Source organism: Candidatus Laterigemmans baculatus, from assembly GCF_010367455.1.
In the GTDB taxonomy this organism is placed as follows: Bacteria; Planctomycetota; Planctomycetia; order Pirellulales; family Pirellulaceae; genus Laterigemmans; species Laterigemmans baculatus.
In genome coordinates this window covers 1-84,295 of sequence record NZ_WRPR01000005.1, presented here as the reverse complement: position 1 = coordinate 84,295, position 84,295 = coordinate 1, and the positions used below count along the sequence as shown (strand labels likewise).

Sequence of the window (84,295 nt, the reverse complement as noted above, 5' to 3'; positions counted from 1 at the left end):
TTTAAAAAGCAGTCGCCTTCGGCTTGCCGTTAAACGATTTTTCCGCGAGCCGTCCTGCTCCGAACCAATCCAAAGTGGCGCTGTCCAGCTAGCGATCCGGCGTCGCACGTGGCGGCTGATACAATCCAGGCATGAATCGAGAGAGACACTTCGAAGCGGGGGAGCGGATCGGTCGCTACCGGATCGTCAAAACGCTCGGCAGTGGAGCCACCGGAACGGTCTACGAGGCGGTCGATGAGCGGCTCGACCGGCCAGTGGCGCTGAAGTTCGCTACGGTTCCCGAGCCATTGGCGGACGATGACGAGCTGACGGCCCGGTTCACTCGCGAAGCCCGCTTTGCCGCTTCGCTCTCCCACCCGAATCTCTGTCCGGTCTACGATTTCGGCAGGCATCAGGGGCGGCCCTACCTGGTGATGGCTCTGCTGCCCGGAGCGACGCTCGCCGATCTGATCGCGCGCCATGCGCCGCTGCCGGCTGACCGGATCCTCGTCCTGGTGCGGCCGATCGCCGAAGCGCTGGCCGAAATGCACCGCGTGGGGCTCGTGCACGGCGACCTGAAGCCGCAAAACATCCTGCTCGACGCTCGCCTCGAACCGATGCTGACCGATTACGGGTTGGCTCGCCCCGAACTGTTCGTGCGGCCGAAGGGCTCCACGCCACGGCAGCCCCCCCGGGCGGATGCGACGCCGGGCGAAGCAATTGGAGTTAGCTCGATCGGGAGCGGCTCGACACCAGCCTACCAGGCACCCGAACAGATCCAGGCAAACACCGCTGGCGGCGGGTCTGTTGGAGCTGGGCCTTTTGGGATTGGGCCGCGGCTCGGGCCGGCGGTCGACATGCATGCCCTGGGAGTGATCCTGTATCTCCTGCTCAGCGGCCGGTTGCCGTTCGCGGGCTCGGCCGAAGAGACGGTGCAGAAGATTCTCGAGAGCGAGCCCGAGCCACCGTCGCGGATCGCCACGGGCGTTTCCCGAGACCTCGAGCAAGTTTGTCTGCGGCTGCTCCGCAAGAATCCGGCCGAGCGGCCTTCGGCGGTCGAGGTTGCCCGCCGCTTGCGGCTCATCGCCGACCGCGGAGGCGCTCCCGTCGGTCGCTGGAGCGACAGCGGTGAGAGTGCCGAGGGGGAGTCGCCACCGGAAAGCCCCGAAGCGTCGGCTGCCGAGAGGCGTCGGGATCAGGAGCGGGGGCCAGCTGCGATCCTGCTCGCCCTTGGTGGATTGCTGGCCGTGGCGATCGTCGGCTATGCCCTCTATGCCTATCTCCCTTGGCAGCGGATTGTGAGCGAATTGCCAAAGACTCTTGCTCCCGCGACTCCGGCGGACTCCGAGCCTGGCGGCGACGCGCCCCGCGGGGGTGTCACCGGGGCTGGGAGGGGCGCCGGGGCGGGCGGCGAGCCCGGAGCAGCTTCGGTGGGAGGAGGTCCTGAGGCAGATCGCGCTCCCGCTTCCCGCGGCGCGGGGACGGCGGACCGGCGAGAGTCGGCAGGCTCTCGCTCCGGCTCGCCTGAGCGTTCGCCGGTGGCGGTCGAAGAGATCGATCCTCAGCTGGCGGCACCACCGGCTCGCATGTTTGTCGCGGAGGATCGCGTCGTAGTGGCCGCCGCCACGCTGCCGCCCGCCGCCGAGCTAAATGATGCCGCCGAGCGAAACGCTGTCGCCGAGCGAAACGCCGTCGCCGAGGGGAACGCCGCCGCCGAGGGGAACGCCGCCGCGTGGTGGAAGGCCGCCAGCGGGGACAGTGCCCGGGGGGACGCTCATGGGACCGATGGCGAACCGTTCAGCGAGGGAAGTCTCGCCGCCGACGCGCTGGTGGCGGTTCGCCACGGGGGGAGCATCGCGGGGGTGTTGCTGAGCGACTCGGGAGAGACGGTGGGGATTCTTGCCGAGTCCTGGTATGGGCGCGTCGCGATCGACGATGGCTCGCTCGCAACCAATCCGGTCCGTGGCTGGGTGACGGTCGAGCAAGCCGCCGTGTCGCCTGCCGGTCGCTTTGCGCTGCTTCAGAAAACGGGGCTCCAGAACCGCAAGCGGATCAGTGTGTGGGAAATCGTCGATGGGGCGAATCCCGAGGAGTTGCTCGCGACGTATGTCGAACCTTCCACGACTGCCGTCGCTCTCTCGCCGAGCGGCCGCGGGTTGGCCGTGGGGGATGCGGAGGGACGAGTCACGCTGCGACCGGTCAGCGAAGAAGGGCAAGTGTTGGCGGAGTTGGAGGTCGCGGGCCCGGTCACCGCGATCGCCTTCACTCGGGACAACCGGAAGCTGGCTATCGCTCATCGCCGAGCGACAAGTGAGACTGGGGCGAGTGAGACTGGGGCGAGTGAGACTGAGGCGAGTGAGAGTGAGGGTGGCGAGCAGGCCGGGTCCGCAGCGGTCGTGATGTTTGCCTACCGCGAGGGCCAGTGGCACGAGCAGCAGCGACTCCCGCTCGCCGGCGCCACTTGCGGGTATCTGACCTGGTCGGCCGACGGGGCTTGGCTCGCTGGCGTCCTACAGCCAAACGGCTCTGAACCGAATTTGACAAGCGCCGCTGGGCCCCTGCCCTTTGCACAGCTGTGGCCGGTCGAGCGTCCGGCGGCGGCGGTTCGGATTCCCGACGTGGCCGGGACTGCGATTGGGTTTCTCGAGTCGGGCGAGTGGCTCGTCGGGCACGGCGACGGGCTGGTGCGGCGGTGGCGGCTCCAACAGTAGCGACTTGCCCAGTAGCGGGCAGCGAGCGGTCAAAAACCTTGCCCGTAGTGTTTGGCGACGATGCTTTGGATGGGCTCGTGGAGGTGGCCGTTGCTTGCCAGGAGGCTGGTTTTTTGCATCGGCAGCGGCTCGCCGGTCGCGGTGGTCACTCGCCCTCCGGCTTCCTCGACGAACAGTCGCCCGGCGGCGAAGTCCCACGGGGAGAGGAGGTATTCGAAGTAGCCGCCAAAGTGACCGCAACCGACTTGGCAGAGATCGAGGGCGGCGGTGCCGAAGCGGCGGATCCCGTGGATCTGGTGGGTGAACAGCTCTTCGATCGAGGCCAGGGTGGCTCGCATCATCGCGCCGCGATCGTAGTAGAAGCCGCAGCCGACGAGCACTTCGTCGAGCTTCGTCGCGGGGGTGACCTGCACCGAGCGGCCGTTGTGGGTGGCTCCGGAGCCGCGGAGGGCGACGAACCAATCCTCGCGAGCCGGGTTGTAGATCACACCCAGCTGGGGCTCGCCGCGGTGGTAGTAGGCGATCGAGACGGCGAAGTGCGGGAGGCCGTGGGCGTAATTCGTGGTCCCGTCGAGCGGATCGATGATCCACAAATGTTCGGCATCGGGGGCTCCGGCGAGCGTCTCTTCGCCGAGCAGTTCATGGTCGGGAAAGGCGTTGCCGAGGAGCTCGCCGATCCGCCGCTCCGACTCGAGATCGGCGTCCGAGACCAGATCGTGAGCGACACCTCCGCTGGCCGTTTTGTTCCGCATCTCGACTCCTTCGCGGAGGTAACGCATCAGAATTTCGCCAGCTTCGGAGGCAGCCTGGCGGGCGACGGCGAGCGGATGATCGAGAGACATGGGAGCGAGATTCGGGGAGCGAGTGAAGGGAGAGTACTGAGTACTGAGTGCTTCTTACTTGCCGGCGTACCAGACTCCGCGGAGCCAGTTGTGGCGTGCGAGCAAGGCGAGCATTTCGGGGGTCAAGTTCGGCAGTTCGGAGGCGGCCGCGTTCTGCTGGGCTTGGGCAGCGGTTCGCATGCCGACGACGACGGTGCTGACCGGCGGAGGCGCGAGCGCGAATTTGAGGGCCAAGTCGACCAGACTCAGCGGTTCGCCCAGCCCCAGCCGCTGGAGATCCTCTTCGATTGCGGCGACGCGGTGGACAGCCCGCCGGAGGCGATCGCCCGCGAAATAACGGTGGCGAAAGTCGTCTTCGGGAAAGCGGTGGTCGGCGGCGTATTTTCCGCTCAGCACCCCTTCGTCGAGCGGCACGCGGATGATCACGCCGGTCCCGGTTTCGGCTGCCACCGGGAGGAGCTGGGCGAGCGGCTCTTGGTGAAAGAGGTTGAAGATGACTTGCACGACGTCGACCAGCCCGTCCCGCATCAGCTGGACGACGCAGTTCTGGTCCTGCTCCGGGGTGCTGACCCCGATCAGCCCGAGCTTGCCTTCCTCCCGCAACCGCCGCAGCACCAGCAGAGGCTGGGGGTCGTCGTTCCAGGCTCGCGTCCAGGTATGCAGCTGGAGCAGATCGAGACGCTCGACGCCCAGGTTTCTCAGCCGTTGCTCGACGTTGTCGCGGAGGTAGGCCGCTCCGTAGCGGTCCTCCCAGCGGCAGTGGGGGCTGGGCGGCCAGGGGCCAGCCGAGGGGGGTGTTTTGGTGGCCACCAGCGGCCGCTCCGAGGGAGGCAGGCTGGCGAGCAGCTGGGCGATCAGTCGCTCGCTACGACCGTCGCCGTAGCCCGCGGCGGTGTCGATGAAGTTGACCCCACAGTCGACCGCGGTGCGGAGCGCCCGGATCGATTCGGCATCGTCCTGCGCCCCCCACTCTCCGCCGAGCGCCCAGCCGCCGAAGCCGATTTCGGAGACCGACGGGCCGTGGCTGCCGAGGGTTCGGTACCGCATGGAAGGAGGTGCTCGTGGGAGTGGAGTGTAGGGATCAATCAGCCGCCAGCGAGGCTAACGCTCTGTCGGTACACCCTGAGCCGACGGCGCTAGCCGCGGGTGCCGCAGCGGGAACCCCGGGGCTGCGAGGCCCGAGGCTAGCGCCTACGGCTCAGGAAGAGAGACCGTGAGTGGCAAGTTTTGCCGATTTGGCAAAGGGTTCGTAGGGGTTTGCCCATTTATCCGCCCTTTCCGGCGTCGGGACCAGCTTGGTCTCAACTCTCCGGGGCGATGCGTCCGAATTTCACTGCGTGCAACGGAGTTGGCGGCCGGTAACGGATGCGGTCGCCCGTTTAACAGAGCCGTAGGACACCCCCGCGGTCCACCGCTGGTAGTGCGGTGGCCGAGCAAGGGGCATTGCCTTGCGGTTGGCGACACACCCTGGAGGTTCGAACCGTGTGTCGGCTCTCAATCATTGTGCCTTACAACCGTGACGAAGCCGCGTTCGAGACAACGTTGGTCTCCGTATTGGAAAATCGGCCGGAACACAGTGAAGTGGTCGTCGCTCACGACGGCAGCTACAGCGATCCGTTCGATCTCGGCGACGAGGTGCGTTTCGTCGTCGCGGATTCCGGAGAGCTCGTGGCGCTGGTCCAAGCCGCGGTGCGAGCGGCGTTCGGGCGGGTGGTCCACATCCTCCATGGCGGAGCGCGGGCCACGGCCGGCTGGGCGGACGAGGCGGTCGAACTGTTCGAGCAAGCCGATTTGGGTGCCGTGGCACCGGTGATCCAGGACCTCTGCTCCGGCGGCCGGATCGTCGCGGCCGGATGGCGCGACGACTCGCGGGGGCTGCGGCGAGCGATCGCGGCGGGGGCGGCCGAGCCGTCGCGGCGCGACGTGGCTGGGATCGAAGGAGTTTATTTGGCGGCTTCGTTCTGGCGCCGTTCGGCGCTGGAGAGCCTCGCCGAGTTGCCCAGCGGATCCGCCCCAAGCGTCGTCGATTACCTCTGGGCCAGTGCCCTGCGGACCGCCGGGTGGCGGTGCCGCGTCGCCACCGAAAGCCGCGTGCTGGCCTCGCCGACCCTGCTCGCGCCGGCCGAAGGGGCCCGCCGCGCCGGAGCTGCCATGCAGGCGGTGCGGAGCGGGCTGAAGCGGGAAGGAGCGGCCACGGTCGCAACGGCCGCCGCCGTGGCGATCCTCTGCCGGCCGCTGAGCCTGAGCGCCTGGAGCGAAGCCCTCGGACGACTCAGCGGAGCCTCGGGGGGAGCGTCGTTGGCTCGCTCGATCCGCCGCTACGCCGAGGACGCCAGCCCCGATGCCTCGCAGCCGATGGTCCTCAGCCTGCCCGAGCGGCAGACGACCTACCGCCGCGCCGCCTAAGGGGCGGCGATGGCCGCGGAACACGTTTCCGTGACATCAGCCGCCGGGCGCCTAGCCCGGATTATTCATCAGCCGCCGGGCGCTAGCCCCCGGTTCTGAAAAACGCCGTGATAACCGGACGCTAGCGCGTGGCGGCTGATCGTGTTGAACAATCGGGAACGCAACTTTCGCGGAGCGAAAGGCGACTAACAGCGACTCAGAGCCCTGCCAACTGGTTCCAGGCCCAGAGCAGAAAGCCGCCGAAGAGTGAGAACACGATCGCCGTGTAGATGATGATCATCACGGTCCAAAAGCCTTTTTCCGGTTTGGAAAAGGCGGGGCTGAGCAGCAACAGCGGCAGGCCGACGATTCCGGAGACCAAGAACAGCGTCGCCAGGATCCCGACTTTGTTGTGGCCAAACCGCCCGAGCGGCTCGTTCGAGGTCGCCGGGGGCGAGACCAGCCGAGCCACCACGGGTGGCTCGCCGGTCGCGTGCGGGCGATGCGGCGATTCGGGTTGGCGGTTACTCATGGGGATTAGGGCTGGAGGTCATCGCGGGAAGCCGGCGGGGCGCTGATCCGGGCCAGGCGGTCTTGGGCGGCGGCCACCATCGGGGCCATCTCGCGGTTGTCTTCATAGAGTTCGATGATGCTGTACCAGATTTTGCGAGCCTCGATCGTCTCGCCCTCGCGGGCCAGCGCGTCGGCTTCGGCGAGCCGCTCGCTGACGATCCGTTGCCCTTCGTCGATCCGCCCGCCGCGGGTCTTGATGGCGGCGATTTGGCGGCGAGCGAGGTTGACGAACGGCCGCTGCTTTTCCCGCTCGCCGAGCAACGTGATCAGGCTGTCGTACTTGTCGAGCGCTGTGGCCGTGTCGCCAAATTGTTCGTACTGGCGAGCCGCCGCGTAGAGCCGTTCGCCTTCGCTGCTGAGCTTCGCACCGCGGCTGAGCTTCAAGTCGAGCAGGCGTTCGGCTTCGACCATCTCGATCTGCTCGATCTGGTCCTGGGCCCAGGCGGCATGTTCGCCGTCGGGGTACTGGCGGAGCATCGGTTCGAGGTACTGGACCTTGGCCTGATTGAGCGCCCCGCGGTGACCCTGGGCGATCAAGACTTCGGCTTCCTCGCGAAGCTGCGATTCGTTCAGCGGCCAGAGGACCCAGGCGATCACTCCGAGCAGCGCGAGCAACGAGGCGAAGAGGAACCAGGCGCGTTCGTAGAAGGCGGTCCCGTCGTGCGGCGGCTTTTCCTCTTCTTCGGGCAGATGGCCGAGCAGAGCCCGCGCTTCCGCTTTGTCCACGCCCAGCTGCAGCGGACTGAAGCCGGCCGAAGTGTGTTCGGCCACGCCGGTTCCCTCGGCGGCGCGCCGCCGCACTTCGCGGAGCGCCAGCGAGACGGCCGCCGCCCCGTGGGGACGGGCCGCGGGATTTTTTTCCAACAGCTGGGCGACCAGCGAGCTGAGCCAGATCGGACAGTCCAAGACCAGCGAAGCGACCTTGGGAGGGATTTCCGAAGCGGCTGCGGCAGTCACCTCGGCCGCGGTTTCTCCTTGGACCGGCGGACGCCCCGAAAGCGCGTAAAAAAGGAGCGCGCCGAGCGAATACAGATCGCTCTTGGCGGAGATGTTCCGCGGATTCTCCAGCACTTCCGGAGCTCGGAAGGCCAGCTCAAACGGGCTCGGCGGCCGCTGGGAGCGATAGGCCGAACCGTAGCGGTCGACGCGGAAATCGACGATCGCCGGGGCCAGGCCGGCGAGCCGAATTTTGTCCGGCGCCAAGCCACCGTGGATGACTTGGCGGTCATGGGCGTGGGCCAGCGCCTCGGCCAGCGGTTCGGCCTCGTCGAGCACCACTTCCCAGGGCAGCCGTTGGCGGCGGATGACCCGATCGGCGAGCGATTCGCCTTCGATGATCTCGTAGGCCAAGTAGGCGTCGTTCTCCTCGAACCCGCCCCCGTAGCAGCGGGCGATCGAGCCGTGTCGCAGACGCTTGAGCGTTTCCCATTCGCGGGCGAATTCACGCCGCGCTTCGGGGGTTCCTCCGAACGGGACGGTGAAGATTTTGACCGCCAACGCCTTCCGCTGCTCGACGTGGATCGCCCGCCAAACGCTGCTGTGCGGCGGGTCGCTGCCGAGTCTGGATTCGAGCGCCAGCGGTCCGAGTCGAGAGCGTGCCATGGAGAGGAGCCAGAGGAGCCGAGTCGCGGGGGGGAAAGCGGGGAGAGGCGGCGGAGTGAATGCGCGATCGCACTCCTTCATCCTAGGTTGCCGGTACCATTGTGTTCCTCGAAAGATACAGATGCGAGGTCAGAAACCCTTCGCCGATTCGCCGCTCGTCCCGATGCGACCGATTTTGGGGCTGGCTTCGAAAACCGTTTGGAACGTCCGTCTTCACTCCCGCTGGAAAGTTTTTCAATCATGCGCGCCCTGCTCGTCGGCCTCGCCCTGATCGTCCTGCTGTTCGTCGCCGGCTGGCTGACGTTCTCCAGCGGCGACGGCGACGCGTCGCTCAACGTCGAAACCGAAACGATCCGCCAAGATACCACCGAGCTGACCGAAGGGGCCGAGCAGCTCGTCGACGGAGTCCGCGACAAGGTGGATGTGGACATCGAGGAGTGAGCTTTTCCCGAGCCCTCCCCCCAATTGCCCTCCCGGGGAGGTCGTGCAGTTTTTAGCCAGAGCCTGAGCGGCGGCTTATAGCGGCATACGCTTTGCGTTTGCTGGGAGTTCGCGCGGTCGCCACTGGAGCGGTGGTCGCTCGAACCCCCTCTTATTTTCGGGGGGTTCTCTCGTCTTTTGCTGAACCCTTTTCGACTGTCGAGAGTTCTCTCATGCGTTCGCTCAGCCGCTATTTCGTCATCGTTGCGCTCGCCGCTTCCGCGACCGTCGCCCTCAGTCTCCACTCGGTCGCCAACAAACCGCTGGCACCCGAAGAACCGGGGGCGCCCGCGACCGATCCCCAATTGGCCGGCATCTGGCTGATGGAAAGCGGTGTCAATCAGGGCCAGCCGATTCCGAAGGAGCAGATCCGCGGATCGCGGATGATCGTCCGCGCCGACTCGATCAGCGTGGTCGACAAAGACGAAGCGGAGCTGTACCGCTGTACCTATGACTATAATCCCTCGGCCAAGCCGACCGCGATCACAATGACCTCGACGATGCCCGATCGCGAGGAATCGAAGGTCCTGGGGATCTACAAAGTCAGTGAAAAGGAGCTCACGCTCTGCTATGCCCTCCCCGGCGGCGAGCGGCCCACCGCGTTCAAATCGACCAAGGAAGGGAAGACGATGCTGTTCAAGTTCAAGCGTCCCCCCGAGGTGGACTGATCGGTCCCCTTCTTTGGAGAGGTAAAGTGGGCGAGCGGTGCGGATTGGGAGAGCGGTCGTGCAGGCGGCGAGCGGATCGGGTCGATAGTCTTTGGGTTCCTCAAGGCCTCCAGCTCCTCTAGCCCCCGCGTGAACCGTGCGAATCGACCGTCGAGAGTGGCTCCGATGTTCCGCGGCCGCGGTGGCCAGCCTGCCGGCGATGCTCCGCGCCCAATCGCCTCCAGCAGTCACGGGGGGCGTCGAGCACGTCGCCAGTGGATCGCGAGGCGCGATCGCGACGGTCAGCGAGATCGCGACCCGCGCCGGACTGCGAGTGATGGAAGAAGGGGGCAACGCGGTCGACGCGGCCGTTGCCGCGGCGCTGATGTTGGCGGTTGTCGACGGCGGCAATTCCGGTCTCGGCGGTGGCTGTTTTATTTTGGCCCGCGGGGTCCATGGGGAGGTCGTGGCGATCGATGGCCGCGAAACCGCGCCGGCAGCGGCCCATGGGCGGATGTTCTTTCGCGATGGTCGCCCCGATCCATCGCTGAGCCAAACCGGCGCGCTCGCTTCGGGAGTTCCCGGAGCCGTCGCCGCCTACCACCGGCTGAGTGAAGAGCTGGGGACCGGGCGGTGGAGATCCGCCGCCCTGGCTGCGGCCGAACAAGCGGCGGAAGGTTTTCCGATCGATGCTCGCTATGCAGCTCGGATCGCTTCGAGCGCCGAGCGGCTGGGGCGGTTCGAGGGCTCGCGGAAGGTGTTTTTTGACGCCGACGGGGAGCCGCGGAAAGCGGGAGAGCGGCTGGTCCAGCCCGATCTGGCGGTGACGCTCCAGGAGTTGGCGAGCGACGGGCCGGACGCTTTCTATCGCGGCCGGATGGCGGAACTGACCGCGCGGTGGATGCAAGAAAATGGCGGGATGATCACCGAGGAAGATTTCCGGCACTACCGCATCCGGCACCGTGAGCCGGTGGAGAGTGCCTTCGCCGATCACCGCATCCTCGGCTTTCCGCCGCCGAGCAGCGGGGGAATCCACGTCGCTCAGATTCTGGGAATGCTCAAGCGTTTCGACTTGGCGTCGATGTACGACGAGGATCCGATCGCCTACTACCACGTGGTCGCCGAAGCGATGCGGTTGGCATTCGCCGATCGAGCGGTGTGGCTCGGCGATCCCGCCTTTGCTGATGTCCCGCGAGGCTTGCTCGACGAGGAGTATCTCGACAAGCGTTCGGCGATGATCGATCCGGAGGGGCGAATTCCGGTCGTCACCGCCGGTGGGCCACCGGGCGTGGGGGTCGACCTGTTCGGCCGCTTGCCGCGGCACACGACCCATTTGACGGCCGCTGACGAGGCGGGGAATTGGGTGGCGATCACGGCGACCGTCAACACGACGTTCGGCTCCAAAGTCGTGATCCCCGGCACCGGGGTCGTGATGAACAATGAGATGGATGACTTTGCGATTGCCCCAGGAGTCCCAAACGCGTTTGGGTTGATCGGCACCGAAGCCAACGCGCCCGCTCCAGGCAAACGCCCGCTCTCGAGCATGAGTCCCACGATGGTCCTGCGGGGCGACCAGCCGGTTCTCTCCTGTGGTGCCGCGGGCGGACCGCGCATCATCACTGCCACTGCCCAGATCGTGCTTCGCGCGTTAGCCCTCGACGAACCGCTCGCCACCGCGGTGGCTGCCCCGCGAATCCACCAACAGTGGCGACCGAACGAGCTGTGGGTCGAGCAGCGGCTCGATCAGCGGATCGTCGATGGCCTCGCCCAACTCGGCCATTCGATCCGCCGCAGCAGCGGCTTGGCCACCGCTCAAGCGATCGCCATCACGGAATTCTCAGGGGCCGAGGCGGGGCAGATCACTGCCGTCGCCGAACCGAGAGCCGATGGCCACGCCGCGGCCTACTGACCGAGTACTGAGTACTGAGTCGGCACCGAGCGGCACTAGCTTTGCTAACGGCTCGGGGATAGGTTTAGAGCGTCCAAAAATCTGTGGGGACGAGGCGTCCTCCGCGCTGTGCATCCGACGATTCGATTGCGTTTCCCGTGACCGCTCCCGCCGATCCGAATCCGTCCCCCGCCGAGATGGAAGGGCCTCGACTCCCCTGCTGCCACGAGGATCCTGCCGAGAGCATGGCGGGGATGACTTCCGGAGGCGACGATCAGGAGCGGAAACTCGAGCTGTGTCAGACGCTGGTCGGGTATCGGTTCCAAAATCTTCAGCTACTGCTGGAAGCGTTGACGCACGCTTCGGGTGCCTCGCATCGCTTGGCGAGCAACGAGCGTCTGGAGTTCCTCGGCGATGCGATCCTGGGAATGCTCGTCTGCGATTGGCTCTATCGCGAGTACCCCGATTATTCCGAAGGGGATCTGACGAAGATCAAATCGGCCGTCGTCAGCCGGCGGACCTGTGCGGGAATCGCCAAGGATTTGCAGCTCGACCGGTGCCTGATCGTCGGCAAAGGGGTCACGCGGAATCGCAGCTACCCGAAGTCGCTCATCAGCGACGTGTTCGAAGCGGTCGTCGCGGCGATCTACCTCGACGGCGGGCTTGAAGCCGTCCGCCCGCTGCTGCACCGGTGGATGGCCGAGGAAGTGCGGATGGCCGTGAGCGGCCAGAGTGGGGGCAACTACAAGTCGGCCCTCCAGCAGCATGCCCAGCGGGTAATGGGAAGCACGCCGATCTACCGCCTGCTGAGCGAAGCCGGTCCGGATCACAGCAAGTCGTTCCAGGTGGTGGCGGTGATCGGCGAGCGGACGTTCGCGCCGGCGTGGGGCCGCAACAAAAAGGACGCCGAGCAGCACGCCGCCGGCAACGCGATGGCGGAGCTGAACGACCTGCCGATTCCCTACGCCAGCGATTGAGCGCGCGGCTCCACCGGGTGGCTGCCAATGCCGTTTTGATTTGAGCCGACGGCGCTAGCCGCGGGTTCCGTCGCGCTGTCCAGCGGATCGAACTCATGTTTGAACCCCGCTGCAACGCGAAATTTTCCCACGGCGCGGACCGGATTGGGCCCGAGGCTAGCGCCTACGGCTCACCGGATGCGACGCGTGGCGACTAACCTGGCGCTACTGAATCTGGCCTTTGATCGTCCGCTCGGCGACTTTCCATGCCGACTCGAGATGCTCAAGATAGGCTTGGGGCGAGAGAAGTCCGGCCGCTTCGGATTCGATCTCGATCAACCACCCTTCTCCATAGGGATCGACGTTGATCGCGCTCGGATCGTCGAGCGACTCGGCGTTGATCGCCACCAAACGACCGGCGAGCGGCGCGTAGAGATCCGACTCAGCTTTCTTGCTTTCGATCGAACCGATCTGCTGGCGGTGGCCCAGCAGCGTGGGAGGTTCGACCGTCCAGTCCAAAAAGTACACGTCCTGCAGCAACCGGACGGCATAGCGGGTTAGCCCAAAGCGGTACCGCTGTGGGCCGGTGGAAAGGGCCCACATGTGGTTCGTCGCGTAATGGCGATCGGTGGGGAATTCCGCTCGGTATTCGCCCATCAGGAAGACCAGCGTGTCGGAGCGCGGCATACGGCGGCTTAGGTGTAGCGAACGTTTTGGTGTTCGGGTTCAAAGAACGCGGGCAGCAGCGAATCGACTCGCAGCAAGCCCTCCCGGGTCAGCGTGACGCGGTCACCCTCGATCGTGGCGAGACCGTCTTCGACGTACTCGTTCCAGACCCCTTTCCACTCCACGAGCGGATCGACGCCGAATTTACCGCGGAAGTAGTTCAAGTCCAGATAGCCGCGTTTGAGCAACAGGATCGTTTCGCGAATCAGCGCCTGATGCGGCGTCGGCCGATAGGCGCGACCGAGCGGCAGCTCGCCTCGTTCCAAGGTGGTGAGATAATCTTCCATCCCTGCGACGTTCTGGTAATGCACGCCCGAGGCGTGTCCAAAACTGGCAATCCCCGTGGCCAGCAGATCTGCTCCCTTCCAAAGATTATCTCGATACGAGAAATTCACCTTCGACGGATCTTTCACGACCGTGTAGGCGCTCGAGACGGAGTAACCCGCCGCCTGCAGTTCGTTGAATGCAAAGTCGACCCAGTCGCGTTTGGTCTGCCAATCGGCAACCGGGCTTTCGACCTTATTGCCGAGGATGTCTTTGGAGTAGACGGTGTTGAACGGCAACTCCATCTGGTAAATCGTCACGCTCTCCGGGGCCAGCTCGATCGTCTTGGTGATGTTGTCTCGCCAGTTCTCCCACGTCTCGCCCACCATCCCGCTGATCAAGTCGATATTTACATTGGGAAAATCCGCCGCGGCGATCCATTCCCAAGCGTTATAGACTTGTTTGGAAAGGTGCGCTCGGCCGTTCTCCTCGAGCAGCGTATCGGAAAAATTCTCGACTCCCAGGCTCAGCCGCGTCACACCCAATTCATTGCGAAGCGTCTTGACCTTGGTCTCGCTGAGCGTTCCGGGCTCGCATTCGAAAGTGACTTCTTCCGCCCCGTCCCAGGTGATATGCCCGCGGAGCCGCTCGGCGAGCGACGCGAGCTGCTTCGGGCTCAGGAAGGAAGGCGTGCCGCCGCCGAAGTAGACGAAGCGGAAGGGGCGATCTCCCATCACCGCCAAGCGGCTAACCAATTCGATTTCCCGGTCCAGGGCATCGACATAGCGTTGAATTTCTTTGGCATTCACATCGGTGAAAACCTTGAAATAGCAAAACTTGCAACGCTTGCGGCAAAACGGAATATGCAAATACAGCCCGAGGGGCGTGTCGACGTTCGGGGGTGCATGCAGGGCCGCTTCGATCTCCGGCAATGCTTCGCGGTTCCACTGCGAAAACGGAGGGTAGTTGGAGATGAAGTAAGAGCCGACTTCCGTCTTCTTTGCGTCGGTAGCCATAGGAGGGGCGTTCCCGTTGTCAGTGGATTCGTGTTCGATCGGTCCGCGTGGGGGCTTGGGCTCTGTCAGAAAATCACCCTTCCCCCGGGAGGGTCGGGCGCTTAGCTCCGGGGAGGTCCAAAACAGATCACCACTCCGTCGTCGTTGGCGACGATCAGCCGATCTCCGGCGATTGCGGGGGGAGCGACAAACGCGCCGCGAACCTCAAACTGCCATTTTTCTTCGCCGTCGGCCAGAGCGAAGCGGTACAAGCGGCCGTCGGATGCGGCAACCCAAACATCTTCCCCGGCGATCACCGGTGAGCCATCGGCGCGCCGCCGCAGGCTGCGTTTCCAGAGGACGTTCCCCGAGCTGGGGTCGAAGGCGATGACTTGGCGATTTTGGCTGGCGACGACCACTCGATCGGCGGTGGCGGCGGCCGAGTTGCGGAACTCCTGCGGACGCTCCGGGTCGCTGTACGACCACAGCGTCTTTCCGGCTCGCCAATCGAAAGCCATCACCGACCCGGTTTGGGTGGGCAAGAAGGCGCGGTCGCCGACGACGGCCGGAGTGCTGCCGGTCGGCCCGTCGAGCGGGAGCGGTTCGGCCGCTTGCTTGCCGCTCGAGAGCGTCACGCTGTGCAGCCTTCCGTCGCAGCCGCCCAGGAACACGCGGTCGCCAGCGATCGTCGGCCGGCAACGAATCTGGTCGCCCGTCTCGTAGACCCACCGCAGCTGGCCGTCCTTGCGGCCGAGCGCGTACAGGTTGCCATCCTGCGAAGTCACCAAGACCGCCTCGTCGGTGATCGCCGCGCCGGCATCGATCTGCCCCTCGGTCGCATACTTCCACCGCTGCTTGCCGCTGGCCGGATCGATCGCATGCACCACCCCGTCGAGGTCGCCAATCACCAGCAGATCGCCAGCGACGGCCGGGGAAGCGAGAAAGCCCGCTTCGGTTTTCAGCTTCCACAGCTCCGCTCCATCGGCCAGCGCGATCGCGTGCAGCACCCCGTCGACGTCGCCGAAAAATACCCGCCCCTCGGCGACCACGGCAGTCGTCTCCACCGGCTCGCCCGCTTCATACCGCCACAGCTCGACCAGGTTCGGCGGCAGCGTCTGAGGTACGGCCCCGGTCGCTCCGAATGTTCCCCGGTCGACCGGCCACTCGGCGCCTTCAGCGGCGGGCGATGGGGCGGCCTGCTGGGCGGCGGCCTGCTGGGCGGGGGCATCGGGCGGCGGAGCGATCGCAAGGGCGAGGGTGACGAGCAGGAGGCTGCCGAGGCGGATGCAGCGCGGCACCGAGGTCTGCGGAGTCGAATCAGGCATCTCTTCGTGCTTTGAGGGGGGAGAGGGCTTTGCGGGAGAGAGGGCTTTGCGGGAGGGGGAAGTGGGGGCCTCCATTATAGAAGACGTCCCGCGGAGGGGGCGGGGTTCAATCGGAACGGCCCATCGCCACGGGAGCCCTAGACCTCGTCCTCCTGCGCGGCACGCATTTTTGAACCCGCCCTTCCCACGAGAGGGGGCTAAAAACTGCACGACCTCCGGGGGGAGGTGTGGTGTTGGGCTTTCGGTCGAGCTGCATTTTGCGGACAATCGGTCCTACATGTTACCGCAATGCAGGGAGGCATCGGGTGATCGTGGTTGGGTTCGAGCGGCGACGGATCGTCGGATTTCTGTTTTTCTTCAGCATTCTGCTGCACGGCGGACTGTCCCGCCCGGCCGGCGGCGAGCCAGTCGAGGCACCGGGAGCGGCTGCGGCCCCGGGTAACGCGAGTGGGGGCAGCGCGAGTGGGGGCAACTCGGGCGCCGCCCCGGCAATCGCGCTGCCGACGATCGAGGAGAGTCAGCAGCGGCTGGCCGACGTCGCCGCATCGACCGAGCTCTCCGCCGAGCTCAAGGCGCAGCTGACCGAGGAGCTCGAGAAGCTGATCGAGACCCTCAAGCTGCTCGACGACGCGCGGGCCCGCCGCACCGGCTACGAGGAGCAAGCTGCGTCGGCTCCGGATGAGATCAAGAAGTTCAAAGCCGAGCTGGACCGCACTCCGCCGCCGGCCCCGCAGGTGTCGATCGGCACGCCGCTGGAGACGGTTCGGGAGCTGAAGGCCGAGCAGGAGGCGCTGCTCGCAGCGGTCAAAAAGAGCCGTTCCGAGACGCAGATCGAGATCACCGATCGCAAGACTCGGCGGGCCCAGTCGCCGCAGATGGTCGCCGACCTCCGCACGGAACTGCAGGGACTGGAGAGCCAGGCCTCGACCGAGAGCGACGACAAGACCGATCCGCGGTTGATCATCGCGCGGCGGATCAAGCGAACGGCGCGGGTCGAATTGATCCGCGAATGGCTGGCATTGCACCAACAGGATCAACGCACCGCCGAGGCGGTCGAGGAGCTGTTGCCGCTGCGGTTGCAAGTCTACGACCGCGAGATCGCTCGGCTCGAGAAGATCATTGCGACGCTGACGCAAGCGGTCAGCAGTCGGCGCGAGAGCAAAGTCGAGGAGGCGCTCCAGGCGCACCGGAAGCTGCTGCTCGACAACGGCGTCGATCCCGATTCCTCGACCGTGCTGAAGCTCGGCCCCAAGTGGACCGAGCTGGTGAAGAACCACGGCGAGGTGCAGCGGGAGAAAATCGCCGCCGAAGCTCAGGCGGAGAAACTCGCGACGGATCTCAAGGCCACCCGCGACGAGATCCTACGCGATCTGGCTCGCAATGGCAGCTTGCGGAGTGGATTGGGGCTCAAGCTGCAGCGGCAGCGAACGCAGTTGCCCATCCGCGGCCAACTGCAGGCGGAGATCGCCGAAATCGACGTGCAGATTGAAGAGATGGGATCGCTGAAGGCCCAGCTCGAAATGATGATCGAGGAGATGGAGGGACGCGACGCTGGGATGCGGTCGCTCCGTCCGGCCGTCGCCAACGCGGTCGCCTCCCGCGAGCTGGCACAGCTGCAGGAGATCCATCGCGACGTGGACAAGTACACGATGGATTTGATCGATCTGGAAACGCATCTGGAGACGGTCCTCACCACCACCGCCGAGTTCCGCAACGAGATCGACAGCAACGTGCTGTGGATTCGCAACGCCCAGCCGTACGCGCTCTCGGACCCCGCCCTCGCCTGGACGTCGTTTCAGGAGCTGATGCATCCGGCCAATCTCCGCTCGCTGTGGGACACGGCGGTCTATGAAGCGCTGCGGCGACCCGACATCGTCCTGCTGTGGCTGATCTTGAGCGGGTTGTTGATCGGCTTTGGGTCCCGGCTTCGCCGGCAGGTTGCGGCGATCGGAGAGGTCGCCGCCAAACGCAATCAGACTTCGATGCGGCCGACGATGGCGGTGATCTGGCGGTGCGGGCTGTTGTCGCTGCCGCTGGTCGTGCTGCTGGGGATCCCCGGTTGGCGGCTGACGACCGACTCCAATACCCCGGGCTATGCGCAGGCGGTCGGCAACGCGTTGATGCTGATCGCAGCGGCCGTGCTGCCGCTGGAGCTCGCCCGTCAGCTGGTCCGGCGGAACGGTTTGGCGGTGTTGCATTTTGGGCTGAGCGAAGAGCACGCCCACGTCGTCCGCCGCTCGCTGCGGTTCGCGATCGATATCGGATTGCCGCTGATGCTGCTCTGGGGGATCGCCTTCAATTACGGCAAGACGAGCATCAGTTCTTCGCTGGCGCGGCCGCTGTTTTTCAGCGGGATGGGGCTGATGGCCTTTGCCGTATGGCGGATCATGCATCCTCGCACCGGGTTGATGGCCGGGGTGATCGAGAAGCGGTATGGAGGCTGGCTCGACCGCTTGCGGTACGTCTGGCATCCGGCGCTCACGGCGATCCCGCTGGTCCTCGGTGGGCTCAGCCTGGCCGGCTACAGCTACTCAGCGCGGCAATTGGCCGAACAACTCTACTGGACGCTCTGGCTGGTCCTCGGGCTGGTCGTGATCGGGGGATTGATGCGCCGCTGGGTGACGATCAGCCGCCGGCGGTTGATCCTGGCCCAGGCGCGGCAGCGAGCCAGCGAGGCGGAGCGCCGCGACGGAGCTCCGATCGAAGTCGCTCCGGAGAACACGCAGTTGGACATCACCGAGATCAACGCTCAGACGTTGCGGTTGATCCACGCGGTGTTGACGGTGATGACCGTCGTCGGGCTGTGGTACATGTGGGCCGACGTGCTGCCGGCGGTGAAATTTCTCGACGGAACGGTGCTCTGGGACAGCGGGGCGCTGGACGACGATGGCAAGCCGATTCCGGTGACGCTGGCCAACGTGCTGATGACGCTGCCGGTCCTGCTGCTGACGTTCGTCTCGGTGCGGAACCTGCCCGGTTTGATGGAGACGGTGCTGCTGCAACGGTTGCCGCTCGAGAGCGGAGCGCGGTACGCGATCGCGACCCTCAGCAGCTACGTGATGCTGATGGTCGGAACGATCATCAGCGCCAACACGCTCGGCTTGCGGTGGGAGAGCATCCAGTGGCTGGTCGCCGCCCTCGGCGTCGGTCTCGGCTTCGGTTTGCAGGAGATTTTCGCGAACTTCGTCAGCGGCGTGATTCTGCTGTTCGAACAACCGATCCGCGTTGGCGATGTGGTCACGATCGACGGCACAACCGGAGCGGTGCAGCGGATTCGGATGCGGGCGACGACGGTGATCAACTGGGATCGCCAGGAGCTGATCATCCCCAACAAGGACCTGATCACCGGTCGGCTGATCAACTGGACGCTGACCGACTCGACCAACCGCGTGGTGATCAACGTCGGCGTGGCCTTTGGCAGCGATACGCGGATGGCCTGCACGCTGCTCGAGCAGATCTGCCGCGACCACCCCAACGTCTCGGACGATCCGGAGCCGGTGGTTGCCTTCGACCAATTTGGAGAGTCGTCGCTGAAGCTCGTGGCCCGCTGTTACCTGAAGACGATCGACGTGCGGGTGCGGACGATCCATGAGCTGAATACCGAGATCCACGAGCGGTTCAAGGAAGTCGGGCTGGAAATTCCCTTCCCGCAGCGCGATTTGAATATTCGCATGGTTCCGGCGGCCATGGAGTCGCTGCTCCACGAGTCGAAGGCCGCCTGAGCGGTCCCATTCCACTTAGGAGGGCGGAAGCAGAAGCGCCGGTCGTGATGGATGCATCGCGGCCGGCCAGAAGAGTGGTCGCCGCGCGGCGGAGCGGTCGATGCAGTGCCAGGACGCTGGTCTCGGAGTCGAGGCCAGTCCGCTGGCCACGCAAGGAAGCGTCAGCCAGTATTCCTTGCAGGGAAGCACCGGCATGCAATCTCCGAAGTACACGGTTCGCCAGCGGTCGATCAGGAATCTGTGGTTGGGGAAGGGACTCCAGCCGTGGAGAACTCAGCTGTTCCTCCTGCCGCTGCTCTGCGGAGTGGCGCTTTCGGGAGGCTGTTGGGCTCCGCTTCATTCACCGGGGATTCCCGCCAGCACACTGCCCGACTCGTTCCGGGTGCCCGTGCGAACGGCCGGGATGCCGCTGAACTTTGCCAACCTGACGGCCCAGCCCCCGGCGGACTATCTGCTCGGACCGGGAGACGTGCTCCGCGTGACCATCCCGGATCTGTTTCCGCAGAGCGAGACCCAACCGCTCGAGGTCCAGGTGATGGCCAGCGGCGAAGTGCATCTCCCGTTGGTCGGAGCGGTCAGGGTCGGTAACGGGAACCTGATGCAAGCCCAGCGGGTGATCACCGAGGCCTACGCCGATGGCTACTTGAAGGAGCCGCGGATCAACGTCGCCCTCGCTCAGAAGACGACCATCGACGTGCTGGTGCTCGGCGAGGTCGCTTCGCCCGGCGTGCATCCGCTGCCCAAATATCAAAACGATGTCGGCCATGCGCTGGCCGCCGCCGGCGGGTTGGGCGAAGATGCGGACGCGGTGATCGAAATCCATCGCCGCACCCCCGATTCCGAATTCGCCCCACCGCTCGAACGCGAGGGGCTCGATATCTATGAATGCAATCCCAAAGATCCCAAAAAGATCTTGCGGATTCCGCTTCGCGGCCTGATGCCCGGGGCGATCGACCAGTCGGATGTGGTGCTCAACCCCGGAGACGTGGTCCTCGTGCCGAGCCGCAAGCACGAAGTCTTTTTCGTGGTGGGGCGACTGAGCACGACGAATCTCGTCCGCTTCACCCTCGGCGATCGCGAGCGGGAACTCGGAGCCGGATTGATTCTGCCCCGCGACCGGGACATCGACGTGGTCACGGCCGTCACCATGGCCGGCTACATCGATCCGATCGAGTCGCCGACGACCGTCACCGTCCACCGGACCATGCCCGATGGACGACCGATGCTGATCCTCGTCGACCTGATCGCTGCCCGCTACGATCCGCGCGAGACGGTGCTGGTCGAACCCGGCGACATCATCTACCTCAATCCCGACTCAGCCTGGTATTTCCGCAGACTCTTCGATCGCTTGGTCGACGATCTGCTGATCATCCCCTACGCCCGCTGGGCAGGCCCGCGGAATTAGCCCCGCGGTGAAACCCTTAGCCGACGGCGCTAGCCGCGGGTTCCGCAACCCTGAGCCGACGGCGCTAGCCGCGGGTTCCGTGACGCCGCCCGACGGCCCGAGGCTAGCGCCTACGGCTCAGGAAGGGGCCCGAGCGGGGACTGGTACTCTCCGGAGGCGAGCCACTCCGGAGTGAAGATGGTCCAGAAGTCCATCGCCAGCTTCTCTTGCAGGTAGCTGTACGGCAGCCATCCATACCCTTCCTCGCCCCACTCGCGTCCCCAGCTTCCCCGCACGAGCAGACAGCCGCGATCGGAGCGGAGGCGGCGGTGGTCGTCGTAGCCGACCGCCAGCAAGGCTTGCCCGCCCTGCAGGTCGTCGAACACGGTCGGAAACGCAATCTCCCCTTCCTCCCCCGCGGAGCGGCTGAGCGGAATCCCGAAGACGCATAGGAAACCGGCCGCCAAGCAGGAGCGGAGGGAGGCGAGGGTCTCGCTGCCCGGCTGCCCGCAGCGGTCGAGCCGGACGTAGTGGAGCTGGGGAAAGCGGCAGGCCGCGGAGTACGAAAAAGCATCCGGGGCGGAGCGGCTGTGGCGGAGCGACGGCGGCTCTTGCACCTCCGCGCGGCAGAACGCATCGACGACGACCCCGATCCGCCGAATCGATTTCCAGACCGTGCGGATCGCGAGCGGTGGCCCGCCTTCGGCGCGGGCCGTTCGCCACGCGTTGTAATGCACGAACCGCCGCGAGAAAACGGGCCGCTTCCCCTGCAACCGATAGAGCGTTTGCTCGAGCAGTTCCAAGCAGCAGTGGATGCTTCCGCGGTCTCCCCCCCTGCGGGCCCCCTTCCCGCGGTCTCCTGCCCCGCGGTCATCGCGCTCGCCCTGCTCCCCGTCGGCCTGCTCCCCGTCGCCCTGCTGCGGGCAGGATGAACAGAAGCTTCTCCAGTCGACGCGGGAAGGGTTCAGGGCCAGCGGCGGGAGGATGCGCAGCTGCGCCGCGACCCGCTCGTGGGCCCAGGTGTAGTCCCGCCGATCCGGGAGATCGGGATGCCAGCCGGACGCGCGGATCGTGAGCATCGGACAATCTCCGGAGAAAAGCAGGCCGGGCGCTGCCGCTGGGCGCTAGCCCGGATCTTTCCTCAGCCGCCGGGCGCTAGCCCCCGGTTCCCGAAAACACAGTCGGAACCGGACGCTCGCAGCGTGGCGGCTGATGGAACCCACCTGCGGCCGAGCGCCGTCGGCTCAGGGTTTTCCATCTTTTGAGCCGTAGGTGCTAGCCTCGGGCCTCGCAGCTCCGGGATTTTCGCTACAGCACCCGCGGCTAGCGCCGTCGGCTCAGGATTTTTTGATAGCCCCAGTCCTACCAAGCGGCGGTGCTCCGCCCTAGCGGCAGCCTGGTGGCAGGTTGGCGGCAGCTTGGTGAGTGGGGCTGCGGCTTCACCAATCCTTCACTCGGCCTTCACCTGATCTTCACTAAAGCGTTGGTTGTGAATCGAGCGGCCGGTGCAAAGATGCTCGGAGTGGACTTCCTCCGCGTCTTCCTGCGAGCGATGCCATGCTTCCCGATCCGCCCCCCGCCGCGGTCCCCGAGGCTCCGAACGCAGCCTCCCCGAAGGAACTGGAGCCCCGGGAGTCGGGGCTCAGCGAGGTTGGGCTCAGCGAGTCTGGGCTGGGGATTCGCGAGCTGGCGACCATCGCTTGGCGGCGGAAAGGATGGATCGCAGCCAGCCTAGCGGTCTCGCTGTCGCTCGGGGCCGCCTACTTTGTTCGCGCCGAACGGCTCTATCAGGTCAGCGCCCGGTTGCTCGTGGAGACGCAAGGGTTGCCGATGGCCGCGGCTCCCGAGCAGCGGGAGAAGGAGTTTCTGGCGACGCAAGCCGAGATCATCGGAAGCTCGGCGGTCGTCGCTCCGGCAGCCGAAGCGGTTCGGTGGCCGACGCCGCTCGCCCCGGACGCCTCGCCCACCCGCGCCCTGCTGGCCGCCCTCGACGTCCATCCGGTGATGGGCACCCATGTGATCAGCGTCGCGTACCGCAGCCACGACATCCCGCATGCCTTGGCAGCGGTCGAGGGAGTGATCGGCAGCTATCGGCGATACCTGCAGCAGTCCGAGCAGGACAGCTCGCTCGAGACGCTCCGGTTGCTCGCCGCGAGCGAGAAGGAGTTGCGGGGCGAGCTCCAAAATCTCGAGTCCAGCTACCGCGAGCTCCGCAAGGCGAGTCCGGTGACGGGCAACGGCAAAAACGGTGCAGACGTCCAACTGATGCTGGTCCAGCAGCTCGGCCAGAAACTCACCGACATGCGAAACCACCGCGTCGAGCTCGAAAACCAGCTCGAGGCGACGCAGAGCTGGGAGCTCGCCCGCCGCGAGTCGCTCGCCCGCCGCGAGACGCCGGCGGAACTGGCCCCCCACGCGCTGGCGCCCGACGCGCTGGCCCCCCACGCACTGGCCCCCCACGCGCTGGCCAGCTACGCGCTGCCGGTCCCGCCGCCGCGGAGCACGGCGAGCGAACGGTTGATCACGGCCACGATGCTCACGCAGATGACTCAGATCGACAGCACCGAGCTGCACGCCCTGCAAGCGCAGCTCTCGGAGGCCGAGCTGCGGGAACAGGAGCTCGCCGAGCGGTTCGGTCACAAGCACGCCGAGCTGCGGGCGGTTCGCGAACAGGTCCGCGCGCTCAACGCGGCCTTGCACGATTCGCTCGAGGCGGCACCAGAAATTCTCCAGCGGCAGCTGACCGCGGTCCAAGCCAGCGAACAACGGCTCTCGGAGCTGTACGCCGTCGAGCAGTCCAAGGCCAAGGAGATCGACGCCTACTTGCTGCAAGAGCAACAGGCTCGCGACCAAATCGCCCGGGTCCATCTGCTCCACGACTCGCTGCTGACCCAGCTGCGGCAAACCGAGTTGGCGAGCCAAGCGGTCTCCGAAGGTCGTTCGGGAGTCAAAGTCACGGTCCTCGAAGCTCCCACGGCTCCCTCCTCTCCGCTCTGGCCCTCCCCCTTGATCCTCGGTCTCGTCTGCACGGCCGTCGGGCTGGCTCTCGCCGGCGGGCTGATCCTGTTTGCCGAATACCGCCGGCCGACCTTCCCCGGAGCCCTGGCACCGGCACACCCGACCCACCCCTGAACCGCCATGCAATTGACTCTCAATCCCGTCCAGGTCCGCCCGGTCCGCACCGGCTATTTGCTCACCAAGCGAGCCTTGGATCTCGGCATCTGTTTGCTGATTCTCCCGTTGGCCTTACCGCTGATGGCGGTGTGCGCGGCGCTGGTCTGGCTGGACGATCCCGGACGAGTGATTTTTCCCCAGTGGCGGACCGGCCAAGGGGGAAGGCGATTCCGGATGTATAAGTTCCGGACGATGTTAACCAACGCGGAAGAATTGAAGAGCCAGTACATCCATCTGAATGAATTGACTTGGCCGGATTTCAAGATCGGCGACGACCCACGTGTCACGCGGGTCGGAAGAGTTCTGCGGAAAACGAGTTTGGATGAGCTGCCGCAGTTATTCAATGTGCTCAAAGGAGACATGTCACTGGTGGGGCCCCGTCCCACGTCCTTCGATGCCAGTACCTACCAGTTATGGCACACCGAACGGTTGGAGGTGACGCCGGGAATCACCGGCCTGTGGCAGGTCAGTGGCCGCAGCGACATCGACTTTGATGAGCGGCTGAAGCTGGACATTCAGTACATCGAACAACAAAGCATCGCGATGGATCTGTGGATCCTCGTACAGACCTTGGTGGTCGTGTTCAAATGCCGAGGGGCATGCTGACGATGATGAGAAAACTGCGAATGTGGTTCGCGCTGTTTTTCTGCTGGTTGTTCGTGTTGTATAACATCGAACGCTTGCACGCGCCGATCAATATCGCTTCCTTCGTGTATGTGTTGGCGGCACTGCTGGCGGCTGCCGTGGTAGTGTTTCCGCCGCTGCAGAGGCTGCCGGCAGTCGGGGTGGTCGCCGCGGTCACGCCCCTGGTCGTGGGCCTGAAGTTTCAGCTCGGCTACCCGATCACCGGCGTCGCCCTCCCGATCACGGTGACCGAACTCGCCGCCACGGCGCTGACCGTCGTATTGGCTCAGCAGTTTGGCCGAAGCCTCGATGAGCTTCGCTTGGCGGCGATCGCCACCCTCCTGACGCATCTGCATGACAACACGCGTCCTTTCGAACAGGGCCAGGCAGAGATCTATCGCGAGATCCGCCGCGCCCGCGTGCATGGGCGTCCGCTGGCGCTGCTGGCGATTTCGGCCGATGCCGATTCGCTCGACAGGAGTCTCGATCAGCTCACCGCATCGATGCAGCGCGATTGTATTCGCAATTACGCCCACGCGAAGATCGCCGAGCTGCTCACGAGGGAACTGAACAGTTGTGAGATCATCACCCATCAGGGCAAGCATTTTCTCACCGTTGTTCCCGAGGCGGGACGCGAATCGGCTCGTGCGCTCGCCGATCGCCTCAAGGCGGCAGCCCGCGAGCGATTGGGGCTGGATCTCGCGATCGGCACCTCGCTGTTTCCGGAAGAGGAGATCACGTTCGTCAAGCTGATGGAACGCGCCGAGTCGCAAATGCGGGCGAGTTCGGGAGACAGCGAGCTCTCGTCGCCGAACCAGGACGCGCTCCAAGATTGGCAGGACAGCGAAACGGTCCGGCGGCCTTATAAAGATCCTTGCCAGGTCGCCTCCGATGTCTGATGCGAGCTCTGCCCTTTCTCATTCGCCAGCGAATCGGGTCCGCTCTCAGGAGAGCCGCGATCGGCAGAGGCCTCGTCCGCGGGACCTGCGGATCGCCTATCTGACTTCGAGGTTTCCCAAGCTGACGGAAACATTCGTGCTCTTCGAGATGCAGGCTGTGGAGTCCCTTGGGGTACAGTTGGAGCTGTATCCACTCCGCCGCGAGCGGACTCGGGTGATGCATGAGGAGGCGCGACGGTATCTCGAGCGGGCGCATTTTGCAAATTTGCTTCATCCCCGCGTTGCGGCGACGAATCTCACGACCTTGCTGCGACGGCCGAGGGCTTATCTCCAAGCGCTCGGGGAGGGGCTTCGCGCGAACTGGGGGAGTCGTCGGTATCTTCTGGGTTTTCTGGCATCGTTTCCCAAAGCGGTCGCCTTCGCCCGGGATCTCGAGCGGCGAGGAGTCCAGCACGTCCACTCCCACTTCGCAAGCCATCCCGCTGCCGCCGCTTGGGTGATCCATCGCTTGACGGGCATCCCCTATAGCTTTACCGCTCACGGATCGGATCTGCACCGCGACCAACACATGTTGCGGGAAAAAGTCGCCGAGGCGGCCTTGGTCGTGGCCATTTCGGAATACAACCGCTGCCTGATCTTGGAGCGGTGTGGTGCCGAATCTGAAAGTAAGGTGCGGGTGATCCACTGCGGTACCGACACCCAAATCTTTCATCCCCATTCGTCGCCCGCTTCCGAGGGCCAGGAGCCTGCAGGCGAGCGGCAGGCGAAATCTGCCGCCCCACCGCCGACGTTGCAGCTCGCCTGCATCGGGACGTTGCACGAAGTCAAAGGACAGGTGCATCTGATCCGCGCGTGCGGCATCCTGCGGGCACAGGGGCTTCGGTTTCGACTGCATCTGATCGGAGACGGTCCGGATGAAGCGATGCTCCGCGCCGAGGCGCTCGAGTGCGAGGTGCACCCGGTCGTCTTGTTCCATGGCCGGTGTACCCGCCAGAGGCTGGTGGAACTCCTGCGGCGGACCGACATCGTCGTGGCCCCCAGCGTGCCGACTCCGGATGGGCGCCGCGAGGGAATCCCGGTGGCCTTGATGGAAGCGATGAGCGCGGGAATCGCGGTCGTCGCCAGCTCGCTTTCCGGAATTCCTGAACTGGTTCAGCACCGGGTCACCGGTCTGTTGGTTCCCCCCGGCGAAGTTGCGGCGATCGCTGCGGCAATCGCTGAACTCGCCTCCGACACCGATAAGCGGCATCGTCTGGCCGCCGCCGCCCGCCGCTTCGTGGAAGCCGAGTTTGATCAGCACCGCTGCGCCGCCCAGTTGATCGCTGCGATTCGCAATCTGCAGGAACTCGAGTCGCAGGGGCCCGAGGAGTCGCAGGGGCCCGAGGAGTCGCAGGGACTCGAGGAGTTGCAGGGACTCGAGGAGTCGCAGGGGTCGAGGGTATCGGCGGCGTGGAGGATCCCGCGATGACAGCCGAATGGACATTTTGGATCGCGGCCGCAGCGATCGCCTACACCTACGCCGGTTTTCCGTTGCTGGTCTTGCTGCGGGGGTGGCTCCTGCCGCGTCCCATCGCTGCCAAAGACCCGCTCGCTTGCGGAAATGCAGACCCTGCGGATTCGATCCCCAGCGTCAGCTTGATCATCGCCGCTCACAACGAAGCGGAGAGCCTCGGGGCGAAGCTCGAGAACGTGCTTGGGCTCGACTATCCGCGCGAGCGGTTGGAGGTGTGGATCGCCTCGGACGGTTCCACCGACCGCACCGAAGCGATCGCCGAGAGCTATGCTGGGCGCGGCGTCCAACTGCTGGCACTGCCTCGCCTCGGAAAGGCGCGGACGCTCAACGCGGCCGTGGCGGTCGCCCGCGGCGAGGTGCTGGTGTTCTCCGATGCCAACAGCATGCTGGAAGCCCGCGCGCTGCGGCAGCTGGTGGCTCCCTTTGCCGATCCCGGGGTCGGCGGAGTGGCCGGGGACCAGCGGTACCTGCCGTCGCGCGGGGACGCCGACGGATGTGGGGAGCGGAGCTACTGGAGTCTGGACCGCTGGTTGAAGCGGGCTGAGAGTCGCGGCGGGCATGCGGTCTCGGCGACCGGGGCGATCTACGCGATTCGGCGGAAGCTGTTCGAGGAGATTCCGGAGGGAGTCACCGATGATTTCGTCACTTCGACGGGCGTCATCGAGCAGGGCTATCGGCTGGTATTCGCCGAGGAGGCCGTGGCTTGGGAGCCCGTGGCCGAGTCGCAGCAGTCGGAGTTCGCTCGCAAAGTTCGCGTCATCACCCGCGGTCTCCGCAGTCTGCTGCGGAGGCGTTCGCTGCTGAACCCCTGGCGGTACGGTTTCTACTCGCTGCAGTTGTTCTCGCACAAGCTGCTGCGACGGGTGATGTTCGTCCCGCTGCTGGGACTTTGGTGCGGCAGCCTGCTGCTCTGGGAGCAAGGACCGTGGTATCAGGCTGCGGCGGTCCTTCAGACGCTGTTCTACCTCTTGGCCGTAGCCGGCGCCGTGGCCGCCGTCGGCCGGCGGCGGGCCGGGAAACTGCTGACCGTCCCCGCCTACTTCTGCATGGTCAACCTCGCCTGCCTGATCGCCTGGTGGCGGCTCGCCCGCGGCCAATCGGTCGTGCTTTGGGAACCGCAGCGACCCGCATCCGTCGCCACGAGCCGGTCGGAGGCTCCATGAGCACCCCGCCCCCACCCTGCAAGACCGGGCGCGGCGGTGCTGCCGGACTAGCTGGCGCTAGCCCGTTAGCCCCACCCGCCAGCCAGATCCCGTGGCTGTTGGCCGGGCCTGCCGGCGGTTGGCTGGCGCTCGGTTCGGTGGCGATGGTGGCGGTGGCGGCGATCGCCCTGGACCAGCCGCTGCTGGCGCTGCTGGCGGGAGCGGCCGTGCCGGCCGTCCTGCTGACGGTGGTTTGGTCCGAGGGGCTGATCCCTCAGGTGATCTTCATTCTCTACAGCAACGCCGCCGTGGTGGCCGTGCGGTTCCATGGCGTTCCCGGTCCCGCCGCGGCGCTGCTCCCGGCGGTGCTCGCGATCCCGCTGCTCCGCTACATCTTGCTCGACGGCCGGCCGCTCATCCTCACCAGCACGCTCCCTTGGGTTCTGCTGTTCATGCTGGTCCAGACGTTGGGGGTGCTGGTCGCGCGGTATCCCGAGGAGGCCTGGAAGAACGTGCAGACGATGGTGCTCGAGGGGCTGGCGCTGTACGTGGTCATCACGAACGTGATCCGCAGCCGAACGACGCTCCGCTGGGCCATCGGGGCGCTGCTCCTGGCGGGCGGCTTCATGGGAGGCTTGTCGGTATACCAGCAGGCCACGCGGACGTTCGACAATCACTACGGAGGTTTTGCTCAGGTTCCTGGGCTGGGGTTTGCGGTCGCCGAAGACGGGGTCGAGCACCGCCAAGCTCGGCTGTGTGGGCCGGTGGGCGAGCAGAACCGGTACGCCCAAATCATGCTGATGCTGGTGCCGCTCGGTTACTTTTATTGTCTCAGTGAGACTTCGAGAAAGCGGCAGGCCTGGGCCGCGGTGGCGACGTTGCTGAGCGCCGCTGGCTGCGTCTTGGCATTTTCTCGCGGCACGGCGGTGGCCTTTGCCCTGATGCTGGTGCTGATGACGATGATGGGCCAGTTGCGGATCCGTCATCTCCTCGTGCTGGTGCTCGCCACACTGCTGTTGCTTGTGGCCTCGCCCCAATACCTCATCCGCCTGGCATCGATCCAATCCTTGGTCGACGTGGCCGTCTCGGGGCACACCGCCGAGGGTGAGTTGGACGGTGCGACCCGGGGGCGGCTGACAGTCATGTTTGCCGCGGCAAGAGTCGCCGCCGATTACCCGTTGACCGGGGTCGGGCCGGGGATGTTCAACCATTACTCGCGAGCCTACGGCAATGATGGTGGGCTGCGAGCCCTGGAGGGAACGCGCGAAGCCCATTGCCTCTACCTCCAGCTCGCTGCCGAACATGGTTTGCCAGGCTTAGTATGTTTTCTCGCCATGCTCGGCGCCGCCTTTCGCGGCTTGGTGCAGACCCGCCGGATCTGGCAAGTCCACGATCCGCAGCTGGCAAACTGGGCCACCGGCTTTCTGTTGGCGCTGGCCAGCTACGTGGCGACCTCGCTCTTTCTGCATTTTTCTTATGCCCGCTACTTTTGGCTGATCCTCGCGATCAGCGATGCGACAAGCTACCTGGGCCGCCAGTTCGCGCTCCGCCACCCGCTCGCCCCGCCAAGAGCTCCCCGAGCCTCGCTGGCCAGCTCCTGTGTTCCCAACCCCCACGCCGTCTGACGCCCCGCAAGGATCCGCTCGGAATGCCCCGCTCGACTGAATCCACTCCCGCGCCCCTGAAGAGCACACGGAAACACGTGCGGGGATCGAGCTTACTCCTGTTGGGACGTGGACTGTCAGTCGTGATCAACTTCGTGGTCCAAGTATTGATCGTGCGAATGCTGACGGTTGGGGATTTTGGGGCTTTTGCCTATGCGCTGGCCACCGTCGCATTGCTTTCGACGTTGATCGAGCTGGGGTTGGGGAAGGGGCTCAGCCGGTATTTACCCATCTATCAGGAGCAAAAAGATTATCGACTGCTGTTTGGTGGCATCCTCCTCGGATTTGGTTCCATCGCGCTCTTCGGAGCCGCGGTCGTCGTAAGTCTTTTTGCCCTGCAGGGATTCATCCGAGCGGAGCTTGTCAGCAGTCCGCTCTCGCTCGCGGTGCTGCTGATCTTGGTGGTGCTTGCTCCCTTGCAGGCGCTCGAGAGCGTCATCGAAAAGATGCTGGCGGTTTTTGCAGGAGCGCGAGCGGTCTTCTTTCGTCGGCATCTCCTCGGCCCCCTACTGAAGTTGGCTGCGGTCTGCGCCGTGATGCTGTTCAGCAACAACGTGCAGGTGCTGGCATTTGCCTATTTAGGTGCAGGAATCGTGGGGTTGATGATCTCCCTGGTGGTGTTGCTTCAAGTGCTGCGGAGCCGGGGATTGGCGGAACATTTTGCCTGGGGCCAGTGCCAATTGCCCATTCGCGATGTGTATGGGTTCAGCCTCCCGCTGCTGAGTTCGGACTTGGTCTTTATGTCGCGGGCAGCGGTGGTTGTTTTTCTGCTGGAGTTTTTCGTAGGCAGCGCAGCGGTCGCAGCGTTTCGGGCTGTTTTTCCCGTGGCTCGCTTGAACATGATTGTTTTTGATAGTTTCAAAACATTGTATGTTCCGACGGCGGCGCGCCTGTTCGCCCGAGATGATCACCGCAGCATTAGCGACCTCTACTGGCAGAACGCCACTTGGTTGGCGGTGCTGACGTTTCCCCTGTTTATCGCCACGTTTTCTTTGGCCTATCCGACCACGACTCTGCTGTTTGGCGATCGATACGCGGGGAGCGCGAGCATCCTGGCGATCCTCTCCCTGGGTTGCTACGCGCATGTCGTTTTTGGTTTCAATACCTTGACGCTGCGGGTTTACAACCGCGTCCGATCGATCGTGATCATCGACGTGGCGGCTGCCACCTTAGCGATCGCTGCCAATTGCATCTTGATTCCGCGCTATGGTGCTGTGGGTGGAGCATGGGCCACGTGTGGGACGCTGTTGCTCCAGAATCTCCTGCACCAGGTGGTGCTGGTCCGCGGTGGCCATGTGGCCGCCATGGATGCTCGGTTTGCACAATCGGCCGCGACCCTTGTCAGCGGCGCCTTATTGCTGTTGCTAGCTCAGTCCCTGCTGCGTCCGTCGATGCCCGTCGCGATCGGGCTAGGGATCAGCACCGTTGCCATTGTCAGCTGGCTGAATCTGCGGCACCTGGATGTGGAGTCAACCTTCCCAGAGCTGCAGCGATTTCTGCGAGTCCCGTATCGCCTCCGACTGCGACAGAGTTGAGCTTCCCATGGACTCTTCCCTCGATTTGACCGATTACCTGCGGCACCATGCGCGAGCGTACTTCGCGGGCCCCCAAAGTCCTGGCCCCCAAAGTCCTGTTTCCCAAAGTCTTGGCGCGCAAAGTCCTGGCGCGCAAAGTCCTGGCGCGCAAAGTCCTGGCGCGCAAAGTCCTGGCGCGCAAAGTCCTGGCGCGCAAAGTCCTGGCGCGCAGGGTCCTGGTACGACCGGCGCGGCGGTTCGCGTCGAACTGCGGCGGACGAGCCGGCGGATCAATTCAACGCTGCTCGAATTTGCCGTGGGAGTTGGGGAAGCCGAGCACCGGATTCTGGTCAAACAACCCTCGGCGCAGAAACCCTCGACGCAGAAGCGCTCGGCTGCGGAACCGGTGGCGGACGATCGGCCCCGTCTGTTTCCCAAGGCCCAGCCGGAATGGAAGAGCCGCTTCGAGTTTCGAGCGATGTCGGCGATCGAGCAGCACGTTGCTGGGCTCGATGATCCTCGGTTCGGAGCGGTGCGAGTGCTCGAATTGTTACCCGATCAGCAATCGTTGGTGCTGGAGAAGGTCAGTGAGAAGAGCTTAGGCCGCTGGCTATTCTGGGCATCGCTCCGCCCGTCGCGCCACGCTCCGGGAGGACCGCTCGATCAAGCCCTCCGCAATGCCGGTGCTTGGCTCCGCCGCTATCACGAGCTTCCCGCTCTCGAGCACACACAGCCACGAGGCGGATCTCGCGAGGAGTTCCTCGATCCGCTGGCCCGGCTCTGCGAGTTTCTCGCGCGAGCGACTCGAGACGGTTCGCTTGCCCGGCTGGGATTGGAATTGACGGCGAGGGCGACCGCCATCTTGCCGCCACGGTTCCCACTGGGTTTAGGGCACGGGGATTATGCGCCGCGGAACGTGCTCGCCGGCCCTACCGGCCGGATTCGCGTGATCGATACGCTGGCCCGATGGCGAGCGCCCATCTATGAAGATCTCAGCCAGTTCCTGACGGCACTCAAGGCTTCAGCCCCTCAAGTGCTGAGCCATGGGTTGCTATGCCGACCCCAATTGGCGGCCCATTTCGAGCGGCAGTTTCTTTCCGGTTACTTCGAAGGCGATCGCATCCCGCTCGATCGGATTCGGCTGTTCGAGTGCCTGACGCTGATGGAACGCTGGGCCGCGATGACCTACCGCTTCCACGAAGCTCGTGGCTGGAAACGCCTTGCGAAAGGGGGGCGAGCGGTATGGTCCAAAAGATTTTTGCATGACCGGATTACCCATCTGCTGGCGGAAACGCGGACCGCTTCGTCAGCTCCCTCTCTGTCGGCTGCCTACCTGCCAGCACGTGAGGCCGTGCAATGATCATGTGTCCTAACTTCCTCTACATCGGCACCAGCAAAGCGGGGTCGACTTGGATCTTCAAGCTGCTCCAGGACCATCCCGAAATCTACACGGCGCCGGGAAAGGGAACGTACTACTTTTGTGCTCACTACGATCGCGGCTGGGACTGGTACCAGTCCCAGTTTGCACCCTCGCGCCAGCACCTCGCTGTCGGTGAAATCTCGCACACCTATATGGCATCGAGCCCGGCATGTCGGCGGATCGCACAAGACCTGCCGGAGGTAAAGCTGATCGCCTGCGTCCGCGATCCAGTCGAGCGAGCCTTCTCCGATTATCTCGATGGGGTCAAGAACGGACGCTTCGCGGGCAGCTTCGAAGACGAGCTCGAGCGGGTTCCCGAGTTGATCGACATTGGACGCTATGGCACGCAGCTGCAGCGGTACCTGAACCATTTCCCCCGCGAGCAGATCCACGTCGCCCTGTTCGATGATTTGGCAACTCAGCCGGTAGAGTTTTCTCAGAAGATCTACGCGTTCTTGGAGGTCCAGCCGCGTCCAATCGCTGCTGGACTGCAGAACAACAAACTGATGCCGGCGGGGGTGCCGCGTTCCAAACGAATGGCGCAGATGGCCAAGCGGGTTTCGAAGCTCGCCAAGCGTGCCGGAGTGAAAAAGATTGTCGGTCGTGTGAAGACTTCGGCATGGATCCGCAATCTGCTGTACCGGCAGTACACCCCGGAGACGAAGCCCAAGATGCGGCCCGAAACCCGTCAGCGGCTTCGTGAGCTTTTTGCGCCCGAGGTTGCCCGGCTGGATCATCTGCTCGGCACGCAGTGCGCCCGCACGTGGAATTATGAGAAGGACTCAATCTCATGCCGTGTTTAGGCTGGAATGTTCGATGGTTCACCGCCTTGCTCGCCTGGTGCGGATTGCTTGCCAGTGCGGCCGTCGCTGCCTCCGCGCCGCCGCAGACGATCGGTATCTGGACCAGCCCCGAAGAACTCCGGGCGAAGCCGATACAGGGGCCGGCCTGGGAGGCGGTTTTCGAAGCAGCGAATCAGGACACGTCTCGGCCCGATGTGTCGGACAAGGACGATCGCACGAATACGCGCGTCCTGGCGGCGGCGATCGTCTTTGCGCGGACTGGCGACACGCGGTTCCGCGCTAAAGTCGTCGAGTCGCTCGAAGCGCTAATCGCCCGGGGCCGTCCAGCGGGGAGAACGCTCGCGTGGGCCCGGGAGACGGGTGCGTACGTCATGGCCGCTGATTTGGTGCAGTACCGGACAACTGAATTCGAGGCATGGCTACGGCAGATTGCCGACGTTTGGGAAGGGGGCGATGGGCGAACGCTGCGGACGATGTTCCACCGTCGACCGAACAACTGGGGTTCGCATGCCTTTGGGACGCTGTGTGCCATCGACGTCTATCTGGGTGACCGAGTCCGACTTGCGGCGCTTCGCGATTACTGGGTTCGGGGAATCGTAGGTCCGAATCCCGGCTATCGCTTCGGCGACGATTTGTCCTGGCATCCGGATCCGACGGATCTGAGATTTATCAATCCCGCGGGCGCTCAGATCGGTGAAGTATCGGTGGACGGACTGGTGCCCGATGACATGCGGCGCGGCGACAGCTTCCGTCCCCAGCCGGTCTACACCGGCTACGCCTGGGAAGTGTTGCAAGGCCAAATCATGGCCGCTCGCATCCTGGAGCGGCAGGACATGCCGATCTGGCATATCGGAGATCGAGCCCTCTACCGCGCGGCCTATGCATTGCAAGAAAGGCTCGGTGGGGTATGGGCAGCGAAGGGAGATGATCGATGGATGCTGCCGTTTCTAGATGAGGCATACGAAACGCAGTGGTCCGAAGGCCACGACGTGTGGGGACACGGAAAAAATACAGGTTGGGCTTATGTACTCGACAAGAGGTGATGCCGCCTCGGTCGGCATTGAGGACGGTCCGGGCGAAGCGAGCCGGCCCGATCCGGAGGCAACTCGCGACGTCGCTCAGCAGCGGACCGAGACCGCTGGTGTGGCTTTCGGAAAGGCGGTGCTTCATCACCTCGATGCCGCGACGTCGTCATGCCGATGAGAAAGCAAGGATAAGACGCATGGGCGATTCAATCGATTTTCAGCTGGATGATATTGTCCGGGTGCGATTGCACCGGGCTTCCGCGCGCGATGAGGCGGCGGTGGGTCGGCAGCTGGGGAGACTGCGGGTGCCGGTGGGCGGAGAGGCGGACATCCATATCCGGTTCGGCGAGCAGCTGCCCAGTCGGTCGACACTGCGGTACCTGGGTGATGGCGAGTTTGCTTACGACGAGAGCGCGTTCTACGTCCTCCGCGGCAAACAGAAGTCGCGAGTGCTGGTGCGGATTCCGATGGAGGCAGTCGGCGAGCCGCTGGAGATTGTTTGTGGTTCCGCGGTGCCAGCGGTTCCTTACCTTCTCGATCTGATCAACCTGAGAGCGCTCGCCAAAGGATACCTTCCCCTCCATGCCTCGGCGGTTCGCGCTCGAGGTCGTGACCTCTTGATTACGGGCTGGGCGAAGGGTGGCAAAACCGAATCGCTGCTGGGATACGCGGAGCAAGGGGCATTGTATATCGGCGATGAGTGGATCTATCTCACCGCCGATGGAAGCGAGATGGTGGGGATTCCGGAGCCGATCCGCCTCTGGGATTGGCACCTGTCCTCGCTGCCTCAGATCTGGGGCCGCCTCCGCAGTCGCGAACGATTGCGGCTCGTTGGGCTGCGTTGGGCCGAGTCGGTCGCGGGAGCGGTGGCTCGGCGGTCGAGCCTGCTGCGACGCGTCAGCGATTTGATCCACCGCCAGCGGTATGTGCAGGTATCTCCGGAGCGACTGTTCGGCGAGGCGCGTTGCGCCCGGGGAGCCGCCGAGCATCTGTTCTTTGTGGTGAGCCATGGGGCGCCCGACTACACGGTGCGACCGATCGCCGCCGAGCGTGTGGCTGCGCAGATGCGGTTTTCGATGCTCGAGGAGTTCTCAGGCGTCCTGGCCTGCTACCGCAGCTACCGGTTCGCGTTCCCGGACCGCATCAGCCCGCTGCTCGAACGGTTGCCGGAAATCGTGGGCGTGCGTTTGAACCAAGCGCTATCTCACCTTCCCGCCTCGCTGGTCCTGCATCCCTACCCGGTTTGCCCTCGAACGCTGCGCAGAGTCATGGATGAAGGAGTGGTGGGAGTGGAGAGAGTCGTCGCCAGCAAGCCGCTCGCCGCCGCCGGCTCGTTGTAGGAGAGGGAGATAAACATGGGATTCACCGTAGCAATGGTGGGGCCGGATGGAGCGGGAAAAACCACCGTCTGCCGCGAGCTGGTGGTCGCCCTGCAGACTCCAGCCCAGTACGTCTATATGGGGATCAATCTCGAGTGTAGCAATGTGCTGCTGCCGACGACACGTCTGTGGCTGGAGATGAAGCGGTGGCGGGGTAAGCGGCCAGATATGAGCCGAGGGGTGCGACGCAAAGATCCTCAAACGAAAAATAGAATCAAAGGTTTGATCCGCAACGGCAAATCAGATTTGCGGCTTTTGAACTTGATGGGTGAGGAGATTTTCCGCCAATCGGTTTGTTGGTACTGGCGGATGCGGGGCCGGTTGGTGTTATGTGATCGAGATTTTTTCTGCGACTACTACGCCTACGATGTGGCGCCGCCGGAGGATGACCGGGGGGTTGTCCAGCGAATGCATGGTTGGCTTCTAAAAACGCTTTACCGCCGACCCGATCTGCTGATCGTGCTCGAGGCATCACCCGAGCAGATGCTCGGTCGCAAAGGTGAGGGAACCGTGGACGAGCTGGAGCGGCGCTGCCTCGAGTACCGCCAATTGAAATCGCAGTTCAAGCATTTTTTCGTGATCGATGCGGCTCTCCCGCTGGAAATGGTCGTTCAGCAAGCGCGGAGCATCATCGAAGGCTACCAGGTTGGCAGACCGTCCTTGGCTGGAGGATCCGGAACATGAGATTGTTGATCGCGAGCAGTGTCGATGGAGAGGCGCTCGAGAAGCTCCAGCGGGATCACGAGATCGTCGACGCGCGGGGGTGCGCTCCGGAGCGGTTGGCGGAAATGGGTACTGGCTGCGATGCGATTATCTTCCGCAGCGGTGTGCAAATCACCGCTGATGTGATGCGGCGATCGAACCGCTTGCGATTGCTCATTCGAGCGGGCTCCGGGTGTGACAACGTCGACCTGGATTATGTCCACCGACAAGCAATCGAGTTTGTGCGGATTCCGGAGCCGGGCGCGCGGGCGGTTGCCGAACTCGCCTTTGCGTTGATGCTTTCCTTGGCTCGGCAGATCCCCCAGGCCGACGCGCTGCTCCGGAAGGGACGTTGGGCGAAGAGCGAGCTGGAAGGGTTTCTGCTCCGCGATAAGGTGCTCGGTATCATCGGCTGTGGAAACATCGGAGCTTGTGTCGGAGAGATGGGCGCGGCCTGGGGGATGGAAGTGCAGGGATGTGTCGACGAGCCCTCCCCGGCAGTTGCAAATCGCCTTGCCCAGCGAGGCATCCGCCTGGCCAATTTTGACAAGGTTCTGGAAGAGGCGGATTTCCTCAGCATCCATGTTCCGCTACTCGAATCGACACGGAACCTGCTGGATTCCGCTGCCTTGCGACGGATGAAGCGAGGGGCCTTTTTGGTGAACCTGGCACGCGGGGGCGTGGTGGATGAACGAGCGCTGCTCGAGGTGCTCCAGAGCGGCCACCTCCGAGGTGCCGGGTTGGATGTGCACGAGCGGGAGGGAGAGGGAGCGATCTCGGGTTTGGCGAGCCTGCCACAGGTTTTGCTGACACCCCACATCGGAGCTTCGACTCGCGACACCCAAAAAGAGATTGGCCGCCGGATCGTACAGATCATTCGAGCTCGATCGGAGGAGCCCCGCCTCGATGATGCGGTCGCCGCGCCAGCCAAATGACGCAGGATGCTTCGGAAGAATTGCGTGATGGTTTTGTTTCGTAGGTAGGGGATCAGGTGCCATGAAGAAGTCGACGCAGCTCCAGCGATTGCTCCGCTCGGGGAACACCGAGTTTCTGATGGAATCCCATAACGGCCTCAGTGCCCGGATCGCCGAGGAGGCGGGGTTCGCTGGCGTCTGGGCGAGCGGGCTGTCGATGTCCGCGGCACTCGGCGTTCGCGATAGCAACGAGGCCAGCTGGACTCAGGTACTCGAGGTGGTCGAATTTATGAGCGACGCGATCAAGATACCAATCCTACTCGACGCCGACACCGGCTACGGCAACTTCAATAATGTCCGCCGACTTGTGCACAAGCTGGAGCAACGCGGTGTCGCCGGGATGTGCATCGAGGACAAACTGTTTCCGAAAACCAACTCCTTTATCAATGGTGAACAGCAACCTCTGGCGGAAGTGGACGAGTTCGTCGGCAAGATCAAGGCGGCGAAGGACTCGCAAGAGGATGGAGATTTTGTCGTCGTCGCCCGCACCGAGGCATTGATCGCTGGGTGGGGAATGGAGGAAACGCTGCGGCGGGCCGAGGCCTATCATGCCGCGGGGGCTGATGCACTCTTGATCCATAGCAAAATTTCGACCGCCGATGAAGTGTTGGAATTCATGCATCGCTGGCGGGATACCTGCCCCGTGGTGATTGTGCCCACGATGTATTACGCCACGCCGACTTCGGTGTTTGAAGAAGTAGGAATCAGTGTGGTGATTTGGGCGAATCATATGATGCGGTCTTGCATTACGGCAATGCAACGCTCGGCGGCGCAAATCTATCGCGAGCGCTCGTTGGTGAATGTGGAACAGCAGATCGCTGCGGTCCAGGAGGTGTTTCGACTCCAGAATGCCGGCGAACTTTCGATGGCCGAGAAGATCTATCTCCCTCAGTCGGCCAGCCTGAGCCCGACGCAGATGTAGATTGGAGCAGCTATGCACACGTCGCATCGAGAGTCTGCGGAAGCGGTCCCCGCGGTGGTCGTCGGGCTCGATTGCATCACGGGTTTGCAGACGACGCGGGTTCTCGCACATCGCGGGGTGCCGGTCATCGGAGTCGCAGAAGTCGCTCGCCATTTTGCGTGTCGCACGCGGCTCTGTGAGCGAAAGCTTTTCGCCTCCACCCATAGCGAACGGCTGGTCGATGCGCTTGAACAAATTGGTCATGAGTTGGAAGCTGCCGGAAGAGGGCGAGCGGTGCTCGTTCCCTGTACCGACAGCAGCGTGCTGTGGATCTCCCGGTCGCGCGAGCGGCTGCAGAAACACTTTCGCATCGCCCTTCCCTCTGCGAGCGTCGTGGAAATGATGCTCGACAAAAAGGCCTTTTGCGAGTTCGCGATGGCTCATGATCTGCCGATTCCACGAACCCTTTTTCTCGCCTCTCGCAAAGACGCAGAGCAGGCTGCCTCCGAGATGGGCTTTCCCTGCATCCTCAAACCTCCGCGGAAAACGCCGCGCTGGGAAGAGGCGACGAAAGTCAAAGCTTTTCGGGTTGCATGCCGCTCGGAGCTGCTCGAACTGTACGATCGATGTTCCGCTTGGGCCGAGATCTTGATGGTCCAAGAATGGATTGAAGGGAGTGATGCCGATCTCTATTCGTGCAATTGTTACTTCGACCGGCAGGGGCAACCGCAAGCGGTCTTTACGGCTCGCAAGCTCCGGCAATGGCCCCCTCGCACCGGCACGAGCTGTCTGGGGGAGGCGTGTCGAAACGATGAGCTTCGGGAGGTAGCGACGCGGCTCTTTCGCGCCGTCGACTACCGCGGGCTCGGCTACCTGGAGATGAAGCGAGATCCCCGCAGTGGTCAGCAGTGGATCATTGAGCCGAACATCGGTCGCCCGACCGGTCGATCGGCGATCGCGGAAGCAGGGGGCGTGGAATTGTTGTACACGATGTACTGCGATCTGGTGGGGCTTCCGTTGCCGGCGGCCCGAGAGCAGACGGATGGAAATGCCAAGTGGATCTACTGGCGGCAGGACCTGCGCTCGGCTTTTTATTATTGGCGGCAGGGGGAACTTGGGTTGAGCGAATGGTTGCGATCGCTCGCCGGCAGGAAGGCCACCGCCGTCTTCTCTTGGACCGATCCGCTCCCATTTTGTGCCGACTGGTGGAGCCTGGTGGGAAAGAGTCTGCGCCGCAGCCGCTCCGAGAACCGCCCCAAGCTGAGGGGGGAGGTGCCGCCGCGGGGCGCGAGAGGGTTGCCCCCGCAATCCGAGCCGGCGGAGGTCCCGATCATCGCCGCCGGGGCAAGAGGCGAGCGATGAGGCAGGTTGCAAAGCTCGCCTGTGCCAGAATCGCTGGCAGCTCGCTGGCGAGGCATTGCGTGGGAAGATTGGAGCGACGCGAGACGCTCCCGGCGTTCGAGTTGCGAGTGCTCACCTACCATCGGATCGGCAGCCCCGAGCGGGACGACGCGGGCGATCCCAAACTCTTTAGCGCCACTCCCGACGCGTTCGCAGAGCAACTGGACGTGTTGGCGGAGCACTACTGCGTGGTTTCGATCGAGGAAGTGCTCGCGGCGGCTGGCGATCGGCGTCTGCTGCCCCCGCGAGCGGTGTTGATCACCTTCGACGACGCGTACGCCGACTTCCAGGAGCTCGCGTGGCCGATGCTGCAGGAGCGGCAGTTGCCGGTGGTCCTGTTCGTGCCGACCGCCTATCCCGACCGCCAAGAAGCCGGCTTCTGGTGGGATCGCCTGGCGCGGGCGATCCGTGAGGCGGACTTCGGAACCGTGATCGCTGAGCCGTGTGGCCGGATGGTGCTAAGTACACCCCGCCGTCGCCAGCGAGCTTCGCAGCGGCTTCGGGCATTCGTCAAATCGTTGCCCCATGACGAAGCGATGGCCTGCGTGGACCGGATCTGCGAGCAACTTCTTCGAGCCTCAGCAGCCGCCCCAGGCAGTCCACCGAGAAGCCGTCAGGGGGCGAACGAGCCAGCGACGCTGGGCTGGGATGCGCTGCGGCGATTGCACGCCGAAGGAGTCGCCATCGGAGCCCATACGCGGACTCATCCGTTGCTCAATCGCATCGGCCGAGAGCGGCTGGAGGAGGAGGTGTATGGTGCCAAAGCGGACTTGGAACGTGAACTCGGCTCGTGTCTCCCGGTATTCGCCTACCCCGCCGGTGCGGTCGACTCGGAGGCCGTTCGCGTCGTTCGAGCTGCGGGATTTCGGGTCGGGCTGACGACCCGTCCGGGCCTCAATCGACTCGATACCGATGAACCGTTTCGGCTGCGGCGCTATCACGTCGGAATTGCGACGACGGCTTCGCTCCTGCGGACGCGACTGGCTCTGCGGTGAGCAGGCGAGCTGGCCAGCGCTCCGGAATGGCACAAGTCGGTCGCGCCCGCCCAGCAACCTTCGCACTCTGAAACGGAATCGATGTGTGCACCTGGACGGGGAAACAACCACGAATCATCACGAATGGTGGCCACGGAATGCCACGAAAAAGCACGGAACGGAGAGGGACCGCGGATAGCACGGAGAACGCCGCTGAAAGGGGAATCCGCAAGCCAATTATTCGTGTTATCCGTGGTTCAGCTCCCCGCCTGTGCTGCGTGGTTTCCCCCGTCTTTCGGCAATCCGCCGGCATCCGTTCTCGCGCATATACTCGTGTACCGATGTCAGTTATGGGTGACGATTAATCGGCTGCGGATTGGGGGATGGTCGGCTCCCAGCGAACTCCCTGGCCGGACCCGTCGCCGAGGAAGCGGATCAGGGGCGTTTTTTGGTTTCGGTTCAAGGAGTTGATCGTATCGTGCAAGCGGCGTTTGGGGTCGAGGTCGGTCCGTGGAGGCAGGGGGTCATCGATCCGCGGCGGCCAACCTTCCTCCTGAAAGACGGCGATCACCATCTCCTGATTGGGAGCGGGCACTTTGAACTGTTTCACGACCAGGGTTCCCATCCGCAGTTCTTGACGATCGCGATCCCAGCAGGGAGGTGCGGTCCGCATCCCGCTGGTTTCGCTCGGCGCGTCAGCTAGATCGGTGAGCCGCAAACCGTTTCCGTTGGATGCCGCGGGTGGATGGGGAGGCGGGGCAAGCGTTGTGCGGGCGAAGGAGACTGGGGCTGGAGGGGAGCCGGAAGCGCCTCCATTGGGCTCGTGAAACTGCTGGACGAATGCGACGCCGTCGTCGGTGAGCACGAAGCAGGAGGTCTCGGTGAACGTCAGTGCACATCCTTTTTGAAAGCGTCGTTCCTCGCCAAAGTCACTGGCGACCTCGGTGGCATGTTCGAGGAATCCTTTGCAGACGAGCCAGCGGAGATCGTTGCAGACCAGCCCTCCCCTCCGCAGGGCCTCGGCTTCGAGAGCAAAATCCCAGAAGCTGCGATCGAGTTCGCGGGCGAAGCAGCGGGCTTCGAGCAGTAGCTGGAGTGCGCTGCCCCCTCGCTTGAGCACGGTGGGAGCGACGTCGCCGGCGGCCTTGGAAGCTGCGGCGCGGATGGAGCCTGCGGCGGGATGGTTCCCTGCGGTCATCGAATTCCTCCCATACTCGACCCCCGCTCAAGCCCCCCATTCGCAGAGGAAGGCCCACGCAATGCGCTCCCTTGAGGCGCGCTTTCTTAGGGGCAGAGCGTGAGTGCAAACAATGTTCCTCGTGTAGGTGGTAACGTTCTTCCGTAGGAGGGGTGTTCCGGTGTCTTGAACATTCGTTTAACGGCGAGCCGAAGGCGTCGGTGTTTCCGGAGAACAGTCGCCTTCGGCTTGCCGTGAAACGATTGGGTGGCAGCTGACGCCTTCCCGCTCGGCGTTCGCGCGGGGGCTAATCGAAGGCGACGATCCGCCGCGTCCGGCCCGAGCCGATTACGAGGTGCGACCAATCGACGGCAACCGGCTCGGTGCCACCGGAGAATTCGCGGATCAATTGTCCCCGCCGCAGAGCGGGCGAATTCAGCGGAGGCATCCGCAGGGCCAGATCGATGCCCGCCGGGTCGACCGAACTCAGCTGCGGGGCGACCGCGCGCAGCCGGGCGAAGTAGCTGTCATCGGACAGCTCGTGGTAGCGGATATCGATCTTTTTGCGGGCCATCCACCGCTCGGCGGCGGCGGCCTGCTCCACGCCTTCGCAATCGAGGCGGTCGAGCATCCACTTCTTAGTCAGCCAGTCGACGTGGCCGAGGGCTGGCAGCGGGTCGATCTCCGAGGAGCGAAAGGCGGCTAGGGCTGCGAGCGTCGCTTCCCACCGCTCGAGGATCCGATGGGCCTCTCGTGGGGCGGCGTCGCCAGCGGCCTCGACGAATCGCATGCAGGCCTGCAGGTAGGCCCGCTGGATGTCGAGAGCCGACAGCTCGCCGCGGTTGGTCAAGACGCGGGAGACGAGGTTCCAGTCGCAGGTGATCCGGTGCAGCGCTTGGATGGGACGCTGCAAGCGAGGCAGATCGCGGCCGCCTCCAGCTTCGATCAGGTCCAAAACCAGGGCGGTCGCGCCGACCTTGAGGTACTCGGCCGTGTCGGAGATGTTCGAATCGCTGAGACCGATCTGCAGCCGCTGGCGTTGACGAAACATCTCACCGAGCGAACGAATCGAGAGCAGCGACCGACCGCAGAGCTGCTGGAGCCAGTGGTGAAACACGTAGATCGGACGCTCGCCGAGATAGCCTCCAAAGCCGGTGACCGTGTCGATCGCCAGCGCTTTGCTGGAGAGCCGAAAGCGATTGCGGCGATCGACGTGCCCGGCTCCAGTGAGCACCACGCGAGAGACCAGGAAGGCGGTCAGGAATTTGCGCTGTTCGCGAAAGGCCACGAAGCGGGCGATCAGGTAGAGCATGCCGGCTGCCGGGAGGCTGATCACCCGCAGGATCACCGCAGTGACTCGCAGAAGCGAGAGCGGCAACTGATTCGCATCGGCTGCGTCGCCCGCCACGCTATCGCCCGCCGAACCCTGATTCGTTGCGGCGAAGCCGAGCAGCCGGCCGAGCGAGCGAATTGCGAACAGCACCGCCAGCTCGCTTCCGAGGATCATGATGCACGCGAACCAGTACAGGACCGCTGCGGGCATCATCATCACCAGCAGCATCCAGTAGAGGGCCAGCCGCAGCCCGGTGGCGACCGGTGCCGCGTAGTTCTCTTGGCACCCATAGATGTGGCCGTACGCGTCGCAGCTGTTCTTAACGATCCGCAGCTCACCGGGGATCGCGGAGGCGGCCGCCGCTTCGGCGATCATCCGGTCCTGGGCTCGCTGGGCTTCCACGACCCGCGCCGGCGAGCACGATTCGGCCGTTGCACCCTCGATCAACCCGCCGGGCCGGTCGAGCCGGTTGGGCGAGCTTTCGATGGAAAAGGCGCCGCCGTTGGCGAGAAAGATCGTGTCGGAGTCGTAACGTCCGCGAGCGATGGGAATCCGAGCGGCGATCTGCTCGCAAACGGCCGCATACACCGCTTGCCGCGAAGGAGGCACTTGCTGGTCGGGCGGCAACTGCAGCAGCGTGGCGTACTCGGTTTCCAGCCCGATCAGACGCTCGAGTATCGGGGCCGGCTTCGCTCTCACTCGCCCTGCTGCTGCGTATCAAACCGCTCGAGCAGCTCCAGCGGGCGGTGCGTCGCATCGCTGAGAATCTCGGAGGCGAGCCGATGCAGCTGCTGAGGCTGATCGGCAAACGTCCGCGCCGCTCGTTCGCCCTGGGGCAGCTCGGCGGGGGGACCTTGGGGACGAACTCCGGCAATCGATTGTGCGGTCATCGAAGGCAGCTCCATGCATGGCTCGCCGCTGACGAGCCGGATAAGCGGAAGGCGATTCACGGGGGGGCGTGAATCGCCCGTCTCTAGTTTACCGGCGTCTCTATTCTACCGGCGGGAAAGCCGCAAATGCGATGCCCGTAGACTCCGCGGCTCCAGCCTTAGACGACTTTCGTTTCACCCGGGACCGGGATTGGATACTGTCCGTCCTCGTCGGGCGTCACCGGGGGGACCGAGTCGAACGAGGTGATGCTGTCGAAATCGGCCAACGCCAAGTCGCTGTTCAGGGCGTCGTCCCATTTGACGATTTTGCCCCCGTAGGTCGCCATGCGGCCCATGATGGCGGTCATCGTGCTCTTGGCACCGTAGTCGCCTTCGTTGGGGATCTCGCCCTTGCGGAGCGCGGCGAACAGGTCGTAGTGCTCCTGCTGCCAGCCCTTGCCGCGAACTTCCTCGGCGGTGCTCTGCCAAGTCAGCTTGCCGTTGGGATCGTAGATCTTCGCTGCGGAGATGTCGCACCAGCCTTTGGTGCCGTGGACGTATTCGCTGACTTCGTTCCAGCAACCTTTGATGTGCCGGCACTGGCTGAGCATGGTCGTGCCGTTGCCGTAAGTGTATTCGACCATGTGGTGGTCGAAGATCTGGCCGGTGTCGGGACCGGTCCGGACCTGACGGCCCCCTTGCCCTTGGGCTTTGACCGGGTAGTCCTGCATCAACCAGTTGATCACGTCCAGGTTATGGATGTGTTGCTCGTTGATGTGGTCCCCGCAGAGCCAGTTGAAGTAGTACCAGTTGCGGACCTGGTACTCGGTTTCGGTCTGTTGCGGCTGGCGGTTGCGAATCCAGACGCCGGCGCCGTTCCAGTAGACGCGGGCCATGATGGGATCGCCGATCGCCCCTTCCTGGAGCCGCTGGATCGTCTCCTGGTAGCGCAATTCGTGATGCCGCTGGAGCCCGACCTGGACGGCCAGTCCCTTTTTCTTAGCGATTTCGTTCGCGGCCAAGACGCGGCGGACGCCTGGGGCGTCGGTGGCAACCGGCTTTTCCATAAACACGTGCTTGCCCGCGTTGACCGCCGCTTCGAAGTGCAGCGGGCGGAACCCGGGAGACGTCGCCAGGATGATCAGGTCGGCATCGCTATTGATGACTTCCTTGTACGATTCGAGCCCCACGTAGCGGCCGACATCGTCGCTGATTTTGTCGGAGTGGTCGCTCTTGATCGTGCGGAAGGCGGTACTGATCTGGTCTTCAAATACGTCTCCCATGGCCACCAGGCGCGTGTCGCCTGGGGAATTCATCGCTTGAATCACCGCACCCCGGCCTCGGCCACCGCAGCCGACCAGACCGATCTTGATCGTGTCGCTGCCGTAGGCGTGGGCTCCGCGGGCCACGCTCAGCTGTCCGGCAACCGCCCCGCCCGCCAGAAGCATGCCGCCATTTTTCAGGAACGAGCGCCGCGACGGTGCACCACCGGCAGTCGGAACCTCGGCGGACGGACGCTCGACGGGCTGGCGACCCAAGGGCTGGCAACTCGGGGGCTGGCGATCGGCGCTCTGGCTGGGCTTCGATTCGGGCATAGGGAAAAACTCCGCAATTGAGTCGATAGTGGGGGGAGTTGGTGATAGCGGGGAGTTGCTGGGGGGGCGAGAGACCGGAGGCGAGGGATTTAGGGGCAATAGTCCAGCGTAACCGCTGGACAAAGGGCGTTCAATCTTTTGCGTTCTCAGCGGCCCGGGGCGGCCGAGATCGCCGCGGCGGGAGGACCCTCGAGGACTTCGGGTTGGTAGTCGTGCGGGCGCTTGCGGAGGACTTCCATGCGGAGGATCCGGTCGGGCACGGCCTCGTGTTCCTCCTCTTCTTTCTTCGCCGTCGGATCGACGCGGGTGAGCGCCGCGAGCGTTCCCGCTCCATCGATCACGCGGCCGAAGACGGTGTGTTCGCGGTTGACCCAGGGGAGCGGCATGAAGGTGAAGAAGAACTGGGAGCTGGCCGAATTCGGGAGCGTTTGGCCGGTCCTGGAGCGGGGGTCGGCGATCTTGGCCATCACGAGCGAGCCGCGGAAGGTATCGCGGGCATCTTCGTCCTCCCCTTCGTCGGCGATCCGATAGCCGGCGCTGCCGGAAGCGTCGCCCGCCGGATCGCCGGACATGGCGATCTGCGAGGCGATGACTTGATGAAAGGTGAGCCCCTCATAAAAACCTTGCTCGACGAGGCTGATGAAGTTGGCCACGGTGTTCGGGGCCTGGTCTTCGAACAGTTCGACGACCATGTCGCCACGCGACGTCGTGATCCGCACCTGCGGGAGATCGTCCCGCTGACGAGCTTCCTGGCGAAACTGCTGTTCACGCTCCCAACGCTGCTGGTAATCGCTCACCGAGTCGACCAGCTGCCGGTGTTTGGGATCGATGAATCCGATCTCAATCGCTTTCTGCAAATGCTCGGCGGCCCGCTCGAAACGATTGGTCGCCCAGAAGCTGACTCCCGCGATTTCGTGCAGCCGGCGCTCTTCGGCGCTCTCGGTCATGCCGGCAGCGATCAGGGCCTCGGCCGCTTCTCCGGTCAGCTCGTACCAGTCGCGATCGAAGCGGTAGCGGGCCGCGGCGAAGAGGAATTCGGCGTACTCCGAATCTCTGCGGGGGTCGTGGGCCAGCAACCGCGTGGCGGCGCGAACCGCCCGGTCGAACTCTTCCCGCCCCTGCTCGCTCAGCTCGCGGTACTGCGTGAGATACTGTTCCTCGGTGGCTTCAGTTCCATTGTGAAACCGCAAGGCGGCCTCCTGCATCTTGCCGATCGTCTCCCGCCATGCTCCGATCGCGTCGCGGTACGCCGCCTGCTCGACTTCGACATCGAGCGTGGGCTCGGCTGCTGCTTCGGCACCCGCTTCTGGGGCCCTCGCGGATTCTTGGGCCCCCGCGGATTCTTGGGCCCTCGCGGAAGCTGCCGGAGAGAGGGTCAGCGGGAGTGCGGCGAGAGCTCCCACGGCCAGAGAACCGGCGACTCGGGAGGCGGCGGCTCGCAGGAACAATTGAAGGTTGATGTGGCGCATGCGGTCTATCGGGTTCGGGGCGTGATCGTAGTAGGATACGCTCTGCAGCGGCCCTTGGTTTAGACCCAGCCGGTGGTTTCGCCCCGACGAGGGTCGGGGCTGCCGGACGCCCGCCGCTCCGTTCATCTTTTCGTCACCTACGTGGGGAGCAACTCGTGAAGCGACCAGCCGGAGAGTCATCCGAGGCGTCCGAGCGGCGGGAGGCCGCCAAGCCGAAGCGGATCGGTCCCAAGGCGCTGCGGATCATCGGTGGCGAACTCCGACGCCGCAACGTGATGTACAACGGCGACCGACTGACGCGGCCGATGAAGGACAACGTGCGCGAAAACCTGTTCAACATCCTCGGCAAAGGGATCGAAGGCACGGTCGCATACGACCTGTTCGCGGGCACCGGAATTTTGGCGATCGAAGCGATCAGCCGCGGCGCCCGGCACGCCATCGCCGTCGATTCTTCGCGGGATAGCGTCCGCTCGATCCGGCAGTCGCTCGACAAGCTCCGGCTGAACGAGCGCGTCGAAGTCCTACTCGGCGACACCTTTCGGCTCTCGCCGATGCGGCTCGAGCACGCCCCGGCCGAACGCCGCACCGTCTTCTGCTGTCCGCCCTATGCGATGTGGGAAAGCCACCGCGAGCAGCTGGACCGGCTGATGGAGACGGCGGCCAAGAATGCCGCCGAAGGGAGTTTGATCGTCGCCGAGATGGACCGCAAAAGCGATCCCAACCAGCTGCCCAGCGGAGAGTGGTTTGCCGAGGGCTGGGACGTGCGGACCTACGGAAACACCCACCTGGCGGTCGCCGAGGTGGGCCGATTACCGGAGGCGGAGAGCGACGCGTCGGGACTGGACCTGCGATAAACGTACGTCAGGCTTTCCAGCCTAGCACGAGCTGGACATCGCTGCTTGCTCACGCAGAACCATCATCGCATCAGCGGTGCACAGCCGTCGGGACCCAGTCGTTTAACGGCAAGCCGAAGGCGACTGTGTTTTGAAAAGCAGTCGCCTTCGGCTTGCCGTTAAACGATTCTGGAAAGACGCTCTCGTACGGATCAGTTCACGGCGACGTCGGGTTGGGCCGGTGCGGTGGGTTGGGCCGGTTGGGCGGGTCGCCGCGATTTCACCCATTGGTCGAGCGTCTTGGAGCTGGCTTCGAGCATCTCGAGGAACTTTTTGCGGTCGTCGTAGACCGGGTTGTTGACTTCCTCGGCAGCGGTCCGCAGTTCGGCGAGCAGCCCTTCGATCTGATTCTTGTCTTCCCCCTGAGCGGCAGCGGCCAATCCCGAACCGGAGCCGTTGGGATCGAGCGAGCCGGCCAAGCCGAGCAGCAGCGCTTCGAAGTTCGCATTGATCCGTCGCCGCGCGGCGATCACTTCCGGCGGCTGGGGCCTGGCCGTGGCCATCGGGCCGTACATCCCGGGCATCCCTTCCATCCCGGGCATCATCATGTCAGGCATCATCATGTCGGGTGACATCGCGCCGGCCTCCATGTCCATCGCTTCCATCCCCGGCATCATTGCGTCCATACCACCGTAACCTCCTCCGCCGCCGCGGGCGGCTTGAGCGAGGCTCTGCTGCTGGGTGACCGGTTGCGGCCGATCGAGCGATTTGAGCCGGCGGACTTCGGCGGCCAGCGCGGTCGCGGCGCGGTCGCCCCAGCTGACCACGGTCGTCGGCGTGACCGGCACTTGCTTGACGGCCTCGCTCAGCGTCGGCAGGACTCGAGCCGCATAGAGAGCGATCACCGGCGAAGCCTGCTTGTCGCTGACGATCGCCGTCAGCTTCTCGGCCAACCATTTTTGATCCTCGGGGCTGCCGAGCGACCGCACGATGTCGACCGCGTACCGCTGCATGTAGTCGTAGGCGCCGCTGTCGAGCTTCTCTTTCTCTAGCCCCGCCGGCGGTTTTCCCTCGAGCAGGTTGCGGCCGATTCCCAAGTACTCGTTCTTTACACTCGCGGGAAGCGCGGGGCCGAGCAGCACCGACTGGCGGCGAACTCCCGAGAGGGCGACGACACGGACGCCGGAGGGGGCGTCTTCCGCCCGATACAGCCTGGTTACCAGCGTTCCGGCCACGCTGACGTCGGGAACGGGAGGCTGACCGTTCTGAGCCGGGCGAGTGTTTAGGTTCGCCAGCAGCAACGCGGCATTGATTCGAGCGACCGGGCGGAAGTATTTACCCTGCGGTTTTCCAGAAGCCACCGTCTCCGCGCTTTGCCGAATCCAGCCATGCAGGGCTTCTCGGAAAGCGGGCGTTGCCGACTGGGCGGCTCGTTCGAGGTTCCGCAGCGCGTCGTACGTCACCTCGTTCATCTTCGCGCCGCTATCGGGCTGAGCCATCAAGTACAGAAAGTACTGGGTGTAGTAGGCTTGCGTCGCTTTCCATTCATCAGACTGCGGCGTCAGGCTCGAGTCGGAAAGGGCGAGGTTGACCTGGCTCTCGATCCGCTTGAGCTTCGTCGCCTCGAATTTCGCCGGCATCGCCAGCGTTAGGTAATCTCCCTCTTGGCCGCTGGCCTGTTTGGCCAGAATCGAGGCCAGCACGAGGGCGGTGAACGCCAGCAGCATCGACAACCGTTTGCCGGCCAAGCGGCGGTGATCGATCGTAGCGGCTTTGGCAGCGGTTTCGACTTTTACGGGCATCGGTGAGAACCGGATGGAGTGTCGAAGGGAACTTGATGAGTCGGAAGAGGGGGGCTGCCGCTGATGCGCATCGGCGAGAACGGCAGGCATTCCCCACTATCGCGGCTTTGGGGAAGAAGTCAAACATTTATTGGATTGTAGCAGCCAGGAGGCGGCGAGCACGACGTCGCAGCCTGCTTCTTGGAGCGTTGCCGCGTCGGCCGCGTCTCGCACCCCTCCCCCGGAGCAGAGCGTCAGGGCGGGAATCGCCCGCTTGATCTGCCGGCACAGTGAAGCGGTCGAAGGCCCTGACCCGGTTCCCACGCGGGCCACGTCGAGCACGATCAATCGCTCGGCTCCGGCAGCGGCGAGTTGTTCAGCAGCCTCCAGCGGCTCGCGGGCAAGTTCCCGCGAGGCCGAAACGACCCGGCCGTCGCGAAGATCGAGGCTGACCGTCAGCGGAAGTGCGGCCGCCGCATTCCCCTGCCCTGCAGCCATCTGCCGGAGCTCGTCAATCTGCCGAAGCTCGTCGAGGCTCCGCAGCGATTCGCTGGCCACGATCCATGTGGTTGGGGCCGGGGCTGCTGGGGTTTGGGGGCTCGAGCCGGCCACCGCTTGAAAATCCGCAGCCGACTCGATCCCGCGATCGATCCAGAGCGGCATCCCGAGGGCGAGGAGGCGATCGATGGCGGGCTGCGAAGCGGCGCTGCGGTCGAGGATCCGGTCGAGGTCGGCAACGTACAGGCCCGTGACTCGCCCCCGGTAGTGCTCGGCCACTCGGACCGGGTCGCCGTCCGGGCAAGCGGCGATCCGCACTGGCTGGTAGGCGTCGCGGCGACCGGCGACCGCGTGCACCGCTTGGCCGAAGCGAAGGTCGATGACTCCCAGCAGCGGCACCGGCGCACCGACAGCCGCAGTTCCCCCGCGGTCGGCCCCGCTCACGCCAGCAGCCGCTGCAGCCAAACGGCGATCGCATCGGCCACGAACAGCACATCGCTCGGGTGCGAGACGAGCAGGTGGTCGGTGGCCGGAAGGGTTAACAGGCTCGCCGGCGGCGGGGTAGCGTTTTCCGCGGAGCGATGCGCGTCTGGAGCGGCGGCCCGCAGCGAGAGGATCCGCAGGGCGTGGTCGTAGCCGACCGTGGCATCGGTGGGAGAGTGGAACAGCAGCAGTGGGACGTTGAGTCGAGCGATTCGCCCCGGGAGGTCGAACTGGCGAAAGTTCTCGATCATCTGGCGGCTGGTCTCCCAGGATCGCCCACCGATCACGACCTCTCCCTGCCCTTCACTTTCCACTCGCCGATCCATCCGCACCAGCAGGTCGGCTAGGTGCCGCGTGTCGCTCGGGGCGGCCAGCGTCGCGACTCCTCGCAGTGGCGCGAGATCGGCGGACCACTCAGCCGCGGCGGCCAGCGACGCTGCTCCGCCGAGGCTGTGGCCGACCAGCAGGGCTGGTGGACCGAGCTGCTCGCTCGCAAATCGGGCGGCGGCCTGCAGGTCCAGAAGGTTGGTTTCAAAATTGGTTTCGCGGAACGTGCCTCCGCTGTCGCCGAGTCCCGTCATGTCGTAGCGGAGCACGACCACGCCCCGGGCCGCCAGCTGACGACTGATCCGCACGATCGCTTTGAGGTCCTTGTTGCAGGTAAAGCAGTGCGAGAAGAGGACGACCGGCGGCCGCTGGGAGTGGCGATGGGGCTCAGCAGGATGCGGCTCAGTGGGGTGCGGTTCTTCCGGCGCATCGACGATCCCGGCCAGCGGAAAGCCGTTGCCGCCGGGGAAGCTGACCCGTTGGCTGCGTCGCGGCGCGGTATGGGCGATCGTCCAGTGTGTTTCGCGGTGGACCATGGGGCTCAGCCGGCGAGCGGATCGTCGTCGGGCACGTCTTGCGAGCGGCTGGGGGCTTCGAGGCGAGCCGAGCCGTTGGAGCCGCTGATGCGGCCGGCGCGGAAGGCTTCGGCCATGGCCATCGGCACGGCCGCTTCGGCCAGCACGAGTTGGGAGCGGTTGTCGGCGACGCGGGCTCGCATCCGTTGCTCCTCGGCGATCGCTTCGGCCCGCCGGCTCTCGGCTTTGGCCTGGGCGACGCGGGTATCGGCTTCGGCCTGGTCGACTTGCAGGCGAGCCCCGATGTTCTCGCCGACATCGATATCGGCGATATCGATCGAGACGATTTCGAACGCGGTCTGAGCGTCGAGGCCGCGGTCGAGCACGGCGCGGGTGATCAGGTCGGGGTTCTCGAGCACGTTGAAGTGCGAGTCGGCCGATCCGATCGAGCTGATCATCGACTCGCCGACTCGAGCGACGATCGTCTCCTCGGTCGCTCCGCCGATCAGTTGTTCGAGATTCGTCCGCACCGTGACTCGAGCCCGGACGCGGAGCTCGATGCCGTTCTTGGTGATCGCACTCAGGGTCGTTTTGCCGCTCCGCCGCGGGTCGGGGCAGTCGATGACTTTGGGATAGACGCTGGTTTGAACCGCGTCGAGCACATCGCGGCCGGCCAAGTCGATCGCCGAGGCTTGGTCGAAATCGAGGGGAATGTTGGCCCGCTGAGCCGCGATGATCGCCTTGATCACGTGCAGCACGTTGCCGCCGGCCAGGTAGTGGGCTTCCATCCGCCGCGTGCTGATCCCGGTCCGACGGTTGATGTCCATCCCGGCCTGGGCAGCCATGATCTTGCCCTGCACGATCAACCGCGGATTGACCTTGGTAAAGTGCATCCGGATCAGGCTGGCCAGACTGAGATCGGCCCGCGACATGTAAGCCTGAAACCAGAGGCTGCCGTAGCGGAGCAGAAAGAAGCCCAAGACCAGCAACAGGAACAGCACCAGCAAACCGCCGGCCATCAGCAGGATCGTCGGGAGGGGACTGCCGATCAGCAAGAATGGAGACTGCATCATCACGCAACTCGGCGTCTCTAGAGGATTACTGTCTGAGTGGACCGGACCTGTTATAATCTCCCGCGGCTCGGAAGTGGCGAGGGGGAGCGGCGATCCCCGTCCTGCGATTCGGCCGATCGAGGCACGTTTTTCGCACTCGAGCCTGCTCCTGAGAAGCCGCGCCGCCCGGGCGTTGGCTCCATCCCCACGGCTGATTCCGGTTCCCGTATTTTGGCGACGCGTCGCCTCTGGCAGGTCTTGAAAGAGTATGTCCGCATCGTATTCCCCCGGCGACTGGGTCATCTATCGCAAGAGTAAGCGGAGCGCCGCCCCGGGGCCCCGCGCCCAGGATGTGATGGCAGCGCAGAAGGGCGAGAAGTACTCGTACGTCGTCGAGAAGTTTTGGATTGTCGACGCCGTCCTCCCAGGGAACCAACTGCGGCTGCGGACCCGCCGGGGCAAGATCCATCAGCTGAGCAGCGACGATCCAAACCTCCGTCCGGCCGGTTGGCTGAAGCGGTTTCTCTACCGCAATCGATTTCGCGAGATCCCGACTTCGCCCGAAGTCGCCACGCCGCCGGCCGACGCCACCAACGCAGCCCGCCGAGCGTAAAGGGGCCAAAGTCGCCTGTAGGTCGGATCAGCCGCAACGCGCTAGCGTCCGGTTCTGCCGCGTTTTCGCAAACCGTGGGCTAGCGCCCGGCGGCTGATCAGAGAACCGGACCAGCCCCCGGCTTCAGCTGAATTTCTTGAGCGCTTCGACCACGAGCGCCGGATCGTCCTGGGTCCGCAGGTGCTCGATCTGCTGTGCCGGCATCTCGAGCTTTTCCAAGTGGCCGACCAGCCGCTTCCAGGTCTGCTCCCGCTTCTTGCCTTCGCTCAAGTACAGTTCGGTGACCAGCTCGGTCGCCTTCTGGTAAGCGATTGCGTCGCGGTTGCGATAGTAGTTTTTGATGATCCGCTCTTGATAGCGGCTGCGCTCGGGGGGCATTGTCGATCGGCTCTCCAAAGGGATAACGAGGAACCGTCAACGGTATCCGAAGGGCGGCGAACCGGGCAAGGGAAACCGCGCGACACCATTACCCTCCCGGGGGGAGGGTGTGGTTTTGTATTCTGGCAGAGCGTCGTCCGAGCGGCTGGCCCGCCTGCCGGTTTGGGCCCGCCTGCCGGTTGGCGGATGGTTCGCTTATATTGGGCGGTTTGTCAGGGAGTAATCATGGCTGCAACTGTTTGCCGCGGGGTTCGCGGCGCGACCACGGTCGACGAGAACGAGCGCGAAGCGATCCTGCGGGCCACGCGGCAGATGTTGGCGCTGATGATCCGCCGCAACGAAATCGACGGGGACGACGTGTGCAGCGTGATCTTCACGGTCACCAAGGATTTGGATGCCGAGTTCCCCGCTTTGGCCGCCCGCCAGCTCGGTTGGCTCGGCGTTCCGCTGCTGTGCAGTTATGAGATCTCGGTGGAGAACTCGCTCCAGCGTTGCATCCGGGTCTTGATCCACTGGAACACCCAAAAATCGGCCGCCGAGATCCACCACGTCTACATGGGAGGGGCCGTTCGCTTGCGACCCGACCTGGTGTCGCTGCCGGCGGCCGATCTGGATGAGCTGGAGGAGTGGATCGCCGCGCAGATGCACAGCGACTCGGGCGCATGAAGGTTCAGTGGAAGACCGATCCGGAGTTGAGCGCCCTGCATGCCGCCGCGGTGGTCGCGGCTGGGGAAGCAGTGGTCGATGCCAAGATCGAAGCGGCTCTGGGCGGCCCGGTCGCGGCGATCAACGAGCGGCTCGAGATGTCCGAGACGCAGGTCGCTGAGTTTTGGCGGCATCTGCTCTCCGCCCGCGATGGGGACGACGCGGGGCGCACGGAAACCGCGCTGCTCGCCGCCGGCTGCCCGGAGCTGGTAATGGATTCGGTGGCGACAGCCGTGGTGGGACGGCTGGCCGACGCTCGCCTCGCGCTCGGCGAACAGTTTCCCAAACTCGCCGACCAGTTGCCGCTTCGCGCCCGCCCGTTGCGCGAGCTGTGGGAGGCGCACGGCCCCGGCGTGCTCCGCGAACTGGGGCGACGGACCAGTGAAAAAATCATCCCCCCGCGGACTACGATCCACCTCGTGCAGCCGGTGCGTGGCGGCGACGGGGGGCTGCTCGGCACGACCGCGCGAAGCGGAGCCAGGCTGACAAGTGGGGCGAGTGGGGCGAGTGGGGCGGGCGGAAACGCGGCGGTCTGGATCGAGGCGATGCTGACGCACCCCGATCCGGCGATCCCCGAGACGTTGCGGCTGGCTTGGCTGATCGCTCGCGCGGGATTGGCCCGCACCGCCTCGAGCCCCGGAGGTGCCTCGAAAGAGGGTGGTGTCTCTCAGGAAGGAGCGGGCCAGAAAGAAGGAGCGGGCTCGAAAGAAGGAGCGGGCTCGAAAGAGGGGACGGGCTCGAAAGACGGGGCGGGCAACCGCTGGGTCGAGCCGCAGCGGTTGCCGCGGGCCGCAGCCCTCGCGTTGCTGCCGATCACGTTGGCGGCGGGCGAGTCGCTCGGCTTGTGCGATGCGTCGGATGCCCGGATCGCCGCCGCTGCGGAGCTTTGGCACGTCGCTCGTCAGCCGGAGAGCGCATCGCTGCTCCGCTGGTGGGCTCAAATGCGGCAGGGAGAATTGCCGCTGCCGGTGGCGATCAAGGCGCTCGACAAGATGCTCGGGTGAACCACCCGCTTGCGGGGTCGGTATGATGGAGAGGACTTGGGGAGGGTTCTTGGATGACAGAGGTTGTGGGATTGATGCGACCGTGGCAACAGCGCCTGTACGCTCAGCTCGTGTGGTTACCGACGCTGTGGTGGAACTACCTGCTCGGCCGCGTGTTTCGGGTGCGGCGGTGGTGGGACCGGATCGATCCGCAGGTCATCGTGGGTGCTTACCCGTTCGCCCGCGACGTGCCCGGGTTGTACTTGGAAGGCGTCCGCGGGGTGGTCAATACGTGTGAGGAGTACCGCGGTCCGTCGCTGCACTATGAAAAGGTGGGGATCGAGCAGCTGCGAATTCCGACGACCGACTTCACCCATCCGCGGTTGGACGACGTGCTGTTGGCGGTGGAGTTCATTCAGCGGCATGTCGAGGAGGGGGACTCGGTCTACATCCACTGCAAGGCGGGGCGGGCGCGGAGTGCGACGGTGGCGATGTGTTGGTTGGTCAAGTACCGGAACCTGAGTCCCACGGACGCTCAGCAGTTGCTGCTCGAGAAACGCCCGCACGTCCATCCGCGGCTGACCGAGCGGGCGGTCGTTCAGCAATTCGTTGCCGGTCTGACGGAGAGCCTCCCGCGTCTCGAACCCGAATGAGGCCACCGGCCGTGCCCCACCGCTACTCCTGCGAAACGCTCGCTGCCTTGAAGTTGGCGCTCCTGCCGGGCATCGGCCCCCGCACGATGGCCGCCCTGCTCGAGCGGTTTGGCACTGCCGGCGACGTCCTGGCCGCCACGCGCGAGCAGCTCTCGGAAGTTCCCCGGGTGGGACCGAAGGTGATTTCGGCGGTGCGCAACGCCGACGCGCACGTCGATGTCGACGCGATCCTGGCTTGGTGCGAGTCGCACGCCGTGCGGATCGTGGCGGCGGCCGAAGCCGATTACCCCCAGGCGCTTCAGACGCTCCCCGACGCCCCGCCGATCCTGTTCGTCCGCGGCAACTTGGAGCTCCGCGACCGGTTGGCGATCGGGATCGTGGGAACGCGGCACGCGACTCAGTATGGTTTAAACGAGGCGGCGCGGTTCGCTCGGGAACTGGCGCGAGCGGGGGTGACGGTGGTCAGCGGGATGGCTCGCGGGATCGACGGGGCGGCCCACCGCGGGGCGCTCGAAGCGGGAGGCCGGACGATCGCGGTCCTCGGCGGAGGACTCGGCCAACTCTATCCGCCGGAGCATGTAGGGCTGGCCGACGAGATCGCTGCCGCCGGAGCGGTGCTCAGCGAGTACGCTCCGGAGGCGGTCCCCAAAGGGCCGATGTTCCCGCAGCGAAATCGGTTAATCAGCGGCCTGTCGCTCGGTGTGCTGGTTATCGAAGCGGCCGATCGCAGCGGTTCGTTGATCACCGCTCGGCATGCCGCCGAACAGGGACGCGAAGTCTTCGCCCTCCCCGGCCCGGTCACCAGCCGAGTTTCCCGCGGGTGCCATGCGCTGATCCGCGACGGGGCCCGGTTGGTCACCTCGGTCGACGACATCCTCGAAGAACTCGGTCCGGTCGCTGAAGCGATTCCCACCGACGATGGCCATCAAGTCCGCCAGCCCGGCGAACTGCTGCTCAACGATCAAGAGCGGACTGTGCTCGAGGCGATCGATACGCAAGCCACTTCGATCGATGCCCTGACTCGGCAAAGCGGGTTGCCGATTCACCGCGTGTTGTCGACGATTAGTGTGCTCGAGACGCGGCGGCTGATCCGGCGGCTCAGCGGCCAGTACGTCGCCCGGCTGTAAGAGAAACGAGTGGCGAGAAGCGAGGGGCGAGACGTTCCTTTTCGACTCTGCTGAAATGGATAATTCGTGACGCAACCTGTCGGCAGCTCCGGCCCCCTCACCGTCGACTCGATCCTCGGCGCGCAGGGACGAATCGCGCGGCGGCTGAGCCAATACGAGGAGCGGCCGCAGCAGTTGGAGATGGCTCGCGCCGTGGCCGCGTCGCTCGCCGGGCGGAGGCACTTGATCGCCGAAGCGGGCACCGGGACTGGCAAGAGCTTTGCCTACCTCGTGCCCGCGATCCTCGAGGCGACCGCCGACCAGCGCGACGAGGAACCCGAGCCGCTCGCCGAGACGCGTCCCGCGGAGCGACCACGATCCGCGGCCGAAGGGGGCACTCCGCGGCACGGACGGATCGTGATCTCGACCCACACGATCTCGCTCCAGGAACAGCTGATGGCCAAGGACTTGCCGGTCCTCAACAGCGTGATTCCCCGCGAGTTCACCGCGGTCTTGGTCAAGGGCCGCGCCAACTACATCTCGCTGCGGAGGCTCAAAGGCGCGATCGCCAAAGCGACTAGCCTGCTGGCCCACGACGAGCAGCATCGTCAGCTCCGCAAGATCGACGAGTGGGCCAAGACGACGACCGACGGCAGCCGCAGCACGTTGCCGATCGTCCCCGATGCGGCGGTCTGGGACGAAGTCCAAAGCGACACCGGCAATTGCCTCGGGCGGAAATGCCCGCACTACAAAGACTGCTTCTATTTTCAGGCGCGGCGGCGAGCCGCCGGGGCGCAGATCCTGGTCGTCAACCATGCGCTCTTCTTCAGCGATTTGGCGCTCCGCCAGCAAGAGATCAGTCTGCTGCCCGAGTACGATGCGGCGATCCTCGACGAATGCCACACGGTCGAAGCGGTCGCCGGCGACCATCTGGGGATTCGGGTCAGCAGCAGCCAAATCGATTACACCCTCAACAAGCTCTACAACGACCGCACGCAGAAAGGGCTGCTCGTCGCCCACGACCTGCGGCGGCTGCAGCGCGACGTCGACCACTGCCGGGCGGCGTCGACCGATTACTTCGCCGACTTGCTCGATTGGTGGGAACAGCGCGGCAAGAGCAACGGCCGTGTGCCGCGTCCGGAAGTGGTCGAGAACGGCGTCAGTGGGCCGCTCAAAGCCCTCGCCGCCGGGCTCCGCAAGTTCGCCGAGGATCAGGTTGAGGAGTCGATCCGCAAGGATTTCACCTCGGCCCACGATCGCTTGCTCGGTTTGGCCGGAGCGCTCGAGCAGTGGAATGGCCAGGAAGTTTCCGACGCCGTGTACTGGCTGGAGCGGGCCCACTCGCGGCGGGGTGGCATGGACCGCGTGAGTTTGGCGGCCGCTCCGGTCGACGTCGGCACAACGCTCCGCGAACAGCTCTTCCAGCGCGTCGGCTCGGTCGTCCTGACCAGTGCGACGCTGGCCGTGGGGCGGCAGCAGAATTTTGATTTCTTCCGCTCTCGCATCGGTCTCTCCGGCGGCGATTCGCTCCGCGTGGGCAGCCCGTTCGATTATCGGCGGCAAGCCAAGCTGGTCGTCGTCACCGGGTTGCCCGACCCCTCGGCGCAGCGGGCGGCCTACGATCGCGCGATCCTCGAACCGATCCGCCGCCACGTCGCCGCCACCGATGGCCACGCCTTCGTGCTGTTCACCAGCTACGACCTGTTGCGGCGGACCGGCGAAGCGCTCCTTCCTTGGCTGATCACCCAGCGATTGGAACTGTACAGCCAGGGGGGGGATCAATCCCGCAGCCAAATCCTGGACGCCTTTCGCCGCGCGCCGCGAGGCGTGCTGCTCGGCACCGACAGCTTCTGGCAGGGAGTCGACGTGCCGGGCGACACGCTGCAGAACGTGATCATCACCAAGCTGCCCTTCTCCGTCCCCGACCATCCGCTGCTCGAAGCCCGGCTCGAAGCGATCCGCCAGCAGGGAGGCAATCCGTTTCGCGATTACCAGCTGCCCGAAGCGGTGATCAAGCTGCGGCAAGGTTTCGGGCGGCTGATCCGGACCGCCACCGACACCGGCCGCGTCGTGATCCTCGACCCGCGGGTGCGGACGAAAACCTACGGCCGCGTGTTTTTAGAATCGCTCCCCGATTGCCAGCTGGAGTACGAGCCGGCCGGAGGGTGAGTACTGAGTACTGAGCTTGAGTCCTAACTCCTCTTTCTTCCTCGCCATCCGCTGGCGGCGGCGGCGGCGCAGAGGATCGCCAGCGGCCAGACGAGTTTGTCTCCGAGCTGGCGGTAGACGCTCCAGCGGCCATCGGCGGTGGGCTGGGCCAGCAGCGGGCGGTCGACCTCGAACGGCAGCGACTCGATCCTGCGGCCGCTGCCGTCGATCCACACCGTGGGGCCTTGGTTGGCGGCCATCAGCAGCGGTCGGCGGTTGGCCACGGCGATCGACTGCGAACAGCGGCGATGGTGGTCGAGGATCGACGCGCCATGGAACCAAGCGTCATTGGTGATGTTGAGGATCAACTGCGGGTCGCCGCCGCGGCGAGCCAACTGCCGCAAGCTGTTTCCGGTCACCTGCTCGACCATCGTTTCGAAGCAGACGCTCGGAGCGACCCTCGTGCCGGCGATCGTCATCTCCACCGGTCCGTCGCCGGGAGTCGCTCCCTGCCGCAGCGGACCGATCTCGTAGAGCCACGGGAAGTGAGTGCCGAACGGAATGTACTCGCCAAACATCACCAGGTGCATCTTGCCATACCAGGCGGCGATCTCGTGATCTGCGGTGATGTGGACCGCTCCGCCAAACGCCTGCGGAGTTTCGCCGTAGCGATGGATCGAGCTGCCGACGAGCAGCTCCGGCGGGGCGTTCCGCGAGGCGGCCAGGGCTGCCATCCGCTGGATGTCGGCTGCTCGGGAGCGGAACATCGCCGCTTGCCGCTCGATCACATCCTCGAACTCGGAAGCCGACATCCCCGTCTCCTCGGGGACCGACCACGACTCGCCGAGCACGCGGAGCGGGAGCCCGCCGGTGAACATCGACTCGGGCCAGACCACCACGTCGGCTGCGGGATACTCACGCATCGCCGCGAGCGTCGAAGAGACGTAGTCGTTGAACACGACCGCTTCCCGTTCGGCATCCATTGAATACACCAGCGGCTCGTTGCGCTGGATCAACAGAGCATCGAGCAGCGGTGGTTGCTCGGCCAAGCGGTCGGCCTCGGCCAGCCGCCAGTAGCCGTAGCCGAGCGTCGCGGCGACTAGACTTCCGGCAACCAGCCCCCCGGCAAGCGCTCCCCCGGTAAGCGTTCCCCCGGCAAGCGTTTCGCGGTCGAGCGTTTCGCCAGCAAGCGTTTCGCCAGCGGGCATCGCGGCTCTGGCGGTCGCCGCGAGCAGCAGCTGGGCGAGCGCCGCGGCGACCGAGGCGAGCACGAAGCTGACTCCATAGGTTCCAAATGTGTCCACGATCTGCATCATGGGAGCGACGTCCGCTTGGCTGTGTCCGAGCATCGCGATCGAGAACCCGGTGAATGCGTAGCTGCGGATCAGCTCCAGCCCGGTCCAGGCGATCGGCACGGCCAGGGCGAGCGGAAGCCGCCACGCGTGGCGCATCACCCGCGCGAGTCCCACGAACAGGGGCGGATAAGCTCCCATGTAGATTCCTAGCACGATCCAGCCCGGATAGAGCGCCGGATGGGCCAAGCGAATGCCCTGCAGCGTCGTCAGCCAGAACAGCGAACCGGCGACCCACAACCCGAGATAGCCGCGGCGACCAAGTGGCTCTGGGCGGGCGACCAGCACTGACCAGGGAACCAGGGCGATCCACCCGACGAGGCTCCAGGCCATTGGCGGCTGGGCCAGCCATAGGAGCAGTGCCCCGGCGGCCGAGAGCAGCCATGGGGGGGCGGCGATGGCCGCACCGGCAGTCTTCCCTCGATCCTTCATCCCTGAACCTCGTCTAGAATAAATCGCGAACCCGCAGCTCCCCGTCCCCTTCGCACCGCCTCATCCATTTTCGCAGCGACTCTCCGCATGACCGATTTTGAATTCTTGGGACCTTACCGGGTCGCTGAAAAATTAGGCCAGGGCGGAATGGGTACCGTCTACCGCGGGGCGCACGTCAAGACGGGCCAACGCGTAGCGATCAAGGTCCTGGCCCGGCAGATGTCGCAGGAGCCTCGATTCCGCCGCCGCTTCGACGCGGAAATCGAGACGCTGAAAAATCTCAACCACCCCAACATCGTCCGGCTGATCGGCTTTGGCGAAGAACAGGGGCTGCTGTTTTACTCGATGGAGTTGGTCGAGGGGCCGAGTCTGCTGGAGCACTTGCGGAAAGTGAAACGGCTCGACTGGGACACGGTGCTCGGCATCGGCATCGATGTTTGCGCGGCGCTGAAGCACGCCCATGATTTTGGCGTCATCCACCGCGATTTGAAACCGGCCAACCTGCTGATGGAGCCCGAAGGACGGTTGAAGCTGACCGATTTTGGGATCGCCAAGCTTTTTGGGGCCAACGAACAAACCGCCGCTGGATCGGTGCTCGGGACGGCCGATTACATGGCTCCCGAACAAGCGGCCGGCGGAAACGTGACGCCGCGAACCGACCTCTACGCCCTCGGCAGCCTGCTCTACGCCTGTCTGGTCGGCAGGCCTCCATTCGGTGGACGGAATCTGACGCAGGTGATCCACGGCCTGAAGCATGAGAGCCCCGTGCCGCTCGATCTGGTCGTCCCGGACGTCCCCCACGAGCTGGCCGAACTCGTCCACGAGCTGCTCGAAAAGGCCCCCGAGGACCGGCCGCCGACCGCTTTGGCTGTCGGCAAACGATTAGCCTCGATGCGCGTCGGATTGCATCGCCGCGGCGAGCTGACGCAGCTCGACCCCGACCGACCCACGGTCAGTGGTGCCCTTCCCTCGAGCGGCGAAGCGGCGCCGTACCCGGACGATCTCTCGGACACGGACCGGACGCTCGACGGCCCCACGCATGGAGGCCGGCGATCCGATGGGCCCACGGTGGAAGGCTCGGGACTCAATCCGATTCATTCCGACGCGACCCGCGACGAAGGGGGCGAATCGGCACTCACCCGGCCCGGCTACGTGGCGAGCGGCCCGGATCAGCCGACGATCTCCGGGAGCGATTCGGACATTCCCACGGGCAGCGGAATCGAGACCGGAGAGGCGAGCCCTGAGCGGTCGCCTGCGGCAGGCTACCCCTCTCCCTCGCACTCCCCCGCGGCGCCGCTGCGTTCGAGCTCCACGCCGCGGGTGAGTCCCGCCGAACCCCACAGTCCCCCGGGGCGACCGAGTCCCCCAGGGCGGGTCGATGCTGGGGGCCGGGCCGAGTCAGCGGGCTGGGCCGATGCAGGGGGCCGGGCCGATTCAGCGGGGCGAGAGCGTCAGGACGTCCCCCCACCGAAGACTCGCTTCGAAGCGGTGCCGGCGGATGGTCCTCGCCGCCGCTGGGGCGACTCGGCCGAGCCGCAGCGCGACCCCTGGCAGTGGGCGTCGATCGGCGGCCTGCTGTTGTTGCTGATCACGATGGTGGGGATCTCGCTGTGGATGCTCCGCAAACCCGATCGCGAGGATCTGTTGGCGGCGATCGCCGCGGCCGAATCGGCGGGCGATCCTCAAGCCGCGCGACTCGCTCGGGAGGACTTTTTGCGGCTCTATCCCCACGATCCCTCGGCGGAAACCCTCCGCGAGACGCAGGATCTGAGCGAGGTTGAGCAGATGGCCCGCAAGCTCCGCGGCCGCGCTCTGCGTTTCGGGGGGGTCGAGATGCTCGACCCGGCCCAGCAATCTTGGCTCAAAGCGATCGAGGGTCGCGACCAGTTTCCCCACGCGGCGGCCGACCGGCTGCGGACGTGGCTGGATGTGTTCGGGCACCCGGCGGCGCTCGAAGGCGACGGCCCGGGAGACAATTCGCTGATCAGGCTGAGCGAGCTGACCCGCCGCGAAGTCGAGCGTCTGGACGCCAGCAGCGAAGCCTGGACCGATCCCCGCACCGAGCAGCTGGCGGCCTGGCTGCGGTGGGGCCGCGAGCATCTCGACGGCAGCGAACGCGAGCGGTTCTTCAAGGGCTTGGCCACGCTCTACGAAGACGAACCCTGGGCGGCCCCCGTTCTCGAACAATTGCCAGACTGAGGACTGAGTACTGAGGACTGAGGACTGGCCTACGACAGGACCAGTTCTTTCTCCGGGCGAGCCGATTCCTGGGGCGGCGTCTGCGGGTTCTCGATCGTCTCGTTGCTGAGCTGCGGGCGGGAGCCACCAAAGATTCGCAGGGCGAGCGTAAAGAGCGTGGGGACGAAGACGAGCGTGAACCCGGTTGAGACCAGCAGGCCGCCGAGGACGACGCTCCCCAGGCCGCGGTAGAGCTCGCTCCCGGCTCCGGGAAACAGGACCAGCGGCAGGAGCCCGAGGACGGTGGTTCCGGTGGTCATGAAGATTGGCCGGATCCGCGTCCGCACGCTCTCGAGCACTGCGGTGCGGGCGTCGAGGGCGTCCTCGCGCATCGAGGTCAGCGCTTGGTGGACGATCAGGATTGGGTTGTTGACCACGGTGCCGATCAGGATCACGAACCCGAGCATCGTGAGGACGTCGAGCGGTTGCGGAGTCCCGCCGGTCCACTCCAAGTAGACTCCCAGCAGCCGCAGCCCGAGGATTCCGCCGACCGCCCCGAGCGGCACGCTGAGGATAATCACTAGCGGGTAGACCCACGACTCGAAGAGCGCGGCCATCAACAGGTAGGTGATCAGCATCGCCAGCATCACGTTCCAGCGGAGCGCCAACCAGGTGTCGCGGAGTTTGTCGGCGGTCCCGCTGACGCCGATCCGATAGCCGCCGTCGAGCTCGCCGCTGTCGCGGAGCGGCGCGATGATCTCGCGGTTGATCAGCTCGAGCGCCGACTCGAGCGGCATCTCCGCCGGCGGCGAGACTTCGATCGTGATCGCCCGCTGGCGCTCGCGGTGGTTGATCTGTTCGGGGCCGCTGGCCAAGCGGATTTCGGCCAACGCTGAGAGCGGGACCAGTTGGCCGGTCGGCGTGGCGATCGGCAGCGACCCGAGGTCCTGCGAGCTCTGCATCACCGCTTCGTCACCGAGAATCGTCAGGTCGACCTTGTCCCCGCCGATGTAGTAATCGGTCGCGTACGCACCGTCGACCAGCGTGTTGACGGCGTACCCGAGCGTCGTCGCGTCGACCTGCATCGCCTCGCTCTGGACCAACTTGGGCTCGACGTGGACCTCCGGACTCGAGAGGTCGAGGCTCGGCACCGGGCGGGATTGGGCCGTCGGCAGCAGCTCGGTGGCTTGTCCCAGGATGCGTCCGCCGAGGGCCACCAGCTTGGGCAATTCGGGGCCGGTGATCTCGATGTCGATCGTCCGCCCGGCGGTCAGCCCTCGCTCGAACAGGCTCGATTGCTTAGCGACGACAAAAGTGCCGGGAACTTTGGACCGGATCGACTGGATCAGCGGGATCAGCTTGGCCGACTCGGTGGGCGAGACCGCTCGTACTCCCATGAAGACTTGACGTCCTCGAGCGACGTAGAAAAAGTCCTGGATCAGCGGGTACTCAAGGTCTCCCGCCGCGACTTTCTCCGGATCGACGTCCCAGTACGGAAGCAGCTCTCGCTCGGCCGTCTCGCCGATCTCCATCAGCTCATCAAGGTTGTACCCCGGAGGGGGCAGGAGAATCCCGAAGACCAAATTGCGATTGCCCGAGGGGAGGTATTCGACTTTGGGCCAGAGCAGATAGGACAGCGTCGCGGCGGCAAGGAACATCGAAACGACGACCGCCAGCTGCCGAAGCAAACCCCGCTGGATCCAGGCGTTGATCCCCACGACGAGCGAGTTAAAGCGGTTGCCCGCGGCCAGCAACCAGCGGACGATGCGGCTCGGCGGAGCGGTCGCTGTGGCGGAAACCGAACCGTCACCCCCCGCCCCACGACCATCCCCCGCCCCGCCACCGACGACACTGCGGCGAGGGTGCAGCAGTCGCGCGGTGAAGGTCGGGATCAGCGTCACCGAGACGAGCAGCGACAGGGCGACCGCGGCGCTGATCGCCAGCGCGATGTCGCGGAACAATTGGCCCGCTTCGTCTTGCACAAACAGCACCGGCAGGAACACCGCCAGCGTCGTGAGCGTCGAAGCGACCACCGCCCCCCAGACTTCTTGAGTCCCTCGCACTGCGGCGGCCAGCGGCGTATCGCCGCGCTCGTAGTGCTGGTAGATGTTCTCGAGCACGACGACCGCGTTGTCGACCAACATCCCGACGGCAAACGCCATCCCAGCCAAGCTGATCACGTTCAGCGAGCGGCCGAGCAAGTTCAGGATGAGGAACGTTCCGACGATGCTGACGGGAATCGCCAGCCCGACCACCAAGGCTCCCCGGGCGAACCAAAATCCGGCCCCGATGATGATCGCCAGCGTGATCACGAACAGCCAGGGCGAGACGGTCGCCGCTGCCACCGCGGTCACTCCGATCAGCGGAGCGACGACGATCGTCTTCCAGCCGAGATGGAGGAAGGTCATCAGGACCATCATCGTCAGCGCTCCACCGATGATGATGTTCTGGTTGACGAGGTTGATCGATGAATAGATGTACTCGGTCTCGTCGTAGACCTGGGTCAGCTCCAAACCCTTATCGGCCAGAATGTCGCGATTCAGCTCCTCGCGGGTTTGCCGGAGTCCCTCCATCACGTCCAGCACGTTCGCTCCGGTTTCGCGAATCGCGTTGATGGCGATGTTCGATTCGCCGAACCGCCGGACCACGCCGGTCGGCTTTTTGAATCCAAATTCGACCTCCGCCACATCGCGGACGTAGACCGGGGCTCCGTCGCGCATCGCCAGCAGCTGATTGCCGACCTGCTCGGGCGAGCGAAACTGGTTCAGCGTGCGGACGACGTAGCGGCGTTTGCCTTCCCAGTAATCGCCGCCGGAAGTGTCCTTGTTTTGCTGGCTGAGGACGCGGCGGACATCCTCGACCGTCAGCGAGCGAGCCGCCAACCGCTGCGGATCGAGAATCACGCGCAGCTCCTCTTCGCGGCCTCCGAGCACGTTGGCGTTGGAAACCCCCTGCACCCGCTCGAACTGGGCCTCGATGAAATCCTCGGCAAACCGCTGCAGCTTGGGGACTTCGATCTCCGGCGGCAGGATCTCGGCCACCTCTGGATGCGCTTCGGCCAAGCGGCGGAGTCGGTGCACGGTCAGCCCTGGCGACGAACCCTGCAGGGCCGCTTCGAGCTGCGGTTGCAAGGCGGGATGTCGGGACGCGAACTGGCGGATCTCCGCTTCACTCGGCGCGATCGGGCTGAGGATGAACCACGCGATCGGCGAGTCGGAGGAGCTGCTCGTCGAGAGCACCGGTTCGTCCGCCTCGACCGGGTACTCGGAAACTTGCTGCAGGCGGCTGTTCACCTTCAGCAGCGATTCCTCCATGTTCGCCCCGACGAAAAACTCCATCGTGATCGTCCCCAGCGAATCCTGCGACTCGCTGGTCATCTTCGTGACGCCCTCGACGCTTTTGAGCTGTTCCTCCTGCTCCTGGATGATTTCCCGCTCGACCTCCTGCGGGCTTGCTCCAGGCCAGCGGGTCTCGATCGTGATCGTCGGCGTCTGCACTTCGGGGATCAACTGCATCGGCATCCGCGCCAAGGCGATCATGCCGAACAGCGACAGCATCAGCGCGCCGACAGAGACTTTGATCGGGTTGCCGACGAAGGCTTGGATCAAGTGCATGGCAGAGAGTCCGCAAGCAGGTGAGGTTTAGGGGGAGGCGGGCGCGGTGGAACGGATCGCCTGGCCCGGCCGCAGCCGCTCGTTGCCCCGAATCACGACTTGATCGCCGGCTTCGAGGTTACCGCGGACGACCAGCGATCCGCCGCTCGCCGCACCGACTTCGACTGGCACCGGCTGGGCGACGCCCCCTTGGTCTTTCCACACCACGGGGCTCGGACCGCCGAACACGACGGCGTCTTTGGGAACCAGCAGTCCGACCGCCGCCTCGCTCGTCGGCAACGTGGCTCGGGCTAGCATTCCGGGACGCAGCAGATAACGGGGGTCCTCGGGCTGGTTGGGGACGCGGAGCTTGACCGGAAAGGTCCGGGCCCGCATGTCGGCTTCGGGAATGATTTGCGAGAGGGTCCCTTCGAACTCGCGGTCGGGGATCGCATCGAGTCGGATGGTGACCGCCATGCCGGGCTGCAGAAAGCGGACGCTCCCCTCGGGGACGTAGACCTCGATCTCGACCGGGTCGATGTCGATCACTTCGGCGACCGGATCTCCCTGCTGAATCCAGGCCCCTTCCTCGGTGTACTCGCGGACGACGTAGCCATCGAACGGGGAGCGCAGCCGGTACTTGCTCTTGCGGTCTTCGAGCAGCGCGACCGCTTCGGCTTGGATCGCCAGCCTCGCTTTTGCCTGCTCGATCTGCTCCTGGCGGGGCCCCATCCGCAGCAAGGCGAGCGATTCGGTCGCTTCGATCCGCTCCTGTTCGGCGCTCAGGAATTGCGAACGGGCCAGATCGAGCTCTTCCTCGGAGATCGCACCGCTGCTGCGGGCTAACTGCTGCGTGCGTTCCAGCCGCGAACGCGTGTAGACCTCGCGGGCTTGGGCTGCCGCCAAGCGAGCTTCGGCCTGGGCGATCTCCTCGGGACGCGATCCATTCTCGAGCTCCGCGAGCTCCGCCGCTCGCAGCCGCTCCTCGGCGCGGGCGCCGGCCAGTTCGATGTCGATCGTGCCGGTCAGCAGCTGGGCGAGCGTGTCGTCGGTTTTGACCGCTTGTCCCGCGTCGACGTTGTAGGCGATCACGCGGCCGTCGACCGCACTGCCGATGATGCTGCGGCGGACCGGCATCACCGTCCCGACAAAATCGCCCGTGCTGGTCACCGTCTGCCCGCGAACCGGAGCCAGCACGACGCCGACCGCTTCCTGAGCCACGGCCGGTGAGCCAGCGGCGGCGGACAGCAACCCGCAAGCGAGCACCAGCGGGAGAACGGCTCGGGACCAGCGAGCCGAAGAACGGGGGCCGCGACCGCGGTGGCCAGTGCGGCTTCCTGAGAGGCTGCTGTGCTGGAGGCTGCTGTCTTGAACGCTGCGCTGTCCGGCGTGGGGGCGTCGGCACAGGCGGTGTTGCAGAAGGCGGTGTTGCAGGAGGTGGGGCAAAGGTCTGCTCGGCTGCGGGATTCGAGTCGTCAGATGCACGGGGCCCGAGGCACGGGACATGGGAGGCGCTCGACCGCACTTCCCCCCCGCTCCTCAGGTTAACCACCCCCGCACGAGCACGCGAGCGCAATTGGGACTGGTACAAGGTGTGCAGTTTTTCGGGAGCCACATGAAGCGGAATTGAGTGGAACAGGGCTGAGAAACACACCTCACGCACACGCTCCGGAGGGGGAGGCTATGGCGATTCAACTGAAACCGATCGATCAGCAAGTGATCGTGATCACGGGGGCCTCGAGCGGGATCGGGCTGGCCACTGCCGACATGGCTGCCGAACGAGGAGCGAAGCTGGTGTTGGCCGCCCGCAGCAAAGAGACGCTCGACAGCATCGTTCGCCGCTACGCCGAGCAGGGGGTCGAGGCGGTCGCGGTTGCAGCCGACGTGGGCGTGCGCGCTCAGGTCGCGGAGATCGCTGAAGCGGCGATCAGCCGGTTTGGCCGAATCGACACCTGGGTCAATGATGCCGGAGTCTCGGTGTATGGGCTGCTGGAGGAGGTCAGCGAGGAAGATAGCCGGCGGTTGTTCGACACCAATTTCTGGGGCGTCGTCAACGGATCGCTCGCAGCCCTGCCCTATTTGAAGGCCGGGGGAGGAGCGCTGATCAACGTCGGCAGCGAAGTCTCTGAAGCGGTGATTCCGCTCCAGGGGATGTACTCGGCGTCCAAGCACGCCGTCAAAGGCTTCACCGACGCACTGCGGGTCGAATTGAAGCTCGGGCAGGCTCCGGTCTCGGTGACGCTGGTCGAGCCCACGGCAGTGAACACGCCCTACCCACAGCACGCAAAGAACTACACCGATCGCGAAGCGGCCCTGCCCACGCCCCAAATCGATCCGGCGAAGGTGGCCGATGCGATCCTCGACGCGGCGACCCACCAGCGGCGGGAGGTCAAGGTGGGGATGATGGCCAAGATCAACACCAACATGGCTCACTTGGCACCCACGATCGCCGACTGGATGGCCAGCAAGCAAGCGGACCGTCAACACTATGACGAGCCGCCGAGAGATCGCGCCGGAGCGCTCTACGAGGCGTGTGAAAAAGGAGCCGGTCCCTGCGGCCGAACCCACGGCCTGGGAGCCCGAGGCGAAGTTTGAGGAAAGGTGCCAGCGGGTGGACGGTCGGGGGCAGCCACCAAAGGACACGGAATCGCACGGAAGGAAGCAGCGATCCGCATTCTCCACGTTATCTGCGGCCCGTCCCCCTTCCGCGCATCCATTCGTGTGATTCGTGTCATTCGTGGTTGTCCCCGACCACCGGCCACCGGCCACCGGCTACCGGCTACCGGCTACCGGCTACCGGCCACCGGCCACCGGCCACCGGCCACCGGCCACCGGCCACCGGCTACCGGCTACCGGCTACCGGCTACCGGCCTGCGGGAGTTGCCCCCTCGACCTGGATTCCGTTTTCTGCTCATTTTGTTCTGCTTCTTGGCTCTCCCCTTTCGGTCGCCCCCTTCCGGGCACTCCGCACCGATGAATGGACTCAATGCTCCGCAAAAAGCGGCGGTCGAAACGCTTTCCGGTCCCCTCCTGGTTTTGGCCGGAGCCGGTTCGGGCAAGACTCGCGTGGTCACGTTTCGGATCGCCAATCTGATTCGCCACGGGACCGCTCCGGACCGGATCCTGGCGGTGACCTTCACCAACAAGGCCGCCGGGGAGATGCAGGAGCGGATCGGCTCGTTGATCGGCAAAGGGGGAAAGTTCCGCAAAGGTCAGCCCCGGCCGGTGATCGGGACGTTCCACTCGCAGTGCGTCCGCATTCTCCGTCGCCACGCGCGGCGGCTGGAGTATCCCGAGCAGTTTGCGATCTACGACCGCGGCGATCAGGAATCGCTCGCCCGCGGCGTGCTGCGGCAATTGAAGCTCCCCACGGCGGCGATCCGCCCGGGCGATTTGCTGTCGATCCTCGGCACTTGGAAGAATGCTTCGATCGGACCCGAACAGGCACTGGCCGTGGCCCGGACCGACAAGGAGCATTTGGCCGCGGCGGCGTACCGGCGGTACCAGGAAGGTTTGAAGGCCTGCGGGGCGATGGACTTCGACGACTTGCTGCTGAACACCGAGCGGCTGTTTGCCCAGCACGAAGACATCCGCGAGCACGAAGCCAAACGCTTTGACCACGTGCTGGTCGACGAATACCAAGACACCAACGGCAGCCAGTATCGAATCATTCGAGCCCTGGCCGACGGTCACCGCAATCTCTGCGTCGTCGGCGATGACGACCAATCGATCTATGGGTGGCGCGGAGCAGACGTCACACACATTCTGAACTTCACCAAAGATTGGCCCGACGCCAAGGTCGTCCGCCTCGAACATAACTACCGCAGCGTGGGCGCCATTTTGACGATGGCCAACACGCTGATTAAATACAATACCAAGCGCCACGACAAACAGCTGATCCCCGCTCGGCCAGCCGGGACGCGTCCCCGCATCTTGCAAATGAAGGATGAGACCACCGAGGCGGAGACGATCGCCGGGGAGATCGCTCGGATGCTCGACCGCAAGCATTATGAACCGCGGGAAGTGGCGATCCTGTTTCGCACCAAAGAGCAGCCGCGGTTGTTTGAAACGGAGCTTCGCAAAGCCAAAGTCCCCTACGTCCTGCTCGGTAGTCAATCGTTTTATGATCGCCGCGAAATTCGCGACATCTTGGCGTATTTGAAATGGATCGACCAACCCGATGATGAGGTCTCGCTGCTGCGAATCATCAACACGCCGCCGCGAGGGTTGGGGGCCAAGACGGTTCAGGAGATCGTCCGCCGCGCGGTCGCGAGCGGCCGTAGCGCCTGGGCGGTATGCAGCGACGCGGCCGCGACTGAGGATCTGCCGCCGGCAGCGAAACGCGGTATCGACTCGCTGCGGATGCTGATCTCCGACGTGCGGATGAAGGCCAAGACCCATTCGCTCGCCGAAAGCGTGCGGACGCTGCTCGAGCGGACGCAGTATATGGATGAGGTTCGGCGGCTGTATGAGAATCCCGACGAACGGGAGGCGCGTTCCAATTCGTTGCAAGAAGTCGTCAATGCGGTCGCCGCTTATGAGGATCGCGAGAGCTCGCCGACGCTCAGCGATTTTCTCAGCGAAACGGCGCTTGCCGGGCGCGAGATGGGGAGCGAAAAAGATAAGGCGGCCGCCCGCAACGCCGTCTGGCTGCTCACCCTGCATGCGGCCAAAGGTTTGGAATTTCCGGTCGTTTATATGGTGGGGATGGAAGAGGGAATCCTTCCCCATCACCGCAGCGTCGCTGGCGAGGATGAGCAGATCGCCGAGGAACGTCGGTTGTGCTATGTAGGGATTACCCGAGCCCAGGAAACGCTCACACTCTCAATGTGTTTGGCACGCCGCAAATGGGGTCAGCTGCGGCCCACGACCCCCAGCCGGTTCCTCTACGAGATCACTGGCAAAGCGGACAATCCCAACAAATACCGCAAGGCAAAGATCTCGCGGTAAGCGGTGGTCCTGTCGGAAAACCTAACCGACACCCTCCCCCCGGGAGGGTCGCGAGGAACGAGCGGGGAGGGCGCCGGTTGCCTGAGACCGAGGGTTCGATCTTATTCAGCCGCAGGCGCTGGCCTCGGGCCTCTTATTGAGCCGTAGGCGCTAGCCTCGGGCCTCGCAGCCCTGGGATTTCCGCTGCAGAACCCGCGGCTAGCGCCGTCGGCTCAAGGTTCTCGGACCGTGATCTCACGCCGCTGCCGCGCGTCTTGCCGACGCGGCCGCTCGGATCCAGGCTCGCAGTTCGTGGTGCGGCGGAGGAGATCCGCCGCGGAGCGCCAGTCGCCCCTCCGGCGTGAGCGCTTGTCGGTGAAGTTTGTCGTGCAGCTCCTGGGGTTTGGCGGCTGCCAGGGTGCCGATGCTGCGGTATCCGGCGGCGACGAGCAGCCGGGCGTCGCGGGCGCGGATCTGCGGCATCGCGATCCGCAATCGCGTCTGCGCCTGCCAGCCCGAGATCGCTTCGACGCTGATCCAGCGACTTTCCGCTGGCCATCGCTGCTGCAGCCGCCGCACCAGCTCTTCCGGCGAGACGTCCAGGAGTTGCCGCACGGTAGCGATTCCGACGGAGCGGAGCTGGAGTGCGGTTTGCGGCCCGACAACGGCGGCTTCGTCGAGCGGGCTGGCTTCGCTGACGTAACGTTCTGCGGTGTCGTGCTGGTCGTGTCGCGGCAAGCTGGGGCATTCGGGTTCTTCCTCGAGCGAGTCCTCGCTGCCACTGGCGGCGACGATTCGCAGCCGCGTGGCAGCCGCCAGCCGATCGTCGCTGCGATTCTGTTCGAGGCGGAGCTCGGCGAACCGCCGCTCGCGATCCCGGACCGCGAGGACTTTGCGGAGCAGGCGGACGTCGTCCGGTGCGAAGGGGCCGACGTCGCCGGTGCGGTGGTAGTGCAGGAGCGCTGCGCGAATCTGGTCCCGCTCCCACACGCTCTGGCGGCGACGGAGGAACCAGCCGTACGGCATTCCCAGCACCGCCAGCATCGTACTTCCCCCGAGCGAGAGGACAGGCAGATGATCGCTCGCTTCGGTGGCCGCCCGGTCGAGGACGCGGGCCCAGCCGACGATGGCGACGCCGCAGAGTTCGGCGAGCGTATCGAGAGCCGCTTCGCTGAGCCCCTTGCGGGGATCGTCGCGACCGGCATCCAAGTCATAGGTCTCGACCAGCGTTTCGAACGACTGATGCGCCAGCTCGGCACCGCGGATTACGGCCGAGGAGAGCCAGTCGCTGCGGGTCGAGAGTCGAAACACGATGCGGAAGGAGTCGTCGCGCCAACGGGCGAGAATCGTGTCGTAGGAGTGAAAAATGCTCCACTCCAGCGGCCGATGGACAATCGCCTCGCGGTCGCTCTGCCCGGTGTGCAGCGGCTGCAGCGGATCGGTGAAGTAGTGGCTGAGGACGCCAGCGGCATGGGCCGCGTCGCTGTAGCGTTGGTCGCGAAGCAGTTGCTGCAGCCGCCCATACCATTGCTGAGCCGATTGGGGAGCGCCGCCCCAGTTGCCGTCGGCGACGTGGACGACGTGATTTTGAAAGTCGCGAAATCGCGTGTCCGGATCGCAGGCGCCCGAAAGATAACGCGAGTGGTAGCGGAGCAGCAGGCGAGCGAGCCGATGTCCCGGTTCGGAGCGGACGTGCCGCAGGGCATCGATTGCAAATAAGTGATGGGTGCTGCGACAGTGTGCGGCACGGAGGATGAATGATAAGCCTTCCATGGCGAGTACCCCGGTCGAAAGGGAAAGACGAGCACCGCGGACCCCGCCGGGGCTGGTACCACACAGCCCCGCACCACAGCAAGCCGAATCGAGAGAGGGCCACGGAAGGACACGGAAGAGCACGGAAGGGAGAGAGAAGGACCGCGGATAGCACGGAGAACGCGGATGACAGGGGAGACGCGGATGACAGGGGAGACGTGGATGACAGGGGAGAGAGGATGACAGGGGAGACGCGGATGACAGGGGAGAGAGGAACGGTGCCGGAGATTTGAAACGTCAGATCTGAGATTTCAAAACTCCATCTGCGCGCTCCGCGTCATCCGCAGTTCAGCTCCCCACCTTTCCTTCGTGCTCTTCGTGGTTCTCCAGTGTCTCAAGTCCCCGTCCGCGGTCCCTCTCCGTCCTCGCCTCCCCTTCCGTGCTCTTCCGTGTCCTTCCGTGGCTCCCTGCAATCGTCTCCCCCTCCCGGCTTAAGCGAGCACAATGCGGGCGACGATGGCCGTGGCGGCGGTCTCGATGCGGAGGATCCGCGGTCCGAGCGTGATTCGCTGCCATCCGGTTTCGACCGCTTGCTCGACCTCTGCATCGGTGAACCCACCCTCGGGGCCGACGGCGATCTGGACCGGCGAGTGCCCGTCGTCGCCGCCGCTTGACTTGAGAGTGACGGCGAGCGAATGGCCATCGGGATGGGCGATCAGGCTGGCTGCGTCGGGATCGGTCTGGTGCAAGTATTGCGAAAAGCTCGTCGCTTCGCCGATCTGCATCAGCCGGTTGCGGCCACACTGTTTACTGGCTTCGACCACGGCCCGGCGGAGCTTGGCGATCGCCGCCGGACTGGGAGCGAGCTGCGTCCGCTGGCAGACGAGCGGCTGCAGCTGCGTTACCCCCAGCTCGGTCAGCTTTTCGACCAGCACCCGAGCGCGGTCGGCTTTGGGGAGCGACGCGGCGACCGAGAGCGGGAAGGGGAGTTCGCGGTCGACGTTCCGCGGCGGCTCGGCCAGCACGAACACATGCCGCTTGTCAACCGACGTGATCTCCGCCTCCGCTTCGCGCCCATCACCACAGAACAGCACGACGCGGTCCCCCGGAGTCGCCCGCATGACCCGCGCCGCATGGGCCGCTTCGTCAGCAGGCAAGCCCAACGGACCGCCAGTCGGAGAAAGTTCGGGAACAAAGTAGCGGCGGGTCATCGGGCAAAGGGTTCAGGGTTCAGGGTTCAGGGAAGTATCAATTCGTACTCGTACTCGAAACCCCAGCGTTGGGCGCGAGTACGAGTACGAGTACCGCTTCGCTGAGTACGAGTACCGCTTCGCTGAGTACGAGTACCGCTTCGCTGAGTACGAGTACGAGCAAGATACTTCATCATCCTGCTTCCTTCCGTGCTCTTCCGTGTCCTTCCGTGGCTCCCTGCTATCGCCCGGTTCCCAGTTACTTGGCGACGAAGCCGTGTCCTTGGAGCCACGTTTTGCACAGCTCGGGCCAGGCCCCGGTGCCTTCGATTCCGGCGGCTAGCCCGACTCCGTGCTGGCCGTGCTCAAAGACGTGCAGCTCGGCCGGGACGCCGTGGTCGACCAAGGCTTGGTAGTAGACGAGGCTGTTCTTGACCGGCACGACTTTGTCGGCCGTGGTGTGGAAGAGAAACGTGGGCGGCGTGTCGGCGGTGACGCGGTTTTCGGTCGAGAGTTCGGCGAGCTGTTCGGCGGTGGCCTCTTCACCGAGCAGATTCCGCTGGCTGCCCACGTGGGTGTGGTCCTGGCCGAACGAGATCACTGGATAGCAGAGGATCGCGAAGTCGGGGCGGCTGCTGTGGCGATCGATCGGGGCCTCGGCTGTGTCGCTTTCGATCCCCTTGGTCGTCGAGACGCTCGAGGCGAGGTGGCCGCCGGCGGAGAACCCGATGATCCCGACGCGATCGGGATCGATGCCCCAGTCGGCTGCATGGGCTCGCATCGTCCGCACTGCCCGTTGGGCGTCGAGCAGCGGAGTGGGATGGCCGTAACCGGCCCCGGAGCGGCGGTGCCGATACATGCAGATTCCGGCCGTCACGCCCATCGAGTTGAACCACTCGGCGATCTGGGTTCCCTCGTGGTCCGAAGCTAAATGTCCATATCCGCCGCCGGGAATGATCACGACCGCAGCGGTCGGAGCTGCAGCCCTGAGGCCGTCGGCTTTCGATCGAGACGCGCGATACAGGACCAGTTCGGGCCGATCGCCCGCCTCGGTGCCGCGAGCGCCCGGAGCCCCCGACTGGCCTGGCGCCTGGTCGGGCCACAGCGGCATCCGCACTGGTTCGGCGGCGGCGGCGGAGCCGGTGAGCGGGAGGCTGCACAGGAGGCCGCACAGCAGGCTGGCCAAGAAAATTGCGGGAGTCGGCAGTGGCGGGCGAACTGGCATGGGTCTTGGTTCGTCAGAATCAGGGAGGAGAGAGACGGGGGGCGGAGCCCAGCGACGCGGCTCCTTGGACGCGGCTCATTGTACGTCCTCCTGCAGGCTCTCGCGCGGTTATCGATTGCCCTCTGTGGCGGTTGAATAAACCCTGGGGGAACGGGAAAATAGAGGGATTTGCTCTTTCGCGGGGTGCATCGCTCTGGCATATTTCGAGGCTGGTAGGCTGGCAGATCTTGCCGCTATCGATCCACACATTTTTCTTAGTCGCCATCGACCCACTCCCTGTGGAGTTGCTTCGGCGACCGCAAAGTTGGCTTAGGTGACACGAATGAAGTTGGAGAAGCTGCGGAACATCGGGATCAGTGCCCACATCGACTCGGGCAAAACGACGCTCTCCGAGCGGATCCTGTTTTACACCGGCCGCATTCATAAAATCGAAGAAGTCCGCGGCGACGGTGCCGGGGCGACGATGGACCATATGGAGCTGGAGAAGGAGCGGGGGATCACGATCACCAGCGCCGCGACCAGCGTCCAGTGGCAGGGCTATCCGATCAACTTGATCGACACCCCGGGCCACGTCGACTTTACGGTCGAGGTGGAACGTTCGCTCCGCGTGCTCGACGGGGCCGTGCTGGTGCTCTGCAGCGTCGGTGGTGTGCAGAGCCAATCGATCACGGTCGACCGCCAGATGAAGCGGTATCAGGTTCCCCGCTTGGCGTTCATCAACAAGATGGACCGCACCGGAGCGAACCCCCGCCGCGTCGTCCAGCAGCTGCGCGACAAGCTCGGAGCCGATGCGTTCCTGGCCCAGTTGCCGATCGGAGCCGAAGACAAGTTCGCCGGCGTGATCGACTTGATCGACATGACCGCGATCAAGTTCGAAGGGGCTCGCGGTGAAATCGTCAACCGCTACGAGATCCCCGCCGACTTGCAGGACGAGGCCGAAGAGGCTCGCGCCGCGATGCTCGAGTCGCTGTCGATGTACAGCGACGAGATGATGGAGAAGCTGCTCAGCGAAGAAGAGATCTCCAACGAGATGATCCACAAGGTCATGCGCGAGGCGGTTCTCGCCGGAGCGACCCCGGTCTATCTCGGCAGTGCTTACAAGGACAAGGGCGTCCAGCCGCTGCTCGATGCGGTCACGCGGTACCTGCCGAGCCCGATCGATCGCGAGATCAAGGGCCGCGACCCGAAAGACGAAAGCAAGCGGATCGAGCTCAAACCCGATGACGACGCTCCGTTCGTCGGCATGGCTTTTAAGATCGCCGACGATCCGTTCGGTCAGCTGACCTACATGCGGATCTACCAGGGGACGATCGAAAAGGGCGCTTCGTACGTCAACCAGCGGACCGGCCGCAAGGAACGGTTCAGCCGGATCGTGCGGATGCACAGCGACAAGCGGGAAGAAATCGACAGTGCCTCGGCCGGCGACATCATCGCCGTGATGGGCATCGACAGCGCCTCGGGGGATACCTATGCGGTCGAACGCGATTTCTGCACCCTCGAGTCGATGTTCGTTCCCGACCCGGTGATCAAGGTCGCGGTGACCCCGACCAGCCGCGCCGATGCCGACAAGATGGCCAAGGCGCTGCAGCGGTTCCGCAAGGAAGACCCGACGTTCCGCGTCTTCACCGACGACGAAACGAACGAGATCCTGATCAGCGGGATGGGCGAGTTGCACCTGGACGTGTACGTCGAACGGATGCGCCGCGAGTACAAGGTCGATGTCGAAGTCGGTGCGCCGAAGGTCAGCTACCGCGAAGCCCCGACCGCCGCGATCGAATTCAACCACAAGTACAAGAAGCAGACCGGTGGTAGCGGCCAGTACGGCCACGTCGTCGGAAAGCTTCTGCCGACCGAATCGGATGCCGAAGGCAGCTTCGAGTTCGAAGACAAGGTCGTCGGTGGTCGGATTCCCAAGCAGTACATCCCGGCGGTCGAAAAGGGCTTCCGCGATTCGCTCACCAAGGGACCGCTCGCCGAATACCCGGTGGTCGGTACGAAGATCATCCTCGAGGACGGCACCTACCACGACGTCGACAGCTCGGAAAAATCCTTCTACACCTGTGCTCAGGAATGCTTCCGCGAGTACTTCAAGAAGGCCTCGCCCGTGCTGCTCGAGCCGGTCATGAAGGTCGAAATCGAGTGCCCCGAAGACTTCCAAGGTCCGGTCGTCGGTAACGCGATCAGCCGCCGTGGTTTGATCACCAGCACCGAGTCGCGGGATGGCATCAGCTACATCGAAGCCGAAGTGCCGCTGGCGGAAACCTTCGGGTACGCCACCGACCTGCGGAGCATGACGCAGGGCCAAGGCACCTTCACGATGGAGCTGCTCGCTTACCGTCGTACGCCCGGCAACGTTCAGGAAGAAATCATCGCCAAGAAGAAGCAGCAACTGGTCGACGCCAAGTAGTCCGCCGGGGAGCCCTTTTTCGAAGCCGATCTACGACCGCCGCCGACCGAGCCTCCACCAAGAGGCCTGCGGTCGGCGGCGGTTTTTTTGCGCCTGCAGGTTTGGCGATACAATGGGCCTCCGCTGTGCGTCCCACTGGGTTCCTCTCCACGTCGCTTCCCCCCCGCTGGTGCCCGATGCAACTTCAACCGACTTCGGCTGCTCCGTCTTGCGTGCCTGACGCCTCTCCCCTGCACCGACATCCGGCCGCTAGGCGGTCGCTGTGCTCGCTGGCCGGCGTCGTGCTGCCGCTCTCGCTGGTCCTGGGTCTCGTCAACGGCTGGGCCAGTCCCGCGGCAGCCGGCAAATACAACGCGGTGCTGAGCGTCGGGGACGTCGCGCCCCAGTGGAAGGATCTGCCTGGCGTCGATGGCCGCCAGCACAGCTGGGAAGACGTCGCCGAGGCCGAGGTGGTGGTCGTGGTCTTCACTTGCAACACCTGTCCCTATGCCGTCGACGTCGAACAGCGGCTGGTGGCGCTCGACGAGAAATTCGCCGATCCGCGGGTCGCGATCGTGGCGATCAATGCGAACACGAAGCCCGACGATCGGCTCCCGGCGATGCGCGATCGCGCCGAGGAGCAGGGTTTTGAGTTCCCTTACCTGCACGATGCGTCGCAAGATACGGCCCGCGCGTTCGGAGCGACGACGACGCCCCAGTTCTTCGTCCTCGACGACCAGCGGCGGGTCGTCTACATGGGCTCGCTCGACGACAGCCCGGACGGCAAGAACGTCACGAATCGCTACGTCGAAGCGGCGATCGAAGCAGCCCTCGCGGGAACGAAACCCAAAGCAACCGAAACCGTCCCCGTCGGCTGCCGCATCCGCTTTCCCCGGCGACGGTAAGTACGTCAGGCTTTCCAGCCTGACACTCCCGTACGTCAGGCTTTCCAGCCTGACCCAAACGTACGTCAGGCTTTCCAGCCTGACACTCCCGTATGTTTCAGCCCAAGGGGCTGGCACAGGACAGCCCAGGGCAAAGTGAAGCGGCGAAGCCGCGGAGCGACGCCCTGGGTTAGGGTCGACGTGATAAACGGTAAGCCCTGAAGGGGCGCAACACGCGCCGCGCAGACGTCTGTTTCGCCCCTTCGGGGCTAGGGCGTGTGTGGGGTGCGCGTGACCCAGGGCGACGCTGTGCGGCTCCGCCGCGGCGCTCTGCCCTGGGCTGGTCTGTTATTGCCCCCTTCGGGGCGTGGCTGGCTCGGAGTCAAACGTACGTCAGGCTCACGCCTCCAGGGCGGCTCTTGTCCGGGCGATTAGGGCGTTGTCACGGTCGCCCGCTCCGGGGAGCAGGTAGGCGGCCGAGGCCAGGTACTGGTTTCGGAACTTCGGTGAGACCGCGCGGTAATCCTCGAGCACGGCCGAGCTGAATTTGTAGTCGTGCGAGCCGGTCCCCTTGAGGAAGACCAATCGCCGCGCCGCCTGCAACACCTCTTCGGCTTGGCCTCCCTGGTTGAGATAAGCCAGCATCTGTTCGGCCGCCTTGCCGCGATTCTCGCTGACGGTCTGGAAGATCGTCTCGACCGAGGGTCCAGCTTCGTTGGGTGCACCGTCCGAGCGGGTCTCGCCCTCAGCGTCGATGCGGAGGTCGCGAACTTGGCCACGCCCTCGCATCGCCTCGCGGAAGTAGGGGATGAAGGCGGCGTTCTGCAGCAGCACGCGCTGCCGCGTCTCGGCTTTCTTCGCCGTTTGAAACGCGTAGTGCATCGCGTTGGTCGAGGTGACCGAGTGCAACGCCACGATCCCCGGTTGCTGCATCAACGTCTCGCCGGAGGAAAGGAACAGCGCATCATAAATCGATTCGGTGCTGATCCCTTGGGCGAGCATTTTTGCGGTTAGCTCGACCGCCTCTTCGGGCGAGGCTGTCCGCAGAGCGGCCAGCAGATCAGCGGTCGCCGCCGGGTCGCTACGGCCGCCAATCCACTCGGGAGTCATCTCGGTCACGAAGCGATCGGTCCTCCGCCATGCTCGGTCGGGACCGAGATCACTTTGAGCCGGATTCGGTTCGCCGTGATGGTTCAGGAGCGCGTAGGCCAACGAGCGGAGCACCGGCTCGGCGTACCGCCAACCGATGCTGTGCAGGGTGCGGAAGGAGTTGGAGACGAAGATCGCTTTGTGGCCAATGCTGCGGAAATCGCGGCTGCCATAGTGAGCGAACAACTCGAACAGCTCATTCGCTCCGTGGGTTCGCGTGAGCCCCGCGACCGCGACGTCAGCCGCTTCGACATCCCAGTTCTCCATGGCGTCGATGAAGGCTTGGCGGGCGCGATGGGTCGGCGGCACCTTCGACTCGTCGACCGCGGCGAGCGTCCAGTCGCCTTCGCGGACGTCGGTCGCTTGGGCCGATTTGAAGTAGTCGAGAGCCCAAAAAATCGGCAGCCAACGGTCGCTGTCCGGTGAAGCCACGCTAGCCAAGTGCGCGCTGTTGACGACCAGCACGGCGTGGAATTTGAAACCGACCGACGGCCGCGGCTGGATGTTCCGCACGCCGGCCAGGAGCAGGGCCGCAAGGATTCGCTGGTAGCTGGTCCCCGATTGGATCTCGGCGGCGAAGGCCTCGATGACTTTCTCCCGCGGCGTTTCCTCGAGCAAGCGGACCAGCGGCTCGATGTCGGCGTGGAACTGGACCGCATCGGCCGGCAGCTTCGACTCCGCCGCGCTGACCGGTCGCAGCCGAGGCAGAAAACCGAGCTCGCCAGCTCCGAGCAGCGCGCTGCTCGTCGCGGCGGTGCGGAGGAATCCTCGGCGGTCGCTCCGCGGTCGATTCGAAAACGTTCCGGCGGCGGAACGCTCATGAGACAGGTCGAGGGACGGATCAAGTCGCGGTTCATCGGACACGGTCGGCTCCGGGGTGGAAGTGGAGACGTTGTGGGGTGGCGCTATTCATTGTACGGGCGCACCCGGTCCCTGCGGCACTTTCCCCGGCGTGCTGGCTGCGTGCAGCGAGCTGGCGGAGCGCGCGGGGGCCGCCTCCTTCCGTCCCCCAATCTGCTGCGACTCGGCGCTCTGCTGCGAATCAGCGATCTGCTGCAGCTCGGCGATCTGCTGCAACTCGGCGATCTGACGCTCCAGCTCGCCGAGCTCGCGGGTCATCTGTACGTGCTGTTTGCGAAGTCGCGCCAGGCGTTTTTCGGGCGAGTTGCCTAAGACGCGGTGGACGAGTTCCAGCAGCAACAGGGCGCGGAGCGTTTTCGTCGTCAGCCCCCGCAGCCGGTAGACGCGGGCCATGTTGGCCAACTGTTGCACCTTCGCCACTTTGGCGACTTTTGTCGCCCGCAGGATTCGCAGCGAGCGGAGGAAGGAAACGAGCGGTAGGAGGATGATCGCCAGATCGATCCAGTGCTCCTTGCAGTAGGCCAGCTTCCGCTCGGCGACCGAGATCATCACGATGAATTCCGCCGCGAAGGCGAGCCAAATCGCCCCGGTGCTGATCTGCAGCCCGATCCGCAGCCCCGGCGACTGGGCCACTTGATCCTTCAAAAAGTGCTCGGTCGCCAGGACCGGCAGGATCAGCAGGGCGATCGCCAGCATCGGGACGCTGAAGTGCCGCAGCAGCTCGCTGCGGAGCTCGTCGTTCGCCCTTCGCCACCCGAGCCCGGGCAACCACAGGCAATGCCCCAGGTCCGGGTTGCGAGCTCCCATCCGCAGGGGCGGAAACAGGCAGCAGGCGAAGCCAAACAGGTGAAACGAAAGCTCGCTGCGGTCCCAGGGACGGGCCGAGAGGTGGAAGGCGAATTCGAGCCAGAACAGTGGCCAAGCGACCAGCAGCGTGGTGATCGCCAGGAGCTGGAGGGCGTGGGTCGGGGTCAGGGCTGTGAGACTGGGGTCAGTGGGGGCGGGCGACGGGCGGACCGCGAGCGTCGTCGCGGCGGCTTCGGTGAGCATCCGCTCGGAGACGTGCGAGAGGTCGGACCAGAGCCCGACCAGCGTCGCCAGGGCGGCCAGGAACACGAGCGCCGCGGCGAACATCAGCGGTGCCAGGCGAGCCGCCAGGCGGCGTCGGACGGGGGCCGCCAAGCGGGGGCCGAGAGACGGGTTGCGGAGCTGCATCGGGGCTGGGGATCCGAAAGCCGCCGGTTGTGTAGGGTTCGTCACGTTCTTTAGAATAACCGATTGCGTCGCAGCGATTGCACGTCGTTTCTTGCTCCCGAGGATCCCGCCCCGTCGATGGCGAATGTGGTTGATTTACAGCGAGCCGAGGATCCCCGGGACATCGTTCACCGGGCGGTGCAAGTGCTGGCCGAAGGGGGCATCGTCGGCGTCCCAACCGAAACCGTGTATGGATTAGCGGCCTGCGGACTGTCCGAAGGGGCAGTGCAGCGGTTGGTCGAGCTGAAGCCGCGGGATGACGAGGCGCCGATGGCGTTGGCGATTTCCAGCGCCAGCGCGGCTTGGGATTACTTTGGCGATGCCGCTTCGCCGCTCGCCCAGCGGTTGGCCCGCCGCTGTTGGCCGGGACCGGTCACGCTGGTCGTTCCCTGCGACAGCCCCAGTTCGGCTGCCTCGCGGCTGCCAGCGGGAGTCCGCGAGCGGGTGATTGCGGCCGATGGCTGCCTTGGGTTTCGCGTCGTCGCCCACCCGCTTTTCGAGCAGTTGCACCGCTTTATCGCTGGCCCAATCGTCCTCTCCAGCGCCACTCCGACGGGGCACTCCCCCCCGACGACCGGGGCGGTGATGGGCAAGCTGTTTGGCGACCGCGTCCCCTTGCTGATCGACGACGGGCCGACGCGCTACGGAGGGCCGTCGACGGTCGTTCGCGTCGACGGGAACAGAATCCGAATTCTCCGAGAGGGTGTCGTGGAAACGGCTGCCATCAAACAATTCACGAAACCATTGCTGGTGATCGTCTGTACCGGAAATACCTGCCGCAGTCCGATGGCCGAAGTCCTGCTCCGCGAGCGATTTCGTAAACTCACCGGACGCGAGGATGCGGTCGGCGTGGTCAGCGCCGGGCTGAATGCCTTTGCCGGTGATCCCGCCGCCACGCCGGCGGTGGAGGTGATGGGGCGGCGGGGGCTCGATCTGACCGGTCACGCCAGCCAGCCGATGAGCGAGCAACTGCTGCAGCTGGCCGACGTGATCTTGACGATGACCCGCGGCCACCGCGAGATGCTCCTCGCGCGATACCCCGAAGCGGCGGACCGCGTGTACACCCTGCGGATCGACGGCGGGGACATCTCCGATCCCGTCGGCTGCCCGACCGAAGTTTACGAAGCCTGTGCGGACCAGATCGACGCCGAATTGGAACGCTGGATGGAGCGCTTGCAGCCCCAGCTGATCGACGACGATCCCCCCTCTTCCCCACCGACCTCCTCACCGACCGCCAATTCTTAAATCGCGCGGGAGAACCAGACAGATGTTGAGAATTAGCCTGGGCAGCGACCACCGCGGCGTTTCCATACGCCAGCGATTGATCCAGACGCTCGAGAACCACGATTACATTTGCAGCGATGAAGGGGCGTTCAGCACCAAGGCCTGCGATTACCCCGACATCGCCGCCACGGTCGCTCAGAAAGTCAGCCGCGGGGAAGCCGATCGCGGGATCCTGATCTGCGGAACCGGAATCGGAATGGCAATCACCGCCAACAAGTTTCCCGGCGTGCGGGCCGCACCGTGCTACGAGAAAGTGATGGTGGAAATGTCCCGCCGGCACAACGACGTCAACGTCCTCTGCCTCCCCGGGGATATGATCGGCGAGCGGCCGATCGACGAGCTCGTCCTGCTGTGGCTCAAGACCGAATTCGAAGGGGGCCGACACGCTCGCCGCGTGCAGAAGATCTCCGGCGTCGAAGCAGCCTTGGCCGCTGGCACCTTCGCCGCACCGTCGGCGGCCGAGACGCAGGCGGCCACCGCCGGCAAACCGAGCAACGGCGTCCAGTCGGGCGACGCCCTGCATCCCGGCTCCGGTACCCCCTCGGCCAGCGAACCCCCCGCCCCACGCTGCTAAAGCGACTCGGACAACCTCCCCGGGGGGGGCGTCAGGGGTTTTCTGACAGAGCCTAGCTGGACAGCGCCACTTTCTTACGCTGAATTGCCATAAAGTCAGCAGTGCCCAGCAGTTGGCTACCAAGTCGTTTAACGGCAAGCCGAAGG

Annotated in this window: 65 protein-coding genes; 39 read left to right on the top strand and 26 right to left on the bottom strand. The window is 64.9% G+C overall.

What is annotated here, in order from left to right:
• Positions 1–131: 131 nt before the first annotated feature.
• A complete protein-coding gene (locus GNK13_RS00810) occupies positions 132–2,690 on the top strand; it encodes a WD40 repeat domain-containing serine/threonine protein kinase (RefSeq protein WP_164100530.1) in 2,559 nt (852 codons plus the stop codon).
• Between the two features lie 29 nt (positions 2,691–2,719).
• On the opposite strand, the gene GNK13_RS00805 is transcribed toward GNK13_RS00810, so the two are convergent.
• Positions 2,720–3,532, bottom strand: a complete 813-nt coding sequence (locus GNK13_RS00805; protein WP_164100529.1) for an inositol monophosphatase family protein — start codon at positions 3,530–3,532, stop codon at positions 2,720–2,722.
• Between the two features lie 54 nt (positions 3,533–3,586).
• A complete protein-coding gene (locus GNK13_RS00800; RefSeq protein ID WP_164100528.1) occupies positions 3,587–4,579 on the bottom strand; it encodes an aldo/keto reductase in 993 nt (330 codons plus the stop codon).
• Positions 4,580–5,014: 435 nt separating this feature from the next.
• Here GNK13_RS00800 and GNK13_RS00795 point away from each other — a divergent pair, with 435 nt between their 5' ends.
• On the top strand, positions 5,015–5,938 hold the full coding sequence (locus GNK13_RS00795; RefSeq protein ID WP_164100527.1) for a glycosyltransferase family 2 protein: 924 nt from the start codon (positions 5,015–5,017) through the stop codon (positions 5,936–5,938).
• A gap of 196 nt (positions 5,939–6,134) precedes the next feature.
• Here GNK13_RS00795 and GNK13_RS00790 read toward each other — a convergent pair whose 3' ends face one another.
• Both GNK13_RS00790 and GNK13_RS00785 read right to left on the bottom strand, forming a co-directional pair.
• Positions 6,135–6,449, bottom strand: a complete 315-nt coding sequence (locus tag GNK13_RS00790; protein ID WP_164100526.1) for a hypothetical protein — start codon at positions 6,447–6,449, stop codon at positions 6,135–6,137.
• 5 nt (positions 6,450–6,454) lie between these two features.
• Positions 6,455–8,092 (bottom strand): serine/threonine-protein kinase, encoded by a 1,638-nt coding sequence (locus GNK13_RS00785; protein ID WP_164100525.1) that lies wholly within the window; start codon positions 8,090–8,092, stop codon positions 6,455–6,457.
• A gap of 240 nt (positions 8,093–8,332) precedes the next feature.
• On the opposite strand from GNK13_RS00785, the gene GNK13_RS00780 reads away from it, so the two are divergent.
• From GNK13_RS00780 to rnc, 4 genes are all read left to right on the top strand, one after another.
• Positions 8,333–8,533, top strand: a complete 201-nt coding sequence (locus GNK13_RS00780) for a hypothetical protein (protein WP_164100524.1) — start codon at positions 8,333–8,335, stop codon at positions 8,531–8,533.
• Positions 8,534–8,745: 212 nt separating this feature from the next.
• Positions 8,746–9,240, top strand: coding sequence for a TIGR03067 domain-containing protein (locus tag GNK13_RS00775; RefSeq protein ID WP_164100523.1), 495 nt, complete (start codon positions 8,746–8,748; stop codon positions 9,238–9,240).
• Positions 9,241–9,376: 136 nt separating this feature from the next.
• A complete protein-coding gene (ggt, locus tag GNK13_RS00770) occupies positions 9,377–11,128 on the top strand; it encodes a gamma-glutamyltransferase (protein ID WP_164100522.1) in 1,752 nt (583 codons plus the stop codon).
• A 224-nt stretch (positions 11,129–11,352) separates the two neighbouring features.
• Positions 11,353–12,084 carry a ribonuclease III gene (rnc, locus tag GNK13_RS00765; protein ID WP_235934697.1) on the top strand — a complete coding sequence of 244 codons (732 nt, stop codon included), beginning with the start codon at positions 11,353–11,355 and terminating at the stop codon, positions 12,082–12,084.
• A 204-nt stretch (positions 12,085–12,288) separates the two neighbouring features.
• Here rnc and GNK13_RS00760 read toward each other — a convergent pair whose 3' ends face one another.
• The 3 genes from GNK13_RS00760 to GNK13_RS00750 all read right to left on the bottom strand — a co-directional run bounded on the left by GNK13_RS00760 (position 12,289) and on the right by GNK13_RS00750 (position 15,373).
• Positions 12,289–12,750, bottom strand: a complete 462-nt coding sequence (locus GNK13_RS00760) for a glycine cleavage system protein H (RefSeq protein ID WP_164100521.1) — start codon at positions 12,748–12,750, stop codon at positions 12,289–12,291.
• 8 nt (positions 12,751–12,758) lie between these two features.
• Positions 12,759–14,069 carry a coproporphyrinogen-III oxidase family protein gene (locus GNK13_RS00755; RefSeq protein WP_164100520.1) on the bottom strand — a complete coding sequence of 437 codons (1,311 nt, stop codon included), beginning with the start codon at positions 14,067–14,069 and terminating at the stop codon, positions 12,759–12,761.
• 101 nt (positions 14,070–14,170) lie between these two features.
• Positions 14,171–15,373, bottom strand: coding sequence for an outer membrane protein assembly factor BamB family protein (locus GNK13_RS00750; RefSeq protein ID WP_164100519.1), 1,203 nt, complete (start codon positions 15,371–15,373; stop codon positions 14,171–14,173).
• A 305-nt stretch (positions 15,374–15,678) separates the two neighbouring features.
• On the opposite strand from GNK13_RS00750, the gene GNK13_RS00745 reads away from it, so the two are divergent.
• Positions 15,679–19,095, top strand: coding sequence for a mechanosensitive ion channel domain-containing protein (locus GNK13_RS00745; protein ID WP_164100518.1), 3,417 nt, complete (start codon positions 15,679–15,681; stop codon positions 19,093–19,095).
• 100 nt (positions 19,096–19,195) lie between these two features.
• Complete coding sequence (locus GNK13_RS00740) at positions 19,196–20,500, top strand: polysaccharide biosynthesis/export family protein (protein ID WP_164100517.1); 1,305 nt, start codon at positions 19,196–19,198, stop codon at positions 20,498–20,500.
• A 110-nt stretch (positions 20,501–20,610) separates the two neighbouring features.
• Here GNK13_RS00740 and GNK13_RS00735 read toward each other — a convergent pair whose 3' ends face one another.
• Positions 20,611–21,558, bottom strand: a complete 948-nt coding sequence (locus tag GNK13_RS00735) for a C1 family peptidase (protein WP_164100516.1) — start codon at positions 21,556–21,558, stop codon at positions 20,611–20,613.
• A gap of 478 nt (positions 21,559–22,036) precedes the next feature.
• Here GNK13_RS00735 and GNK13_RS00730 point away from each other — a divergent pair, with 478 nt between their 5' ends.
• From GNK13_RS00730 to GNK13_RS00650, 17 genes are all read left to right on the top strand, one after another.
• Positions 22,037–23,611, top strand: a complete 1,575-nt coding sequence (locus tag GNK13_RS00730; RefSeq protein ID WP_164100515.1) for a GumC family protein — start codon at positions 22,037–22,039, stop codon at positions 23,609–23,611.
• 6 nt (positions 23,612–23,617) lie between these two features.
• Positions 23,618–24,259, top strand: coding sequence for a sugar transferase (locus GNK13_RS00725; RefSeq protein ID WP_164100514.1), 642 nt, complete (start codon positions 23,618–23,620; stop codon positions 24,257–24,259).
• A gap of 20 nt (positions 24,260–24,279) precedes the next feature.
• The gene (locus tag GNK13_RS00720; RefSeq protein WP_203545328.1) at positions 24,280–25,176 is read left to right on the top strand and encodes a GGDEF domain-containing protein; all 897 of its coding nucleotides are present in this window, start codon (positions 24,280–24,282) and stop codon (positions 25,174–25,176) included.
• Positions 25,169–26,644 (top strand): glycosyltransferase family 4 protein, encoded by a 1,476-nt coding sequence (locus tag GNK13_RS00715; protein ID WP_164100512.1) that lies wholly within the window; start codon positions 25,169–25,171, stop codon positions 26,642–26,644. The genes GNK13_RS00720 and GNK13_RS00715 overlap by 8 nt, the downstream gene beginning before the upstream one ends.
• Positions 26,641–27,852, top strand: coding sequence for a glycosyltransferase family 2 protein (locus GNK13_RS00710; protein ID WP_164100511.1), 1,212 nt, complete (start codon positions 26,641–26,643; stop codon positions 27,850–27,852). Before GNK13_RS00715 ends, GNK13_RS00710 begins: the two co-directional genes overlap by 4 nt.
• Positions 27,849–29,456: an O-antigen ligase family protein gene (locus tag GNK13_RS00705; protein WP_164100510.1), complete on the top strand. Its 1,608-nt coding sequence runs from the start codon at positions 27,849–27,851 to the stop codon at positions 29,454–29,456. The genes GNK13_RS00710 and GNK13_RS00705 overlap by 4 nt, the downstream gene beginning before the upstream one ends.
• 23 nt (positions 29,457–29,479) lie before the next feature.
• A complete protein-coding gene (locus tag GNK13_RS00700; RefSeq protein ID WP_236010295.1) occupies positions 29,480–31,030 on the top strand; it encodes an oligosaccharide flippase family protein in 1,551 nt (516 codons plus the stop codon).
• Positions 31,031–31,325: 295 nt separating this feature from the next.
• On the top strand, positions 31,326–32,369 hold the full coding sequence (locus GNK13_RS00695) for a phosphotransferase (RefSeq protein ID WP_164100508.1): 1,044 nt from the start codon (positions 31,326–31,328) through the stop codon (positions 32,367–32,369).
• The gene (locus tag GNK13_RS00690; protein ID WP_164100507.1) at positions 32,366–33,232 is read left to right on the top strand and encodes a sulfotransferase domain-containing protein; all 867 of its coding nucleotides are present in this window, start codon (positions 32,366–32,368) and stop codon (positions 33,230–33,232) included. Before GNK13_RS00695 ends, GNK13_RS00690 begins: the two co-directional genes overlap by 4 nt.
• Positions 33,220–34,275, top strand: a complete 1,056-nt coding sequence (locus GNK13_RS00685; protein WP_164100506.1) for an alginate lyase family protein — start codon at positions 33,220–33,222, stop codon at positions 34,273–34,275. Before GNK13_RS00690 ends, GNK13_RS00685 begins: the two co-directional genes overlap by 13 nt.
• On the top strand, positions 34,256–34,435 hold the full coding sequence (locus GNK13_RS00680; protein ID WP_164100505.1) for a hypothetical protein: 180 nt from the start codon (positions 34,256–34,258) through the stop codon (positions 34,433–34,435). Before GNK13_RS00685 ends, GNK13_RS00680 begins: the two co-directional genes overlap by 20 nt.
• Positions 34,436–34,454: 19 nt before the next feature.
• Complete coding sequence (locus GNK13_RS00675; protein WP_164100504.1) at positions 34,455–35,597, top strand: hypothetical protein; 1,143 nt, start codon at positions 34,455–34,457, stop codon at positions 35,595–35,597.
• Positions 35,598–35,612: 15 nt separating this feature from the next.
• A complete protein-coding gene (locus GNK13_RS00670) occupies positions 35,613–36,320 on the top strand; it encodes a hypothetical protein (protein WP_164100503.1) in 708 nt (235 codons plus the stop codon).
• A complete protein-coding gene (locus GNK13_RS00665) occupies positions 36,317–37,273 on the top strand; it encodes an NAD(P)-dependent oxidoreductase (RefSeq protein WP_164100502.1) in 957 nt (318 codons plus the stop codon). Before GNK13_RS00670 ends, GNK13_RS00665 begins: the two co-directional genes overlap by 4 nt.
• Positions 37,274–37,334: 61 nt before the next feature.
• Positions 37,335–38,234 carry a phosphoenolpyruvate mutase gene (aepX, locus tag GNK13_RS00660; protein ID WP_164100501.1) on the top strand — a complete coding sequence of 300 codons (900 nt, stop codon included), beginning with the start codon at positions 37,335–37,337 and terminating at the stop codon, positions 38,232–38,234.
• A gap of 12 nt (positions 38,235–38,246) precedes the next feature.
• Positions 38,247–39,575 carry a carboxylate--amine ligase gene (locus GNK13_RS00655; RefSeq protein WP_164100500.1) on the top strand — a complete coding sequence of 443 codons (1,329 nt, stop codon included), beginning with the start codon at positions 38,247–38,249 and terminating at the stop codon, positions 39,573–39,575.
• Positions 39,572–40,609 (top strand): polysaccharide deacetylase family protein, encoded by a 1,038-nt coding sequence (locus GNK13_RS00650; protein ID WP_164100499.1) that lies wholly within the window; start codon positions 39,572–39,574, stop codon positions 40,607–40,609. Before GNK13_RS00655 ends, GNK13_RS00650 begins: the two co-directional genes overlap by 4 nt.
• Positions 40,610–40,949: 340 nt before the next feature.
• On the opposite strand, the gene GNK13_RS00645 is transcribed toward GNK13_RS00650, so the two are convergent.
• From GNK13_RS00645 to GNK13_RS00625, 5 genes are all read right to left on the bottom strand, one after another.
• Positions 40,950–41,786 (bottom strand): hypothetical protein, encoded by an 837-nt coding sequence (locus GNK13_RS00645; protein ID WP_164100498.1) that lies wholly within the window; start codon positions 41,784–41,786, stop codon positions 40,950–40,952.
• Positions 41,787–42,072: 286 nt separating this feature from the next.
• Positions 42,073–43,797, bottom strand: a complete 1,725-nt coding sequence (locus GNK13_RS00640; RefSeq protein WP_164100497.1) for a proteasome accessory factor PafA2 family protein — start codon at positions 43,795–43,797, stop codon at positions 42,073–42,075.
• Positions 43,794–43,988, bottom strand: a complete 195-nt coding sequence (locus tag GNK13_RS00635) for a hypothetical protein (protein WP_164100496.1) — start codon at positions 43,986–43,988, stop codon at positions 43,794–43,796. The genes GNK13_RS00640 and GNK13_RS00635 overlap by 4 nt, the downstream gene beginning before the upstream one ends.
• Positions 43,989–44,146: 158 nt before the next feature.
• Entirely contained in the window at positions 44,147–45,562 is a 1,416-nt protein-coding gene (locus tag GNK13_RS00630; protein ID WP_164100495.1) for a Gfo/Idh/MocA family protein, read from the bottom strand.
• 146 nt (positions 45,563–45,708) lie between these two features.
• Positions 45,709–47,031, bottom strand: a complete 1,323-nt coding sequence (locus tag GNK13_RS00625; RefSeq protein WP_164100494.1) for a peptidylprolyl isomerase — start codon at positions 47,029–47,031, stop codon at positions 45,709–45,711.
• A gap of 155 nt (positions 47,032–47,186) precedes the next feature.
• Between GNK13_RS00625 and GNK13_RS00620 the strand changes: the two genes are divergently transcribed.
• Positions 47,187–47,885 (top strand): RsmD family RNA methyltransferase, encoded by a 699-nt coding sequence (locus tag GNK13_RS00620; RefSeq protein WP_164100493.1) that lies wholly within the window; start codon positions 47,187–47,189, stop codon positions 47,883–47,885.
• A 191-nt stretch (positions 47,886–48,076) separates the two neighbouring features.
• Here GNK13_RS00620 and GNK13_RS00615 read toward each other — a convergent pair whose 3' ends face one another.
• From GNK13_RS00615 to floA, 4 genes are all read right to left on the bottom strand, one after another.
• Positions 48,077–49,666: a hypothetical protein gene (locus tag GNK13_RS00615; protein ID WP_164100492.1), complete on the bottom strand. Its 1,590-nt coding sequence runs from the start codon at positions 49,664–49,666 to the stop codon at positions 48,077–48,079.
• A gap of 96 nt (positions 49,667–49,762) precedes the next feature.
• Positions 49,763–50,587: a HisA/HisF-related TIM barrel protein gene (locus tag GNK13_RS00610; RefSeq protein ID WP_203328860.1), complete on the bottom strand. Its 825-nt coding sequence runs from the start codon at positions 50,585–50,587 to the stop codon at positions 49,763–49,765.
• Positions 50,584–51,489: an alpha/beta hydrolase family protein gene (locus GNK13_RS00605; RefSeq protein ID WP_164100490.1), complete on the bottom strand. Its 906-nt coding sequence runs from the start codon at positions 51,487–51,489 to the stop codon at positions 50,584–50,586. Before GNK13_RS00605 ends, GNK13_RS00610 begins: the two co-directional genes overlap by 4 nt.
• 5 nt (positions 51,490–51,494) lie before the next feature.
• Positions 51,495–52,538, bottom strand: coding sequence for a flotillin-like protein FloA (gene floA, locus GNK13_RS00600; protein ID WP_236010290.1), 1,044 nt, complete (start codon positions 52,536–52,538; stop codon positions 51,495–51,497).
• Positions 52,539–52,788: 250 nt separating this feature from the next.
• Here floA and GNK13_RS00595 point away from each other — a divergent pair, with 250 nt between their 5' ends.
• Complete coding sequence (locus tag GNK13_RS00595) at positions 52,789–53,133, top strand: hypothetical protein (RefSeq protein WP_203328859.1); 345 nt, start codon at positions 52,789–52,791, stop codon at positions 53,131–53,133.
• 123 nt (positions 53,134–53,256) lie between these two features.
• On the opposite strand, the gene GNK13_RS00590 is transcribed toward GNK13_RS00595, so the two are convergent.
• The gene (locus tag GNK13_RS00590) at positions 53,257–53,511 is read right to left on the bottom strand and encodes a hypothetical protein (RefSeq protein WP_164100488.1); all 255 of its coding nucleotides are present in this window, start codon (positions 53,509–53,511) and stop codon (positions 53,257–53,259) included.
• 225 nt (positions 53,512–53,736) lie between these two features.
• Here GNK13_RS00590 and aroH point away from each other — a divergent pair, with 225 nt between their 5' ends.
• The 5 genes from aroH (at position 53,737) to GNK13_RS00565 (ending at position 59,127) form a co-directional block, all read left to right on the top strand.
• On the top strand, positions 53,737–54,177 hold the full coding sequence (gene aroH, locus GNK13_RS00585) for a chorismate mutase (RefSeq protein ID WP_164100487.1): 441 nt from the start codon (positions 53,737–53,739) through the stop codon (positions 54,175–54,177).
• Complete coding sequence (locus tag GNK13_RS00580) at positions 54,174–55,220, top strand: hypothetical protein (protein ID WP_164100486.1); 1,047 nt, start codon at positions 54,174–54,176, stop codon at positions 55,218–55,220. The genes aroH and GNK13_RS00580 overlap by 4 nt, the downstream gene beginning before the upstream one ends.
• 53 nt (positions 55,221–55,273) lie before the next feature.
• On the top strand, positions 55,274–55,852 hold the full coding sequence (locus GNK13_RS00575; RefSeq protein WP_235934694.1) for a dual specificity protein phosphatase family protein: 579 nt from the start codon (positions 55,274–55,276) through the stop codon (positions 55,850–55,852).
• Positions 55,853–55,863: 11 nt separating this feature from the next.
• Positions 55,864–56,979, top strand: coding sequence for a DNA-processing protein DprA (gene dprA / locus GNK13_RS00570; protein WP_235934693.1), 1,116 nt, complete (start codon positions 55,864–55,866; stop codon positions 56,977–56,979).
• A 180-nt stretch (positions 56,980–57,159) separates the two neighbouring features.
• The gene (locus tag GNK13_RS00565; RefSeq protein WP_235934695.1) at positions 57,160–59,127 is read left to right on the top strand and encodes an ATP-dependent DNA helicase; all 1,968 of its coding nucleotides are present in this window, start codon (positions 57,160–57,162) and stop codon (positions 59,125–59,127) included.
• A 23-nt stretch (positions 59,128–59,150) separates the two neighbouring features.
• Here the strand turns inward: GNK13_RS00565 and lnt are convergent, their stop codons facing one another.
• Entirely contained in the window at positions 59,151–60,890 is a 1,740-nt protein-coding gene (gene lnt, locus GNK13_RS00560) for an apolipoprotein N-acyltransferase (RefSeq protein WP_164100483.1), read from the bottom strand.
• A gap of 87 nt (positions 60,891–60,977) precedes the next feature.
• Between lnt and GNK13_RS21365 the strand changes: the two genes are divergently transcribed.
• Positions 60,978–63,089, top strand: a complete 2,112-nt coding sequence (locus GNK13_RS21365) for a serine/threonine-protein kinase (RefSeq protein ID WP_203328858.1) — start codon at positions 60,978–60,980, stop codon at positions 63,087–63,089.
• A gap of 29 nt (positions 63,090–63,118) precedes the next feature.
• On the opposite strand, the gene GNK13_RS00550 is transcribed toward GNK13_RS21365, so the two are convergent.
• Positions 63,119–66,682, bottom strand: coding sequence for an efflux RND transporter permease subunit (locus GNK13_RS00550; RefSeq protein ID WP_164100482.1), 3,564 nt, complete (start codon positions 66,680–66,682; stop codon positions 63,119–63,121).
• 27 nt (positions 66,683–66,709) lie between these two features.
• Positions 66,710–68,167, bottom strand: coding sequence for an efflux RND transporter periplasmic adaptor subunit (locus GNK13_RS00545; protein WP_164100481.1), 1,458 nt, complete (start codon positions 68,165–68,167; stop codon positions 66,710–66,712).
• A gap of 177 nt (positions 68,168–68,344) precedes the next feature.
• Here GNK13_RS00545 and GNK13_RS00540 point away from each other — a divergent pair, with 177 nt between their 5' ends.
• Together GNK13_RS00540 and GNK13_RS00535 are read left to right on the top strand one after the other, a co-directional pair.
• The gene (locus tag GNK13_RS00540; protein ID WP_164100480.1) at positions 68,345–69,256 is read left to right on the top strand and encodes an SDR family oxidoreductase; all 912 of its coding nucleotides are present in this window, start codon (positions 68,345–68,347) and stop codon (positions 69,254–69,256) included.
• Between the two features lie 378 nt (positions 69,257–69,634).
• On the top strand, positions 69,635–71,611 hold the full coding sequence (locus tag GNK13_RS00535) for an ATP-dependent helicase (RefSeq protein WP_164100479.1): 1,977 nt from the start codon (positions 69,635–69,637) through the stop codon (positions 71,609–71,611).
• Positions 71,612–71,845: 234 nt separating this feature from the next.
• Here the strand turns inward: GNK13_RS00535 and GNK13_RS00530 are convergent, their stop codons facing one another.
• The 3 genes from GNK13_RS00530 to GNK13_RS00520 form a co-directional block, all read right to left on the bottom strand.
• Entirely contained in the window at positions 71,846–73,363 is a 1,518-nt protein-coding gene (locus tag GNK13_RS00530) for a DUF4332 domain-containing protein (RefSeq protein ID WP_164100478.1), read from the bottom strand.
• A gap of 470 nt (positions 73,364–73,833) precedes the next feature.
• Complete coding sequence (locus tag GNK13_RS00525; protein WP_164100477.1) at positions 73,834–74,553, bottom strand: RsmE family RNA methyltransferase; 720 nt, start codon at positions 74,551–74,553, stop codon at positions 73,834–73,836.
• Positions 74,554–74,791: 238 nt separating this feature from the next.
• Positions 74,792–75,757 carry an alpha/beta hydrolase gene (locus GNK13_RS00520; protein WP_164100476.1) on the bottom strand — a complete coding sequence of 322 codons (966 nt, stop codon included), beginning with the start codon at positions 75,755–75,757 and terminating at the stop codon, positions 74,792–74,794.
• Between the two features lie 322 nt (positions 75,758–76,079).
• On the opposite strand from GNK13_RS00520, the gene fusA reads away from it, so the two are divergent.
• Together fusA and GNK13_RS00510 are read left to right on the top strand one after the other, a co-directional pair.
• Positions 76,080–78,164, top strand: coding sequence for an elongation factor G (fusA, locus tag GNK13_RS00515; protein ID WP_164100475.1), 2,085 nt, complete (start codon positions 76,080–76,082; stop codon positions 78,162–78,164).
• A 176-nt stretch (positions 78,165–78,340) separates the two neighbouring features.
• Positions 78,341–79,048: a thioredoxin family protein gene (locus GNK13_RS00510; protein ID WP_164100474.1), complete on the top strand. Its 708-nt coding sequence runs from the start codon at positions 78,341–78,343 to the stop codon at positions 79,046–79,048.
• Between the two features lie 378 nt (positions 79,049–79,426).
• Here GNK13_RS00510 and GNK13_RS00505 read toward each other — a convergent pair whose 3' ends face one another.
• Together GNK13_RS00505 and GNK13_RS00500 are read right to left on the bottom strand one after the other, a co-directional pair.
• Positions 79,427–81,040 (bottom strand): hypothetical protein, encoded by a 1,614-nt coding sequence (locus GNK13_RS00505; RefSeq protein ID WP_235934692.1) that lies wholly within the window; start codon positions 81,038–81,040, stop codon positions 79,427–79,429.
• 45 nt (positions 81,041–81,085) lie between these two features.
• Positions 81,086–82,252: a potassium channel protein gene (locus GNK13_RS00500; protein WP_164100473.1), complete on the bottom strand. Its 1,167-nt coding sequence runs from the start codon at positions 82,250–82,252 to the stop codon at positions 81,086–81,088.
• Between the two features lie 117 nt (positions 82,253–82,369).
• On the opposite strand from GNK13_RS00500, the gene GNK13_RS00495 reads away from it, so the two are divergent.
• A complete protein-coding gene (locus tag GNK13_RS00495; RefSeq protein WP_164100472.1) occupies positions 82,370–83,536 on the top strand; it encodes a Sua5/YciO/YrdC/YwlC family protein in 1,167 nt (388 codons plus the stop codon).
• Between the two features lie 22 nt (positions 83,537–83,558).
• Positions 83,559–84,149 carry a ribose 5-phosphate isomerase B gene (gene rpiB, locus GNK13_RS00490; protein ID WP_164100471.1) on the top strand — a complete coding sequence of 197 codons (591 nt, stop codon included), beginning with the start codon at positions 83,559–83,561 and terminating at the stop codon, positions 84,147–84,149.
• Positions 84,150–84,295: the final 146 nt, after the last annotated feature.

What these genes read in the sequence shown, in the direction of transcription:
- GNK13_RS00810 (WP_164100530.1), top strand. Translation starts at nt 132, where the DNA reads ATGAATCGAGAGAGACACTTCGAAGCGGGGGAGCGGATCGGTCGCTAC.
- GNK13_RS00805 (WP_164100529.1), bottom strand. Translation starts at nt 3,532, where the DNA reads ATGTCTCTCGATCATCCGCTCGCCGTCGCCCGCCAGGCTGCCTCCGAA.
- GNK13_RS00800 (WP_164100528.1), bottom strand. Translation starts at nt 4,579, where the DNA reads ATGCGGTACCGAACCCTCGGCAGCCACGGCCCGTCGGTCTCCGAAATC.
- GNK13_RS00790 (WP_164100526.1), bottom strand. Translation starts at nt 6,449, where the DNA reads ATGAGTAACCGCCAACCCGAATCGCCGCATCGCCCGCACGCGACCGGC.
- GNK13_RS00785 (WP_164100525.1), bottom strand. Translation starts at nt 8,092, where the DNA reads ATGGCACGCTCTCGACTCGGACCGCTGGCGCTCGAATCCAGACTCGGC.
- GNK13_RS00780 (WP_164100524.1), top strand. Translation starts at nt 8,333, where the DNA reads ATGCGCGCCCTGCTCGTCGGCCTCGCCCTGATCGTCCTGCTGTTCGTC.
- GNK13_RS00775 (WP_164100523.1), top strand. Translation starts at nt 8,746, where the DNA reads ATGCGTTCGCTCAGCCGCTATTTCGTCATCGTTGCGCTCGCCGCTTCC.
- rnc (WP_235934697.1), top strand. Translation starts at nt 11,353, where the DNA reads ATGGCGGGGATGACTTCCGGAGGCGACGATCAGGAGCGGAAACTCGAG.
- GNK13_RS00760 (WP_164100521.1), bottom strand. Translation starts at nt 12,750, where the DNA reads ATGCCGCGCTCCGACACGCTGGTCTTCCTGATGGGCGAATACCGAGCG.
- GNK13_RS00755 (WP_164100520.1), bottom strand. Translation starts at nt 14,069, where the DNA reads ATGGCTACCGACGCAAAGAAGACGGAAGTCGGCTCTTACTTCATCTCC.
- GNK13_RS00750 (WP_164100519.1), bottom strand. Translation starts at nt 15,373, where the DNA reads ATGCCTGATTCGACTCCGCAGACCTCGGTGCCGCGCTGCATCCGCCTC.
- GNK13_RS00740 (WP_164100517.1), top strand. Translation starts at nt 19,196, where the DNA reads ATGCAGTGCCAGGACGCTGGTCTCGGAGTCGAGGCCAGTCCGCTGGCC.
- GNK13_RS00735 (WP_164100516.1), bottom strand. Translation starts at nt 21,558, where the DNA reads ATGCTCACGATCCGCGCGTCCGGCTGGCATCCCGATCTCCCGGATCGG.
- GNK13_RS00730 (WP_164100515.1), top strand. Translation starts at nt 22,037, where the DNA reads ATGCTTCCCGATCCGCCCCCCGCCGCGGTCCCCGAGGCTCCGAACGCA.
- GNK13_RS00725 (WP_164100514.1), top strand. Translation starts at nt 23,618, where the DNA reads ATGCAATTGACTCTCAATCCCGTCCAGGTCCGCCCGGTCCGCACCGGC.
- GNK13_RS00720 (WP_203545328.1), top strand. Translation starts at nt 24,280, where the DNA reads ATGTGGTTCGCGCTGTTTTTCTGCTGGTTGTTCGTGTTGTATAACATC.
- GNK13_RS00715 (WP_164100512.1), top strand. Translation starts at nt 25,169, where the DNA reads ATGTCTGATGCGAGCTCTGCCCTTTCTCATTCGCCAGCGAATCGGGTC.
- GNK13_RS00710 (WP_164100511.1), top strand. Translation starts at nt 26,641, where the DNA reads ATGACAGCCGAATGGACATTTTGGATCGCGGCCGCAGCGATCGCCTAC.
- GNK13_RS00705 (WP_164100510.1), top strand. Translation starts at nt 27,849, where the DNA reads ATGAGCACCCCGCCCCCACCCTGCAAGACCGGGCGCGGCGGTGCTGCC.
- GNK13_RS00700 (WP_236010295.1), top strand. Translation starts at nt 29,480, where the DNA reads ATGCCCCGCTCGACTGAATCCACTCCCGCGCCCCTGAAGAGCACACGG.
- GNK13_RS00690 (WP_164100507.1), top strand. Translation starts at nt 32,366, where the DNA reads ATGATCATGTGTCCTAACTTCCTCTACATCGGCACCAGCAAAGCGGGG.
- GNK13_RS00685 (WP_164100506.1), top strand. Translation starts at nt 33,220, where the DNA reads ATGCCGTGTTTAGGCTGGAATGTTCGATGGTTCACCGCCTTGCTCGCC.
- GNK13_RS00680 (WP_164100505.1), top strand. Translation starts at nt 34,256, where the DNA reads ATGTACTCGACAAGAGGTGATGCCGCCTCGGTCGGCATTGAGGACGGT.
- GNK13_RS00675 (WP_164100504.1), top strand. Translation starts at nt 34,455, where the DNA reads ATGGGCGATTCAATCGATTTTCAGCTGGATGATATTGTCCGGGTGCGA.
- GNK13_RS00670 (WP_164100503.1), top strand. Translation starts at nt 35,613, where the DNA reads ATGGGATTCACCGTAGCAATGGTGGGGCCGGATGGAGCGGGAAAAACC.
- GNK13_RS00665 (WP_164100502.1), top strand. Translation starts at nt 36,317, where the DNA reads ATGAGATTGTTGATCGCGAGCAGTGTCGATGGAGAGGCGCTCGAGAAG.
- aepX (WP_164100501.1), top strand. Translation starts at nt 37,335, where the DNA reads ATGAAGAAGTCGACGCAGCTCCAGCGATTGCTCCGCTCGGGGAACACC.
- GNK13_RS00655 (WP_164100500.1), top strand. Translation starts at nt 38,247, where the DNA reads ATGCACACGTCGCATCGAGAGTCTGCGGAAGCGGTCCCCGCGGTGGTC.
- GNK13_RS00650 (WP_164100499.1), top strand. Translation starts at nt 39,572, where the DNA reads ATGAGGCAGGTTGCAAAGCTCGCCTGTGCCAGAATCGCTGGCAGCTCG.
- GNK13_RS00645 (WP_164100498.1), bottom strand. Translation starts at nt 41,786, where the DNA reads ATGACCGCAGGGAACCATCCCGCCGCAGGCTCCATCCGCGCCGCAGCT.
- GNK13_RS00635 (WP_164100496.1), bottom strand. Translation starts at nt 43,988, where the DNA reads ATGACCGCACAATCGATTGCCGGAGTTCGTCCCCAAGGTCCCCCCGCC.
- GNK13_RS00630 (WP_164100495.1), bottom strand. Translation starts at nt 45,562, where the DNA reads ATGCCCGAATCGAAGCCCAGCCAGAGCGCCGATCGCCAGCCCCCGAGT.
- GNK13_RS00625 (WP_164100494.1), bottom strand. Translation starts at nt 47,031, where the DNA reads ATGCGCCACATCAACCTTCAATTGTTCCTGCGAGCCGCCGCCTCCCGA.
- GNK13_RS00615 (WP_164100492.1), bottom strand. Translation starts at nt 49,666, where the DNA reads ATGCCCGTAAAAGTCGAAACCGCTGCCAAAGCCGCTACGATCGATCAC.
- GNK13_RS00605 (WP_164100490.1), bottom strand. Translation starts at nt 51,489, where the DNA reads ATGGTCCACCGCGAAACACACTGGACGATCGCCCATACCGCGCCGCGA.
- floA (WP_236010290.1), bottom strand. Translation starts at nt 52,538, where the DNA reads ATGCAGTCTCCATTCTTGCTGATCGGCAGTCCCCTCCCGACGATCCTG.
- GNK13_RS00595 (WP_203328859.1), top strand. Translation starts at nt 52,789, where the DNA reads ATGTCCGCATCGTATTCCCCCGGCGACTGGGTCATCTATCGCAAGAGT.
- GNK13_RS00590 (WP_164100488.1), bottom strand. Translation starts at nt 53,511, where the DNA reads ATGCCCCCCGAGCGCAGCCGCTATCAAGAGCGGATCATCAAAAACTAC.
- aroH (WP_164100487.1), top strand. Translation starts at nt 53,737, where the DNA reads ATGGCTGCAACTGTTTGCCGCGGGGTTCGCGGCGCGACCACGGTCGAC.
- GNK13_RS00580 (WP_164100486.1), top strand. Translation starts at nt 54,174, where the DNA reads ATGAAGGTTCAGTGGAAGACCGATCCGGAGTTGAGCGCCCTGCATGCC.
- GNK13_RS00575 (WP_235934694.1), top strand. Translation starts at nt 55,274, where the DNA reads ATGACAGAGGTTGTGGGATTGATGCGACCGTGGCAACAGCGCCTGTAC.
- GNK13_RS00565 (WP_235934695.1), top strand. Translation starts at nt 57,160, where the DNA reads ATGGCTCGCGCCGTGGCCGCGTCGCTCGCCGGGCGGAGGCACTTGATC.
- lnt (WP_164100483.1), bottom strand. Translation starts at nt 60,890, where the DNA reads ATGAAGGATCGAGGGAAGACTGCCGGTGCGGCCATCGCCGCCCCCCCA.
- GNK13_RS21365 (WP_203328858.1), top strand. Translation starts at nt 60,978, where the DNA reads ATGACCGATTTTGAATTCTTGGGACCTTACCGGGTCGCTGAAAAATTA.
- GNK13_RS00550 (WP_164100482.1), bottom strand. Translation starts at nt 66,682, where the DNA reads ATGCACTTGATCCAAGCCTTCGTCGGCAACCCGATCAAAGTCTCTGTC.
- GNK13_RS00545 (WP_164100481.1), bottom strand. Translation starts at nt 68,167, where the DNA reads ATGTCCCGTGCCTCGGGCCCCGTGCATCTGACGACTCGAATCCCGCAG.
- GNK13_RS00540 (WP_164100480.1), top strand. Translation starts at nt 68,345, where the DNA reads ATGGCGATTCAACTGAAACCGATCGATCAGCAAGTGATCGTGATCACG.
- GNK13_RS00535 (WP_164100479.1), top strand. Translation starts at nt 69,635, where the DNA reads ATGAATGGACTCAATGCTCCGCAAAAAGCGGCGGTCGAAACGCTTTCC.
- GNK13_RS00530 (WP_164100478.1), bottom strand. Translation starts at nt 73,363, where the DNA reads ATGGAAGGCTTATCATTCATCCTCCGTGCCGCACACTGTCGCAGCACC.
- GNK13_RS00525 (WP_164100477.1), bottom strand. Translation starts at nt 74,553, where the DNA reads ATGACCCGCCGCTACTTTGTTCCCGAACTTTCTCCGACTGGCGGTCCG.
- GNK13_RS00520 (WP_164100476.1), bottom strand. Translation starts at nt 75,757, where the DNA reads ATGCCAGTTCGCCCGCCACTGCCGACTCCCGCAATTTTCTTGGCCAGC.
- fusA (WP_164100475.1), top strand. Translation starts at nt 76,080, where the DNA reads ATGAAGTTGGAGAAGCTGCGGAACATCGGGATCAGTGCCCACATCGAC.
- GNK13_RS00510 (WP_164100474.1), top strand. Translation starts at nt 78,341, where the DNA reads ATGCAACTTCAACCGACTTCGGCTGCTCCGTCTTGCGTGCCTGACGCC.
- GNK13_RS00500 (WP_164100473.1), bottom strand. Translation starts at nt 82,252, where the DNA reads ATGCAGCTCCGCAACCCGTCTCTCGGCCCCCGCTTGGCGGCCCCCGTC.
- GNK13_RS00495 (WP_164100472.1), top strand. Translation starts at nt 82,370, where the DNA reads ATGGCGAATGTGGTTGATTTACAGCGAGCCGAGGATCCCCGGGACATC.
- rpiB (WP_164100471.1), top strand. Translation starts at nt 83,559, where the DNA reads ATGTTGAGAATTAGCCTGGGCAGCGACCACCGCGGCGTTTCCATACGC.